This is a genomic window from Pseudomonas sp. NPDC090592 (genome assembly GCF_044769185.1).
In the GTDB taxonomy this organism is placed as follows: domain Bacteria; phylum Pseudomonadota; class Gammaproteobacteria; order Pseudomonadales; family Pseudomonadaceae; genus Aquipseudomonas.
The window spans coordinates 1-99,955 of sequence record NZ_JBIVXJ010000023.1 but is presented as its reverse complement, the minus strand read 5'-3'; the positions used below and the strand labels follow the sequence as shown (position 1 = coordinate 99,955).

General features: G+C 62.9%; 76 protein-coding genes, 4 pseudogenes and 1 riboswitch. Of the genes and pseudogenes, 35 read left to right on the top strand and 45 right to left on the bottom strand.

The window, feature by feature from the left end:
• Window positions 1-182, top strand: a 182-nt coding sequence (locus ACIQUI_RS20100) for a transposase (protein ID WP_403201985.1), incomplete at its 5' end; no start/stop codon positions are given.
• Between the two features lie 394 nt (window positions 183-576).
• Here ACIQUI_RS20100 and ACIQUI_RS20095 read toward each other — a convergent pair.
• A complete protein-coding gene (locus tag ACIQUI_RS20095; protein WP_312934166.1) occupies window positions 577-984 on the bottom strand; it encodes a hypothetical protein in 408 nt (135 codons plus the stop codon).
• A 517-nt stretch (window positions 985-1,501) separates the two neighbouring features.
• Here ACIQUI_RS20095 and ACIQUI_RS20090 point away from each other — a divergent pair.
• A pseudogene (locus ACIQUI_RS20090) lies at window positions 1,502-1,708 on the top strand (hypothetical protein); the annotation flags it as partial.
• A 500-nt stretch (window positions 1,709-2,208) separates the two neighbouring features.
• Here ACIQUI_RS20090 and ACIQUI_RS20085 read toward each other — a convergent pair.
• The gene (locus ACIQUI_RS20085) at window positions 2,209-3,516 is read right to left on the bottom strand and encodes a tyrosine-type recombinase/integrase (protein ID WP_403201981.1); all 1,308 of its coding nucleotides are present in this window, start codon (window positions 3,514-3,516) and stop codon (window positions 2,209-2,211) included.
• 1,538 nt (window positions 3,517-5,054) lie between these two features.
• On the opposite strand from ACIQUI_RS20085, the gene rfaD reads away from it, so the two are divergent.
• On the top strand, window positions 5,055-6,086 hold the full coding sequence (gene rfaD / locus ACIQUI_RS20080; RefSeq protein ID WP_403201978.1) for an ADP-glyceromanno-heptose 6-epimerase: 1,032 nt from the start codon (window positions 5,055-5,057) through the stop codon (window positions 6,084-6,086).
• Window positions 6,087-6,204: 118 nt separating this feature from the next.
• Here rfaD and ACIQUI_RS20075 read toward each other — a convergent pair whose 3' ends face one another.
• The 4 genes from ACIQUI_RS20075 to paaY form a co-directional block, all read right to left on the bottom strand.
• Window positions 6,205-7,419, bottom strand: coding sequence for a type II toxin-antitoxin system HipA family toxin (locus ACIQUI_RS20075; protein WP_403201976.1), 1,215 nt, complete (start codon window positions 7,417-7,419; stop codon window positions 6,205-6,207).
• Window positions 7,419-7,763 carry a transcriptional regulator gene (locus ACIQUI_RS20070; RefSeq protein ID WP_403201974.1) on the bottom strand — a complete coding sequence of 115 codons (345 nt, stop codon included), beginning with the start codon at window positions 7,761-7,763 and terminating at the stop codon, window positions 7,419-7,421. Before ACIQUI_RS20070 ends, ACIQUI_RS20075 begins: the two co-directional genes overlap by 1 nt.
• Window positions 7,764-7,896: 133 nt before the next feature.
• Window positions 7,897-8,820 (bottom strand): phenylacetic acid degradation operon negative regulatory protein PaaX, encoded by a 924-nt coding sequence (gene paaX, locus ACIQUI_RS20065; RefSeq protein WP_403201971.1) that lies wholly within the window; start codon window positions 8,818-8,820, stop codon window positions 7,897-7,899.
• A gap of 77 nt (window positions 8,821-8,897) precedes the next feature.
• The gene (paaY, locus tag ACIQUI_RS20060) at window positions 8,898-9,497 is read right to left on the bottom strand and encodes a phenylacetic acid degradation protein PaaY (RefSeq protein ID WP_403201968.1); all 600 of its coding nucleotides are present in this window, start codon (window positions 9,495-9,497) and stop codon (window positions 8,898-8,900) included.
• A 345-nt stretch (window positions 9,498-9,842) separates the two neighbouring features.
• Between paaY and paaF the strand changes: the two genes are divergently transcribed.
• The 16 genes and pseudogenes from paaF to ACIQUI_RS19980 all read left to right on the top strand — a co-directional run bounded on the left by paaF (window position 9,843) and on the right by ACIQUI_RS19980 (window position 25,859).
• Window positions 9,843-10,616: a 2,3-dehydroadipyl-CoA hydratase PaaF gene (gene paaF, locus ACIQUI_RS20055; protein WP_403201965.1), complete on the top strand. Its 774-nt coding sequence runs from the start codon at window positions 9,843-9,845 to the stop codon at window positions 10,614-10,616.
• Between the two features lie 34 nt (window positions 10,617-10,650).
• Window positions 10,651-11,442 carry a 2-(1,2-epoxy-1,2-dihydrophenyl)acetyl-CoA isomerase PaaG gene (gene paaG / locus ACIQUI_RS20050; RefSeq protein ID WP_403201962.1) on the top strand — a complete coding sequence of 264 codons (792 nt, stop codon included), beginning with the start codon at window positions 10,651-10,653 and terminating at the stop codon, window positions 11,440-11,442.
• A 2-nt stretch (window positions 11,443-11,444) separates the two neighbouring features.
• Window positions 11,445-12,962, top strand: coding sequence for a 3-hydroxyacyl-CoA dehydrogenase PaaH (gene paaH / locus ACIQUI_RS20045; RefSeq protein WP_403201959.1), 1,518 nt, complete (start codon window positions 11,445-11,447; stop codon window positions 12,960-12,962).
• Entirely contained in the window at window positions 12,955-13,395 is a 441-nt protein-coding gene (paaI, locus tag ACIQUI_RS20040; protein WP_403201956.1) for a hydroxyphenylacetyl-CoA thioesterase PaaI, read from the top strand. The genes paaH and paaI overlap by 8 nt, the downstream gene beginning before the upstream one ends.
• Window positions 13,388-14,608 carry a 3-oxoadipyl-CoA thiolase gene (pcaF, locus tag ACIQUI_RS20035; RefSeq protein WP_403201953.1) on the top strand — a complete coding sequence of 407 codons (1,221 nt, stop codon included), beginning with the start codon at window positions 13,388-13,390 and terminating at the stop codon, window positions 14,606-14,608. Before paaI ends, pcaF begins: the two co-directional genes overlap by 8 nt.
• 121 nt (window positions 14,609-14,729) lie before the next feature.
• Window positions 14,730-16,049, top strand: a complete 1,320-nt coding sequence (gene paaK / locus ACIQUI_RS20030; RefSeq protein ID WP_403201950.1) for a phenylacetate--CoA ligase PaaK — start codon at window positions 14,730-14,732, stop codon at window positions 16,047-16,049.
• Window positions 16,050-16,306: 257 nt separating this feature from the next.
• Complete coding sequence (paaA, locus tag ACIQUI_RS20025) at window positions 16,307-17,296, top strand: 1,2-phenylacetyl-CoA epoxidase subunit PaaA (RefSeq protein ID WP_403201947.1); 990 nt, start codon at window positions 16,307-16,309, stop codon at window positions 17,294-17,296.
• Between the two features lie 25 nt (window positions 17,297-17,321).
• On the top strand, window positions 17,322-17,603 hold the full coding sequence (paaB, locus tag ACIQUI_RS20020) for a 1,2-phenylacetyl-CoA epoxidase subunit PaaB (protein ID WP_004374528.1): 282 nt from the start codon (window positions 17,322-17,324) through the stop codon (window positions 17,601-17,603).
• An 8-nt stretch (window positions 17,604-17,611) separates the two neighbouring features.
• Complete coding sequence (gene paaC, locus ACIQUI_RS20015) at window positions 17,612-18,370, top strand: 1,2-phenylacetyl-CoA epoxidase subunit PaaC (RefSeq protein ID WP_403201943.1); 759 nt, start codon at window positions 17,612-17,614, stop codon at window positions 18,368-18,370.
• Entirely contained in the window at window positions 18,357-18,890 is a 534-nt protein-coding gene (gene paaD / locus ACIQUI_RS20010) for a 1,2-phenylacetyl-CoA epoxidase subunit PaaD (protein WP_403201940.1), read from the top strand. Before paaC ends, paaD begins: the two co-directional genes overlap by 14 nt.
• A gap of 15 nt (window positions 18,891-18,905) precedes the next feature.
• Entirely contained in the window at window positions 18,906-19,982 is a 1,077-nt protein-coding gene (gene paaE, locus ACIQUI_RS20005; protein ID WP_403201938.1) for a 1,2-phenylacetyl-CoA epoxidase subunit PaaE, read from the top strand.
• Window positions 19,983-20,152: 170 nt separating this feature from the next.
• The gene (locus ACIQUI_RS20000) at window positions 20,153-20,461 is read left to right on the top strand and encodes a DUF485 domain-containing protein (RefSeq protein ID WP_012272262.1); all 309 of its coding nucleotides are present in this window, start codon (window positions 20,153-20,155) and stop codon (window positions 20,459-20,461) included.
• Window positions 20,452-22,020: pseudogene (locus ACIQUI_RS19995) on the top strand (cation acetate symporter); the annotation flags it as partial. The gene ACIQUI_RS20000 and the pseudogene ACIQUI_RS19995, both read left to right, overlap by 10 nt.
• A 39-nt stretch (window positions 22,021-22,059) precedes the next feature.
• Window positions 22,060-23,292 carry an OprD family porin gene (locus ACIQUI_RS19990; RefSeq protein WP_403201996.1) on the top strand — a complete coding sequence of 411 codons (1,233 nt, stop codon included), beginning with the start codon at window positions 22,060-22,062 and terminating at the stop codon, window positions 23,290-23,292.
• Between the two features lie 36 nt (window positions 23,293-23,328).
• Window positions 23,329-25,383 carry a phenylacetic acid degradation bifunctional protein PaaZ gene (paaZ, locus tag ACIQUI_RS19985; protein ID WP_403201936.1) on the top strand — a complete coding sequence of 685 codons (2,055 nt, stop codon included), beginning with the start codon at window positions 23,329-23,331 and terminating at the stop codon, window positions 25,381-25,383.
• 176 nt (window positions 25,384-25,559) lie between these two features.
• A complete protein-coding gene (locus ACIQUI_RS19980; RefSeq protein ID WP_403201934.1) occupies window positions 25,560-25,859 on the top strand; it encodes a hypothetical protein in 300 nt (99 codons plus the stop codon).
• Window positions 25,860-25,882: 23 nt separating this feature from the next.
• Here the strand turns inward: ACIQUI_RS19980 and ACIQUI_RS19975 are convergent, their stop codons facing one another.
• Window positions 25,883-27,505 (bottom strand): hybrid sensor histidine kinase/response regulator, encoded by a 1,623-nt coding sequence (locus tag ACIQUI_RS19975; protein WP_403201930.1) that lies wholly within the window; start codon window positions 27,503-27,505, stop codon window positions 25,883-25,885.
• Window positions 27,506-27,621: 116 nt separating this feature from the next.
• Between ACIQUI_RS19975 and ACIQUI_RS19970 the strand changes: the two genes are divergently transcribed.
• The gene (locus ACIQUI_RS19970; RefSeq protein ID WP_403201993.1) at window positions 27,622-28,245 is read left to right on the top strand and encodes a LuxR C-terminal-related transcriptional regulator; all 624 of its coding nucleotides are present in this window, start codon (window positions 27,622-27,624) and stop codon (window positions 28,243-28,245) included.
• 21 nt (window positions 28,246-28,266) lie between these two features.
• On the opposite strand, the gene ACIQUI_RS19965 is transcribed toward ACIQUI_RS19970, so the two are convergent.
• The 7 genes and pseudogenes from ACIQUI_RS19965 to ACIQUI_RS19935 form a co-directional block, all read right to left on the bottom strand.
• Window positions 28,267-28,536, bottom strand: a complete 270-nt coding sequence (locus ACIQUI_RS19965) for a DUF6555 family protein (RefSeq protein ID WP_403201927.1) — start codon at window positions 28,534-28,536, stop codon at window positions 28,267-28,269.
• Between the two features lie 151 nt (window positions 28,537-28,687).
• Entirely contained in the window at window positions 28,688-29,239 is a 552-nt protein-coding gene (locus ACIQUI_RS19960) for an ATP-dependent Clp protease proteolytic subunit (RefSeq protein WP_403201925.1), read from the bottom strand.
• A gap of 108 nt (window positions 29,240-29,347) precedes the next feature.
• Window positions 29,348-29,935, bottom strand: a complete 588-nt coding sequence (locus ACIQUI_RS19955) for a nucleosidase (protein WP_403201923.1) — start codon at window positions 29,933-29,935, stop codon at window positions 29,348-29,350.
• A gap of 116 nt (window positions 29,936-30,051) precedes the next feature.
• Window positions 30,052-30,177 (bottom strand): annotated as a pseudogene (locus ACIQUI_RS19950) (general stress protein); the annotation flags it as partial.
• 205 nt (window positions 30,178-30,382) lie between these two features.
• Entirely contained in the window at window positions 30,383-31,666 is a 1,284-nt protein-coding gene (locus ACIQUI_RS19945) for an NTP/NDP exchange transporter (protein ID WP_403201990.1), read from the bottom strand.
• A gap of 4 nt (window positions 31,667-31,670) precedes the next feature.
• Entirely contained in the window at window positions 31,671-32,579 is a 909-nt protein-coding gene (locus tag ACIQUI_RS19940; RefSeq protein ID WP_403201920.1) for an aldo/keto reductase, read from the bottom strand.
• Between the two features lie 89 nt (window positions 32,580-32,668).
• Window positions 32,669-33,532, bottom strand: a complete 864-nt coding sequence (locus ACIQUI_RS19935) for a Dyp-type peroxidase (RefSeq protein ID WP_403201918.1) — start codon at window positions 33,530-33,532, stop codon at window positions 32,669-32,671.
• Window positions 33,533-33,716: 184 nt separating this feature from the next.
• On the opposite strand from ACIQUI_RS19935, the gene ACIQUI_RS19930 reads away from it, so the two are divergent.
• A complete protein-coding gene (locus ACIQUI_RS19930; RefSeq protein ID WP_403201916.1) occupies window positions 33,717-34,616 on the top strand; it encodes a bile acid:sodium symporter family protein in 900 nt (299 codons plus the stop codon).
• A gap of 246 nt (window positions 34,617-34,862) precedes the next feature.
• Here the strand turns inward: ACIQUI_RS19930 and ACIQUI_RS19925 are convergent, their stop codons facing one another.
• Window positions 34,863-35,330: a sterol desaturase family protein gene (locus tag ACIQUI_RS19925; protein ID WP_403201914.1), complete on the bottom strand. Its 468-nt coding sequence runs from the start codon at window positions 35,328-35,330 to the stop codon at window positions 34,863-34,865.
• 401 nt (window positions 35,331-35,731) lie between these two features.
• On the opposite strand from ACIQUI_RS19925, the gene ACIQUI_RS19920 reads away from it, so the two are divergent.
• Entirely contained in the window at window positions 35,732-36,445 is a 714-nt protein-coding gene (locus tag ACIQUI_RS19920; RefSeq protein ID WP_403201912.1) for an MgtC/SapB family protein, read from the top strand.
• Between the two features lie 103 nt (window positions 36,446-36,548).
• On the opposite strand, the gene ACIQUI_RS19915 is transcribed toward ACIQUI_RS19920, so the two are convergent.
• A complete protein-coding gene (locus ACIQUI_RS19915) occupies window positions 36,549-37,541 on the bottom strand; it encodes a DNA-binding protein (RefSeq protein WP_403201910.1) in 993 nt (330 codons plus the stop codon).
• A 240-nt stretch (window positions 37,542-37,781) separates the two neighbouring features.
• Between ACIQUI_RS19915 and ACIQUI_RS19910 the strand changes: the two genes are divergently transcribed.
• Window positions 37,782-38,387 (top strand): transcriptional regulator, encoded by a 606-nt coding sequence (locus tag ACIQUI_RS19910; RefSeq protein WP_403201908.1) that lies wholly within the window; start codon window positions 37,782-37,784, stop codon window positions 38,385-38,387.
• Here the strand turns inward: ACIQUI_RS19910 and codA are convergent, their stop codons facing one another.
• The 5 genes from codA to ACIQUI_RS19885 form a co-directional block, all read right to left on the bottom strand.
• The gene (gene codA / locus ACIQUI_RS19905; protein ID WP_403201906.1) at window positions 38,388-39,629 is read right to left on the bottom strand and encodes a cytosine deaminase; all 1,242 of its coding nucleotides are present in this window, start codon (window positions 39,627-39,629) and stop codon (window positions 38,388-38,390) included.
• A 4-nt stretch (window positions 39,630-39,633) separates the two neighbouring features.
• Window positions 39,634-40,851 (bottom strand): PucR family transcriptional regulator, encoded by a 1,218-nt coding sequence (locus ACIQUI_RS19900; protein WP_403201904.1) that lies wholly within the window; start codon window positions 40,849-40,851, stop codon window positions 39,634-39,636.
• On the bottom strand, window positions 40,848-42,113 hold the full coding sequence (codB, locus tag ACIQUI_RS19895; RefSeq protein WP_403201903.1) for a cytosine permease: 1,266 nt from the start codon (window positions 42,111-42,113) through the stop codon (window positions 40,848-40,850). Before codB ends, ACIQUI_RS19900 begins: the two co-directional genes overlap by 4 nt.
• Window positions 42,114-42,529: 416 nt before the next feature.
• On the bottom strand, window positions 42,530-43,192 hold the full coding sequence (tenA, locus tag ACIQUI_RS19890) for a thiaminase II (protein ID WP_403201902.1): 663 nt from the start codon (window positions 43,190-43,192) through the stop codon (window positions 42,530-42,532).
• A complete protein-coding gene (locus ACIQUI_RS19885; protein WP_403201901.1) occupies window positions 43,189-43,836 on the bottom strand; it encodes a TenA family protein in 648 nt (215 codons plus the stop codon). The genes tenA and ACIQUI_RS19885 overlap by 4 nt, the downstream gene beginning before the upstream one ends.
• Before the next feature lie 78 nt (window positions 43,837-43,914).
• Window positions 43,915-44,029, bottom strand: a riboswitch (TPP riboswitch).
• 250 nt (window positions 44,030-44,279) lie between these two features.
• Between ACIQUI_RS19885 and ACIQUI_RS19880 the strand changes: the two genes are divergently transcribed.
• The 5 genes from ACIQUI_RS19880 (at window position 44,280) to ACIQUI_RS19860 (ending at window position 53,163) form a co-directional block, all read left to right on the top strand.
• Complete coding sequence (locus ACIQUI_RS19880) at window positions 44,280-47,675, top strand: Ig-like domain-containing protein (RefSeq protein ID WP_403201899.1); 3,396 nt, start codon at window positions 44,280-44,282, stop codon at window positions 47,673-47,675.
• A 202-nt stretch (window positions 47,676-47,877) separates the two neighbouring features.
• Window positions 47,878-48,861, top strand: coding sequence for an SCO family protein (locus ACIQUI_RS19875; RefSeq protein WP_403201897.1), 984 nt, complete (start codon window positions 47,878-47,880; stop codon window positions 48,859-48,861).
• Window positions 48,862-48,942: 81 nt separating this feature from the next.
• The gene (locus ACIQUI_RS19870) at window positions 48,943-51,270 is read left to right on the top strand and encodes a putative bifunctional diguanylate cyclase/phosphodiesterase (RefSeq protein WP_403201895.1); all 2,328 of its coding nucleotides are present in this window, start codon (window positions 48,943-48,945) and stop codon (window positions 51,268-51,270) included.
• The gene (locus ACIQUI_RS19865; RefSeq protein ID WP_403201892.1) at window positions 51,258-52,130 is read left to right on the top strand and encodes a phosphate/phosphite/phosphonate ABC transporter substrate-binding protein; all 873 of its coding nucleotides are present in this window, start codon (window positions 51,258-51,260) and stop codon (window positions 52,128-52,130) included. The genes ACIQUI_RS19870 and ACIQUI_RS19865 overlap by 13 nt, the downstream gene beginning before the upstream one ends.
• Before the next feature lie 82 nt (window positions 52,131-52,212).
• Window positions 52,213-53,163 carry a site-specific integrase gene (locus ACIQUI_RS19860; RefSeq protein ID WP_403201889.1) on the top strand — a complete coding sequence of 317 codons (951 nt, stop codon included), beginning with the start codon at window positions 52,213-52,215 and terminating at the stop codon, window positions 53,161-53,163.
• On the opposite strand, the gene ACIQUI_RS19855 is transcribed toward ACIQUI_RS19860, so the two are convergent.
• A complete protein-coding gene (locus ACIQUI_RS19855) occupies window positions 53,153-54,139 on the bottom strand; it encodes an SMP-30/gluconolactonase/LRE family protein (RefSeq protein WP_403201887.1) in 987 nt (328 codons plus the stop codon). The two genes, ACIQUI_RS19860 and ACIQUI_RS19855, sit on opposite strands and share 11 nt — an antisense overlap.
• A 125-nt stretch (window positions 54,140-54,264) precedes the next feature.
• On the opposite strand from ACIQUI_RS19855, the gene ACIQUI_RS19850 reads away from it, so the two are divergent.
• A complete protein-coding gene (locus ACIQUI_RS19850; protein ID WP_403201884.1) occupies window positions 54,265-55,167 on the top strand; it encodes a LysR substrate-binding domain-containing protein in 903 nt (300 codons plus the stop codon).
• A 13-nt stretch (window positions 55,168-55,180) separates the two neighbouring features.
• On the opposite strand, the gene ACIQUI_RS19845 is transcribed toward ACIQUI_RS19850, so the two are convergent.
• Window positions 55,181-56,329 carry a glycerate kinase gene (locus ACIQUI_RS19845; protein ID WP_403201882.1) on the bottom strand — a complete coding sequence of 383 codons (1,149 nt, stop codon included), beginning with the start codon at window positions 56,327-56,329 and terminating at the stop codon, window positions 55,181-55,183.
• Between the two features lie 222 nt (window positions 56,330-56,551).
• Window positions 56,552-57,649, bottom strand: a complete 1,098-nt coding sequence (locus tag ACIQUI_RS19840) for a sugar diacid recognition domain-containing protein (protein ID WP_403201879.1) — start codon at window positions 57,647-57,649, stop codon at window positions 56,552-56,554.
• A 163-nt stretch (window positions 57,650-57,812) separates the two neighbouring features.
• Between ACIQUI_RS19840 and ACIQUI_RS19835 the strand changes: the two genes are divergently transcribed.
• The 3 genes from ACIQUI_RS19835 (at window position 57,813) to ACIQUI_RS19825 (ending at window position 61,545) form a co-directional block, all read left to right on the top strand.
• The gene (locus ACIQUI_RS19835) at window positions 57,813-59,141 is read left to right on the top strand and encodes an MFS transporter (RefSeq protein ID WP_403201877.1); all 1,329 of its coding nucleotides are present in this window, start codon (window positions 57,813-57,815) and stop codon (window positions 59,139-59,141) included.
• Between the two features lie 80 nt (window positions 59,142-59,221).
• Window positions 59,222-60,232, top strand: a complete 1,011-nt coding sequence (locus ACIQUI_RS19830; RefSeq protein WP_403201875.1) for an aldo/keto reductase — start codon at window positions 59,222-59,224, stop codon at window positions 60,230-60,232.
• Between the two features lie 215 nt (window positions 60,233-60,447).
• Window positions 60,448-61,545, top strand: a complete 1,098-nt coding sequence (locus ACIQUI_RS19825; RefSeq protein ID WP_403201873.1) for an alkene reductase — start codon at window positions 60,448-60,450, stop codon at window positions 61,543-61,545.
• A 163-nt stretch (window positions 61,546-61,708) separates the two neighbouring features.
• Here ACIQUI_RS19825 and ACIQUI_RS19820 read toward each other — a convergent pair whose 3' ends face one another.
• From ACIQUI_RS19820 to ACIQUI_RS19745, 16 genes are all read right to left on the bottom strand, one after another.
• Window positions 61,709-62,689 (bottom strand): LLM class flavin-dependent oxidoreductase, encoded by a 981-nt coding sequence (locus ACIQUI_RS19820; RefSeq protein ID WP_403201870.1) that lies wholly within the window; start codon window positions 62,687-62,689, stop codon window positions 61,709-61,711.
• A gap of 100 nt (window positions 62,690-62,789) precedes the next feature.
• Window positions 62,790-63,701, bottom strand: coding sequence for a LysR substrate-binding domain-containing protein (locus tag ACIQUI_RS19815; protein ID WP_403201867.1), 912 nt, complete (start codon window positions 63,699-63,701; stop codon window positions 62,790-62,792).
• Between the two features lie 188 nt (window positions 63,702-63,889).
• Window positions 63,890-64,582 carry a TraX family protein gene (locus ACIQUI_RS19810; protein ID WP_403201865.1) on the bottom strand — a complete coding sequence of 231 codons (693 nt, stop codon included), beginning with the start codon at window positions 64,580-64,582 and terminating at the stop codon, window positions 63,890-63,892.
• 3 nt (window positions 64,583-64,585) lie between these two features.
• Window positions 64,586-65,662 carry a metal-dependent hydrolase gene (locus ACIQUI_RS19805; RefSeq protein ID WP_403201862.1) on the bottom strand — a complete coding sequence of 359 codons (1,077 nt, stop codon included), beginning with the start codon at window positions 65,660-65,662 and terminating at the stop codon, window positions 64,586-64,588.
• Window positions 65,663-65,736: 74 nt separating this feature from the next.
• The gene (locus ACIQUI_RS19800; protein ID WP_403201860.1) at window positions 65,737-66,987 is read right to left on the bottom strand and encodes an OprD family porin; all 1,251 of its coding nucleotides are present in this window, start codon (window positions 66,985-66,987) and stop codon (window positions 65,737-65,739) included.
• A gap of 54 nt (window positions 66,988-67,041) precedes the next feature.
• Complete coding sequence (locus ACIQUI_RS19795) at window positions 67,042-68,241, bottom strand: benzoate/H(+) symporter BenE family transporter (protein ID WP_403201857.1); 1,200 nt, start codon at window positions 68,239-68,241, stop codon at window positions 67,042-67,044.
• A gap of 56 nt (window positions 68,242-68,297) precedes the next feature.
• Complete coding sequence (locus ACIQUI_RS19790; protein WP_403201855.1) at window positions 68,298-69,626, bottom strand: MFS transporter; 1,329 nt, start codon at window positions 69,624-69,626, stop codon at window positions 68,298-68,300.
• Between the two features lie 57 nt (window positions 69,627-69,683).
• A complete protein-coding gene (locus ACIQUI_RS19785; protein WP_403201853.1) occupies window positions 69,684-70,445 on the bottom strand; it encodes a 1,6-dihydroxycyclohexa-2,4-diene-1-carboxylate dehydrogenase in 762 nt (253 codons plus the stop codon).
• A gap of 149 nt (window positions 70,446-70,594) precedes the next feature.
• Window positions 70,595-71,605 (bottom strand): benzoate 1,2-dioxygenase electron transfer component BenC, encoded by a 1,011-nt coding sequence (benC, locus tag ACIQUI_RS19780; protein WP_403201851.1) that lies wholly within the window; start codon window positions 71,603-71,605, stop codon window positions 70,595-70,597.
• Window positions 71,606-71,677: 72 nt separating this feature from the next.
• Window positions 71,678-72,163 (bottom strand): benzoate 1,2-dioxygenase small subunit, encoded by a 486-nt coding sequence (gene benB, locus ACIQUI_RS19775; RefSeq protein WP_403201849.1) that lies wholly within the window; start codon window positions 72,161-72,163, stop codon window positions 71,678-71,680.
• Window positions 72,160-73,518 carry a benzoate 1,2-dioxygenase large subunit gene (gene benA / locus ACIQUI_RS19770; RefSeq protein ID WP_403201847.1) on the bottom strand — a complete coding sequence of 453 codons (1,359 nt, stop codon included), beginning with the start codon at window positions 73,516-73,518 and terminating at the stop codon, window positions 72,160-72,162. Before benA ends, benB begins: the two co-directional genes overlap by 4 nt.
• Before the next feature lie 221 nt (window positions 73,519-73,739).
• Complete coding sequence (locus tag ACIQUI_RS19765) at window positions 73,740-74,696, bottom strand: AraC family transcriptional regulator (RefSeq protein ID WP_403201844.1); 957 nt, start codon at window positions 74,694-74,696, stop codon at window positions 73,740-73,742.
• Window positions 74,697-75,059: 363 nt separating this feature from the next.
• Window positions 75,060-76,115 (bottom strand): GlxA family transcriptional regulator, encoded by a 1,056-nt coding sequence (locus tag ACIQUI_RS19760; RefSeq protein WP_403201842.1) that lies wholly within the window; start codon window positions 76,113-76,115, stop codon window positions 75,060-75,062.
• Between the two features lie 140 nt (window positions 76,116-76,255).
• Window positions 76,256-77,284 carry a glycine betaine/L-proline ABC transporter substrate-binding protein ProX gene (gene proX / locus ACIQUI_RS19755; RefSeq protein ID WP_201204947.1) on the bottom strand — a complete coding sequence of 343 codons (1,029 nt, stop codon included), beginning with the start codon at window positions 77,282-77,284 and terminating at the stop codon, window positions 76,256-76,258.
• A 70-nt stretch (window positions 77,285-77,354) separates the two neighbouring features.
• Window positions 77,355-78,308 (bottom strand): glycine betaine/L-proline ABC transporter permease ProW, encoded by a 954-nt coding sequence (gene proW, locus ACIQUI_RS19750; protein ID WP_403201837.1) that lies wholly within the window; start codon window positions 78,306-78,308, stop codon window positions 77,355-77,357.
• Window positions 78,309-78,352: 44 nt separating this feature from the next.
• Window positions 78,353-79,513, bottom strand: coding sequence for a betaine/proline/choline family ABC transporter ATP-binding protein (locus tag ACIQUI_RS19745; RefSeq protein ID WP_391125762.1), 1,161 nt, complete (start codon window positions 79,511-79,513; stop codon window positions 78,353-78,355).
• A gap of 361 nt (window positions 79,514-79,874) precedes the next feature.
• Between ACIQUI_RS19745 and ACIQUI_RS19740 the strand changes: the two genes are divergently transcribed.
• Window positions 79,875-80,855: a LysR family transcriptional regulator gene (locus tag ACIQUI_RS19740; protein ID WP_403201834.1), complete on the top strand. Its 981-nt coding sequence runs from the start codon at window positions 79,875-79,877 to the stop codon at window positions 80,853-80,855.
• 217 nt (window positions 80,856-81,072) lie between these two features.
• On the top strand, window positions 81,073-81,957 hold the full coding sequence (locus ACIQUI_RS19735) for an alpha/beta hydrolase (protein WP_403201832.1): 885 nt from the start codon (window positions 81,073-81,075) through the stop codon (window positions 81,955-81,957).
• A 120-nt stretch (window positions 81,958-82,077) separates the two neighbouring features.
• Here ACIQUI_RS19735 and ACIQUI_RS19730 read toward each other — a convergent pair whose 3' ends face one another.
• Together ACIQUI_RS19730 and hisN are read right to left on the bottom strand one after the other, a co-directional pair.
• On the bottom strand, window positions 82,078-82,809 hold the full coding sequence (locus ACIQUI_RS19730) for a hypothetical protein (protein ID WP_403201829.1): 732 nt from the start codon (window positions 82,807-82,809) through the stop codon (window positions 82,078-82,080).
• Window positions 82,810-83,022: 213 nt separating this feature from the next.
• The gene (hisN, locus tag ACIQUI_RS19725; RefSeq protein ID WP_403201826.1) at window positions 83,023-83,814 is read right to left on the bottom strand and encodes a histidinol-phosphatase; all 792 of its coding nucleotides are present in this window, start codon (window positions 83,812-83,814) and stop codon (window positions 83,023-83,025) included.
• A 222-nt stretch (window positions 83,815-84,036) separates the two neighbouring features.
• On the opposite strand from hisN, the gene ACIQUI_RS19720 reads away from it, so the two are divergent.
• A complete protein-coding gene (locus ACIQUI_RS19720; protein ID WP_403201823.1) occupies window positions 84,037-84,669 on the top strand; it encodes a helix-turn-helix transcriptional regulator in 633 nt (210 codons plus the stop codon).
• 126 nt (window positions 84,670-84,795) lie between these two features.
• Here the strand turns inward: ACIQUI_RS19720 and ACIQUI_RS19715 are convergent, their stop codons facing one another.
• From ACIQUI_RS19715 to ACIQUI_RS19705, 3 genes and pseudogenes are all read right to left on the bottom strand, one after another.
• Window positions 84,796-86,793: a MacB family efflux pump subunit gene (locus tag ACIQUI_RS19715; RefSeq protein ID WP_403201987.1), complete on the bottom strand. Its 1,998-nt coding sequence runs from the start codon at window positions 86,791-86,793 to the stop codon at window positions 84,796-84,798.
• An 8-nt stretch (window positions 86,794-86,801) separates the two neighbouring features.
• On the bottom strand, window positions 86,802-87,959 hold the full coding sequence (gene macA / locus ACIQUI_RS19710) for a macrolide transporter subunit MacA (RefSeq protein WP_403201822.1): 1,158 nt from the start codon (window positions 87,957-87,959) through the stop codon (window positions 86,802-86,804).
• A 165-nt stretch (window positions 87,960-88,124) separates the two neighbouring features.
• Window positions 88,125-99,955, bottom strand: a pseudogene (locus tag ACIQUI_RS19705) (amino acid adenylation domain-containing protein); the annotation flags it as partial.

Below are 99,955 nucleotides of genomic sequence, written 5' to 3'. Positions count from 1 at the left end.
CCAGGCTGTTCGATCGGCCCAAATACCGACAGCGCAACATCATCGAGCGCATGTTTGGCTGGCTGAAAGAGAACCGCAGGATCGTGACACGCTTCGACAAGCTCGCAAAAAGTTATGCCGCCATGGTCTCATTGGCTTGTTCCATGCGGTGTTTGCGACATCTCTTTTCGTACAGAGCCTAAGGTCGGGATCTAAAATCTAAGGTTTACTTTAATTTTTGCGGTTTTTGTCACGATTGGCTAGAGAATCTAAGCTATAGCTTAGTTTTCCCGCCGACTGCACCAAGGCGATGTGCCACAGCGGATGCGATGCCGGTCTGAAAATCAAGTATCCTGCTCCCAATCGGTTCGTTGCTTGGAGGGGGCGCCTTGAGGCCAGATATTCCCAGAGCTCTGACTGAAAAAGAGTTCACGGACATGATGCAGGAGTTCAAATTGGCAGGCCAATGGATGCAAGAGCAGTTGGCGCTGAGTCGTGCAGTTCAGAACACTGCCGACCCGAAGCATGCCAGTACTAGGCCCTCGGAACGGCAGGATGCTGCAGACTAGCGCAACGCAACCGTCGCCAATGGTCGATTCAAGCCCCGGCGATCCAACGCTCCATCTTCCCTTCAAACCCATCCGCGCAAAATTCCAGATTTAGCCAATAGTTTTGGTACACCTCATAGTCGAGCGCCGCTGCGATCCCGCGGTTCTCGGCGTTCAAAAAGCTCCATGCTCGATACATCCGGTGCTGCCAGTCGGTCTCTGTCACTAACCGGTTCGATGTGTTCCATGACCAACCGTCCTTCATAAGCGTTGTAACGAAGAACTCTGCAGCTGCATTCGCACAGCCGGCGTCGTGGGCAATCATTCTGTCCAGGATCGAATAGGATATGCCAATTGCCTGGAAAATCGATACCACTTGGCTGTCCAGTTTCTCACTAGATTGCGGAGCGTCTGAGGCACCAATCTGCTGCGGGATGAAGGCGAAAACGGAGTTCATGGTTGCGGCCTTTATTATTATTGTTTCATTTCATGGTGCACATGGAGCAAGCCTCGCCGCAACACATCGCATGATGTCTGCTCAGGCATTCCGAAGTGAAGTCATGAGGCAAGCGGAGCGCGCGAGCACGAGGATGGAAGCCCGGAGGGCCGAGACCCAGACGCAGTCGGGGCTTGGTTCACGACAGCCGTGCCGCAGGCCGTGCCCAGCCCTCAGGAGTTGCTGCGTCTGGTTTCACCGCAATACGTGATCGCGAACAAAGCGCCTCACCTGCATGCTTTCCCTAGTCATGAGCCGAGGTTTTCAGGGGCTTGGAGATCGGAGTACCGAAAGAGCACAAATGTACCCCAAAGGACTGATGACGACTCACCACCTCCATCTCGCTCATTGAGACTGCGTGGCTTCAAGCGCTTCATCGATTGACGATAAACTCCATGTAGCGATCCGTGTATCACTCCTGTGCAGCTTGCGAGCCATCTGAGGTGTCTTTGAAGCATCAGCTCACGAGATCTGCTTGATGCACCATAAGACACCAGACGGTCGCTACTTCGTAGTCAAAGGGCAGATATGGCGCTGCAGCAATCCCGCGCTATCTGATGAGGAGCGTCAGCACCTGGTGCACGTACTGATGAAGGCGCGACGAGCCGTCAAAGAAGCGAAGGCATCGGAAGATGCAGATCAAATGCGTACCGCTCGAGCAGCTGTAGATCAGGCGAAGAGGGCACGAACTCATGCAGACTCGTTACGCGCTAGCATCGCAAATGGCAGCAGACGCTCGCCAAGCAATCGACAATAATCACAGCTCGACGCAGGCACACGTCCGGCGTGAGGCATAGCCAAAGCGGAGCACGCTTTCACATGAGCACTTTGTCCCTTGGTCAACACGACCGTTACCTAGAAGTGCTCGAGGCAGCTAAAAGCTTGTGTAACGGCGATCTTGATGCATCGATGCGCTGGGTGTCTCACACACTCAAAGCGCTTGATGGCAAAGCTTCTGCCAGCATGGTCGCAATCAGAAGTGATCTCGAATTGGCCCTTTTGCCCACGATGCTATCGCGGGCCAGGGCTTGGCGGACATCAAGGGTAGGTATCAACGCTCAGGCCGTTTTCCGCCGCCCCGGCTAACGGTACGCTGAAGCTCACGCAGGGAGACGCCCGGGCACTACTGTTGACGCTGTGATTAGTAGTATCAAGATGGTGACGCAAGAGCAGGGCAGCGCAGCATCAACCTCTGTCTCGCGTTCCTAAGTGCTTGACCGACCGCGCTCGCTCTTGATCATGTGAGTGGTAGTAAGTGTTCTGGGTAGTCGCCAGGTTGGAATGCCTCAGGTCGTACTGGAGATCCTTCGCGTTTCTGAACGGCGCATCAAAGGTCGCCGAGGTATGACGTAGCCAGTGCGATGATGCTACGCGCAGGCTGTCCATTTCATAAGGCTCACGTCCTTCTTCACGCATTCTGACGAGCGCTTGATCAAAAACGGTTTGGAGGAGGGCGCGCACCTGTCGATCCGAGAGGCCTGGGCGACCGCTCAGCGTTTTCAGGAGTGGAGTTTTCTCCTGATAAGTATGCAATGGACTCAGTCCAATGAAAGTACGGTACCTTGTGAGATACTTCGTTACATACTCATCACGCACTGCGATTTTTCCGGACTTGTTGCCCTTACCCACAACATGGAACCACCAGTTCCCATCAGCATCTAGACGAAAGTCCCCCATGGTGGGCTGCCAGTTTGTACGCCCTACGATGTCCGATATGCGCAAATACATGCTAAACATCGTAACGAGCACGAATAGGGTGCGCTCATGTTTTCTTGGGTCAGCAGCGGCCATGGATTCTGCAGTATCAATCACATAATCCCATTGCAAAGGGGTTAACGCCCGAGAAGTGCTGGGTTCTAGCTGAGATGAACTGTACTGCCCCTTTTTAGTAACCTTGCGAAACGGATTCGAACTAGTGATTTCTTCTTCCACTAGATATTCACAGAAGCCGTTTGCAATCTTAAATACATTGCTCATGCTACCGGTTGATGAGTGATAGTCGGTCGACGAATTGTCCACAAAACTTTCACTTAGGCTGCGATTTTGTTTCGGGGCGCGCAGTGTGAAAGGCTTCCATTTGGGGTTGGCCGCTAATTCTAGACCCGGTGGCTGATCAGCACTACTTAAAGCATCTTCTGAAATGAACCGATTACGAATGACTGGCCCAACCCAAGCGGCTGGCGGGTGCTTGCAAAACTCAAGATACGCTTCGGCATCAAGCCGTTTCAACTCGTGCACAGGCTTCTGGCGGACGATCAGCGCCCAGAGAAATAGCCGCTCAACGTGGCCTCGGTACGTGCTGTATGTAAGCGCGTTGTCGGCATAACACCTCAGATAGCCCCTGATGGCCAGGAACCCTGGAATGGCCTTGAGTTCGGGAGCAAAGCCTTCCAAAAATCGCGCTACGCTGGCGATCGATGGCCGGCCTACAGTGAAATCTTGATCAACGAAATCACTGTGAGATTCAAATATGGGCCGGGGATTGCAGGTCATCTTACATACCGTATAAGGCCGGTCGACGTCAGCAATTGAAACTTCCTAATCTGGCTGTTTTAGGAAGTTTTCACTTCCTGCACCGCCCGCTTCAATCACTCACTTCAATCGACTGGCCATAGTTAATGGGAATTGCCGGATAGTAGCGCCAAGTTTGGCCGGCCGCAACCTTGACAAATTTTGAGCCCATCGACACCACCCGTCAGTGACTATCATGCTTGCTTGACATATGACAAGAAACGCACTAGGCCATATTCGGAGTTATGGATTTGCCCGACTGCGTCATATATGAGCAATTTGCATCTGGCAGCGTCAGACATTGGTAGTGCCTGCCGCTCAGATAAATCTCGGTTTATAAGAATATTGTTGCTTCCGCTTCAGGGGCCACCTTCGGGTGCAGGACTTAAGGAACTATGCGAATTTCCTCTATATTGTTTGCAGGATGAGGAAGGCTCTTTAAGGCTGTCTAATCACAGGCGTGAAGTGGCAATATAGGTATAAATACGCTTCGTCACCCCAATGTCCATTTCGCCCCCCCCCCCCCCCCCGAAAGTGTCCACATTAAAAGCTTATTAATACGAAAGTGTCTGCATTATTGTCGTGCAGGTCGATTTCGGAAAGTGTCCGCATTGACCGCAAATTACACCAAAGGCAGCAAAATCGGGGATCCCGCCTGGTGGTTGCTCAGGGCGGGCTTTGGAAAGTGTCCGCATTATCGTTGCGCTCTCGGGAAAACGGCTCGCAGCGTCGTTCGTGGATGAGCTGTGCGAAAGCTTTGCTGCTAAGCGGTTTCCAAGGAGCTGAATCCAGGATCGACATCGAGGGGACTGCTGTGAGGCCCGGAGCCCGTGGCTTGGGGCGCTTATCTGCTTGGCGTTGCGTCTCTTTGCGGGCCACAGGGGGCGTGTATTTGACATGGGGGCTGTGGCTCGTTGAGCGTTGAAAATAAGGAAAGTGTCCTGATTATGGGGTTCGGCGTGAGCCCAGGAAAGCGTCCGTATTAGGTGCAAAAAAACCTGGAGGCGTTGGATTTACTGGCTTGCAGGGGGGATTTTGCAAATCCCGCAGATTATTCAGTGTCCAGATAGCACAGAAAACCGGAGCAACGGTTCAAACGAGCGTTCTTTGACGAGCCCCAATGGATTCAGGGGTTTGCGGAAGGCACTCAAAGGCATATGTGTCCGCATTTCTGAGGTTTTTCGGCGTTCGGAAGCAACCCCAAGACGCTGGAGGCCTTGTGGGCTTTGGGTTGCGGGGGTTTTAGGGGTAGGAGTGTCCGTGTTTCGCAACGGCTACAGCGTGAATTAACATAGGATCGTGCGACTTGACATGGCGGACAGGTTGCGCTCAATATCAGATTTAACATAATACTCATTATGCGCCAATTCGTATTTCAGCATGAACCCATGGCCAGCCAGATTTGAAGCCAGCCCAAGCCCTCCATTCATCAAAACCGGCCCGGTCGTTGACCCAGGTTAACGTTGCCTCATTTTAACTTGATTAAAATGCAGGCTCCGCTTCCTTACGGGGATTCTGGCATGACCATCATCGTCACCGGCGCGGCTGGATTCATCGGTAGCAATCTCGTCCAGGCGCTTAACGAAAGAAATGAATCTGAGATTATCGCCGTCGACGACCTGACCGATGGCGATAAATTCCGTAATCTGGCCGACAGCGACATTGCCGACTACCTGGACAAAGACGACTTTCTCGAGCGTTTTGGTCGTGGCCAGTTTGGCAAGGTGCGCGCCGTGCTGCACCAAGGTGCGTGTTCGAGCACCGTCGAAGCTGATGGCCGTTTCATGATGGATAACAACTACCGATTCAGTCGTGAGTTGCTAACAGCGGCTCAACAGCAGCAGATTCCGTTGCTATATGCATCATCGGCAGCGGTTTACGGTGCAGGACGGGATTTTTGCGAACAGCGCGACTGTGAACGCCCGCTGAACGTCTACGGCTATTCCAAGTTCCTGTTCGATCAACAGGTGCGCCGGCAGTTGGCTGGCGCACGCAGCCAGATCGTGGGCCTGCGCTATTTCAATGTTTACGGCCCCCATGAACAGCATAAAGGTGCGATGGCGTCCGTGGCTCTGCACTGCTTCAGCCAGTACCAGGCCCACGGAAAAGTCAGCCTTTTTGGCAGTTATGGTGACTATCCCGGCGGTGGCCATCCGCGAGACTTCGTCTCTGTTGATGATGTGGTCAAGGTCAATATGTTCTTCCTCGACAACCCTCACTTGAGCGGGATTTTCAATGTTGGCAGCGGTCGCGCCCAGCCCTTTAATGACGTGGCTTTGGCAGTAATCAATCGACTGCGCGAGCAACAAGATCAACTGCCAATCTCGTTTGAGGTAGCCTTGCTTGAGGGTTTGCTCGAGTACAGCGAGTTCCCTGATCATTTGCGTGGCAAATACCAGTGCTACACCTGTGCCGACCTGGAGCGCTTGCGCGCTGCCGGTTACAAGGCACCGACGTTGACAGTCCAGCAAGGCGTGGCCCGCTACTGCGACTGGTTATTGAGCATCGAAAGCCCGCCGCCTGCTCCATTCAAGCAAGCGGCGGTAGCTTGAATTGCGGGATTACAATGAAATCCGGTGTTTTTGGCTTGGTTTATACATGTTTTTGCTGCGTTCTGCTAATAACTACACTAAATAGTCATTTAGCGTAGTTATAAAAGCATGCCGCTATTCACCTCATCATGCGCGCTGAGCTGGCTGCATCACAGGCCATGTCCAAGTCGGCACCTGAGAGGAATTGCGCGTAATGATCTTTCAATTCCAGTTCCCAGCCCGCGACCTCTTCAAGAAGTTGTTCGGCCTGATCTCTTGCAAGAGCAAAATGTGCATGGTGGCTAAGCAGGTTGCCCCGGCTGACCTGGCTGCCCTCGCGACCAACCGACATGGCCAAGGCTTTAGCAGGTCCCTCATCAAGCATGGGTAACACGTCGTACATCGGAGAAAGTCGCCACTTCCCGCCAACCCAGATTACGGCATGGTTACGCGGGTGATCATCGGAGTTGCCTGCCAAGGCGTTGTAGCACATGCGCTTGAACAGCTCTTGCAAGTCGGCGTCTGGTACGCCCCGCCGACGCATCTCGTCTGCCATGGCGGCATAGCGCCAATCTCTGTGGTGCGGGCCATTCCACTCAGAATCAAGCAAGGTCAGGCCGCTGAGCATTGGGATGCGCCGCGCCCCCTCGGCAATCGGTGTACGGTCAAAGCGTTCAATCAGCAAAGTGGACGGGCTTTCAGCATGCAGTGCGGTGCGCGCCACATTGATGCCCTTCCCCGCCGCAAATGTCATACACGCATACTCGATTGTCGGTAAGTCGTAATGATCAAATCGATCACGTGGCTTGGCCAGAATGAGCATCCCGTTGTCCTGAAGGGTGCGTTTCGGTCGTGCGCCACCTAATGCGGAACGTTGTTGACGGATATTCAGCGTGGCGGCCGACTCACGGTCAATTTGCCCGTCATACACCGCTTCGCAAGCAGCAATGAACTTTGCCAGGCCCTTCAGGTTCGGGATCGCACCCTCGCCGATACCTTCGGCAGGGGTTGTAGCACTGCCGGCCATCAGGTTGCCTACCCGGTCGTTGTTTGGTGACTTGAGCAGAAAGTCGATCGTGCCCAATTCCTGGCCATACGCGCGGTGCAGCAAACGTTCACCCCAACCATCGGGCATGGCGTCGTTGATGAAGCCAGGTACTCCGCGGTTTTTGGAAATACCTGAGTAAGCTTCGCGACGCAGCGGGTAGTTGATCGGGTCGGGTACCCAGCCTCCACGTGCCACCTGATCAGGGGCATACAGGAACTCGCCCAACTTGCCCTTGAGCGTGAGCCGGCCCAGGGTCACGACCTCACCTGTTTCCGGGTGCTCCATATAAATGTAGGCGCGGGACATCAGAACTCCTCGGGCTTGGGTTTCGCCAACCGCACGCGCCTGGCCGCGATGCCCTGATGTACATCGTCATCGGTGGTAAAGCGGGTGATCTGAGAGCTTGTTTCCAGGTCCTCCAGCGATGAGAACACCGTATCGCTGATGCCCAGCCGCCATAGCACCAGCATGAACGAACGCAGATCCACCAGCTCAGAGCCGCTCTCGATCTTGCGAAGCGTATGCGCCGAAACGTCGATGGCTGCCTTGAGATCGGCCTGGCGCAGGCCTAGGGTAAGTCGGCGTGCCTTCACCAGAAGCCCGATTTTATTGAGTGTATCGGCGCATGCGACTGGAAAGTAGCCGGGCATAATGGTCACCATCGTTAACACTAATTGATTTAAGGTTAACGATAGCACACATTACGCATAGATTTTTCAGTTTAATGTGCACGAAGGTTGATATTAAATCCGATAAGATCAACGACGGTTAGTATTAAATGCATCAGGAAAGCCCGCCAAAACGCCTATAGAAGCCCTCGCTAACATCCGGCAAAGGCCCATCCGCCGTCTCCAGTGCCGCGTTCAGCCATTCTTCTGCCTTGGCAAACACCAGCCGATAAAGATTGCGGCACAACTGTCGCGCAGCCCTTCCCTCCCAATCCCCTGGCAGCAACTCATCCGGCAGTTGCGGGTCGCGCAACAGCAAGCGCCTGTACTCATGGATCAGCAGTGTGCGCGCCAGGAAGCAATCCTGCGCATCGAGCTGCTGCTGCTCTTTCAAACCCTGCCACAGCGGCCTGAACAGCTGGATGAACTCGCTGTACTGCTGCCCCAGTTCCTCGATACGCCAGCTTTCCCGCACCTGGGCGCGCATGGCTTTGGAAGCGAGCACCTCCTGGGTGTGGGTTTCAAAGACGATGCTGTCGTCGCTGGCCTCCAGATCGCGTAGCGTGGCAGCCAGGTCGGCCCGGTCGGCCCGTGGGCAGCCCAGCAGGTTTGGCGCCATGACGCCAAACCCCTGCCATTCCAGTTCCTCACGCACAGCCTTGCGTTTGCCGGCCTCGAGTTGCGACAGCAGCACCAGCGTCCAGGTGCCATCCCAGGCCGGTTGGCTCTGGCTGTAGACACGTTTGAAGGCCTTTTCGAAGCGTCGGCGGCCGGTGCCCGTCAGGCTGTAATAGCTACGCCGCCCCACTTTTTCAGCAGTGAGCCAACCTTCTTTGGTCAGGCGAAAGATCGACGTGCGGATCAACCGCTCATTGATACCGATCGGCTCCAGCAGGTTGATGAGGCTACCCAGCCAGACGGTCCCGCCATGGGGTTCGATGGCATCGCCATACAAGGTGATGATCAGGGAGCTGGCACGGATCGGGGTCTGTTCCTGGAAGCGAGTGATCAGGTTGTTCAGTGGGACAAGATTGCTCATGGGCGAACTGTGCGCGGAGAAAGCACCGACTATACCTGTGCGGCGGGCCGCCTGGCCATTGCGTGACGCTACAGCACTCATGCGGTTACCTGGCCTTTGGGCCTGACGCCGGTATCTTCCATGCGCGGCCGCTGCGGTTCGGCTTCGGCCAGTGGTGGGCATTCGACCATGGTGTTCATGCAGCGTTGGGCCAGGTGCTGGTACTGCGCAGTGCCGCGCTGTTTCCAGGCTAGCTCCTGCTCGCTCAGCCGCCGTTTCACCTGGGCAGGTGAACCCATCACCAGGCTTTGCACCTCGCATTCAAAGCCGGCTTTGACGAACGCGGTGGCTGCGACGATGCAGCGTGGCGCCACATGGGCTCCGTCCATAACCACCGCGTTCATGCCGATCAAGGCGTCTTCACCCACCCGGCAGCCATGCAGCACGGCACCATGGCCAACATGCCCGTTGCGCTCCACGACCGTGTCGCCTCCCGGAAAGCCATGCATTACGCACGTATCCTGCAGGTTGGCACCCTCCTCCAGCACGATTCGGCCGAAATCCCCTCGCAGTGACGCGAGCGGGCCTATGTAGCAACGTGGGCCGACAATGACATCGCCGATCAGCACTGCGCTGGGGTGCACGTAGGCAGTCGGATGTACTACGGGCGTCAGGCCGTCCAGTCGATAGCAAGGCATGGCAAAGCTCCTGAAATGATTAGAGATGCCAAGCGATCTTGTATCACAACGTTAATACTCGTCAATTGTGTATCGCTTTCATAGTGACCAGGAACGCGTGACAAACCTGGTAAAAATAGGTGAAATGTCAGAGATTAATCCTTTCACCTACTTAGATTTCTCCATGCCCACAAATACCATGATCAATTCATGAGATACACGAAACAAACATCTAGCTTGCTAACATGTATCGCTTAGTGCATATACTGGCCTCACCTGGTCGCGGTCCAGCACCGCGCCCCTGCAAACAATTCCAAGAAATGCCGGCCCCACGACGTGCCGTGCGTGCAGCCAGAGGAACCCGACATGCCGCGATATCTCGATGTGCAGGTGCCAGAAAACGGTGTCCAGCTCATAACCCTGCAACGGCCCGAGGCACTCAACGCCCTGTGCACCGGGTTACTGGAAGAGCTGGCTGCTGCGCTGGATGCGGCCGCCCAGGATGACCAGGCTGGCGCCGTAGTGATTACCGGCAGCCGCAAGGCGTTCGCTGCAGGTGCGGATATTCGCGAGATGGCCGAGCGCGATATGGTCGGCATCCTCAATGACCCTCGTGTAGCTCACTGGCAACGCATTGCCGCATTCGCCAAGCCGCTGATTGCGGCAGTCAACGGTTACGCCTTGGGCGGTGGTTGCGAACTGGTGATGTGCGCCGACATTGTCATTGCCGGCACCGACGCCCGTTTCGGCCAGCCAGAAATCAACCTGGGCATCATCCCTGGCGCAGGCGGCACCCAGCGCCTGTTGCGGGCTGTAGGTAAGCCTCTGGCCATGCAGATGGTGCTGACCGGCGAAGCCATCACTGCCCGCCACGCCCTGCAGGCCGGCCTGGTCAGCGAAATCACCGAGCCCGAACTCACTGTGGAGCGCGCCATGCAGGTTGCGCGCAGTATCGCCGCCAAGGCGCCGCTCGCCGTACGCCTGGCCAAGGAGACACTACTCAAGGCCGGCGATACCGACCTGGCCACTGGACTGCGCTTCGAGCGCCATGCATTCACCTTGCTGGCCGGCACCGCCGACCGCAACGAAGGCATTCAGGCCTTTCAGGAAAAGCGCCAGGCCCGTTTCCAGGGCCGCTGATCATTACCCCCTCGACTGACGGAGCGAGTCTGTCATGACTTTCCAGCACATCCTGTTTTCCATCGAGCAAGGCGTTGCCCTGCTCTCGTTGAACCGCCCCGAGCAACTGAACAGCTTCAACACCGCCATGCACCTGGAAGTGCGCGAGGCACTCAAGCAAGTGCGCCAGAACGGCGAGGTGCGGGTGCTGCTGTTGACTGGCGAAGGCCGTGGCTTTTGCGCGGGGCAGGACCTGTCCGACCGCAATGTGGCGCCGGGCGCCGATATGCCCGACCTGGGCGAATCCATCGACAAGTTCTACAACCCGCTGGTGCGCACCCTGCGCGACCTGCCGTTGCCGGTGATCTGTGCAGTCAACGGCGTCGCAGCCGGTGCGGGTGCCAATATCCCGCTGGCCTGTGACCTGGTGCTGGCCGCCCGTTCGGCCAGCTTCATCCAGGCCTTCTGCAAGATCGGCCTGGTGCCGGACTCTGGCGGTACCTGGCTGCTGCCACGCCTGGTCGGCATGGCCAGGGCCAAGGCTCTGGCCATGCTGGGTGAGCGCCTGGGCGCCGAACAGGCCCAGCAATGGGGGCTGATCCACCGCGTGGTGGACGATGCTGCACTGCGTGACGAAGCCCTCGCCCTCGCCCGCCAGCTTGCCACACAACCTACCTATGGCCTGGCCCTGATCAAGCGCAGCCTCAACGCCAGCTTTGACAACGGGTTCGATCAGCAGCTGGAGCTGGAGCGTGACCTTCAGCGCCTGGCGGGCCGCAGCGAAGATTACCGTGAGGGCGTAAGCGCCTTCATGAACAAGCGCACGCCAGCATTCAAGGGGTGCTGAACATGAGCGCGCTCGCAAGCAATGTGCAGGTTGCGGTGATCGGTGCCGGTGCCATGGGCGCTGGTATTGCCCAGGTCGCCGCCCAGGCCGGTCACCCGGTGAAACTCTATGACAACCGCCCCGGTGCTGCTGCCCAGGCTGTGGCCGGCATTGACCGGCAGCTCGCCCGGCTCGTGGAAAAAGGCAAGTTACAGGCCGCTGACCGGGAACTGATCAGCCTACGGTTGTGCCCGGTCGACACCTTCGAAGCGCTGGCTGATGCCGGCCTGGTGATCGAAGCCATCGTCGAAAACCTGCAGGTCAAGCAGGCGCTGTTCAGTCAGCTCGAAGCCCTGTGCGGGGCCGACTGCATCATCGCCAGCAACACGTCGTCGCTGTCCATCACCAGCCTCGCTGCTGGCCTGGCTCGCCCGCAGCAAGTGGTTGGCATGCATTTCTTCAACCCGGCACCATTGATGGCGTTGGTTGAAGTGGTATCGGGGCTGGCAACCGCTCCCGCCGTGGCCGCGTGTATCTACGATACCGCACAGGCCTGGGGCAAACAGCCGGTGCACACGCGCTCTACGCCGGGCTTTATCGTCAACCGTGTGGCGCGACCTTTCTATGCTGAAAGCCTGCGCCTGTTGCAGGAAGGTGCAGCCGATTGTGCCAGCCTGGACGCGTTGCTGCGCGATGCTGGCGGATTTCGCATGGGCGCTTTCGAACTCACCGACCTGATTGGGCACGACGTCAACTACGCCGTCACCTGCTCGGTGTTCGATGCGTTCTATGGGGATTTCCGCTTCCAGCCTTCACTGGTGCAAAAAGAACTGGTGGATGCCGGCCGCCTGGGCCGCAAGACTGGCCAAGGCTTTTATAGCTACAAAGAAGGCGCCGAGCGCCCGGCGCCGGCCGAACTGCACAGCGACGCCAGCGCCGAAACCTGCGTCATCGAGGGGCACCTGGGTGTGCTGCAGCCTCTGGTCGAACGCCTGCGCCAGAACGGTATTGCCATGACCCAGCGCGCCGGTAGCGGCCTGATTCATGTCGGCGATGCCACGCTGGCGCTGTCCGATGGCCGCCTCGCCAGCCAGCGCGCCCGTGAAGATGGCCTGCGCAACCTGGTGCTGCTTGACCTCGCCCTGGATTACAGCACCGCCACGCGCATAGCCGTCAGCTGGTCTGCCGATACCACCGACAGCGCCCGCGACCAGGCCGTGGCGCTGCTGCAGCGCGCCGGCTTCAAGGTGACCGCTGTTGCAGACCTGCCGGGCCTTGTGGTGTTGCGCACCGTGGCAATGCTCGCCAACGAAGCCGCTGATGCGGTGCTACAGGGCGTTGGCAGCGCTGCCGACATCGACCTGGCCATGCGTGCAGGTGTCAACTACCCGTGCGGGCCCTTGGCCTGGGCGGCAAAGATTGGCATCGCGCATACCCTGCGCGTGCTCGACAACCTACAGCGCAGCTACGGCGAAAGCCGCTACCGCCCTTCCCTGCTGTTACGCCGCTGCGAAGCCAAAGGAGGCACCCTGCATGACTGAAGTGGAACTGGCACAAGCCTGTGCCGACGCCATGTACGCCCGCGATCAGGCCACCCAGGGCCTGGGCATCAGCCTGCTGGATGCCGGCCCTGGCCGGGCATGCCTGCGCATGCCCGTGCGTGCCGACATGATCCAGGGCCATGGCACCTGCCATGGCGGCTTCCTGTTTGCCCTCGCCGACTCGGCGTTTGCCTTTGCCTGTAACAGCTACGACCAGGCCACGGTGGCGCTTGGCTGCAGCATTGATTACCTGGCGCCAGCGCTGCGCGATGACGTGCTTACTGCCGACGCCAGTGAGGTCAGCCGCAAAGGGCGCACCGGCCTTTACGACGTGCGCATTCAGAACCAGCGCGGTGAGCTGGTGGCGATGTTCCACGGCAAATCCTACAAAGTGCGCGGCACTGTGCTGGCGCAGGAGACCCAAGATGACTGACAACACCCTGGCCGATGCCTTGATCATTGATGCCGTGCGCACCCCCATTGGCCGCTACGCCGGGGCCCTGAGCGGCGTGCGTGCCGATGACCTCGCCGCCATCCCGCTCAAGGCGTTGATCCAGCGCCACCCTGAGCTGGACTGGAAGGCCGTCGATGACGTCATCCTCGGCTGTGCCAACCAGGCCGGCGAAGACAATCGCAATGTGGCGCACATGGCCAGTTTGCTCGCCGGCTTGCCGATCGAGGTGCCGGGCACCACCATCAACCGCCTGTGCGGCTCCGGCCTGGACGCCATCGGCAACGCTGCCCGCGCCCTGCGCTGCGGTGAAGCCGGGTTGATGCTGGCCGGCGGTGTGGAATCGATGTCGCGCGCACCGTTCGTGATGGGCAAGTCGGAGCAGGCGTTCGGGCGTTCGGCCGAGCTGTACGACACCACCATCGGCTGGCGTTTCGTCAACCCACAGATGAAGGCCCTATACGGCACCGATTCAATGCCGGAAACGGCCGAGAATGTCGCCGAGCAATTCAACATCTCACGCGCCGACCAGGACGCTTTTGCCTTGCGCAGCCAGCACAAGGCCGCAGCCGCCCAGGCGCGCGGTCGCCTGGCGCAGGAAATCGTGCCGCTCGAGATCCCCCAGCGCAAAGGCCCGGCCAAGGTGGTCGAGCATGACGAACACCCTCGCGGGGATACCACGCTGGAGCAACTGGCCCGCCTCGGCACCCCGTTCCGCGAAGGCGGCAGTGTCACTGCAGGCAACGCATCCGGCGTCAACGACGGCGCGTGTGCCTTGTTGCTTGCCAGCAGTGCCGCCGCCCGCCGTCATGGCCTCAAGGCCCGCGGCCGTATCGTCGGCATGGCTGTAGCCGGGGTCGAACCGCGGCTGATGGGCATCGGCCCGGTGCCGGCAACCCGCAAGGTACTGGAACTTACAGGGTTGTCGCTGGCCGACCTGGACGTCATCGAGCTCAATGAGGCCTTTGCCGCCCAAGGCCTGGCCGTATTGCGCGAGCTGGGCCTGGCCGACGACGACCCCCGGGTCAACCGCAACGGCGGTGCCATTGCCCTGGGCCATCCGCTGGGCATGAGCGGTGCCCGCCTGGTCACCACGGCCCTGCACGAGCTGGAAGAAACCGCCGGGCGCTATGCCCTGTGCACCATGTGCATCGGGGTTGGCCAAGGCATCGCCATGGTCATCGAACGCCTCTGAGCGGATCGGGCCATCCGCCTGTTACCGAACCGAACGCAGCCGTATATGCTGCGCTCATGACACTCACCGCACGGCCCGCAACCGCTGCCGTGCGGCGTACAAGAACAATTCGAGTGAAGCCATGAACATGTACCATGATGCCGATCGTGCCCTGCTGGACCCGATGGAAACTGCCAGTGTCGATGCCCTGCGCCAGCACCAGCTGGAGCGCCTGCGCTGGAGCCTTAAGCACGCCTACGACAACGTGCCGCTGTACCGCCAGCGCTTTGCCGAGTGCGGCGCCCACCCCGACGACCTCAAAAGCCTGGAAGACCTGGCGAAATTCCCCTTCACCGGCAAGAACGACCTGCGTGACAACTACCCCTACGGGATGTTCGCCGTGCCTCAGGAAGAGGTGGTGCGCCTGCATGCCTCCAGCGGCACCACTGGCAAACCGACGGTGGTCGGCTATACGCAGAATGACATCGACACCTGGGCCAATGTCGTCGCCCGCTCGATCCGCGCGGCCGGTGGACGAAAAGGTGACAAGGTGCATGTCTCCTACGGCTATGGGCTTTTCACGGGCGGCCTTGGCGCGCATTACGGCGCCGAGCGCCTGGGTTGTACGGTAATCCCGATGTCCGGCGGCCAGACCGAGAAGCAGGTGCAGCTGATTCGCGACTTCCAGCCAGACATCATCATGGTCACCCCGTCCTACATGCTCAACCTGGCCGACGAGATCGAGCGCCAGGGCATCGACCCGCACAACCTCAAGCTGCGGCTGGGCATTTTCGGTGCCGAACCGTGGACCGACGAGCTGCGCCGCTCAATCGAGCAGCGCCTGGGTATCAATGCCCTCGACATTTATGGCCTGTCGGAAATCATGGGCCCTGGGGTAGCGATGGAGTGCATCGAGACCAAAGACGGCCCGACCATCTGGGAAGACCACTTCTACCCCGAGATCATCGACCCGGTTACCGGAGCGGTTCTGCCAGACGGCCAGCTGGGCGAGCTGGTGTTCACCTCGCTGAGCAAGGAAGCGCTGCCGATGGTGCGCTACCGCACCCGCGACCTCACGCGCCTGCTGCCCGGCACCGCCAGGCCGATGCGGCGCATTGGCAAGATCACCGGCCGCAGTGATGACATGCTGATCATTCGCGGGGTCAACGTGTTCCCGACCCAGATCGAGGAACAGGTGTTAAAAATAAAACAGCTTTCCGAGCTTTATGAGATACACCTGTATCGCAATGGCAACCTGGACAGTGTCGAGGTGCACGTTGAGCTGCGCGCAGAATGCCAGCACCTGGATGAGGCACAGCGCAAGCTGCTGACCGGGGAGCTGACCAGGCAGATCAAGACCTATATCGGCATCAGCACCCAGGTGCACCTGCAGCCGTGCGGCACGCTCAAGCGCTCCGAGGGCAAGGCTTGCCACGTGTACGACAAACGGTTGGCCAGCTGATTCGTTCGGCTGCCTTTTCGGCCCCGGCATTGTCCGGGGCTTTTTTTTGCATTTTTGCGGCCGGCCTCTTCGCGGGCGCGCCCGCTCCCACAGGAATTCATGTGAATTCCGGGCTGTGCGGTCCCTGTGGGAGCGGGCGAGCCCGCGAAGAGGCCGGTAAAGCGATACACAAATCTTATTTGATACACATAAAACAGTTTGACGTTATGTTTTGTATCGCTTACAAATGACTCATACCTTAGCAGGAGTCACAGAACATGTACGCACAGCTAGTGGAAACCGGAGTCAAGCGCGTCAAGGCGCTGGAAGAGATGTCGCCCGAAGAGCGCAACTTCCAGGAAAAGATCGACGCCGAAATCAAGATCGAAGCCAAGAACTGGATGCCCGAGGCTTACCGCCAGACCCTGATCCGGCAGATCTCCCAGCACGCCCATTCGGAAATCGTCGGCATGCTGCCAGAAGGCAACTGGGTCACCCGCGCCCCCAGCCTCAAGCGCAAGCTGCAACTGATGGCCAAGATCCAGGACGAAGCCGGCCACGGCCTGTACCTGTACAGCGCCATGGAAACCCTGGGCGCCGACCGTGACGAAGAAATCGCCAAGCTGCACAGCGGCAAGGCCAAATACTCGAGCATCTTCAACTACCCCACCCTCAGCTGGGCCGACATGGGCGCAGTGGGCTGGCTGGTGGATGGCGCCGCCATCGTCAACCAGGTGGTGTTGCAACGCACCTCCTACGGCCCTTACTCCCGCGCCATGATCCGTATCTGCAAGGAAGAGAGCTTCCACCAGCGCCAGGGCTACGAAATGCTCCTGACCATGATGCGTCACGGCACCCAGGCCCAGCGGGACATGGTGCAGGACGCCATCAACCGCCTGTGGTGGCCTTCGCTGATGATGTTCGGCCCCAGCGACGAACACTCCCCCAACAGCGCCCAGTCCATGGCCTGGAAGATCAAGCGCCAGACCAACGACGAACTGCGCCAGCGCTTCATCGACCAGACCGTGCCGCAACTGGAGTTGCTCGGCTGCACCGCCCCTGACCCTGAGCTGAAGTGGAACGCCGAACGCGGTCACTACGACTTCGGCGCAATCCAGTGGGACGAGTTCTACGAAGTGCTCAAGGGCAACGGCCCGTGCAACCAGGAACGTGTCGCCACCCGGCGCAAAGCCATCGAGGACGGCGCCTGGGTTCGCGAGGCCGCCGTGGCCTACGCGCGCAAGCAACAGAACAAGAACGCCGCCTGAGCGGCGATTGATGCGGAGATCGAAAATGTCTGTCTGGACCCTCTACGAAGTGTTCGTGCGCAGCAAGCACGGCCTTAACCACAAGCACGTTGGCAGCGTTCACGCCGCCGATGCTGCCATGGCCATCGAAAATGCCCGTGAGCTGTACACCCGCCGCAGCGAAGGCGTCAGCCTGTGGGTGGTACCTTCGGCACTGATCACCGCCTCGTCCCCTGACGAAAAAGACCCGCTGTTCGCCCCGTCGGATGACAAGGTTTACCGCCACGCCAGCTTTTACGAGCTGCCCGACGAAGTCGGACACATGTGAGGTTGGCCATGCACAACGAAGCCCTTATCCCCTACCTGCTGCTGCTTGGCGACAGCGCCCTCGTTCAAGGCCAGCGCCTGTGCGAATGGTGTGGCCACGCCCCGGCCATTGAAGAAGAACTGGCCCTGATGAACGTTGGCCTCGACCTGGTCGGCCAGGCGCGCAACTGGCTGGAATACGCAGCCCAGCTGCTGGACGACGGCCGGGACGCCGACGCCTTGGCCTTTGGCCGGGACCAGCGGGCCTACCGCAACCTGCTGTTGGTCGAGCAGCCCAACGGCGATTTCGCCGTGACCATGACCAAGCAGTTCCTTTACGACGCCTGGCACTTTGCCGTGCTGAAGGGCCTGGCCGGTTCCTGCGATGAACGTATCGCCGGTATCGCCGCCAAGGCCCTCAAGGAAGTCACTTACCACCTGCGCCGCTCCAGCGAGTGGGTGCAGCGCCTGGGCGGCGGTACCGAAGAAAGCCGCCAGCGCATGCTCGCCGCGGTTCCGGCATTGTGGCGCTTCACCGTCGAACTGACGGCCGCCAGCGACAACGAAGTGCAACTGGCCGAAGCCGGTATTGCTGCCGATCCGGCCGCCGTGGGGGCTGCCTGGCTGCAACAGGTGAGCGAGACTTTCGATTCGGTCGAGCTGCCGCTGCCCAAGGCTGCCAGCCACTTCTACCTGGACGGTCGCAAAGGCTTGCACACCGAGCACCTGGGCCTGCTGCTGGCCGAGATGCAGTTCCTGCCAAGGGCCTACCCCGATGCAACCTGGTGAGCTGATTACCGGCGACCGTGGTGCGCGGGCGCCACGCGGCGATGACCTGGCCCGGGCCTGGGAGGTCCTGGCCCAAGTCATGGACCCGGAAGTGCCCGTGGTCAGCGTGGTTGACCTGGGCATTGTCCGCGACCTGGATTGGCGCGCCGGCCACTTGCACCTGGTGGTAACCCCGACTTACTCGGGCTGCCCGGCCACCGAAGTGATCGAAGGCGATATCCGCCAGGCACTGGAGCAGGCGGGCTTTGCCGCGCCGGACCTGGAGCGGCGGCTGACCCCAGCGTGGAGCACCGACTGGATCAGTGCGCTGGGCCGTGAACGCCTACGCGCTTACGGCATCGCCCCACCGCAAGGCAGCACCAGCAAGCGCAGCCTGCTTGGTGACGCGCCGCAGGTGTGCTGCCCCCAGTGCGGCAGCGCCCATACCGAATTGCTCAGCCAGTTCGGCTCCACCGCGTGCAAGGCGCTGTACCGCTGCCGTGAGTGCCTGGAGCCGTTCGACTATTTCAAATGCATTTGAGCCGTGGAGAACACCATGAGCCAGTTTCACAGCCTGACCATCAAGCAAGTGCGCAACGAGACCCGTGACGCCGTGTCGATTGCCTTCGACGTGCCCGAGCACCTGCAAGCACAGTTTCGCTTCACCCAGGGCCAGTACCTGGTCATGCGTACCCAGCTGGACAACGAAGAGGTTCGCCGCTCCTACTCCATTTGCAGTGCCGTGCAGGACGGCGAGCTGCGCGTGGCCGTCAAGCGTGTGCCCGGCGGGCGCTTCTCGGCGTTTGCCAATGAAGTGCTCAAGGCAGGCCAGCAACTGGACGTGATGCCGCCCTCCGGCAGCTTCTACGTACCGCTGGACCCAACCCGCCAGGGTAACTACCTGGGCGTGGCTGCCGGCAGTGGCATTACCCCGATCCTGTCGATCATCGCTACCACCCTGGCCAGCGAGCCGCACAGCCGCTTCACCCTGCTGTATGGCAACCGCTCCAGTTCTGGGGCCTTGTTCCGCGACAAGCTCGAAGACCTCAAGAACCGCTACCTCGACCGGCTGAACCTGATTTTCGTGTTCAGCCGCGAGCAGCAGGATGTTGACCTGTACAACGGCCGCATCGACGCCGACAAGTGCGGCCAGCTGTTCTCGCGCTGGCTGGACGTGCCTGGCCTGGACGCCGCTTTCATTTGTGGCCCCCAGGCAATGACCGAAACCGTACGCGACAGCTTGCAGGCCAATGGCCTGGGCAAGGAGCGCATTCATTTCGAGCTGTTTGCCGCGGCCGGCAGCGAAGCCCGCCGTGAGGCCCGCGAGGCGGCGCGTCAGGTGGACTCGGCGCTCAGCCATATCACGGTAATCAGCGACGGCCGCGCCCTCACCTTCGACTTGCCACGCAACACCCAGAACGTGCTGGACGCCGGCAATGCCATCGGCGCCGAGCTGCCCTACTCGTGCAAGGCCGGCGTTTGCTCTACCTGCAAGTGCCGGGTGATCGAGGGCGAAGTGGAAATGGACAGCAACCACGCGCTGGAGGACTACGAAGTGGCGGCCGGGTATGTGCTGTCGTGTCAGACCTACCCGGTGAGCGACAAGGTGGTCCTCGATTTCGACCAGCTCTGACACCGGGTCGCCTTCTTCGCGGGCGCGCCCGCTCCCACAGGGACAGCACAGGCCTCAAATACGCCGCCGCACCTGTGGGAGCGGGCATGCCCGCGAAGAGGCCATCAGCAGCACTGCAACACCCCGCGTGACCTCAACAAAACAATTACAACACCCAGAGATCGCAACCCATGACACCCGAACGCATAGAAAGCATCGCCAACCATCCCGACTTCCAGCACCTGGTGCGGCGCAAGCGCCGTCTCAATGGCAGCCTGACCCTGGCCATGCTGGTGATCTACTACGGATTCGTCCTGCTGGTGGCGTTCTCGCCCAGCACCCTCGGCCAGTCCCTCAGCGGCGGCGTGACAACAGTCGGCATGCTGGTGGGTGTGCTGATGGTGCTGCTGTCCTTCGCCCTTACCGGCATCTACGTGCACCGTGCCAACAACGTACTCGACCCGCTCAACGACAAGGTCAAGCAGGAGTGCGCGCAATGAACTGGACTGCCATTTCGATGTTCATGGTGTTCGTCTGCTTCACCCTGCTGGTCACCCGCTGGGCCGCGTTGCGCACCCGTTCGGCCAGCGACTTCTACACGGCCGGCGGTGGCCTGACCGGCATGCAGAACGGCCTGGCGATCGCTGGCGACATGATCAGTGCCGCGTCTTTCCTGGGCATTTCCGCGATGATGTTCATGAACGGCTACGACGGCCTGCTGTATGCCCTGGGTGTGCTGGCCGGCTGGCCGATCATTCTGTTCCTGATCGCCGAACGCCTGCGCAACCTGGGTAAGTACACCTTCGCCGACGTGGTCAGCTATCGCCTGGCGCAAACCCCGGTTCGTCTCACGTCGGCGTTCGGTACCCTGGTGGTCGCGTTGATGTACCTGGTGGCGCAGATGGTCGGTGCCGGCAAGCTGATTGAGCTGCTGTTCGGCATCAGCTACCTGTACGCGGTGGTGCTGGTGGGTGTGCTGATGGTTGCCTACGTTACCTTCGGCGGCATGCTCGCCACCACCTGGGTGCAGATCATCAAGGCGGTGATGCTGTTGTCGGGCACCAGCTTCATGGCCTTCATGGTGCTCAAGCACTTCGGCTTCAGCACCGAAGCCATGTTTGCCAGCGCCGTGGCCGTGCATGCCAAGGGCCAGGCGATCATGGCACCGGGTGGCTTGCTGTCCAACCCGGTGGATGCCATTTCCCTGGGCCTGGGCATGATGTTCGGCACCGCGGGCCTGCCGCATATCCTGATGCGCTTCTTCACTGTCAGTGATGCCAAGGAAGCACGCAAGAGCGTGTTCTACGCCACCGGCTTCATTGGTTACTTCTACCTGCTGCTGATCATTGTCGGCTTTGGCGCCATCGTGATGGTCGGCACCGAGCCGTCCTACCGCGATGCCACCGGCGCGATCATCGGCGGCGGCAACATGGTCGCGGTACACCTGGCCCAGGCGGTGGGTGGCAACTTGTTCCTTGGGTTCATCTCTGCCGTAGCGTTTGCCACCATCCTGGCGGTCGTCGCCGGCCTGGCGCTGTCGGGTGCGTCGGCCGTGTCCCACGACCTGTATGCCTGCGTAGTGCGCCAAGGCAAGGCCACCGAACAGGAAGAAATGCGCGTGTCGCGTATCGCTACCCTGCTGATCGGCCTGCTGGCGGTATTGCTCGGCCTGATGTTCGAGTCGCAGAACATCGCCTTCCTCTCCGGGCTGGTGCTGGCGGTGGCTGCCTCGGTCAACTTCCCGGTGCTGCTGCTCTCGATGTTCTGGAAAGGCCTGACCACCCGCGGCGCGGTGTGCGGCAGCATGGCCGGGCTGGTATCGGCGGTATTGCTGGTGGTACTGGGCCCGGCGGTGTGGGTCAACGTACTGCACAACGACAAAGCGCTGTTCCCTTACAGCAACCCGGCGTTGTTCTCCATGAGCCTGGCTTTCCTGAGTGCCTGGGTGTTCTCGGTTACCGACAGTTCGGAACGAGCCAGCGAAGAGCGCGGCCGCTACCTGGCCCAGTTCATTCGCTCCATGACCGGGATCGGCGCCGCCGGCGCCAGCAAGCACTGACCTCAAGGACGATCAACCATGTCGGGTAAAACAACAACAATGAACCGCTCGCACTTCATGTCAGCCGCCTGGCTGGCCACCCTCGCCCTGCCTTTGCCGGCAATGGCAGACTTCATCGGCGACAGCCACGCACGCTTGGAGCTGCGCAACCACTACATCAACCGCGACTTCCGCCAGAGCAATGCGCCCCAGGCCAAGGCCGAGGAATGGGGCCAGGGCTTTACTGCCAAGATCGAGTCGGGCTTCACCGATGGCCCGGTCGGTTTTGGCGTCGACGCCATGGGCCAGCTGGGTATCGAGCTCGACTCCAGCCGCGATCGCCGTAATACCGGCCTGCTGCCCTTCGGCCCGAACAGCCACGAACCGGTCGACGACTACAGCGAACTGAGTCTCACCGGCAAGGTACGTGTATCCAAGAGCACCTTGCGCCTGGGCACGTTACAGCCGATCTTGCCCGTGGTGGTCTACAACGACACCCGCCTGTTGGCGTCCACCTTCCAGGGCGGCCTGCTTACCAGTCAGGACATCAATGGCCTCACCTTCAACGGCGGCCGCCTGACCAAGGCCAACCTGCGCGACTCCTCGGGCCGAGACGACATTGGCTACGGCGCCGCCAGCAGCGACCACCTGGATTTCGGTGGTGGCAGCTACGCCATTACCCCGCAAACCAGCATCAGCTACTACTACGCCAAACTCGAAGACATCTACCGCCAGCAGTTCGTCGGCCTGATCGATACCCGCCCCTTGAGCGAAGGCGTAAGCCTGCGCAGCGACCTGCGCTACTTCGACAGCCGCAATGACGGCGCCGAGCGTGCCGGCAACATCGACAACCGCAACTTCAACGCCATGCTCACCCTCGGCGTGCGGGCGCACAAATTCACCGCCACCTGGCAGCAGATGTCGGGCGACAGCGCCTTCCCGTTCGTCAATGGCGGCGACCCGTTCACCGTCAACCTGGTCACCTACAACACCTTCACCCGCGCCGGGCTCGACTCGTGGCAAGTGCGCTACGACTACGACTTCGTCGCCATGGGCATCCCCGGGCTGAGTTTCATGACGCGCTATACCGATGGCCGCCACGCCGAAACCGCCACTGTCAGCAATGGCCGCGAGCGTGAACGCGATACCGACATCACCTACGTCATCCAGAGCGGCCCGTTCAAGGACGTGAGCCTGCGCTGGCGCAACGTCACCTTCCGTTCCGGCAATGGCCTGACCAACGCCGTGGACGAAAACCGCCTGATCATCGGCTACACCCTGGCGCTGTGGTAACAGCGCCCCCTCAATTTGAACAGCATGGAGAACAGCATGTCTGCCGCCCCTACTCTGCAAAGCTTCATCGCCGGCCGCTGGCTGGGCCAGCACGGCGCCCAGGCCCTGCGCAGCGCCCTTGATGGCCACGTCCTGGCCTACAGCCACGAGGAGCGCCCGGACTTCGCCGAAGCCGTGGACTTTGCCCGTGCTCGCGGCCTCGCCAGCCTGATGGCCATGGACTTCCAGCAACGCGCTGCCCGGTTGAAAGCGCTGGCCCTGTACCTGGCCGAGCGCAAGGAACAGCTTTACGCCCTGTCGCACCACAGTGGCGCCACCCGTGCCGACAGCTGGATCGACATCGAAGGCGGTAACGCCACGCTGTTCGCCTATGCCGGTATCGGCAGCCGTGAGCTGCCGTCGGGCAACCTGGTGCACGAAGGCCCGGCCATCGCGCTGGGCAAACAAGGCCATTTCGCCGGCAGCCACATCCTGGTGCCACGTGCAGGCGTTGCGGTGCACATCAACGCCTTCAACTTCCCCATCTGGGGCATGCTGGAGAAATTCGCGCCGACCTTCCTGGCCGGCATGCCGTGTATCGTCAAGCCTGCGACCTCCACCAGCTACCTGACCGAAGCCGTCGTCCGCCTGATGAACGCCTCCGGCCTGCTGCCAGAGGGCAGCCTGCAACTGGTCATTGGCAGCACTGGCGACCTGCTGGACCGCCTGCAGGGCCAGGATGTGGTGACCTTCACCGGGTCTGCCGATACCGCCGCCAAGTTGCGCGTCACGCCAAACCTGATACGCAATTCAGTGCCGTTTACCGCCGAAGCCGACTCGTTGAACTGCGCCATTCTCGGCCCGGACGTCACCCCGGACAGTGAAGAGTTCGACCTGTACATCAAGGAAGTGGTGCGGGAAATGACCACCAAGGCCGGGCAGAAATGCACCGCCATCCGCCGGGCCATCGTACCGGCCAAGCACATCGATGCCGTTGCCTCTCGCCTGCGCGAGCGGCTGAGCAAGGTGGTGGTCGGTGATCCGTCGGTCGAAGGCGTGCGCATGGGCGCCCTGGCCTCTCACGACCAGCAACGGGACGTGGCCGAGCGGGTGCGCAGCTTGCTGCAAAGCTGCGATCAGCTGTTCGGCGCCAGCGATGGTTTTGCTCCGCGTGGCGAAGGTGTGGCTGAGGGTGCGTTCTTCGCCCCGACCCTGCTGCAGGCACGCAACCCGCATGCCGAAGGCGGCGCCCACGATATCGAAGCGTTTGGCCCCGTCAGCACGCTTATGGCCTACGATGACCTGGACGAGGCGCTGGCCCTGGCTGCGCGTGGCAAAGGCAGCCTGGTGGCGACCCTGGTCACTGCCGACCGCAGCGTGGCCGCCAAGGCCATCCCTGTGGCTGCTGCCTGGCATGGCCGGCTGCTGGTGCTCGACAGCGAAGCCGCCAAAGAGTCCACCGGCCACGGCTCGCCGCTGCCACAGCTCAAGCATGGCGGCCCGGGTCGCGCGGGTGGCGGTGAAGAGCTGGGCGGCCTGCGTGCGGTCAAGCACTACTTGCAGCGTGCCGCGGTGCAGGGTTCACCGAGCATGCTCACGGCGGTGACTGGCGAGTATGTGCGTGGCGCTGAAGTGATCGAGACTGAAGTGCACCCGTTCCGCCGCTACTTCGAGCAATTGCGCATCGGCGAGTCGCTGCTCACCCACCGTCGCACCGTGACCGAAGCCGACCTGGTCAATTTTGGTTGCCTGTCGGGCGACCATTTCTACATGCACTTTGACGAAATCGCTGCCAGGGAATCGCAGTTCGGCAAGCGCATTGCCCACGGCTACTTCGTGCTGTCGGCAGCAGCCGGATTGTTTGTATCACCCGGCGCGGGGCCAGTGCTGGCCAACTATGGCCTGGATACCCTGCGTTTCATCAACCCGGTGGGCATTGGCGACACCATCCAGGCGCGGTTGACCTGCAAACGCAAGATCGACCAGGGCAAGACCAGCCCGCTGGGCCAGCCGCAGGGTGTGGTGGCGTGGGATGTAGAGGTGACCAACCAGCTGGGCGAACTGGTGGCCAGTTATGACATCCTGACCTTGGTATTGAAGCAGCCACTGTGACAGGTTGAGCCCGTTCCCACAGGGATGTGCGGTCCCTGTGGGAGCGGGCGTGCCCGCGAAGAAGCCCGCACAGGCCACATAAAGGCCAAAGGCCACCTCGTACATCTGCCCTAATCGCCCCTCACCCCCCCTCGGCGTTATAGTCCAGCGATAACAACGCCAAGGAAGCCCCCATCATGCACCCCTTCAAGCTAGTGCTCAGTACCGCCCTGCTGCTCGGCATGGCCGGTTGCCAGACCATCAAGCCCTCCGAAGACACCCTCAAGCAGCGTACCGAGTTCATCCTCAACACCAAGGTGTCGAAAGTCGCCGACGTACGTAATGACAGCACCATCACCTACTACACCGCCACCACCGCCAAAGGCCAGTACGAGTGCCAGATGCCCAGCGGTGGTATCGTCGCCGTAGCCGGCATGGGCCTGTACGAGCCGACGCCGACCTGCATGAAGGAAGGCCAGGCCCTGATCCTGCAATAAACCCACCCCGCGCCCGTGCCGGCCTAGTTGGCCGGCGCCGCCGTTTCCTCGCGCAATGCGCGCAAGGCCGCACGCAGTTCAGCTGGGCGCACCGGTTTGGAAAGCACAGCGATATTGCGCTCATGCACCACTGCCTGGATTTTCTCCGTGTCATGCCCCGTCATGATCAGCGCGGGCACGTCCCACCCGCACTGCGCCCTCAGCTGGTCGATGCAGTCGACGCCGGTTGCCTCCCGCCCCAGGTCGTAATCGGCGACGATCACCTCGCAATCACTGCTCAGGCCCACGGGCGAGCTGTGCGCATCCACCTCGCAGCCCCAGCGCTGCAGCAGTGCGGTGGTCGCCCTCAGCACGTTATGGTCGTCTTCTACCAGGCACACACGCAAGCCGCCGAGCAGGCCTGGCGCTGCATGCGCACGGTCTACCGACACCTGCGCCGGTTGCGCGCAGAGCCGTGGCAGGCCCTGCAAGCTTACCGCCGTGCCGTGCCCTGGCCGCGAGCGCAACTTTACCTCCAGGCCCATCAGGCGCCCGAGCCGGCGCACGATCGACAGGCCCAGCCCCACGCCTTCGACATCGTTGTCACGCACTTGGCGCACCCGGTAGAACTCTTCGAATACCAGCCGCTGGTGGGCTTCATCAATGCCACGGCCCTGGTCGTAGATAACGATGGCCAAACCCTCGGCACAGCGCCGCACGCCCAGCAGCAGGGGGCGATGTGCTGCATATTTGAAGCTGTTGGACAACACGTTCTGCACCATGGTGGCCAACATGCCGCGGTCGGCCCGGGTCCAGTGGCGGCAAGGCCGCAAGCGAATGGTCACACCCGCCCAGCGGGCGGCCTCGCTGTTCTGTTGCAGCAGTTCAGCCAGGAACGGATCCAGGGCAAACACCTCGTACCTGGGTTGTGCACGCCCGTTGTCCAGTGTGTACAGGTCGAGAATCGAGCGGAACAGCTGCGACACGTTGAGCAGCGAGCGGTCGATGCTGTCCACCAACCGGCGCTCCTGCTCGCCCAGTGGCGCATCGCGCAGGCAGGCCGTGAACAGGCCGATGGAATGAATCGGCTGGCGCAGGTCATGGCTGGCCTGGGCCAGGAAGCGCGATTTTTCGCGGTTGGCCGCAGCGGCCAGCTCCGAGGCCTTGCGCGTGCGCTCCAGCAACAGGTGCGCATAGATCGGGATCACCGTGCTGGTGGTGAGCAGCATCAGCACCATGAACGGGTTGGCCTGCCAGTAAGGCGTGATCTGATACACCACCAGCAACGCCGCCAGCGCCAGCACGGTGGCAATTGCCAGGTAGCGCGAGCCAAAGCGCATGCCATTACCCAGGTTCACCCACACCATCACCGCATAGATCGGCAGCGCCGCATCGCCACCGACTACCAGGCCGAAGCAGGTGCCGGTGTAGTCATGCACCATGCCCAGTACGCGCCGCCAGGGGTAATGCCCGGGCCAATGGGCGATGGCCTGGCGCAAGCCGATGGACACCACTATGAAGGTTACGATGTAGTAGATGATCGGCAGGTGAGGCGCATGCGAGCGGCCCGGGAGGAAGCCCAGCATGATGATGTAGGCAAGCGCGCAGCAGGCAACGATGACGCGCAGGTTGGCTTGATCGAGCTCGTTGTTCTTGTCCAGGTCCATGGCCAGTGTCCTTGTGCACAGGGTCGCATTAATACCTTCCATAGGCAGCGCCCTCTCTGTGTGGCTGCTAAATTAGCATGCTCCAGTCCACCTACGGCTATAGGGAGTTGCCAGGCGTGACGTGTCGCATCATCGTGGCGGATGACCATCCGCTGTTCAGGGAAGCCCTGTCGCGCACCGTGCTGCGCGTGTTGCCGGGTGCCCGGGTGGACGAAGCTGGTTGCCTTGATGAGGTGCTACAGCTGGCCAGCACCGGCGAGGCAGCCGATACCCTGATCCTCGACCTGCGCTTCCCCGGGCTGGTCGATATCCAGTGCCTTGCACACTTGCGCCAGCAACTGCCGCGCACCACGCTGATCATTGTGTCGATGGTCGATGACCCCGCCATCGTCGACCAGGTGATGCAAGCCGGGGTGGACGGGTTTGTCGGTAAAAGCATCGCGGCAGAGGAAATGGGCGCAGCCATCCTGGCCATTCGCAATGGCGAAGTGCTGGTCAGGTATGCGCCCTCGGGTTTTCTGCAGGATCTTGCTGGTGGGCCTGTGGAGTGTGCAGTGGAACAGCTCACGCACCGCCAGCACGAAGTCTTGCGGCTGATCGCCCAAGGCAAGACCAACAAGGAAATAGCCAAGGCCCTCGATATTTCCCCGTTTACCGTGCGCATTCACGTGTCTTCACTGCTCAAGGCGCTGGGCGTCAGCTCGCGTACGGCGGCTGCCGTGAAGTACACCGGCAGCTGACGCCGGTGCCCGCGCTGCCGGTCAGACCACTGCCGCCGGGTCCTGTGCCGACGGGTTCGGCCTGCTGCCCGAAACCCGCCAGGTGACAGCGGTGATCCCGTAGCGCTCGGCCATCGGCCGGCTGATCTTCCTGATTTTCTCGCGCCCGAACTTGGGAATGATACCGATGCCCGCATCGCAACTTGCCCAATGCCAGGCCTCGGCATTGTCCAGGCGCTCAAGACGAATGATGAAACTGCGCGGCTGGCCATGCAGTTGGTAGTCGATGATGTACAGCTGTGGGCTAGGCATCGCAGGGGGCCTCCTCTTCTCCATGGATGACACCCTGATTGATCCGGGCACGGCGAGAAGATTCAAAATTTTGTCAAATAACCGGAATCAGCGGTATTCGCTACCCCTGTGGGAGCGGGTTTACCCGCGAAATGGCCGATACGGGTACCCGCTAGGCATGCACACTCCACTGCACCGCCTGCGCCTCGATCGGCATTTCATCAATGGCATGGATCATCCCGTTCTCCAGCGCTTCCCGCGGCCCCAGTATGCGTGGATACGCCATCAGGTAACGCGGCACATCCAGTACCTCGGTGGCGCCTTGGGTGCGTTCGGCCACGATCTGTGCATACAGGCGCAAATCGTAATCCAGGCTCATCGCATACTCCGCCATCCGTGAATGGTCCACCGAACCGTGCAAGGTCCAGTGGAACGGATGGAACAGGAACTTGCTGTAACTGCATGCCGTGCGCCGTTGCCCGGCCAGGAACAGGATATTGCCCATGGACTCGACCGTGCCCAGGTTATGGGTATGCACCTCTGCCGGCAGTGCCCGCAGGAAGTTGTACAGGGTAAACCCGTAGCTGCATTCGCCACCCATGGTGGCGATGTTCAGTTGCAGGATCTCGGCCCCCTGTTGCAAAGCCCGCGAACAGGTATTGATCAGGTTGCCGCAGGTCGACGAGTTGATCGGCCCGGTGAAATGAATGATATGTCTGGCCATGCTTGCCTCCAGGGTTATGCGGTGGAAACGTCAGCAGCCGCAAAGTTCAACCCGGGTTGGGCAAAGCGTGAAATCGTTCCTGAACGTGAAGGCGGTATTGGCCCGCACTCACGCCTGGCTGAAAAGCACCCGCTTGAACGCTTCTGCAGCCAGGTGTACCTGCACCGCCCAATCCACGGCGGCATCGCTGCCAGCATCATCGGAGATGTATTTCAGGCACACGAACGGAATGCCCTCACTGCGCGCGATCAACGCCAGCACGTAGGCTTCCATGTCGACCACGTCATAAGGCGCGTCACCATGGTTGACCTCGAAGCTGTCACCGCTGCCACAGGTTTCCAATGGCAGGCCCGGAATGACCGCCCCGTGTTCCAGCACTACCGGGGTATCGGACAAAGGCGTCTGGTAACGGGCGAAGCCCAGTGGGGTCACATCCATGTCGCGCTGCACGAAGCGGTTGCAACACACCACATTGCCCTTGCCGTGGCGCTGACTGCCAGCCGATCCAAGGTTGACGATCAACTTTGGCTTGCGCGTCGCAATCGCCTTGGTCAGGGCAATGGCGGCATTGACCTTGCCGATACCGGTGAACACCGTATTCACCTCGGTGAATACATCGCCCGCCTCGGCTTCGAGGGCAAAGACAAACAGCGTGTCATCCAGGGAAGTGTCGGGGAATTGCTGAATCAGCATCATGGAGCAAGTATTTCCGAGTGGCTGCAAAGGGCGCGGCCATTGTCGGCCAACCCCGGCTAATTGCAACCCCTTGCCCATTGCAGTGCCAGGTAACCCCGGCACTGCACATCGGTCAATTACGAGCGGCCACCCTTGCGGCCGGACTCGCGATCATGCGGCATGTTGCTGCCAGAGGACTGGCCGCCCTTGCGGCCGGCTTCGGAGGCCTTTTCACGATCATTGGCGAAGTTGCCTGGGTTCTTGTTGCCGCCTTGGCTGCCTGGTTGGTTACCGGTGCGGCTGTTGTCTTTGTTGGCCATGGTCTTCAAACCTCATATGACTTCGGAGTGCACGGCAAACTGCCGTACACAAGTTCGGAGTTCAGCCATATGGAGGGATTCGTTTTTATTGCCGACGGTTCGGACCGGTGGCGTTAAATAAGCGACAACGCCATATTTGGTGCGCCTGTCAGTCGTGCGACGGGCTATCCAGGCGCGCCTGACGGCGGCCCAGCCAGCTACCCGTCACTGCCCAGCCCAACGCAATCAGTGCGCCAATCAGCATGGCCAACTGCGGGTGCTCGCCCAGCACGTCCAGGGCCCGCTTGATCCAGCCGCTCAGGGCATCGCCGCCCCGGTACACCACCGTGTCGATGAAGTTCTTGGCCTTGTACTTGTCCTCTGCCGGTAGCACGGTAAACAGCATTTCCCGCCCAGGCCGCACCAGCGCGTACTCACCAGCCCGGCGTACCACCATCACCACCACGAAGACCGCGAACACGGGCGCCAGTGCCAGCCACAGGAAACCTGCGGCCATTACCAACGGCACCGCTACCAGTAACACCCCTACCCCCAGCCGGCGGGCCAGGCGCCCGGTGAGGAACACCTGGGTGAGAATGGCCAGGGCTTGTACCACTGTATCGATCAGGCCGAATACCTGGGTTTGTCGCGTACGGTCGGTGAAGGTCTCGCTGACAATGCGCGCCTGCTCGAAGTACAGGAAGGTACTGACGCTGGCCAGCAGCACCACGAACAGGGCGATGCCCAGCAGGTATGGGGAGCGCAACACGGCAGTGGCACCGGCAAACGGGTTGCCGCCCAGAGGCCGCGAATCCGGGCGCTCGGAACGCGCCTGCAGGGGGTGCTTCACTCGCCAGCGTTGCAGGAACAGGGTGGCGCCGATACTGCCAAGCAAAAAGACCGCCGCCAGCACCAGCAACCCGGCATGGCCCAGTGGGGCCACCAGCAAAGTACCGAGTATGGGGCCACTCAGCCCGCCCAGGCTGGCCCCGGCTGCCAGCAAGCCGAACAGGCGTTTGCCCTGGGCGGTAGAAAACAGGTCGGCGAGCACGCTCCAGGCCAGGGAAATGGTCAGCAGGTTGAACACCGACAGCCAGATGTAGAAGGCCCGGGCGGTCCACAAATCGTCCGGGTTGCGGGTAAACAGCACGGCGAAAAGCAACAGGTTGCTGGCGAAGAACCCGTAGGTCCACGGCAGGATGTGCCTGCGCTGCACCCTGGACGCCAGCCAGCCAAACAGCGGCAGGCATGCCAGGGTCGCGATGAAGGTGCCGGTGAACAGCCATTGCAGGTTGTCCACGCCACCGGCGATGCCCATGGTTTCGCGTACCGGGCGCAGCATGAAGTAGCCGGTGAACAGCAGGTAGAACAGCAGCAGGCCGGCGACGACCGCAGGGCCTTCGCCGGGCTGGATGTTCAGCCCGTGGTCCAGGCGCCGCCGCCACGCCTGCATGATGTCAGGCAAACTGCTTGATCAGCGCCTGTTGCTGCGCCTGGGTAAGCAAGGGGTCATGGCCGGCCTTTAGCTGGTCGAGCTGGCGGTCGGGCCGACCGGTCGCGGGAATGACGGTGGTCACAGCCGGGTGGCTGATGGCGAACTTGAGAAACAGCTGCGCCCAGCTGCCAATGCCGGCCTCTGCCGCCCACTCAGGCAACGCCTGGTCCTTGACCCGGGCGAACAGACGGCCATCGTCGAAAGCCCGGTTGATCAGCACCGCCACGCCTTTGTCCTGGCACAGTGGCAGCAGTTCACGCGCGGCATCAGGCGCGTTCACCGAGTAGTTGATCTGGATGAAGTCCAGCGGCTGGCTGCGCACGATTCGGGCGACTTCGTCATGGCCGCTGTTCAGGTAATGAGTGATGCCCACATAACGGGTCTTGCCCTGCTGCTTCAACTCGCGGGCATAAGGCAGTTGGGTCTGCCAGTCGCGCAGGTTGTGGATTTGCAGCAGGTCGACCTTGTCGGTACGCAGGCTCTTCAGGCTGCCGGCCCATTGCACTTGCGCATCGGCCCGGCTGTCGGCTGCGATCTTGGTGGCAATGAAGCACTGCCGGTGCCAGCCGCCCTCTTCCAGCAACTGGCCCAGAATGCTATCGGCACCACCATAGTTGGGCGAGGTGTCGATCACCCGCCCACCGCCGTCGAAAAACGCCTTGAGCACGCTTTCAAGCTGCTGATACTGGGCTGAGCCTGCGTCTACTTCAAAGCTGCCGGATGTGCCGGCACCGATCACCGGCAGCGCTTCCCCTGTGGACGGTACCTTGCGGGTCAGCAAACCTGCCGGGGCGGCGGCGTGCAGCCAAGGGCTTGCGGCCAACAAGCCCAACGTGGCGCCGGCGCGTAGGACATCACGACGTGCGTACATGGAAAAGCTCCCGTCATGAATCGGAAACTTTCAAGGCTAGCCGCTCTGCCCCGCACTGCCGGGTGATTCTGTATCTGGATGTTTAGCGATCAGGCCTGCAGCAACTGGCTCAGGTCGACACCCGCCTCGCCCATTGGCGGGCACCAGTAATAGCCGCCGGTCAGCGGCCGGCTGAAGCGGTACAGGCCGTCGATGATGCCATCCTCAAGCCCGCTCATGCGCCGCAGTTGCACTTCGAACGCATCGAAGCTGTGACCCAGGGCGACGAAGGCCAGGCCGGCGCCGCGCTGGTCGGCCCAGGCCACCGAACGACGGACCATGAACGCTTCGGGCTCGAAGCTTTCCTGGGCAGTACGCTTGACGTGCGCGGACTCCGGCGCGTCGTCGAGTTCTTCATTGTCGCCAAGGCGGCGGCCAATGATGTTGTCCTGGTCGGCCTGGGGCAGCGACTTGAAGTACTCCAGGTCGTGCTTCCACAACTGGAACGCAGCAAAGCTGGAACCGTCGGCCGCAATGGCCGCTTGCACGGCAGCTTCGTCCACCGGGTTTTCGGTGCCATCTTCATAGCCCGTCAGGTCGTGGCCACCCCGGTGCAGGAAGCCGTCAACGCTGTCAGCCAGGCGCAGGGCCGGTGCCAGCGCCTTTTCCAGGGCCTGGGCGCGCAGCAGCAGGTCACCACGTTCATTACCGCGCAGCCACAGCCACAGGGCGTGCTGCGTGCCTGGGTTTTCCACGGCGGCATCCAGCAGCGGGAAAGCGCGCAGGCCGGGCACTGCACGGTCCAGGGCCTTGGCCATCGGGGCGCCGATACCGAGGATCAGCTGTTGGCCATCGACCTGTGACAGCAAGGCATCCAGTACGCCAGGCAAAGCCTCGGGCGACTGCAGGGTGAAGAACAGGTGGCGGGCGTGGGCCGGCACCGGGGTGGCAAGCAGACCTTGCTGGAACGGCATGACAGGCTAATCCTCGGCAAAAACCGAAATGCTACTGCGCCTGCAGCCCTACTGCAATGCGGCATGCAGCCCCGGTCGCCGCTGTGGGCAGTAACAAACGGTTACCAAGAGCTGGCCCTTTGCGATTAGCTATCAATCAGCGCCCGCCTACACTCTCCGGGATCCTTCGCCCGAGAGACCGCCCATGACCGCCTCGCCCTTGCTCACCGCCTTTCTGCCGCTTGCCCTGGGTATCATCATGCTTGGCCTCGGGTTGTCACTGACCCTGGCCGACTTTGCACGCGTGGTGAAATACCCAAAGCCGGTGGTGGTGGGCCTGGCCTGCCAGATCCTGTTGCTGCCGCTGGTGTGCTTCCTGATCGCCAACGGCTTTGGCCTGGAGCCGGCCCTGGCGGTAGGGCTGATGTTGCTGGCCGCCTCGCCGGGCGGCACCACGGCCAACCTGTTCAGCCACCTGGCCCACGGTGATGTGGCGTTGAACATCACCTTGACGGCCGTCAACTCGCTGATCGCGATCCTGACCATGCCGCTGCTGGTGAACCTGTCGCTGGGCTGGTTCATGGCCTCGGACCAGGCCATCCCGCTGCAGTTCGCCAAAGTCCTGCAGGTGTTTGCCATTGTCCTGCTGCCGGTGGCATTGGGCATGCTGATTCGCCATTTCGCCCCGGCCTTTGCAGCGCGCATGGAAAAGCCGATGAAGCTGGTGGCTGCGCTGTTCCTGGCCTTCACCATCGTCCTGGCCCTGGCCAAGGACTGGCAGACTGTGGTCGAGTACGCACCGGTAGTTGGCCTGGCGGCGCTGTTGTTCAACGTGCTGAGCCTGGCCGTGGGCTACTGGGTGCCACGCCTGTTGAACATTCCAAAACGCCAGGCAATTGCCATTGGCATGGAAATCGGCATCCATAACGGCACCTTGGCGATTGCCCTGGCGCTGAGCCCTTCACTGCTGAACAACCCGACCATGGCGGTGCCGGCGGCGCTGTATAGCCTGATCATGTTCTTCACGGCCGCGGGCTTCGGCTGGTGGGTGAGCCGGGGGCATGTGGCGGCTCAGCCTGAAGGTGGCACTGTGAATCAGGGCTGATGGCCGCTTCGCGGGCAAACCCGCTCCAGGGTTACCGCAGCCTGTCATGCCAGTGCAGTACCTGCGAGATTGCCCAGTCCATTGTGTGGGAGCGGGCGTGCCCGCGAAGAGTCCAACGCGGTGCATGGCACCGGCTGCGCCGGTGTTCGCGGGCTTGCCCGCTCCCACAGAGTTCTCCGCTAAATCAGATAGTTACGATTCTTGCCATAGGAGCGGGTTTACCCACGAAGGGGGCCTGTCAGGCTGTCACGAAGCGTTGCGGTTACTTCGCAGCTGCCGTTTCAGCACCTTCAACGGCGGCGCATAGAAAAACCCGAACGACACACTCCCCGTGCGCCCTTTCACCGCATGGTGCAACTGGTGCGCACGGTGCAAGCGCTTGAAGTAACGGTTGACCGGCTTCGGCTTGTGCGGCCAATGCCTGTGAAAGAACCCGTCATGGGCCACGACATACAACATACCGTACCCCGCCACACCGGCACCCACCCACTGCAAGGGTGCGTAGCCACTCTTGCCCAAGGCGACCAGCGCTGTGGCGATCAGCCCCAGGGCCACCAGGTACAGGTCGTTGGTTTCGAGCATGCCCAGCTGTGGCTCATGGTGCGAGCGGTGCAGCCACCAGCCCCAGCCATGCATGATGTACTTGTGAGCCAGCGTGCCAACGCCCTCCATGGCCACCAGGGTGCCGAACAGCACGGCGAGATTGAACAGCATGGAACGGTCCGGGTGATGGCGAAGGAAGCCGCAAGGGTACCGATTGCCTGCGGTTTTTTCCATGCGGGCGTGACCGGATACAGACCTGTTGCGAATGAAGCCATTGTCATGATTTCGCCCTTGACCTGGTCTGCCACGGGGCGTAAGGTCCCCGACGCAATTTTGCAACCCTGAACAGGAGACCTGCATTGGACAGTAGCCCCAGTCGCTTGCGACAGGCCCACTTGGCGCGCTAGCCCGGCAGTGTCCTGCACTGTCTGGCCGCCCTGGCAAGACGGTGGTTTCCTGTAACCCCTTCTTATCCTCCCTCCTCCTCGTGGTCCTGCGCATTCTCTGGTTATTCAGCCACGCCAACTGATGATGGCGCTCAGGCGGGCGTTTGCCCGTGGAAGAGGTTTGTTATGGATTGGAAAGTATTTCTGCTGCGCGTCAGCATTGCCCTGCTGCTGGGGGCGCTGATTGGCGCCGAACGCCAACTGCGCCAACGCTTGACCGGGCTGCGTACCAATGCACTGGTCAGCACCGGTGCTTGCCTATTCGTGCTGATGACGCAGGCGGTGCCGGGCATGGCGCCCACTGATGCGTCGCGTATTGCTGCATACGTGGTATCGGGCATCGGCTTTCTCGGGGGCGGCGTGATCATGCGCGATGGTTTCAATGTGCGTGGCCTGAACACCGCCGCCACGTTGTGGTGCACGGCCGCGGTCGGCGTGCTGTGCAGCCTCGGGCTGCTGCTGGAGGCGACACTGGGTAGCCTGGTGGTGCTGTGCGCCAATATCCTGCTGCGCGAGGTTGCCCAGCGCCTGGACCACCAGAACGTGGTGCCGGCCAGCGAGGTGGAGCAGCACTTCGAAGTGCGCATCGTCTGCCGCGCCGAGGACGAGATCCAGGTGCGCAGCCTGATGTTGCACAGCCTGGGCGATCCGCAACTGCGCCTGCAGTCACTGCACAGCGAAGACCTGGCCAACCCGGCGCGACTGGAAGTGCGCGCCGAACTGCTGGGTACCACGCAGGCACCCGCGCAACTGGAACGGTTGGTCAGTCGGGTCAGCCTGGAGAAAGGTGTCAGCTCGGTGCGCTGGCAATTGCAGCCGCAGGTGCTGGCGACAGACTAGGGGCGAAATCATTGGTCAGCCGCCTGTGCGCGGCCGGCCAGGAAAAGGATCAACCCTTTGCCCCATGCGCGCCGCAGCTGCAAAAACTGCGTTTGTCTGTGGCTTACTGCGCTGCGGTCGCAGCAGGCAACTGCGACCGACACTGCTGCAACGCCTCGTCTCGCGCCTGGATCTGCTCCTCAAACCACTGCAGCTGGCGAGCTTGCTCGGCGCACAGGTCGCGCCGTTGCTCCAGGCTTTGCGCTTGCACATCCAGCTGCCGGCGCATTTCCTCGCTGGCGCCCTGTGCCTGGGCCAGCATCGTCCGCAGGCCCTGGATCTGCGCGTCGCGTTGTTCCAGCAACTCGTCCTGTGCCCGGCATTCGCTGGCGGCTTGGCGATGCTCACCCAGCAAACGCTCGTTATCACGGTGCAGACGTGTAAGTTCGTCCTGTTTGACGATCATGCCCTGCTGCAGTTGGCGCACCTCCACCTGCATTTGCTGCAACTGCGCTTCGTGGCGCCGCTGTTCCTGCTCGCGCTGTTCACGGCTGGCCGTGCGGTAGTGCTCCAGCGCATCGCGAGCATGGCGATGCTTGTCTTCCAGCGACTTGACCTGCTCGTCCTTGTCAGCCAGGCGTACCTGCAATTCACCCAGCGACTGGTTGAGGCTGGCACTGCGAAGCTGTTCGGCCTGCAGTGTGCTTTGCGTGGACAACAGCTTTTCTGTTTCGGCGGCCAATGCCGCTGCATCGATCTTGTGTTGCTGATGTGCAGCAGCCAGTGCCTGTTGTGCGATTTCCAGCTGCGCCTCAAGCGTTTCGCGCTGTTGAGTGAAGGTGCTCTCGGCCTGCTCGATATGCAGGTCAGCCTCATCCTGCAACTGGGTTGCCAATTGCCCGACCAGGCGGCTCAACACATCGCTCAGCGCGGCGCCACCTTCAGAAGCCACTGGCTGCTGGCCGTTCAGCTCTTTGAGGTAGCGGTGAATCGTGGTCTTGGAGCCGGTGTTACCCAGCTCGATACGTATGGCATCGATGCTGGGGTTCTCGCCACGGGCAATCAGCGCCTGACGCGCCTGCTGCACTACAACCTTGTTGATACCGCCCCGGGCCATGCTTGCTCCTACGATTTTGTACTGTGTTATGTACCATGTAATTACATACCAATTATGGCGATAACAAAACGCAGCTGCAAACGTTTTATAAGGTGGAATAATCACGGCTTATCGCATGTTAGCGCCCATTTTGGCCGGAACAGGCACTGGGCAGGCGTACGAATGCTGGTTGCGCCCTGCCTTGTTTAAGCTGCGCTTTGCCGCCACCATGTACGCCCGGCATTCGATTACCGACTGAAAATGACCCTGGAAAACTACAAGGCAATCGCCGACAGCATTGCGCTGCTGCTTTATCCGCACGCTGAAGTCATCGTTCACGAGCTGAGCAGCCAGACAGTTGTGCACATCGCCAACAACTTCTCCCAGCGCAAGCTGGGCGATGATTCGGCTATCGATGAGGAATTAGGGGGGCTGCTCAGCGGCACCAATCTCGGCCCTTACGAGAAGCTGAACTGGAACGGCCAGAAAATCCGCTCGATCAGTAGCGTGCTGCGTAACCAGGACGGAGAAGCCGAGCACCTGATGTGCATCAACCTGAATGTGTCGGTGCTGGAGCAGGCTCGTGTGGCGCTGGATGCGTTCTTCCAGGTGAGCCGCCTGGTGCCACAGCCGGATGCACTGTTCCGTAACGACTGGCAGGAACGTATCAATACCTTCCTGCATGGCTGGCTGCAGGCGCACAACCTGTCACTGCAGACGCTGCGGATGAAGGACAAGCGCACCCTTGTGCAGGCTTTGCATGCAGAGGGTGCCTTCGATGGGCGTAGTGGCGCCGACTACGTTGCCAATGTGCTCAACATGGGCCGCGCCACTGTCTACAAATACCTGAAGGAGCTCAGGGCCTGATCAGCCCATGCGCTGCACCTGCGCTGGCGTACGCTGCATCAGTACCTTGCCGTTGCGCACCGATACCAGTGCATGCCCCTGGCTGCGCACCATCTCGTAATCGTCCGGCGCCGACAGCAGCAACAGGTTCGCCGGCCGCCCCACCTCGATGCCATAGCGCTCGCCAAGGTTCAGGGTACGGGCGCTGTTCTCGGTGATCAGGTCCAGGCAACGTTGCAGATCTTCATAACCGAGCATATGGCAGATATGCAGGCCCGCTTCGAGTATGCGCAGGATGTTGCCATTGCCCAGCGGGTACCATGGGTCGACGATGGAGTCCTGGCCGAAGCAGATATTCATCCCCGCCCGATCAATTTCCGCCACGCGGGTCAGCCCGCGGCGCTTGGGGTAGCTGTCGAAGCGCCCTTGCAAGTGAATACTCTCGGTCGGGCACGAGATGAAGTTGATGCCTGACAGCTTGAGCAGGCGGAACAGCTTGTAGCAGTACGCGTTGTCGTAAGAGCCCATGGCCGTGGTATGGCTGGCCGTTACCCGGGCGCCCATGCCGCGCACCCGGGCTTCTTCGGCCAGCACCTCGAGAAAGCGCGACTGCGGGTCGTCGGTCTCGTCACAGTGCACGTCCACCAGGCAGCCGGTACGCTCGGCCAGGTCCATCAGGAACTTCACCGATGACACGCCCTGATCGCGGGTGTTCTCGAAGTGTGGAATGCCGCCGACCACATCGGCGCCAATCGCCACCGCTTCAGTCATCAGTGCCCGCCCGTTGGCATAAGACTCGATCCCCTCCTGGGGGAAGGCGACAATCTGCAAGTCGACCAGTGCACGCACTTCGTCGCGCACCTCGACCATCGCCTTCAAGGCGGTGAGGTTCGGGTCGGTTACATCGACATGCGTGCGCACATGCTGGATACCGTGGTTCACCAGCATGCCAATGGTCTTTTTCGCCCGTGTCTTGATGTCTTCGTGGGTGGTAATTTCCTTGCGTTCCGCCCAGCGCTCGATACCTTCGAACAGCGTGCCGCTCATGTTCCATTTCGGCTCGCCAGCCGTCAGCGTGGCGTCCAGGTGGATATGCGGTTCGACAAAAGGCGCCACCACCAGGTTTTGCCCAGCGTCCAGATCATCGCCAGTGCCAGGTGCCAGCACCTCAGGCTGGGGGACGATGGCGGCGATGCGCTCGCCGTTCAGTTCGATGCGAAATAGCCCGGGCTTGCCGCGCAGGCGTGCGTTGATGATGTTCATGTGTTTACTCCTTGCCGTGGGCTTCGCTCATGCGCCATACCAGCATGGCGACCGAAGCATTCATGCGAAAAAGCGGGTCATCCAGGGACTGGCCGCTCAGTTGTTCGATGCGCTGGATGCGCTGATTGATGGTGTTGCGGTGCAGCCCCAGGCGCTGCGCAGCTTTAAGCCCATTGCCATTTTCCATGAGCAGCGCGTCGAGCGTGTGCACCAGGGCATTTGCCTGCTTGCGCCCGGGGGCGATCAGCGGGCCCAGGGTACGGCTGACGAAATCATCGATCAGCGAGCGGTCGACAATACCTTGCAACAGGCGCAGCACGCCCAGCTCGCTGTAGTTGCAGTATCCGTTGGCCGGGCGCAGGTGCTGCGCCACTTCCAACGCCTGGCGTGCCTCGCTGAGCGCCTGCCGGTAATGCGCGCAATCATCCGCCAGGCACGACAGGCCCATGAACAGGCTCAGCTCACCCGTCACGGCCTGCAACTGCCGATACAGGGTGGTCAATGCCTCGGGCAGGTCGTGCGCTTCGGCCAGTAGCACCACGAACAGGTCGCCCGGCAATTGCGCCGTTACGCTACCCGGCCGCTGACGGCACCAGGCGTCAAGGTGGTCTTCCAGGGCCTGGCGGGTAAGCTGCCAGCTACGCTCGCCCAGGGCCAGCCCGTGGCGCTCGAACAGGCCATCCACGCCCGACAGGCGCAAGGCCAGCAGGCGCCGCGGCTCATCCAGCGTCAATTGCAAATGCGCCGCCCGCTGCCGGGCAATCGCCAGGCTCGGGTAGTCGCCGGTGAGCAACTGGCCGAGGATATCGTTGCGCGAGCGGCGCACCTGGCTCATCTGCACCAGCGCCGTGCCGATCAGGTGGGTAACCACCACCATTTTCAGTGCATAGGGTTGCTCGATCAGCGGCAGGCCGAGGTGCTCGGCACGGGCAATCACGGCGGGCGGGATGGCCTGGATGAAACTGCCGCCCGTGAGGATGACCATGCCGGCAATGCCCACGGCGTCGCCGTCCTCCACCAGGCTCAGCAGGTTGGCCTCGCCACGCGGGTGGTTGATGCCGGTGACGAACACCAGCTCGCCGCCCATTACCCATTCAGCGATGCCTTCGTTTTCCGCCACATACGGCCAGCGCACCCGTCGCTGCAGGTTGCGCGCGCCGGCCCGCACGCGCATTTCGTGCAGGCCGGGCAAATGCAGGATCTCATCCAGCGCCAGGCTCACGGCTCGATGCCCGCCTGGCCCGGAGCCCGGCGGCGCTCGCCCAGCTCAAGCATCACCACATAGCACAACGCCGAGGCGCCGATGCCCACCAGCGGCGCAACCCAGGGCGAGGCATACGCCAGCAGCGCACCCACGGCATAGGCTATAAGCCCGTTCAGGTTGTAGCGAGGCAGGCTTACCGACGCCAGCGCCGGGTACTTGCCACGATGGCGGTACCAGAAATCGGCCATGATCACCCCACCCACCGGCGGAATGATCGAGCCCAGCAGCACCAGGAACGGGATCAGCATCTCGTACATGCCGCCGATCGCCAGTACAATGCCAACCCCCGCGGCCACCAGGGTTGCCGTGCGCCTGCGCTCGCTGCGCAACAAGTGGCAGGCGGCGGCCGACACGTTGTAGATGGTCGGCCCCTGTATGGTCCAAAGGTTCAGGCACAGCATCACCACTGCCGCAAACGACAGGCCTTGCAGCATCATCACTTCGACAATATCGGCCTGCTGGTAAACCATCGCGCACCAGGCGCCTGCCACCACCATCAGGCCGTTACCCAGCAAGAACGCCACGACGCTGGCGACTACCGCTACCCGGCCACTGCGCGCCAGACGTGTCCAGTTGGTGGCCTGGGTAGCACCACTGGCGAAGGTGCCGAAGACCATGGTCACTGCTGCCGAAAAGGTCAGGTTTTCATGCGGCACCACCGCCGCCAGCCCGGCAAGCCCACCGACATCGCGGGTGGCGATGTACATCGAAGCCACCAGCAGCACGAACATCAACGGCACCGACACGCGCGACAATACATCCAGGCCTTTGAAGCCGATGATGGCGGTGATGCTGAAGCCCAGGCCGAAGAACACCATCAACGGCACACTGAAGCCTTCCGCCAGCCCCAGCAGCTTGACCAGCACGATGGCCACGGTGGCCGTACCCCAGGCGTACCAGCCAAGCTCGGCAAACCCCAGCAGAAAGTCCGAAAGCCGGCTGCCGGCTTCGCCAAAACAGAAGCGCCCCATCAGCACCGTGTTCAGGCCACTGCGCGAGGCGATGAATGCCAGGGCAGCGGCATACAGGGCCAGCAGGCTGTTGCCGATGGTAGCCACCCACAACATGTCGACAAAATTGAAGGCCATGCCCAGCTTGCCACCGGCGAACATCGTGCCGGTGAAGAAGGTGAAGCTGAACAGGACCATGGCAATCGGCAGCAGGCCCTTGCGGGCAGACTGCGGGGCTTCGCTGAGGGGGAATTCGCTGGGTGAGCTCATTGCACGGGGCTCCGGGTTGTAGTTGGGAGCTGGAAGAGCAATATGCGGGCCGCTTTCTAGCGGGCCTGAGAGCACGTCAGGAACAGGCGCATGGCACTGCGCGTCATGTGCACAGTGAACATTAAAGCGCTGAAATGGCGAATTGAAAGTGTGGCCTGTGACTCGATTTGAAGCGCAAATGCACCAAAGCGGATCCGGATTGGGTAGTTGACACTCAGGCGGCAGAAGAACGCGGACGCTGTGGCAACTGGCTTGCTCAAAATCTGAAAACTGACGCGTTCCCTGTGGGAGCGGGCGCGCCCGCGAAGAATCCAACGCGTTGCATGGCACCGGCTGCGCCGGTGTTCGCGGGCAAGCCCGCTCCCACAGGGCACTGCTAAATCAGTAAGTCATGTGCGCTTCCACGCGGTGGAAGGTTACGCCCCGTCCAACCCCATCTGCCAGAAGTCCGCCTCCAGGCTGGACGCCTGCCCGAAAACCCCCACCAGTTCGGCGAAGCGCTGCTCGGTCATGCTGCGTGCCGCCAGCTCGTCCAGCTGCTTGCGCGCAGCTGCCGCCACGCCCTGGTAGCCTTCCCCGGCATACTCGCAAATCCACTCGCGGTAAGGGTGGTTGCTCAAGTCGCCAATCCGCTGCGCCAGTGCCTGGCCGATCTCGGCATAGCCGATCACGCAAGGCGCCAGTGCAACATGCAGCTCCAGCAGGTCGCCGGCTGCACCGCAGTCCAGCACATAGCGGGTATAGGCCACAGTGGCCTGGTGCTCGGGCGCGGCCTCGATATCCGCCTGGGTCAACCCCCAGCGCGCACACAGGCGCAAGTGCAACTCGGTTTCATCCAGAATCGCCGCCAGCGTGGCCTGGGCGGCGCGGATATCAGCCGGGCGACGGCTCTTGTAGGCCGCCAGCGCCCAGGCGCGGGCGAACTGGACAAGGAACAGGTAATCCTGCACCAGGTAAGTCCGGAAGGCGTCCTCGCTCAGCGTGCCCTCACCCATCTGCCGCACGAAGTCATGGTCGACATAACTGTTCCACTGTTGCGTGGCAGCGCTCTTCAGGCGTTCGAAGATATCCATGCTCATTGGCCCTCCGGGTAGACGGCGTCGAAGAAGGCCAGCTCCAGCGCGACGGTGCGCTGGTAGAAGTCACTGGCCAGTGCGGCTTGCTGCGGGCCAACGCGGTCCAGTTCGGCCTGCAGGAAGGCAACGAAGGCCTGGAAGGCCGGGTTGTCGTGCAGGGTTATCCACTCGGCATGGACGAAGTTGTCCGGCATGGGTTTGGGCGCCATCAGCGCCCAGTCCAGGTACAGGCCCTCGGCAACATTGAGTACCGCCAGCGCCGCCACATAGGAACGGGTGGCCGCTGCTTCGCGCATGATCGCCTTGAAACCTGCGGTTGGCGCCGTATCGGCCGGTTCACTGCGTTGCAGGGGGCTTACATCCAGCGCCTCGAAGGCGCGGAGGAAATAGGTGTTCTCGTCACTGCAGATCATCCCGGCAAAACGCCCGAAGCGCAGGCGCGCCTCGAAGGTGTCGGCCGTAGCGATCGCTGCACCCAGCAGGGTCAGGAAGCTGTCGAGGAAGCGGTGGTCCTGCACCAGGTAGTCGACCATGATCGGGTCCGGCAGGCTGCCGTCGCACAATTGGGTCACGAAGCGGTGGCCAACGGCCGCCGACCAGGTCGGCTCGCTTTGGCGGCGCAGGGACTGGCTGAAACGTTCGGTCATGTTGCTGTCCTTGATGAGGGTGACAGCGAGACCTTGGCAGTTGGCATGAACGGGCCTCGCAGTGAGGCCGGCAAAAAGGCAGGTAACAAGTCCCATCCCTTCGCCGGCATGATCCGGATCAGGTTCGAAGGGTCACCGCGCTGCAGCGTTCAGCGGTTTCTCAGCCCGTTGCCGGGCTCCCCTTGGTGGCGCTCAGGTATACCCCAGGGCGCTGGTGCTGTCACTACCCACTGCACCCAATCTGTGGGCAATGGGGGCCCGCAAGTGGGGAATCAGCCCCATTTTTGACGCCCCGTTATTTAGCGCGCATCAGACACCGCAAGGATTTGTTTAACAAAGTATTACTGAAAAAATTGTTGGCACAGCCGTTGCTCTGAGCCTTTTACCGGGCAAAACGCCATTGATGGCTTAGCGCCATAACGCCGCGAGCGAGGCATAAGGCAATGAAAACACCTGCCGTGATCCACCCAACCAGGCACGTATTCCAGCTGTCCTCCGTCACTGCGCTGATGCTCAGCCTCGGGCTGATCACGGCCATGGCCTCCTCCCTCGACGACAACAGCCCGCCGCCGCCCACCGACCAATCGGCCTATACCGACCAGCCCGCCGACCCAACGCCAGCGCTGCTCAACCTCAATACATTGCCCGAAGCCAATGAGGGCTCGTTGGAGCTGACCGATGGCGTATACGGTGACCGCAACACGGTGCGCACCGACAACGTGCTGCCGCCGGCCTTGCAAACCTCGGACCGATACCCCACCAATGGCAAGCCCAGCCCGCTATTCGGTGCGCAGCCGTTCACCCAGCAATTGTTGCTGTTCGAAGAGTTCGGCCCGGAAAAACTCGACCCTACCCTGCCACCGCCCAGCCTGACCTTCCCGGTTCCCACCTTGGGTGCTGCCCCGGCCCAGGACCCCAACGTCGTGGCGCGCAGCAGCCCCAGCGGCACCGCCCTGGAAGCCTTCCTCAAACAACCGGGCCTTTACCCGTTCCCGACCCAGTTTTCCAACGTGCTGGACCGCAACCCGTGGAAGGCGCAGATCGAGCTGTTCCTCAACCGCCAACCCGTCGGGTCTCCGGCTGAAGGCCGTCCACCAGGAAAGGGCTGGTCTCATCAGCGCTGGAACGAGTTTTACCCACAGACCGCGTTCAAGACCGCGCAGGCCGGCGCGCGCATCAACCAGGGCCTGCGCGACCGTAAACAATTGCACAACTATGCGGTCGGTGAGTTCGCCCCGGGCGGGCTGTACTACCAGACCTCCGACATTCCAACCACACTGGGCACCACCAAGGGCATCGACACCCGCTTCCACCCGAACATGCCCCTGCAGAACCACAAGTCACTGTGGACCTTCGACGGCACCTTCCCGGTCAAGCTGCTGATGGTGCGCTATGGCCAACCGGTGCTGATGCGGCACTACAACGCCCTGCCAATCGACCCTTCGGCCAACGGCGGCTTTGGCCTGCACACCATCTCGACCCATGAGCACAACGGCCATTCCCCGGCTGAGAGCGATGGCTTTGCCAACGCCTACTTCTTCCCTGGGCAATACTATGACTACCGTTGGCCGGTGCAGCTGGCAGGCTATGACACCATCAACACCCGTGCCCAGGACCCCCGGGCCGCGTTCCCCTGCTTCCCGGGTGAAACCCTGTTCGTCAACGACGGCTCACCTGGCCTGAAAACCTGCCAGAACGGCAGCATCAAGATTCGCGGTGACTGGCGTGAAACCATGAGTACCCACTGGTTCCACGACCACATGATGGATTTCACGGCGCAGAACGTCTACAAGGGCAACGCCGTGATGATGAACTACTACAGCGCCCTGGACCGCGGCAACGAAGCCCTCCAGGATGGCGTCAACCTGCGCTTCCCCAGCGGTTCGGGTATGCCGTGGGGTAACCGCGACTATGACGTCAACCTGGTGATGGCCGACAAGGCCTGGGATGCCAACGGCCAACTGTGGTTCAACCCGTTCAATACCGATGGCTTCCTTGGCGACCAGATGCTGGTCAACTGGCAATACCAGCCCAAGCTCAAGGTGCGTGCGCGCAGTTACCGCTTCCGTCTGCTCAACGGCTCGGTATCGCGCTACTTCAAATTTGCAGTCGTGCGTGCAATTGCCGGGAACAGCGGCGAATTCAAGGGGCCATCCGGTTCCAACGTGTCGTACGCGCGGGTGCCGTTCCACATGATTGCCAACGACGGCAACATCATGGAGCACGCCGTGCCATTCGACGGCACCATGGACCTCAATGGTGACGGCGACCTGCAGGACAACAATGGCATCCTGCCGCTGCAAGGCATCGCCGAGCGCTACGACATCATCATCAACTTCGCCAAGAACGGCATCAAGGTGGGCGACAAGCTGTACTTCGTCAACATTGAGGAACACCGCACCGGCAAGGGCCCGGAAGGCGCCATCTCGCTGGCCGATGTGCTGTCGGAAAAGTACAAGGCAGTAATCAAACAGACCAGCAAAGGCCCGCAATGGGATAAAGGCGACCCGCTGGTGGGCAAGTTCCTGCAATTGATCGTGCAGCCCTACAGCGGCCAGGATGTGAGCATGGACCCGGTCGCCTACGAGCCGGCCAAACCGGGCAAGGCCGTAGGCCTGAAAATGCTGCCGCTGGCCATTGACCGCAACTCGGCCGCCGACCAGGCCAAGATCAAGGATGCCCGCCACCGCGAGTTCATCTTTGGCCGCTCTGACGGCACCGATACCACCCCCTGGACCATCAAGACCGACGGCGGCTTTGGCTACAGCATGGACCCACGGCGTATCAGTGCGGCGCCGCAACTGGCCAACCAGTCCACCGATGCCGGCTTCAGCGGCGACGGCACCCTGGAAGTGTGGAAGATCAAGAACGGTGGCAACGGCTGGAGCCACCCGGTGCATGTGCACTTCGAGGAAGGCGTGATCCTCAGCCGCGACGGCAAGGCGCCACCAGAGTGGGAAAAATGGGCGCGCAAGGACGTCTACCGCATCGGGCCGGATGCCGATTCGTCGGAAGAAGTCGAAATGGCCATCCGCTTCCGCGAGTTCGCCGGTACCTACATGGAGCACTGCCACAATACCCAGCATGAGGACTCGTCGATGCTGCTGCGCTGGGACATTGAACACCCAGGGCAGTTCCAGGTGATGCCGACCCCGCTGCCAGGTTGGGATGGCGTGCAGTACATGGCCTCGGTGGGCCTGCCAACCTTCCGCACCAAAGCCAGGGACGACAACGACGACGCGGCCAACAAGCCTCCGGTGGCGGCCAACGACAGCGCGGCAACCACCGCTGGCAAGCCGATCACCCTGAACGTGCTGGCCAACGACACCGACCCGGAAGGCAACCTGCCGTTGACGGTCGTCGGCTTGACCCAACCGGACTCTGGCCAGGGTAGCGCCAGCACCAACGGCACCACGGTGACCTACACCCCACCGGACACCGTCGCCACGCCGTTCACCGCCAGCTTCAACTACACGGCGCGCGATGCCAAAGGGGCCGAGTCGGTGAACCCGGCCACGGTCAGCATCGCGGTGAGCCAGGCGGCAGCGGTCGACCAGATCCAGGTCACCAGTGCCACGGTACAGGTGCGCAGCGGCAACCGCTTCACCTGGGACATACAGGGGACCACCACGGTGGCCACAGGCAACAGCATCAGTGCGGCTGTAGCAACCACCGGTGGCCCGGTAAGCCTGGGCAATGCCACGCTGACCCCCGCTACCACCGGGGCCCGCTGGCGGGTGTCTGTAACCACCACCGGCTTCGGCCCGGCCACACCGGCGACGGTCACCGTGAAATCGACGCTGGGGCAAACGGTGACAGCGCCAGTCAAATACCAGTAAGCGCAAAAAGCGGGGGCCGCTCTGCGGCCCTTCGCCGGCAAGCCAGCTCCCACAAGGATTGCACCAGCTTCAGCAATTGTTACAAGACAGTTGCTGCACAGGATGGAGCCTGTCATGAGGCTGACGCGGTCGAGGTGGGAGCTGGCTTGCCGGCGATGGGGTGCGCAGCAGCCCCAATCAGCCAAACATCGAGGACCGTATCATGCCCGGCTCATGGCGTTTGCTTCTGGTGCTGGCGTTATTTGCCGCCAGCATTCCGTTCTGGCCACTCCAGCCGCAGCAACCGGTGGCTGAAGAAGCTGAAACACCCTGGGGCGCCGACTACTTCCCCAACATCCCCCTGCTCACCCAGGACGGCAAGAACGTGCATTTCTTCGACGACCTGATCAAGGACAAAGTGGTCGCCATCAACTTCATCTTTACCGGCTGCACGGACTCCTGCCCAGTGGAAACCGCACGCCTGCGCCAGGTGCAGAAGATACTTGGCGACCGGGTCGGCAAGGACATCTTCCTCTACTCCATCAGCATCGACCCCTACAACGACACGCCTGCAACACTGAAGCGTTACGCCGAAAAATTCGCCATCGGCCCAGGCTGGACCCTGCTCACCGGCGAACCTGACGACATCGAGCGGTTACGCCGTAGCCTGGGGCTGTGGATCGACGGTCTGGAAAACGGCCGCTCCAAAGATCACAACCTGAGCCTGATCATCGGCAACCAGGCCACCGGCCGCTGGATGAAGGCCTCGCCCTTCGAAAGCCCTTACATCCTGGCCGACCGCCTGGGCAACAGCCTGCACAACTGGAAGCAGGCCAGCGCCATGAACAATGACTACGCCCAGGCCCCCGAAGTGCGCCCGCCAAGCAGTGGCGAGCAGATCTTCCGCACCCGCTGCTCATCCTGCCACACCCTGGGCAACATGGAGCCGGGGCAACCCGCGATCGGCCCTGACCTGCTGGGTGTCACGCGCCAGCGCGATGCCAACTGGCTGACCCGCTGGTTGAAGGAACCCGACCGCATGCTGGCAGAAAAGGACCCCTTGGCCATGCTGCTTTACGAGCAATACAACCGCCTGGCCATGCCCAACATGCGCCTGGGCGATGCTGAAGTCAGCGCATTGATGAGCTACATCGAAGAAGAAACCGCGCGCGTGCAGGCACCCTTGGCAGATACGGGAAATCCTTAAAGGCAATTTGATATCAGTCATCAGCCTGTCATCTCATTGTCGTATTTTTCGACCATCACCCAGGGTCGGGAAACAACAGAAGTGATTCGCCGTTCGCTTTCATCCGCCAGCCTGCTGCGGCTGCTGATCCTGATGCTTTGTGCAGCCACCCTGGCCTTTCTCTGGGGGCTGCACATTACCCAGAAAACCGCCGCCCGCCAGGATGCGCTGTCGGCCAAGGCCACCGAGCACCTGAACCTGGCCAGTATCGTCGGGGAAAGCCTGCGCCAGCTGGTCGACCGCGCCCAGGCCGTGGGCCGGGTTACCAAGGACGACATGAAGGTCCTGCGCCAGGGCAACTTCAGCCTTGCGCGGATACTGGCCGAAGACCCGGTGTTCAAGCGCATGAGCCTGTACGACCGGCAAGGCCGGTTGCTGTCGGCCAGCCATGCGGACGAGGCCAAGGTACTGCCCGAAGACTGGTTGCAGCAGTTGCAAAGGCACGTTGCCCACTATGGTTTCAAGCCCTTGCTGCCCCGCGTGCAACCGCCCGACCAGCCGGCCACCCTGCCAAACTGGCGCCTGCCCTTTCTGCTGCCATTGACCGACCTGCCCGGCCGCGATATCGACAATATCCTTGTGGTGCAGTTGGACATCGGCTACCTGGCGGTGCTGTTCCAGCATATCGACCTGGGCAGCAGCGGGCTGGTACGCCTGCTGCAGGATGACGGCCTGGAACGGCTGCGCATAGACACCAGCGGTGTGGTGGTGGCCGGCGATGCATTGCTCCCCGGGCTGCCGGATACCGGCAACGCTGCCGGCGTACTGACCCAGTACGCAGCCGGTGATGCTTACCAGAGCCTGTACCGCCATGTGCCGGAGCGTGGGTTCAGCGTGGTGGTCAGCCAGCGACAGGATGAAATCCTCGCGCCATCGACGTTGGCCTATTCGCGGCAGTTCTGGCTGAACCTGAGCATGACGCTGATGATTCTCGCCAGCCTGGTGTGGACATTGCGCCTGCTGCGCAAGCGCCAGGAAGCGTTCTGCGCACTGGAGCAGGCCCAGCAGGTAAACCAGCAGCTTATCGGCCGCCTTGAAGACGAGCACCGACGCAGCAGCCACGCCGCCGCCACCGACCACCTCAGTGGGCTGCACAACCGCCGCCAGTTTGTCGAGGTGGCAAGCCAGGCGCTAACCAGCCAGCGTGGCAAGCGCCGGTTGATGGCCATCCTGTTCATCGACATGGACCGCTTCAAGTCAATCAACGACTCGCTCGGGCACAAGATCGGCGACTTGTTGCTGCAGGCCGTGGCTGGGCGTATCCAGCGTCTGCTGGAGCCCGGTGACGAAGCCTCGCGCTTTGGCGGCGACGAGTTCGTTGTGCTGCTGGCCGGCGAGCGCAGCGAGGACCAGATAAACGCCTGGGTCCGGGAACTGGTGCAGCGTTTGTCCGCCACCTATGCCCTGGACGGCCAGGAGGTCAACACCAGCCCCAGCGTGGGTGTGAGCATCTGCCCACGTGACGGCCAGGACATCGACAGCCTGATACGCAGTGCCGATGCCGCGATGTATTCGGCCAAGCAGGCCGGGCGGGCCCAGTACCGCTTCTTCGACCCCTCGCTCAACCTGGCGGATATCCAGGCTTTCACCCTTGAACAGGCTTTTGGCAGCGCGCTGGCCGAGCGCCAGTTCGTGCTGCATTACCAGCCGCAGATCCGCCTGGATACCCAGCAAGTGCTGGGCTACGAGGCGCTGGTGCGCTGGGACCACCCCGAGTTCGGCCTGCTGTACCCGGACCGCTTCATCGACCTGGCCGAGCGCAGCGGCTTCATTGTCGACCTGGGCTGGGAGGTGCTACGCCTGGCCTGTGAGGCCTTGTCGGGCTGGGACAGCCAAGGCCGGGAAACGCGCCTGGCCGTCAATGTCTCGGCCCTGCAACTGCGCCAGGGCGACTTCGCTACCCGCCTGCTGGGCGAGTTGCAACGCTATGCAATAGCCCCGCAGCGGCTGGAGCTGGAAATTACCGAAACCACCATCCTCGACCCCGAAGGTACGGCGGTGGAGCACCTACATACCCTGCGCCGCGCTGGCCTGGGTATCAGCCTGGATGACTTCGGCCGTGGCTACGCGGGCTTTGCGCACCTGCATTCGTTGCCACTGAGCAAATTGAAGATCGACCGCTCGCTGATCGCGCCGCTGTCCAACAGCCCAGACGACAGCCCGATCGTGTCGTCCACCATCATCCTGGCCAAACGCCTGGGCCTGGAAGTGGTCGCCGAAGGGGTGGAAACACGCGAGCAGGTGGTGTGCCTGAAGCTCGCCGGCTGTGATATCGCCCAGGGCTACCACTTCAGCCGGCCGTTGTCGCCCGCACAGCTAGACGCTTACCCGCCCTTCAACGGCATCGAGGAAAAGTCATGCGTGTATTGAAAACGCTGGCATGGCTGCTGCTGGCCAACGCGTCGGCCAATGCCGCTCTGGCCGATTGCACACCCCACAGCTTGCGCCTGGCTGTCATACCGATCAAAAGCCCCGAAGACATGGCACGTGAGCACCAACCTTTGCTGCAACGGCTGAGCCAGGCCGCTGGCGTACCCGTAGAGCTGGTGATTGCAGCCTCTTACGAAAGCGTGGTGGATGCGATTGTTTCCGGCGGCGCGGACATCGCCCGCCTTGGCCCGGCATCGTACGTGCTGGCCCACCGTCGCGACCCCCGTGTCGAGCCGTTTGCCACCTTCACCTTGAGTGCCGGCCCCTATACCCCGGCTGGCAGCCATTACCAGGCGTTGCTGCTGACACGCGGTGACAGCCCAGACAGTATCGAGGCGCTGCGCGGCAGGCGCGTAGCCCTGAGCGATCCGGCAAGCACTTCGGGTAGCCTGGTACCCAATGTGGAGTTTGCCGCCAGGGTGGGCATGCCGTTGTCGCAGTTCTTTGGTGCGCTGGTGTATGCCGGCAATCACGACAAGGCCCTGGAAGCGCTACTGGAGGGTCGGGTTGATGCGGCATTCGTCGCCAGCGAGCGCACCGATGCCTACCTGGCCCGGCATGCCATCGGGCCGACAAAGCTAAAGGCGCAGTGGCGTTCGCAGCCCATCTACTATGACCCGTATGTGTTCAGTGCCAGCCTGTGCCCGGCGCTGAAAAACCGTATTCGCAAAGCCATGCTCGATGAGCCGCAGGCCCTCGCGGCGTTTGTCAGTTCGCAGGATGCCAGTGGCCTGGTACCGGTGAGTGCCGCCGAATATGCGCCGTTGCAAAAAATGATGGATTCATTACCGGTACGCTAACCCCGGCACGAGCGGCCGTGCAGGCATGCATTACCGGTCATTTCGGTTTATCGTGTGGCCATCACCCACCGACACCCGCACCATGACCGATATCGAGCGCTACCTACGCGCCGCCACCCGTGACAACACCCGGCGCAGTTACCAGGCCGCCATCGAGCACTTCGAAACCCACTGGGGCGGGTTTCTCCCGGCCACTGCCGAAAGTATTGCCCGCTACCTGGCCGACCACGCTGATCAACACGCAGTCAGCACCTTGCGCCAGCGGCTCGCTGCGCTCAGCCAATGGCACGTCGCCCAAGGCTTCCCTGACCCGACCAAAGCGCCGCTGGTGCGCCAGGTGCTACGGGGTATCCGTACCCTGCACCCGACGCCGCCCAAACAGGCTGCTCCGCTGCTGCTGCAACACCTGCAAACCGCCGTGGCCTGTTTTGAAGAAGAAGCCCGCCAGGCCCGTGAACACCATGACCTGGCCGCGCTGCGCCGGGCCCGGCGCGACTGTGCGCTGTTGTTGCTGGGGTTCTGGCGTGGTTTTCGCGGTGATGAACTGGCGCGCCTGCGCGTCGAGCATATCCAGGCTGAAGCCGGTGTTGGCATTACCTTGTTCCTGCCGCGCAGCAAGGGCGACCGTGAAGCCCTGGGGGTGCAACACCGCACCCCTGCTCTCAAGGCCCTGTGCCCGGTCACTGCCTACCTGCAATGGCTCGAAGTTGCCGGTATTGCCCACGGGCCGGTGTTCCGCAAACTCGACCGTTGGGGCAACCTCGGTGATGCGGCACTGAACAGCAACAGCCTGGTCGGCCTGCTGCGGCGCATGCTGGAGCGCGCCAGTGTGCCGGCAGCCCTGTATACCGGTCATTCGCTGCGTCGCGGGTTCGCCACCTGGGCCACGGCCAACGGCTGGGAACTGAAGTCACTGATGAGCTATGTGGGCTGGAAAGATGCCAAGTCGGCCTTGCGCTATATCGACTCGGCTCAGCGTTTTGGCGAGTTGGCGGTGTTGCCCGCCAGCCAGGCCCCGCTGCTCATTCCTTGAAACAGTGCCGCGCGACACCGCCAAATTCCGGGCGTATGGCATACAGGTCGCCGGCATCCGGGTAGTGGTGCAGGTCTTCAGCACTCATGCCGAAGCGCGCGGTGCTGATGTACAAGGTGTTCATCCCGGCCCCGCCAAAACAGCAGCTGGTGGGGCTGGGTACCGGCATCAGCACCTGATCTGTCAGTCGGCCGTGGCGGTCAAAGCGTAACAGACAGCTGCCGTTGTACTGGCATACCCACAGCCCGCCCTCGCGATCCAGTGCCAGGCCATCCGGGCGCCCGAGTTCGGCGGGGGTTTCGGCGAACAGCGTGACCGCACCAAGGCGGCCCTCCAGCAGGTACTCGGCACGGTAGATCGAGCGAGCTGCCGAATCCACGAAGTACACCGTTTGCCCATCCTGCGACCAGGCAATGCCGGTGGGTAGCGCCAGGTCGTCATGGATCACCTGGTCGCTCAACTGCCCGTCAAAGCGGAACAGCGCGCCGCTATTGCCGCTTGGGGCTTCGTCCATCAACCCGGTGACGAAGCGGCCTTGAGGGTCGCAGGCGCCGTCATTGAAGCGGTAGGTTGCCCGGGGGTGCACTGATGCCGAGTGCTGGCGTACCTTGCGTGCCTGCGTGTCGAATACGCCCACGCTGGCATCCTCGGTGAAAATCAGGTTGCCCTGGTTGGTCAAGGCCAAGGCGCCGATCCGCGCAGCGGACTCGTAGAGGGTCTGCAGTTCGCCGCCAGGCGTCAGGCAGTTGATGCGCCCGCCAGAGATATCGACAAAGTACAGCACGCTGCTGCGTTCATCCCAGACCAGGCTCTCACCCAGATCGGCCCGCGTGCTGGCGACTTTGACGGGCACGTAGCTGCATGCCTTCAGGCAACTCCAGCGTTCGGTCAGCGTTGCGGCATAAGGCAAGCCCAGGCCCTGTGCGGCACCAGCGGTGGCCGCAACGTTGGTGTGGAATGGGTCTGTAACGGGCATTTCAGGCTACCTTCAATTCTCCTTTTTACGATAACAACAAAAATTTCAATGACTTAATATTAAAAGCATGCAACTTTGATATCTCATGGATATCACCGGCGATTGCCGTGCTTAAGGAATGCTGGATGATCGAGACACGTTTGCTCCGGCAGTTCATTGCCGTGGCCGAAGAGCTGCACTTTCACAAGGCCGCCGAGCGCCTGCACATGGCGCAACCGCCCCTTAGCCAGGCCATCAACCGCCTTGAGGAAAAGCTCGGCTTCAGCTTGTTCCTGCGCAACAAGCGCGGTGTGCGGCTGACAGAGGCGGGCTCGGCCTTTCTCGAAACGGCTTACCGTACGTTGGCCGAGCTGGAAAAGGGCATCGAGTACGCACGCAGCGTGTCTGCTGGTGTCAGCGGCAAGCTGACCATCACGGCGATTTCCATCGCCTACTACGACTCACTGCTCAACAGCCTGCGGCGCTTTCGCGAGACTTACCCCAACGTGCAGTTGAGTATTCGCGAAATGCCGTCGGCCACGCAGGCCAAGGCGTTGCTGGCCGGTGAGGCGGATATCGGCTTCATGCGCAGGTTGCCGCTGCCAGCTGGCACGCTTGAGTCCCGACGGCTGCTTGATGAGCCGATTGTCATGGCCCTGCCTGCCGGGCATGCGAAAGGCGCGCAGGGCGAAGTCGACCTGCGCGACTTTGCCAATGAGGACTTCGTCTTCACCCCGCAAGCATTGGGTGGTGGCTACCACGCGCAATTGATTGCATTGTGCGAGTCGGCCGGTTTCTACCCCAACGTGGTCCAGGAAGCCGCGCAGATCCATACCTTGCTGGGCCTGGTGGCCTGTGGTTTTGGCGTGGCCCTGGTGCCGGCTTCGTTTGCCGCTTCCGCCCCGCACCAACGGGTGCAGTTCTGCGCGATCCGGCCGCTGGATGAACAACCGGTGCCTGGCATCGGCTTGTACATGAAATGGAGCGCCCAGAATGCTTCCCCGGCATTGGCCAATTTCATCGCCATGTTTGAACTGGCCCATGATTGACAGTGCTCGGCGATCAACCTGCCGGGACCTGCTTCGCACTGCGCCATAACCGACCAATGTCACACGCCCGGGCCTGCAGCAGCTCGGCAGCATCGGCGCACGCCTGCTCCAGGCTCATCGGCCCGCTGGCCAGTGCAAAGGCGGCGTCCACCCCATGCGCGTACAGTTGCTGGTAACCCTCACCCAAGGTCCCGGCCAGCACCACCACCGGTACCCCATGGCGTTTGGCAACCCGGGCCACGCCCATCGGCGTCTTGCCCCGCAGTGTCTGGGCATCGAAGCGCCCTTCGCCGGTCACCACCAGGCCTGCGCCCTGCACCAAGGCATCCAGGCCGGCGAGTTCCGCCACCACTTCCACGCCGGGGCGGAACTGCGCGCCCATGAATGCCCGGGCGGCAAAGCCCATTCCACCGGCAGCACCGCTACCCGGGTAGTTGCGCACATCCTCACCCAGCAGTTGCGCACAATGGTCGGCAAACCGCCCCAGCGCCTGGTCCAGCGCCTGCACCTGCTGCGGGTTGGCCCCCTTCTGTGGGCCGAAGATTGCCGATGCGCCGTTAGCCCCGCACAGCGGGTTGTCGACGTCAGCTGCCACTTCGAACTGTACTTCGGCAAGCCGCGGGTCGAGGTTGCTGGCGTCGATGTGGGCCAGCCTGGACAGGGCCAGGCCACCCTCTTCCAGCGCTTGCCCGTCAGCGTCCAGCAGGCGCAGGCCCAGTGCCCGCAACATGCCGCTGCCAGCATCGTTGGTGGCACTGCCGCCAATGGCCAGCACTACCCGCTGCGCGCCGGCGGCCAGGGCAGCGGCAATCAGTTCGCCGGTTCCCCAGGTGCTGCTGCGGCAGGCGTCGCGCTGGCCTGCCGGTACCAGTTGCAGGCCGCTGGCCTGGGCCATTTCGATGATTGCCGTGCGACTTTGCGGCAACCAGCCCCAGCCGGCCTCGACGCTATGCCCCAACGGCCCACGCACGGTCTGGCGGCGCAGTTCGCCGTGGCTGGCGGCCAGGATTGCCTCCATGGTGCCTTCGCCACCGTCGGCCATCGGGCACTCGACCAGCTCCGCGTCCGGCCACGCCTCGCCCAGGCCCGCAGCGATGGCGCGAGCGACACCCGCAGCGTCGAGGCTGTCCTTGAACGAGTCGGGGGCAATGACGATCTTCATGGGAATTCTCCTGTCCTGATGAGCGGCATGCTGACAGTTGTTTGCCAAGGGAGCCTCGGTCAAATGCACAAAACCCCGAGTGGGTTGTTTGGGCAGATGCCTTTCGCCTGTTGCGGCCCTATCGCCGGCAAGCCAGCTCCCACAGGTACAACACAGGCCTGAGGGCAGCATTCATCCTGTGGGAGCTGGCTTGCCGGCGATAGGGCCGCAACAGGGAGCGCTTCAGTCTGCAGGCAACAGCTGCAACCCCAGGTACAAGCTAAGCATGCCTTCCATACGCAGCGGGTCGACCTCGCCCAGTTCGGCAATCCGCTCCAGCCGGTAGCGCAGGCTGTTACGGTGGATGCCCAAGGCATCGGCACACGCCTGGCTCTGGCCGTCATGGGCACACCACGCACGCAAGGTGGTGAGCAACTGGCCGCTGTTGTCCTTGGCACGAATGCGTTGCAGTGGCTCCAGCAGCTCATCCAGTGCGTCATCGTTGCGGTGGCGCCACAGCAGCGCTGGCAGCCGGTAGCGCTGCAGGCTGAGCAAACGTTCGCCAGGCAACACCTCGCGCCCATAGGCCAGCAAGTCACGAACCCGGCGGTAGCCACGGCGCAACTGTTCAAGGCTTTGTGCGGCACTGCCCAGGGCCAGCCGCTCCACTTGCCAGCCGTGACGATGCAGGCGTTCCAGCAGGCGTGGCTCGTCCAGCGCCACACTGGCCGGGCGGCACCACAGCAACGACTGGCGGGCCGGGCTGACACACCAGCTGTCCGGGTAGCGGCTCATCAACCACGTTGACAGTGCCTCGGCCGCTGGCCCCGAGGCCAGTTCGAACAGGCACGGTACACGCGGCAGCTGCGGCTTGAGGCCCAGTTGCCGGGCTTCATCAAGCAGGCGGGGGGAATCACCGCTGCCACCCAGCAACAGGGCCAGCAGGTCATCACAACGTTGCCGTCGCCATTGCTGGTCAGCCTGCAAATGGCGCTGGGCCAGCAGCATCTCGGCGGTCATGCGTACCAGTTCGCCATACGTACGCACCTGCTGCGGGTCACCAGTCAGGCCAAGCACGCCCATCAGCCGGCCATCGAGCATCAGTGGCAGGTTGACCCCGGGCTGCACGCCCTTCAGGCATTTGGCCGCGTCCACGTCCAGTTCGACAATGCGCCCGTTGGCCAGTACCAGTTGCGCGCCCTCGTGCCGGGTATTGATGCGTTCCGGCTCGCCGCTGCCCAGGATCAACCCCTGGCTGTCCATGACGTTGACGTTGCACGGCAGAATGGCCATTGCCCGGTCAACGATATCCTGTGCCAGGTCATGGTCGAGTTCGAACATTGCAGGGTCCTTAGGGTGTTAGGCTATTGGGCCCGAGCACAGCAGCCCGGCCCAGGCACTGTGCAAAAGCACAAAGACAGGCACGCCGCAGTCCCCGAGACTCGTCAGGGCGAGCGCCGGCACAGGCGACGCGGAGACAACCATAACAAAAGAGAACCCGATCATGGCACACAGCCCCGCCCTTGACCAAGGCACGGACACCACCCGCAACGCGCTCTACCGGCGCATTACACTGCGGCTGATTCCGTTCATTTTCATCTGCTACCTGTTCAACTACCTGGACCGCGTCAACGTCGGCTTTGCCAAGCTACAGATGCTCGACGCCCTCAAATTCAGCGAAACGGTGTACGGCCTGGGTGCCGGCATCTTCTTCATTGGCTACGTACTTTGCGGCCTGCCGAGCAACCTGGCGCTCAACCGCTTTGGCCCGCGTCGCTGGATCGCGCTGATGATGATCGCCTGGGGCAGTTTGTCCACCTGCCTGCTGTTCGTCACCACTCCTACCGAGTTCTACACCCTGCGCCTGCTGACCGGCGCCGCCGAAGCCGGCTTTTTCCCGGGTGTGGTGCTGTACCTTTCGCGCTGGTTCCCGGCCGCCCGTCGCGGGCGCATCATGGCCCTGTTCATGTCGGCGATCCCGGTATCGGGCCTGCTTGGCGGGCCGTTCTCCGGCTGGATCCTCCAGCACTTCGCCGCCGGGCAGCATGGCCTGGCCGGCTGGCAATGGATGTTCCTGATCCAGGGCCTGCCGACAGTTGCCCTGGGTATACTGGCGGTGTTCCTGCTGAGCGATGGCTACCAGAAGGCGGCCTGGCTCAACCCGGCTGAACGCCAGTTGATCGCCGCCGACCTGGAGGCCGACGCTGCGAGCAAGCCGACCACCGCCGGCGATGGTGTACTCGCCGTGTTGACCAACCCGCTGATCTGGACCTTCGGCTTCGTCTACTTCTGCATCCAGAGCGGTGTGTATGCGATCAACTTCTGGCTGCCGTCGATCATCAAGAACATGGGCTTCGACAACCCGCTGCTGATCGGCTGGCTCAGCGCCATTCCGTACCTGCTGGCCGGTGTGTTCATGATTCTCTGCGGCCGCTCGGCCGACCTGCGCAACGAGCGCCGCTGGCACCTTGTAGTGCCGATGCTGATGGGCGCCATCGGTCTGCTGATCGCGGTCAACTTTGCCGGCAACCCGACCATCGCCATTCTCGGCCTGTCGATTGCCACCATGGGCGCCCTCACCGGCCTGCCGATGTTCTGGCCGATGCCCACCGCACTGCTTAGTGCCGGTGCTGCTGTCGCGGGCCTTGCGATCATCAACTCGGTAGGCCAGATGGCCGGCTTCCTCAGCCCGTACCTGGTCGGGTTCATCAAGGACCAGACCGGCTCGACTGACGCCGCGTTGTATTCGCTGGCGGCGCTGATCGTGCTGGGTAGCCTGGTGGCCTTGCGTGTGACGCGGGCTGCTGCGCTGGGTACTGTACGGGCCAGTTGAGCCCATTTGCGGGGCGCCTTTCAATGCGCCCCGGTTGTGTGTAAAACAGGTAGATCAGCCGACTGCAAAAGGACACGCGCATGATCTACCGCCCCCTCGGCCACAGTGGCCTGCAGGTTTCCGCCCTCACCCTGGGCAGCATGATGTTTGGCGAGCAGACCAGCACCGAAGACGCCCTGCGCATCATCGACAAAGCCTGGGACCAGGGCATCAACTTCATCGACACGGCCGACGTTTACAACGCCGGGCGGTCGGAAGAAATCGTCGGGGAAGCGGTGGCCCGCCATCGTCATGACTGGGTCGTCGCCAGCAAGGTCGGCTTTGGCCCGGCCGATGGCCTGCCCAACCGCAGCGGGTTGTCGCGCAAGCATGTCTTCAATGCCCTGGAAGCCACGCTGACACGCATGGGCATGGACTATCTGGACATCTACTACCTTCACCGCGAAGACCACAAAGTGCCGCTGGAGGAGACCGTGCAGGCCATTGGCGACCTGCTGCGCCAAGGCAAGATCCGTTACTGGGGCGTGTCCAACTTCCGCGGCTGGCGCATTGCCGAGGTGTGCCACATTGCCGAGCGCCTGGGCGTGCCCAGGCCGGTGGTAAGCCAGCCGTTGTACAACATCGTCAACCGCCAGGCCGAGCCGGAGCAGCTCACTGCTGCCGCCGCACACGGGCTTGGCGTGGTGCCCTTCAGCCCACTGGCCCGTGGCGTGCTCAGTGGCAAGTATGCGCCGGGGGCCGTGCCCGATGCCGGCAGCCGCGCCGGGCGCCAGGACAAGCGCATCATGGAGGTGGAATGGCGCCAGGAGTCGTTGGCCATCGCCCGGCAGATCCAGGCCTATGTCGAGGCCAAGGGGGTGGGAATCGTCGAATTTGCCATTGCCTGGGTGCTGAACAACCAGCTGGTCACTTCGGCGATTGTTGGGCCGCGGACCGAGGAGCAGTGGGACACCTATGGCGGCGCATTGGCGGTGCAGATCACTACGGAGGATGAGGCTTTCATCGACTCCCTGGTGACACCGGGGCATGCGTCGACACCTGGGTTCAATGATGTGGCGCATTATGTGAGTGGGCGAGTGGCCCGCAGCTAAGGGTTTGCTGAGCTGGCCCTTTCGCGGGCTTGCCCGCTCCCACAGGATCTCTACTGACTCAGGGCTTGTGCTGTACCTGTGGGAGCGGGCAAGCCCGCGAAGGTGCCGGCACAGGAAAGCACCATTGGGGAGCCGAACGCCGGGCTCCCGGTCCCCCCTTTCCCCAATCATGTCGGTATCGTGCGCACCATTGGTTTTCCACCTCTGGAGCTGCAATGAAACTCTTCCAACCCCTGCAAGTCGGTCCGCTAACCCTGCCCAACCGCGTGTTCATGGCCCCCCTCACCCGCCTGCGCAGCCTGGAGCCGGGCGACGTGCCGACGACCATGATGGCCGAGTACTACCGCCAACGGGCCAGCGCTGGCCTGATCATCACCGAAGCGACCCAGATCTCGTTCCAGGCCAAGGGTTATTCCGGCTCGCCCGGCATTCACAGCCCCGAGCAGATCGCCGCCTGGAAGCACATCAACCAAGGCATCCACGCCGAAGGTGGCCACAGCGCCGTGCAGGTGTGGCACACCGGTCGGGTTTCTCACACCACCTTGCAACCTGGTGGGGAAGCACCGGTTGCGCCCTCGGCACTGCCAGCGGGTGCCCGCACTACCCTGCGTGACGAGGGCGGCAACCTGGTACGCGTAGAAACCTCCACCCCACGTGCACTGAGCGAGGCGGAAATCGCCGGTATCGTTGCCGACTTCGGCCAGGCAGCCGTCAACGCCCGTGAAGCCGGCTTCGACTTCATCGAGCTGCACGCTGCCCACGGCTACTTGCTGCACCAGTTCCTGACCCCGAGCGCCAACGTGCGTGAAGACCGCTACGGCGGCAGCATCGAGAACCGGGCGCGCATCGTGCTTGAGGCTGTGGATGCGGCGATTGCCAACTGGAGTGCCGAACGCGTGGGTATCCGTGTATTCCCGCTAGGCGGCTTCAACGGCGTGGATAATGGCGAGGACCAGGAAGCTGCCGGCCTGTACCTGATCCGCGAACTGGCCAAGCGCAACCTGGCTTACCTGCACCTGTCCGAGCCGGACTGGGCCGGTGGCAAGCCGCTACGTGATGAATTCCGCGAGGCGATCCGCGCCGCTTATCCGGGTGTGATCATCGCAGCAGGGGCTTACACCGCCGAGAAAGGCGAAGACCTGATCGGGCGTGGGCTGATCGACGCCGTGGCGTTCGGGCGCAGCTTCATTGCCAACCCGGACCTGGTGGAGCGGCTGCGGTTGCAGGCGCCGTTGAACGAGCACCGGGCGCAGTTCGACTATGCCAATGGGCCTGAGGGGTATACGGATTATCCGTTCCTGAAGCGCGCTTGATGCAAAAACGGGAGCTCATGAGGGCTCCCGTTTTTTTATGCCTGTACCACCCCTTCGCGGGTGAATCGGACCGCCGCCCCGCCGCTCCCACAGGGGCAGTGCTTACCTCTAAGCAAGCGCAATACTTGTGGGAGCGGCTTCAGCCGCGAAGAGGCCGGTAGCGTTAACCCAGCTCAGCCAAGGCCTGCGCCGCATAGGCATGCGACCGCTGCCGCGCCAGCGAGTCATGGATGCGGCAGTCGATCATCAGCTCATCCGCCCCTGTTTGCTCGATCAACGAGCGCAGGCCTTCCCTGACCCGGTGCGGCCCACCCGCCACCGTGCAGGCCATTACTTGCTCAAGCACTGCCCGCTCATGCGCTGGCAGGTTGTCCACATAACCTTCCTGCGGCTTTGGCAACAAGCCGAAACGCCCGACATGCAGGTCCAGCATCCACTTGCGATGGGAACTGGCCAGGTAATCCGCCTCGGCATCGCTGGCGGCGGCGAACAGGTTCATGCCAACCATCACATACGGCTTGGCCAATTGTGCCGAAGGCTGGAAGTTGGCGCGGTAATGGGCAATCGCCTGCAGCAGGAAACGTGGGGCGAAGTGCGAGGCAAAGGCATAGGGCAGCCCCAGCTTCGCTGCCAGGTCGGCGCCGAACAGGCTGGAACCGAGGATCCACAGCGGTACATCGTGTGCGCCCGGCACGCCCCGCACCCGGCGGTTGCCATTGTCGGCCAGGTAATCGCGCAGTTCGGCGATGTCCTGGCTGAAGTCACGCTCCGGCGCGGCGCCGCGCAGCGCACGCACAGTGGGCCCGGAGGTACCTGGTGCGCGCCCCAGGCCCAGGTCGATGCGGCCCGGGTGCAACGTGTCGAGGGTGCCAAATTGCTCGGCAACCACCAGCGGTGCGTGGTTGGGCAGCATGATGCCGCCGGCACCCACGCGGATATGCCGGGTGGCGTTGGCGACTTCGTTGATGACCAGCGAGGTAGCCGCCGAGCCGATGCCCGGCATGTCGTGGTGCTCGGCAATCCAGTAGCGGCTGTAGTGCTGTTGCTCGACATGGCGGGCGAGTTGGCGGGATTCTTCGATCGCGTCGGCGAAGGTTTTGCCTTCACCGATCATGACCAGATCCAGAACAGACAGAGCAGTCATGGGGTCTCCAGAGGGTTTACCAGTGGCTGCCAGTTTCCCTGCTGCGCCGCCAGTGATAAACCCGGTTTCAGGCCCGGCATAGGGGCCTGACAGTCCCCAATCAGGATTCCCAAGGCACGCCCGATTCCCAACTGTCCACCAGCAAGTCGATGAACCCACGCACCCGTGGGGACAGGTGGCGTTTGCTTGGGTAAACGATGCGAATCGGGTCTGCCGGTGGCCGGTAGGCTTGCAGCACTTCCACCAGGGTGCCGGCGCGCAGGTCATCACCGGTGATGTAGGTGGGCAGGTGGATCAGCCCGAAACCGGCCCGGGCACCGTCAAGCATGGCCTCGGAACTGTCGATGTTCAGCCGCCCGGGGTCTTCGCACAGGTGCAGGCCGGCTTCGCTGTGAAAGCGCCAGGGCATGGCCTTCTCGCCGGCGAGGAAGGCGATTTTGTCGTGGCCGTAGAGGTCACCTGGCACCTGCGGCACGCCACGCGCCTCGAGGTACGCGGGTGAAGCACAGGTAACGAACTGCTGCCAGGCCACGGTGCGGGTCAGCAGCTGTGAATCCTCTTTGGGTGCACCGATGCGCACGGCAACGTCGACGCCCTCCTCGACCAGGTCGACGAAGCGGTCGGTGAAGCGGATGTCTGCGCGCAATTCGGGCCATTGCTTGAGGTACTGGTCGAGGATGGGCAGCACATGGCGCTGGCCCAGTGACAGCGGCGCAGTCAGGCGCAGGGTGCCGGTGGGTTTGCCCCGGCGCTGGGCCATGGTGCTTTCGACCTCGTCGAGGTCATCCAGAATCTGCCGCCAGCGCTCGAATGCCACCAGGCCTTCGTCGGTCAGGCTCAGCTTGCGCGTGGTGCGGTTGAGCAGGCGCACGGCCATGCGTGCTTCCAGGCGGGCGATGCTCTTGCCAACCGCCGAACGGGTCAGGCCCAGGCTGGCAGCGGCAGCGGTGAAGCTACCGGCCTTCGCGGCGCTGACGAAGGCGGCGATGTCGCCGAAGCGGTTGGGTTCCATGGGTAGATCCTGAAGCGGGTAAACCGCTGTAAATGGGTATGGACTCTTCAAATTCAAGCTGGGGCTGCTTTGCAGCCCTTCGCGGGCTCGCCCGCTCCCACTGGGTTTGCATTGAATTCAAGGCTGGTGCTGTACCTGTGGGAGCGGGCGAGCCCGCGAAGGGCCGCAACGCGGCCCCAGTTACTGCATCAGGACAGCACCTTGATCACCAGCAAATGCACCGGATAGAACAGGTAGCCCCAGCGCCTCACCGGCGGCACCTGCCAATCATCATGCCGCAACAGCAGCAACCCGACCGGAATCGCCAGGCCGGCAGCAACCAGTGTCAGCACGGTGAACGGTGCCAACAGATGCTCGCGCAACCAGCTGTTGGTCAAATTCCCGCCCATGGCCAACAGGCAGGGCAGCAGCCAGGCAAGCCCACGCTGGCGGCGCGCCATCAACCACGCCGCCGGCAGCAATACGCCTGGCAAGCCGTACATCAACTGCTCGCTGAACCCCCAGCCGACCAGCAGGCCTGCAAGCCCCAGCACACGCGCCGATAGCAAAGGATGATGCACTGCCCAGGCAACTACCAACCCCAGCACCAGCGTCGGCATCACGCTGAAAGTCTGCGCGCCACTGTCCAGCCAACGATATGCAGGCTCCGACAGCAGCGTGAAAAGCAGCATCAGCCCCAGGTAGCGCACGTTACCCCGGGTATACAGCACCCCGGCCCTGGCGCGCCCCACATTGACTGCAATCGCCAGGCAGAACAGTGGAAACGCCAACCGGCCAAGCACGAACAGGCCATCAGCTTCAGGCCACAGGAAGCGCAAGTGGTCGGCAACCATGGTCAACATCGCCGTCCACTTGACCAGGTCCAGCCCCGCCGAGCGCATGCCTCAACGCCCGCGCTCGATGGGGCCTGCCCCAAGGTAGCGTTCGGTCCACACGGCCAGCGGCAAAGGTGGTTGCTGTTCGATGATGCGCCGCCAGATCAGCACAAGGTCAGCGCCACTGAACATCGAGCCGGGCCCTGCGCCTTTGAACATGGAAGGCACATCGACAATCCAGTGCCCCTGGCTGTCACGGTGGGCCATGTTGAAACGGAAGGTGTAGTTGCCCGGGATGCCCATGCGCAGGTCGGTGACCACCAGCGCATCGCCCACCTGGTCGTAGCGCAGCCAGTCATCGGTAAACCAGCGCAGGCGCTGGTGCAAAGGGTCACCTTCCAGCGCCTTCGCCAACTCCAGGTTACGCGGCAAGCGCTGCATCTCTGGCGCCTGCCGGTCAAGCCCGCTGCTGATGCCTTCGTAGTAATCGCCATCCGGGGTCTTGGCCAATACCCGCCAGACCAGGCTGTTGAACGCGAGCGGCACCGCGCGGACCTCGCTGGCGACGATCCCTTGCTGGTCGAGCGCCGCCTGGAACCGTTGCTCCGCCGCCATGCGCCCGGCCAGCCCGAAACCCAGGTAGCAGGTGCTGAACGCCAAGGCCAGGGTCAGCAGCCGCGTAGCCCTGCCGGTCACGCCCTTGAGGCTCGTGTAGGCAACCGCTGCCAGCAGCGGCAAGGTGTAGACCGGGTCGATGATGAACACCGCTGCCCAGCTTTGTGGAATGCCCTGCAAAGGCCAGAACAACTGCGTGCCATACACCGTGAAAGCATCGAGCAAAGGGTGGGTAACCAGTACCAGCCAGAACGCCATGAACAGCCTCGGCAAGGTGTAACCCTTGCCAGGCCAGCATTTGTTGACCAACCAGGCCAGCAGCAGGGCCAGCCCGGTGAGCACGAACAGCGAGTGGGAGAAGCCGCGGTGGTAAGTCATCTGCGACACCGGGTCGGCGTAGCGGATGATCACATCCAGGTCGGGCAGCGTGCCCAGTGCCGCGCCATACAACAAGGCGCGACGGCCCTGAATGCGACCAAGCACGGTACCTTGCAGGGCTGCGCCGAGTACGGCCTGAGTGATCGAGTCCAAGGGTGGCATTCCTGAAAATGTGGTTTCCGGAAGCTACCTTCATACGGCCCTGATGTGCAATTGCCGTGCAGGCGTCAGAACAGCTGCCAGGTGTATACCAGCGTCAAACGGTTCTCGTCGATGTCGCTGCGGTAGTTGGACCTCGCCATCGCATTACGTACCCGAATCCCCAGCCCCTTCAGCACCCCGCTCTGCACGGCATAGCCAATGTCCAGGTCACGCTCGCGATCACGGCCTTCATAGCCCAGCCCGGTATCGACATTGTTACCGGTTATGTAGCGCACCGTCGCCGTCAGCCCTGGTACGCCCATGGCGGCAAAGTTGTAGTCGTAACGCACCTGGTACGAACGCTCGTCGGTGTAGGCGAACTCATAAGTCGGCACCTCGTTGCCCAGCGGCGAGATGTTGGCGAACACCCGAGGGAACGGGCTGTCGCCATAGATGCCCTGGTAGCCGACATGGAAGCTGTGCCCGCCATGGCGCGCAGTGAACATCGAGAAGAACGCCTGGTTGTCGATATTGCCCAACAGCGCATCGCCGTCCTCCCGGGCGGTGAAATACCCCAGGTTTGCGCTGAGCACCCAGTCACCCACTGGTTTGCTGTGCTTGAAGCCGACAAAGCCCTGCTCGTAGATATCCTCCAGCTGCCCATACCACAGGCTGACGCTGCTCTGGTTGGCATTGAACGCATAGTCCCCGCCCACGTAGTTGAAGGCATCGCTTTCAGCCTGACGCATCGGCACATGGCCGAGCATGGCGTTCATCTTGCCGTCGCCGCCTTCGTTGCGCAGGTGTGTACTTTTCAAATGCCCAGCCTGTACGGTCAGGCCGTCGATTTCCGACGAGCTCAGGCTCGTGCCCTGATAGGTCGGCGGCAGCAGGCGGATGTCGCTGAAGGTCAGCACCGGCAGGTTCGGTTGCAGCTCTCCGACGCGCAGTTCGGTCTTCGACAGGCGGGCCTTGAAGGTGGGCGCCAGGCGGCTGTACTCATCGGCAGCCCGGCCGTCGCCATGCACCGGCAGCAGGCCCGTATTGGCGCGGTCGGGGCTGCTGTCCAGCTTGATACCCAGCAGGCCCAGGGCATCGACACCAAAGCCGACCGTACCCGGTGTGTAGCCGCTCTTGAAGTCGAGGATGAAACCCTGGGCCCACTCCTCGGCCTTGGACTGCCTGTTGGCCCCGACAATGTCGGAGAAGTCGCGGCTGAAGTAATAGTTGCGGGCACTCAGGGTAGCCTTCGAATCCTCGAAGAAGCCACCTTCGGCGGCCAGTAAAGGTTGGCTGAGCAAGGTCAGCCCCAGGGCGACGCAAGGGGTGTGGTTCATTCCGAAGCTCTCTTGATCTTGTTTTTATGGGTAAAGCGTTGGCAACACGACAGCTCATGGGGTACGGCGCAGCACCTCCCGGGCACTTGGCTGGCGCTGCCTGAGCAGCGCATGGGCCAGCAGGCCGAACACCAGCCCCCAGAACGCCGCCGACAGGCCCAGGAAGGCCACCCCCGAAGCGGTGACCAGGAAGGTGAACAGGCCTGCATCACGCTCGGCCGGTTCAGCCAGGCTGCGCGCCAGGGCTTCGCTGATGGCGCCATACAGGGCCAGCCCGGCCAGGGCAGCGACAAGCGCGGCCGGAAACGCCGCGAACAGCGACATCAACGTGGCACCGGCAACCCCCAGCAGCAGGTACAGCGCGCTGCCAGCCACTGCCGCCACATAGCGCCGCCGTGGGTTTTCGTGGGCCTCAGGGCCCGTGCACAGGCTGGCGGTGACGGCCGCCAGGTTCAGCCCGTGGCAGCCAAACGGCGCCAAAACCGCACCGGCCAGGGCGCTGGCACTGATCAGCGGGCTCGCTGGCGTGGGGTAGCCAGCATTACGCAGCACCGCCATACCCGGCATGAATTGCCCGGTCAGCGCCACCAGCACCATCGGCAGCGCCAGGCTGAACACCGCCGACAGGCTGAACTGCGGGGTAACCCACTGCGGTGAAGCCAGTTCGAGCACCAGCGCCTCGCTGCGCAACGCACCGCTGGCGACGGTCACCAGCGTGCCCACGCACAGCACGGCCGCCACTGCATAGCGTGGCTGTAGCCGGCGCATCAGCACGTAGGTAACGAACATCGCCAGTACCAGCAGCGGCTGCACGGGCAGCGCGCGAAACACTTCAATACCGAAACTGAACAGGATGCCGGCCTGCATGCCGGCAGCGATGGACCCCGGCAAGCGCGCGATGATGCGGTCGAAGGCACCGCTGATGCCGATCATCAGCAGCACCAGATTGGCCACCAGGTAAGCCCCCACGGCCTGCTCCAGGCCGAGCTGCGGCAAGGCGCTGACCAGCAGCGCCGAACCTGGAATCGACCAGGCGATCACCACGGGCACCCGGTAGCGCAAGCTCAGCAGCGCGCCGAGCACGGCACTGCCCATGGACACGGCCCAGACCCAGGATGACAACTGCTGGTGGGACAAGCCGGCGGCCTCGGCCGCGTGGAAGATGATCACCAGCGGGCCGGCGTAAGAGATCATCGTGGCAATGCAGCCGGCGACGATGGCGGACAGCGAGCTGTCCTTGATCAGGGTTTTCATGGCACCTCTGGCAAGGCATCGGCCGGGCTGGGTGCCCGGCTCTGGTTGTTTTCGGGTCAGGCCTGCGCCGCCACGGCCTGGGCTTGCCGACGGCCGCTGGCCAGGTGCACCGCCATGGCCAGCGCAGCAATTGCGCCAGGTATGGCGAACGCGATGAAGTTGAGTTGCAGCGGCAGGTTGATGCCCATCAGCGCCCCGCCCAGCAAGGGGCCGACAATGGCGCCGTTGCGGCCGATACCCGAGGCCCAGCCAAGCCCGGTGGAGCGCACCGACAGCCCGTACAACTGGGCGGCGCCGGCATACAGCAGGATCTGCGTGCCGATGGTGGTAGCACCGGCGATGAAGATCAGCAGGTACAGTACCGGCATGGGGCTGTTGACTCCCAGCAGGCTGATCGACAACGCAGCAGCGATGAAGAACGCGACCTTGACCTTGACCAGGTTGTACCGGTCGCCCAACCAGCCGCCGAGAATAGCCCCGGCCATGCCGCCAAAGTTCAACGCCAGCAGGAAGGACAGGCTCGAACCCAGGCTGTAACCGGCATTGGCCATCAGTTTTGGCAGCCACGAGCTGAGCGCATACACCATCAGCAGGCAGCAGAAGAACGCCAGCCACAGCGCCAGGGTACGAATGGCCAGGCCATTGCGGAACAACGCCAGTACCGACGCCCCACTCGCTTTACGGTCCGCTGCCTGCAACACGTCGTCGGCCTGCACGTCGCAGTCCGGGTCCAGCCGCTTGAGCAGCGTGCGCGCTTCATCCGTACGCCCCTGGCGCACCAGGAAGCCGATGGATTCTGGCAGGTAGTAGAGAATCACCGGCAGCAGCAGCAGGGGTACAGCCGCGGCGAAGAACATCGACTCCCAGCCAAACCGTGGCAGCATGAAGATGCCAACCCCCGCCGACAGCATGCCGCCCAGTGAATAGCCACTGAACATGATCGCCACCAGCGTGCTGCGCAGGCGCTTGGGCGCATATTCGTTCATCAGCGCCACGGCGTTGGGCATCAGCCCGCCGCAGCCCAGGCCGGCGATGAAGCGGTAGATGCCGAACTCGCTGGGGCTGCTGGCAAAGCCATTGAGGATGGTCGCCCCCGAGAACAAGGCGAAACAGATGGCAATGCCCTTCTTGCGCCCGATACGGTCGGCCAGGCTGCCGAACGCCAGGGCACCGAACATCATGCCGAACAGCGCGTAGCTGCCCAGCGCACCGGCCTGCAACGGGGTCAGGCCCCACTCTTTCATGATCACCGGCAGGACAACGCCGTAGATGAACAGGTCGTAGCCGTCGAAGATCAACAGCAGGCCGCACCAGGCCATGACCATCCAGTGGAACGAGGTAAAGCGCGCATTGTCGATGATCGGGTGTACGTCAAGGGTTCGCATGGCATCTGTCGCTCTTGTTTTTGTTGTGAGTGAAAGCTGTTGCCTTGAGGTTGCTGCTCAGCCGAGGTCGCCGCCCCCTACCGGCAAGGTCACGCCAGTGATGTACGAGGCATCGTCCGAGGCAAGGAACAGAATCGCGCCCACCTGCTCATCGATGCTGCCGTAGCGATGCATCAGGCTGCTGTCGAGGGTCTGGTCGACGATCTGCTGGTACCAGTGTTTTTCCTGCTCGCTCTGCTCGGCACTGTTGCGCGGTACCCGGCGCGGTGGCGCTTCGGTGCCGCCGGGCGCGGTGGCGTTGACGCGGATGCCACGGCCAGCGGTTTCAAACGCCAGGCAAGCAGTCAGTGCATTGACTCCGCCCTTGGCCGCGCCATAAGGCACACGGTTGACGCCGCGGGTAGCGATGGACGATACGTTGACGATGGCGCCGCTACCGCGTTCGAGCATGTACGGCAGTGCTGCGTGACAGCACCACAGGGTGGGGAACAGCGAGCGGCGCACTTCGGCTTCGATCTGCTCCACTTCGTAGTGCTCGAAGGGTTTGGCCCAGATGGTGCCGCCGACGTTGTTGACCAGGATGTCGAGGCGGCCGAAGGTTTCCACGGCGCTGGCCATGACCCGGGTGCAGTCGGCGTGTTGTTCCAGGTCGGCGGTGAGGGTAAGCATGCCCTCGCCGGCCAGTTCGTGGACCAGTTCGGAGCGGTCTACCGCTACCACTTGCGCACCTTCGGCCTTCAGCCGCCAGCACACGCCCCGGCCGATGCCTTGTGCGGCACCGGTGACCAGGGCGACTTTGCCTTGGAATCTGTTGTTCATATCCATCTCTCCGGTTCGCCACAATTCCTGTGGGAGCGGGCATGCCCGCGAATGCGTCCGACCAGACACAGTTGTTGAACCTGCTGGCCTCTTCGCGGGCATGCCCGCTCCCACAGGGTCGGCGTAATGCTGGGAATAAAAGGAGGCTGTCAGGCCGCAGCCGCGAACTTCTCGTAGTAGAAGTTGGCCGGGGTAATGCCCTGTTCACGCACGTACTGGCTAACCGCCTCGACCATCGGCGGCGGCCCGCACAGGTACACGTCCACATCGCCGTCGTTGAGGTGGCGTGGCTCGATGTGCTGGGTCACGTAACCCTTCTGCGGGTACGCGCTATCCGGGTTGGCCACGCAGGCGCTGTAGGTGAAGTTGGGAATGCGCGCAGCCAGCGCTTGCAGGCGATCCAGTTCAACCAGGTCGAAATCGTTGGTCACGCCATAGATCAGGTGCAACGGGTGCTCGCTGCCCTGCTCGGCGATCTTTTCCAGCATCGCGGTGAACGGTGCCAGGCCGGTACCGCCAGCCAGCAGCAACAGCGGGCGCTGAATCGGCCGCAGGTAGAAGCTGCCCAGCGGCCCGGCCAGGCTCATGCTGTCCCCGGCCTTTGCCAGGTTGGTCAGGAAGCTGCTCATCAGCCCGCCCGGCACGTTACGGATCAGGAAGCTGACTTCGCCGTCCTTCTGCAACGAACTGAACGAATAGGCACGGCTCTGCTCGCTGCCCGGGACCTTCAGGTTGACGTACTGCCCCGGCAGGAAGGCCAGGCGGCTGAGGGCTTCGCCCTTGATCGACAGGGCAATGGTGCTGGCGGACAACTGGCGAACATCGCTGATGGCCGCCTCGAAGCTGGCCTGTTCGGTCTTGCACAGCTGCGACGACGCCGGAATGCGGATGACACAGTCGCTTTCGGCGCGCATCTGGCAGGTCAGTACGTAGCCTTCGGCAATTTCGTCTTCGTTCAGGGCGTCTTCGATGAAGTTGTCACCCAGGTCGTAACGCCCGGATTCGGCCTTGCACTTGCAGGTGCCGCAGGCGCCATCGCGGCAGTCCAGCGGGATGTTGATGCCTTGGCGATAGGCTGCGTCGGCCACGGTTTCATGGCCGCTGGCTTCAATGAAGCGGGTAACCCCGTCTTCGAAATTCAGTGCGATCTGGTAGCTCATGTTGCACCTCGCGGGCGAGCCGGCCCACGGCGCGTCGCAGGACGCACCGGGCAATGCTCGCAAAACCCTGGATCAGATGTGGTAGATGTCGATGACCTGGCGCACGTAGTCGTTCTTCAACACCACCTTCTTGGCCTTGATCAGCGGCTGCTCGCCGCGCAGGTCGAGGGTGTAGAAACTGGTGCCGAAGTAACTGTCGGTGGTCTTGTAGCGAAAGCTCAGCGTGTGCCAGTTGAAGCGCACCTGGCAGCTGCCCTCGCCCTGCTCGACGATCTCGATGTTGCTGATGTTGTGCGAGGTGCGGGTATCCGGCACGGTCGCACTGGAGCGCTCGGTCTTGATGCGGAATATGCGGTCTTCCAGGCCGCCACGGTTGCCGTACCAGATCAGCGAGATTTCGCTTTGTGGGTCTTCGGTGAGGGTGTCGTCATCGTCCCAGCTCGGCATCCAGAAGCTGGCGTCGCTGGCGTACAGCTCCAGCCACTGGTCCCACTGGGCATCGTCCAGGTAGCGCGCTTCGCGATAGAGAAAGTCGCGCACGGTTTCATACAGGCTCATTGCACGGCCTCCACAGGGATCAGTTGCTGTTCGTCCTTGAGGGCCTGGATCATGGTGTCCTGCCAATACTTGTGCTGCAGCACGAACAGGCCTTCGTCCTCGGTGCGCACGCCAGACAGCAGCGGCGCGAGCTCGATTTCGCTGGCGGCCTCATCGGCCCCTTCGACCCAGTGCTTCGCACCGCGGGACATGTCGTTCCAGCCGGTACCACCGCCGTAGCCGGTCTGGCACGAGCGGAACTCTTCCAGGTCGTCCGGGGTGGCCATGCCGCTGACGTTGAAGAAGTCTTCATACTGGCGGATGCGCTTGGCGCGGGCATCGGCGCTCTCGCCTTTGGGCGCGATGCAGTAGATGGTGATCTCGGTCTTGTTTACCGAAATCGGCCGGGCAACGCGGATCTGCGAGCTGAACTGGTCCATCAGGTACACGTTCGGGTACAGGCACAGGTTGCGCGAGTTCTCGATCATCCAGTCGGCACGGGCCTGGCCGAAGTCGGCCGCCAGCTGGTCACGGCGCTCGTAGGCCGGGCGGTCTTCGGGGTTGGCCCAGCGGGTCCACAGCAGCAGGTGGCCGTGGTCGAAGGAATAGAAGCCACCGCCCTGCTTGGCCCAGGACCCGGCGCTCATGGTCTTGATCTCGTCACCGGCCTCACGCTGTTTGCGCTGGTTCTGGGTGGCGGCGTAGTTCCAGTGCACGGAACTGACGTGGTAGCCATCGGCGCCGTTTTCGGCGGTGAGTTTCCAGTTGCCTTCGTAGATGTACGAGCTGGCACCGCGCAGTACTTCCAGGCCTTCTGGCGACTGGTCGACGATCATGTCGATGATCTTGGCCGACTCGCCCAGGTGCTCGACCAACGGCTTGACGTCGGCGTTCAGGCTGCCGAACAGGAAGCCACGGTACGACTCGAAGCGTGCGACTTTGGTCAGGTCGTGGGAGCCATCGCAGTTGAAGCTGTCGGGGTAGCCGGCGTTGCTTGGGTCTTTCACTTTCAGCAGCTTGCCGCTGTTGTTGAAGGTCCAGCCGTGGAACGGGCAGGTATAGCTTGAGCGGTTGCCGCGCTTGTGCCGGCACAGCATGGCGCCGCGGTGGCTGCAGGCGTTGAGGAAGGCATTGAGCTCACCGTCCTTGTTGCGCGCGATGAAAATCGGCTGGCGCCCCATGGTCAGGGTGAGGAAGTCGTTTTTCTCGGGGATCTGGCTTTCGTGAGCCAGGTAGATCCAGTTGCCCTCGAAGATGTGTTTCATCTCCAGGTCGAACAGGCGTGGGTCGGTGAACATCTCGCGCTTGCAGCGGTAGATGCCCTTTTCACGGTCGTCCTCGAGCATGGCATTGAGGTAGTCGAATCCCAGGGACATGGCCAGGGTCTCCATTGTTATTGTTCAGACCAGGTCAGGTTAGGGATTGGTATGGGGCGGGAATATCCGGTTTGTGCGGGGTGCTATCCGTTTTGTGCAGGTGGATGTGAAAGGTTCAAGGGCCTCTTCGCGGGCACGCCCGCTCCCACAGGTACTGTGTATCCCTCAAAGGTCAGGAATTGCTGTGGGAGCGGGCGCGCCCGCGAAGAGGCCGGTGTGGTTCAGCGCCGTTTGCGCAAGGTTTCTGACGGTAGTTCGCCAAACTGCTGCCGATACACCTCGGAGAACCGCCCCAGGTGCAGGAAGCCATAGTCCATGGCCAGCTCGGTCACGCTGCGTACCGAACAACTGGCATCGCTCAGGCAGGCATGCACCTGCTCCAGCTTGCGCTGGCGTACATAGTGCTTCGGCGTGGTCTGCAAGTGCCGGTCAAACAAGGCATACAACGAACGCAAGCTCATGCACGCCTGCTCTGCCAGTGCTTCGGCGGTGAGTTCAACTTTCAGGTTACGGTCGATGTGGTCGATAATCCGCTCAAGGCACGCACCCGGCGAGCCCAGGCTTTCGCGGCGGATATTGGTGCTCATCAGGGTCAGCAACTTGCTGGCTACAATCTGGCTGTAGTGCCCCTGCACGCGCGGCAGCGAATCGCTCACTTCCGCTTCGTGGCAAACCATGGCCAGCAGGTTCACGAACCCGTCCAGTTCATCCAGGCGGTAGTGGTTGCGCAAGAACCGCACGCCGCCTTCCGGCCGGTGCCAACGTTGCTCGTCGCAGATCGAATCCAGCAACCGGGTGGGCACCTTGAGGATGAATTTTTCGCAGTCTTCCGAGTACGTCAGGTCAACCGGGTCGTCCGGGTTGATCAGCAACAGCTCGCCGGGCACCAGGTGCTGCTCGCGCTTGTGCCCGCGCCACAGGCAGTTGCCGTTGAGCAGTACTTGCAGGTGGTAGATGGTTTCCAGCGCCGGCGAGGTAACGCGCACGCTGCCGCCATAGCTGATGCGGCACAGATCGAGTTCGGCGAATTTGCGATGGCTGAGGCTGGCCTGGGGGTGGGTGGTGCGGGACAGACCGATGCAATGCTGGCCTACGTGCTGGTTCACATAATCGGACACAGCATAAGGGTCGGCGTGGTGAAACACGCTACTGCGCTCGCTCAGCAGGCGGCTTTCCATAGGCAAGGCACTCGGTATCGTTATTGTTCTGGTCGCCGCTTCCTACGGCCTTGTGGGGCTGTGGTTGCGGTCGTCACGGTCATTTTATCGGGCCGGTTGCGGGTCGCGGGGGCAGGCGACAACCGGTGGATGGGCACACTACAGCAAAAAGGCGGGGGTTGGGCAATGCGGCGATGGGATTGGTTGGGCGGATAGCGGACATTCAAGTAGCGCGCATCGTTCGGTTATCGAACAGTGTTTACCTGAACCGACCCTTTCGCGGGCACGCCCGCTCCCACAGGTTTACCTTCGCCCTCAATACTGGTGCAAAACCCTGTGGGAGCGGGCATGCCCGCGAAGAGGCCAGCACAGGCAGCAAACAACTCAATGCACCGCCACATCCTGCCGCCCTGCCCACCCCTGGCTCCGCGCCCGGAACTGGCGTGGGGCGATGGCAAACAGCTCACGAAAGCGCCGGTAGAAATGCGGGAAGCTGACAAACCCGCTGGCCACCGCCACTTCGGTCAGCGACTTGCTGGTGTGCTGCAACAACTGCCGTGCATGGGTCAGGCGCAGCTCCAGGTAATACCGGGGCGGCGTGGCCTGCACATGACGGCGGAACAAGCGCTCCAGGTGCCGACGGGACAACCCCGCGTGCTCGGCGATTTCATCGATGCCGATCGGGTCTTCGATGTTGGCGTGCATCAGCTCCAGAGCCAGGCGCACGCCCTTGGGCAGGCTGGGGTCTATTTCCGGTGCGCTGGCCGGTGCATCGCTCATTACCCGCGAGCGGTCACAGGCCAGCATCTGCTCGACCGCCCGGCGCAGCGGCGCGCCGCCGCAGTGTTCAAGCAAGGCCAGCATCATGTCCAGCGCGCTGCTGGCACCGGCACAGCTCATGCGGCGGCGGTCCAGCACATGCGCCTGGCGGCTGATGCGCACCTTGGGGAACAGTTCGCTCATCATCGCCCGGCCATCGGGGTGGAAGGCGCAGTCGTAGTCGTTGAGCAAGCCGGCTTCGGCAAGGAAGTAGGCACCGTTCCACAAACCGCCCAGCTGGCTACCGTGCTGGTCCGCCTGGCGCAGCTTGGCGCGCAGTTGCGGCGCAGTCTCCAGACGTACCCGAAAGCCGCCACATACCAGCAGGCAGTCCAGCCCTTGAACATCAAGGTCGGTGAGTTGGGTATTGACCGGCAAGGCGATGCCAAGGTCGCTCATCACCTGCTCGCCCTCGCCTACCACCTGAATCTGGAACAACGGCGTGGCGCTCATCAGGTTGGCGGTGACCAGGCTGTCCATCGCGGCAGTGAAGGCCATCATCGAGAAATGTTCGCGCAGGACAAAGGCCACGCGTTGGCAGGGCATTGACAGTGTGGTGCGGATGGCGGGGTCCAGGTGGGCCAGGTTGGTGTTCTTGAGGATGCTTTCGAAGTGGCTCATGGCGTTAACTCAACAGCGGAAATCGCGTTGGCTGCTTCGCGGGCTTGCCCGCTCCCACAGGCATTGCACAGTTTTCAGAAGCTGTGGCGGGCCTGTGGGAGCGGGCGAGCCCGCGAAAAAGCCAACGCTGATGGATCAGGTTACTTGCCGGCCTGGGCCGCAGCATCACGCGAGGCTTGCAGCCACTGGTCAAACTGCTGACGGTGGGCGGCAACCCATTCCTTGGCATGGCGGGTGATGTCGGCAGGCTTCTTCTCGCCCTGCTGCATCTTCAGGTTCTGGTTGCTCTCGTCGTCAGTGCTGATCTGCACCAGCGACAGGAACTTCAGCGCTGCCGGGTTCTTCTCGGCAAAGTCCTTGTTCAGCACCGCTACCACCTTGTCGATGGCAAAGCCCAGGTTCTTGCCGTGGTACATGGTATCGACGTCGTTCTTGCCGTCTGGCAGGTCGGTCTTCGGCACTTCCAGCCAGACCACATCCTTGCCTTCGACCAGCACGCTGGCGATCCACTGCGGCACCCAGGTGAAGTAGAAAATCGGCTTGCCTTCCTTGTAGCGGGCGATGGTGTCGGCCATCAGCGCGAAGTACGAGCCCTGGTTGACGGTGATGCTCTTGTCCAGGTCGTAGGCCTTCATGTGGTGGGCGATGACCAGTTCGCAGCCCCAGCCCGGGTTGCAACCGGTCATGTCGGCCTTGCCATCGCCATCGGTGTCGAACAGTTTGGCGATTTCCGGCTTTTTCAGGTCGGTGATGTACTTGATGTTGTATTGGTCGGCGGTTTTCTTGTCGATCAGGTAGCCTTGCGCCACGCCCGGCAGGATGTTGCCGGTCTTGACCATCACATCGTCACCCCCGGCCTGCTGGTAGAACTGGTTGTGCAGTTTCTCCCACAGGTGCACGGTGAAGTCGGCATCGCCGTTGGCCAGCGCCACCATCATCACGCCGTACTCGGTCTCCTTCGGCTCCTGAACCTTGTAGCCCAGTTCGCGCAGCCCTTCCATGGCCACTTCGCCACGGAAGCGCTCTTCAGCGATGGACGGGAAGATCGGCGTTACCTTCACGCCATCACCGGGCTTTTCCGCCGAGGCGTGCGCGCCTAGCGCAGCGGCTACCAGGGTCAGCGCGGTGGCGCATTTGAGGATGCTGCGGGTGAACTTGGATTCGTGCATCGTCGCTTACCTTTTTCTGATTTTTATCTTCAAGTGCGGCAGATCGAACGTCTCAAAAGTCTTGCTGTGCTCAGGCGGTCTTGCGCCGCCCTTGCGGTTGTGCGGCACCACAAAGCCGCAGCACCACGCCCACGGGGCCGGTGTGGTACCAGCGCAGGCTCGGGTCGGCACTGGTGCGCGCGCCCATGGCCTGGGTCAGGCGGTCGAGGAAGATCGCCAGCAGCACCAGCCCTACACCACCGACCGTGGCCAGGCCCATGTCCAGGCGGCCGATGCCACGCAGCACCATCTGGCCCAGGCCGCCGACCGAAATCATCGAGGCGATCACCACCATCGACAGCGACAGCATCAGGGTCTGGTTGAGGCCGGCCATGATGGTCGAAGTGGCCAGCGGCAGTTGCACGCGGGTCAGCATCTGCCGTGGGGTGCAGCCAAAGGCGCGGGCGGCTTCGATCTTGTCTTCCGGCACCTGGCGGATGCCCAGGTTGGTGAGGCGCACCAGCGGCGGCAAGGCAAACACGATGGTCACCAGCACCCCGGGCACGTTGCCAATGCCGAACAACATCACCACTGGCACCAGGTAAACGAAGGCCGGCAGGGTCTGCATGGCATCGAGCAACGGGCGAATGATGCTTTCCAGGCGGTTGCTGCGGGCGCACAGAATGCCCAGTGGGATGCCGATGACCGCGCAGAAGAACACCGAGGTCAACACCAGCGCCAGGGTGGTCATCGACTCCGACCACACGCCGATCAGGCCAAGCAATGTAAGCGTGACGAAGCACAGCAACGCCATGCGCTTGCCTGCCAGCTGCCAACCCAGCAACGACGACAGGATGATGCCGATGGTGGGCGGAATGCTTTGCAGGGTGAACTCGATGCCGTTGAGTACCTGGTCGATCGGCCAGCGGATGGCGCGGAACACCTCGCGGAAGTTGTGCACCAGGAAGTTCAGTGTAGCGGTGACCCAGTCACCCAAGGGGATGGTGGCCGCCTGGAACGGGTCAAGAAGGCTGAATTCGGACATGAGGGCTTACCTCTTCTAGTAAACGCTACGGGCGCTTCTTGTTTTTAGTGACGGCTCAGGGTCTGCAGCAGCTCGTTCTTCGACAGCGTGCCCTTGAAGGCGCCCTGGCGGTCGAGTACCGGCACCGGGTACGGCAGGTCGGCCGCAATACCCAGCACCTCGTGCAGTGGCGTATCGGTGTACACCGGACACTGCTCATGCAGGCTGTAGCGGTCACTGGCGGTGGCACCGCTGGCGTCGGTGTCGACCACGCCCAGCAACTGACCACGGTCATCGACCAGGTAGCCGAATGGCACGCCAGCCTGGAAGCTCGGCGCCTTGCCGTTGACCTTGCACACCACTGCGGGGTCGAACCTGGCCACATCGCCGGCCTTGAGCACCCGCGAGCTGTCGAAGCTTTTGAAGAAGGTACGCACGTAGTCATTGGCCGGCTGGTTGATCAGCTCTTGCGGGGTGCCGATCTGCACCACGCGGCCGCCCTCCATGATGGCGATGCGGTGACCGATGCGGATGGCCTCTTCGATGTCGTGGGAGATGAAGATGATGGTGCGCTGCTGCTCAGCCTGCAGGCGGATCAGCTCGCCTTGCATTTCGCTGCGGATCAGCGGGTCCAGGGCGGAGAACGCCTCGTCCATCAACAGGATCGCCGGGTCGTTGGCCAGCGCCCGGGCCAGGCCCACACGCTGCTGCATGCCACCAGAAAGCTGATGCGGGTAGCTGTGTTCATGACCGGCCAGGCCCACCTGGCTCAACGCCTCACGGGCACGGCTGTGGCGTTCACCTTCAGGCACCCCGGCAATTTCCAGGCCGAATGCGGTGTTTTCAAGCACGCTCATGTGTGGCATCAGGGCAAACGACTGGAACACCATGCCCATTTCCTTGCGGCGCACGTCCAGCAGGGCCTTGTCGGAAAGCCCGGTAATTTCCTTGCCGTTGAGGTGAATGCTGCCAGAGGTAGGTTCGATCAGGCGGTTGAACAACCGCACCATGGTCGATTTGCCCGAGCCCGAAAGGCCCATGATGACGAAGATCTCGCCACGCTTGACGGAAAAGCTTGCATCGAACACGCCGACGACGTGGCCGGTCTTGCTGAAGATTTCGTTCTTGTCGGCGCCCTTGCGGAGCATCTCCATGGCCATGTTCGGGTTGGGACCGAACACCTTGAAGATATTTTTTACCGAAAGAATCTCATCGGCATGGCTCATACGACCCTCTTTATTATGCTTATTAACCAATCTTTCAACATCGCACTTTCAATAAGGCGGGTAGAGATCAGTGCGAGTACGCTTGGCAGTCCGTTCAAATTCGAACGTGAGTCAAAACCGGCACGCAGAAAATCCTGCTTCAAAAAATTGTTCGACCTCGATGTCTCGAATGTCGCGCCGTGGGTTTAACGTTAGGCCCTGATCCAGAGAGGGTCCAACGACATTTGTTTCACGCAAACCATTACCTGAAGTTATCAATCGGCGTCCAGGCCCGGCCCCAGAGCCCCTGCGCACTTACCAGCCGGCGTGGAACAGGCTAGAGTGAGCCGATTGGCTCGACGAAGGACCTCGCCCCCGCCCCATGGTCAGACACTCAGAACCCGATCAGACGCTGATCAAGATGCCCTCGCTGCGCGCGGTCAAGGTCTTTGTGGCCGCCGCCAGGTACCAGAACTTCACCCGCGCTGCCGAGGCGCTGTGCGTGACCCAGGCCGCCGTCAGCCGGCAGATCCGTGAACTGGAGACCTACCTGGGCGCCGAGTTGTTCACCCGTGTGGGCCGTGCGGTGGAGCTGACCGTGGCCGGCTCGATCTTCTTCGATGCGGTGCAGTTGTCGTTCGTCAACATTTCCCAGGCGGCCGAGCGCATCCGCAGCAACACCAACACCAAGCATGTTGTCACGCTGTGCTGTTCGCCGGCGTTCGCGGCGTTGTGGATGGGCCCGCGCATGCCCAGGTTCTTCGACGAGAACCCGGATATCGACATCAACCTGGTGACCACGCAGAACTTCCTGTCGATGGAGCCGGGGGTGCGCCCGGACATCTACATCACCAAGCTGGGCAAGGTGCAGGCTGGCTATAGCTCGCACCCGCTCAACCATGACGTGATCTACCCGGTGTGCACCCCGCAGTACCTGGCGCAGCACCCGGAAGTGCGCACCCTGCTGGGTTTGCGCGATGGCACCTTGTTGAACCTGAGCCCCTACGGCCGCTCGCAGGTGGCCGAACACGTGGATTGGAACGTGTGGCTGGCCTTCCACGATGTCGACCTTAAAAGCCGCGCCAACACGGCGCCGCATTTTTTCAATGCCAACGACTACAACCTGCTGGTCCAGCTGGCCCTGGGTAACCAGGGCGTGGCGTTGGGCTGGCACCACCTGGTGGCGCCGCTGGTTGCGCAGGGGTTGCTGGTGAGGCCGGTGGCAGAGGAACTGGTGCTCAAGGACACCTTCCACTTCCTGGCCTTCAATGAGGACAAGGAGCATGAGTCCAGCTGCCGGCGCTTGCGCGACTGGTTGCTGGATGAGTTCAGGCCGTTGCTGGAGTCGTTGGGCGGCCGGTGATTTGCGGTTTCCTGTGCGGGCCTCTTCGCGGGTAAACCCGCTCCCACAGGTCCTGCACAGTTTTCAGAACCTGTGATGTACCTGCGGGAGCGGGTTCACCGGCGAAGAGGCCCGCACAGGCCACCCATAACCCCCAGAAACAACTTGTTATCAAACCACCCCCGCCATTCGGCCACTTTCCCACATCAACCTGCCTGCATCTGCTAAAAAAACCCACATGCCCACCCTCCTCCTCACCCACCTGCGCCGCCGCTGGCTCGCCTGGCTGTGCGCCACCCTGCTGGTCATCGGCCTGCCCACCAGCTGCGCGGTCCTCCAGCACAAGGAGCGCGAGCTGGTGTTCCGCGTGGAACCCGGCCAGGCCAGCTGGTTCCGTGGCCTGCCCGGCGACGTACAGGAACTGGAGCTGCGCCCGCGCAGCTTCAGTGCCAACCAGAGCCTGCACGCCTGGTGGTGGCCGGCCAAACGTGCCAATGCCCCGGCCATCCTCTACCTGCATGGCGTGCGCTGGAACCTCACCGGGCAGCTGTTCCGCATCGAGCAACTGCATGCCATGGGCTACTCGGTTCTGGCTGTGGATTACCGCGGCTTTGGCCAAAGCCGCGGCGACCTGCCCTCGGAGGCCACAGTGTATGAAGATGCGCGCATCGCCTGGGAGCGCTTTGCACAGCTGCAGCCAGATGCTGGCAAGCGCTTGATCTTTGGTCATTCGCTGGGCGGTGCCGTGGCGGTGGAGCTTGCCAGTGAGCTGGCCGCCGAGGCCCGCAACAGCGGAACGGCAGCGCCGGCACGTGGGCTGATACTGGAATCGACGTTCACTTCGTTGGGCGATGTCGCTGCAGCTGTGGCCGACACTTCGTTGCCGGTGCGTTGGTTGATGTCGCAGAAGTTCGACTCGCTGGGCAAGATCAAGGATGTCAGCTTGCCCGTGCTGTTGGTGCATGGGCTGGATGACCGCTTTGTGCCGCCGCGTTTCAGCCAGCAGTTGTTCGATGCCGCACAGGAACCCAAGACATTGCTGCTGGTGCCCGGGGCGAGCCATAACAACAGCATGAGCCTGGCCGGGCAGCGTTATCGACGGGCAATACAGGCGCTACTCTGAAGCATTCACTGGCCTCATCGCCGGCAAGCCAGCTCCCACAGGAATTACACATGGCTTGAAATTTGTGCGGTCGGTGTGGGAGCTGGCTTGCCGGCGATTGGGCTGCGAAGCAGCCCCTGCTCACTGTACGGGCAGGAAGTTCATCAGCAGCAGACTCTGGGCATAATTGAGTCCGATCCGCCGATACCGCTCATCCAGCAACTCTGCCAACAAATCCAGGCGCGCCACGATCTTGCCGAACTCCACGGCAAAGCTCAGGTTGCTGCCCTCTTCCGAAATCTCGTTGGAAAACAGCAGCAACACGCCGTTGGCATCCTGACGCTGGCTCAACATCCAGGTGGCCTTCTCGATGTTGCGCGCCGCGTTGTTGATGAACAGCGGGTCGATCGTATCGGTCATGTAGAACTCGGTACGCCCGCCGTGCGCGGTTATCAGCATGCTGCCGATGGCGTAGATGAAGGCCCCTACCCGGTCACCGCGAAATTCCGGGCTTAGCGCATAGCTCAAGGCGGCCAGGTCGCGGCGGTTGCCCAGTTGCGGCAGCGGTTGGCGCTGTTCGATGGCAATGCGGATCTGCCGCTCGGCGGTGGCAGCATCGACGTAGCCAGACATTTTCCACTGGTTGGGGTTGCGCAGGTACAGCTTGTTCATCAGCAAATACAGGCTTTGCAGGTTGTCGCGCATCGACAGCGTGGCCAGGCGGTCGACGCTGGTCTGGAACAGCTCGCCGGGCTTGCCGTTGCCGAACTGGTCGAGCATGTCGCGACCCTGCTGCTGGGTGCAGGCGCACAGGCATGTGAGGGCGCCTGCCAAAAGCAGGCGGGGGATGAAATGGAGGTAGCTTGCAACCATCGGCACCGGGTCGATATTGGGCGGCTGCGCTGGGAGTCAGTGCAGCCTGGCCAAGCATAGAGCCCGAAAAATGGAAAAAGTGCGGAGGTTGGAGTTTCTGGATGCCTGTGCCGGCCTCTTCGCGGGCTCGCCCGCTCCCACAGAGACCGCGCAGTAATCGCCATCTGTGGGAGCGGGCAAGCCCGCGAAGAGGCCGGTACAGGCAACACAAGATCACATGGCGTGACGCAACATCTCCACCACCTGCGCATGCAGCGCCGGGTCACCACAGGCCACCACACAGCCGCCATTCTGCGCGCTGCTGCCATCCCACGCAGTAATCACCCCGCCCGCCCCTTCGATGATCGGCATCAGCGCCTGCACGTCATACGGCTGCAGGCTCGCCTCGACGATCACGTCGACAAACCCCGATGCCAGCATGCAATAGGCATAGCAATCACCGCCATAACGCATCAAGCGCGCCTGGCCAGCAACGGCCTCGAATGCACCCTTACGCTCGGCAGTGTCGAACATGTCAGGCGTGGTGCACATCAGCGTGGCCGAAGCCAGGTTTGCGCAGGCCCGGGTTTTCAGTGGCGTACCGCTGCGCCAGGCGCCTTCAGGGGTGCCTACAAAGCGCTCACCGGTGAACGGCTGGTTCATCACGCCAACCACCGGGCGTTCGCCGTCATTCAGGGCAATCAGCGTGCCCCACAGCGGCAGGCCGGTGATGAAGGCACGGGTGCCGTCGATCGGGTCAAGCACCCAGGTCAGCGGGCTGCTGCCCACGGCCACACCGGCCTCTTCGCCCAGAATGCCATGCGACGGATAACGCGCCTGGATCAGCTCGCGCATTGCGTCTTCAGCCGCCTTGTCGGCCACGGTCACCGGGTCGTACAGGCGCCCGCCCTTGTCCTCGACATCCAGGCTGGCACGGAAGTACGGTTTGATCGCCACGGCGGCAGCATCGGCCAGCTGCTCGGCGAAGGTGCGGAATTCGCCGATCTGTTCAACACTCAGGGACATTGCAACAAGCCTCGTGACAAAGATGGAGGGCGGCATCATACCCCACAACCCGCACTGCGCCAGCCGTGCGCGCAAAGTGCCACTACAATGCCATTGTCGCCACTTCATTTAACCGTCACTCATTCGTTGTACTAGGATACCAAGCACTTCCCGTCGCAAGCCCAGGATGCGGCTGGCGAAACCGCGGCGGGATCACCATTACTGGCCTTCATGGACGATATGATGAATTCGAACCAGCTTTACCCGCAGATTGGCAAAGTCATTGCCAGCACCGGCAGCCGCCAGTTCCCCCGCATGCTGCACGACCTGATCCAGGCCCACCTTTCCATCGACGCCACGCAGATCCGCCAGTTGCCAGGCATGCCCTGTGAATCGTTGCTGCTCGATGAAACCGTCTTTTCCTCATGCGCACAGCCTGAAGGCGACTTCAGCGACCCTTCGCGCCTGCACCGGCTTTGCCATAAAGGCAATGCGCGCCTGGAAATCCAGGTAATACGTGCCGACTCCACCTATGGTTTTTCAAACTTCGAACGTAGCCGCCTTGATGCGATTTCACCCCTGCTGTTGCCAATGCTGGAGAAACACATCGATGCCTTGCAGCCTGGCCCGGAGCGGCACACCAAGGAAAACCTCGAGCAGCGCTTTGTCGAGCGGCTGGCGCAGTCCGGGCTGAAGCTTTCCGGCCGCGAGCGCCAGGTGTGCCTGGGGTTGCTGGCCGGGCATACCGCGCCGGAGCAGGCTGAGCGGCTGGCGCTCAAGGTGAACACGGTTGAAAGCTACCTGCGTCGGGCGGCGATCAAGTTGGGCATCAGTGGCCGGCATTCGTTGATGCGCTGGATGTATGCCGAGGGCTGACTGGCGTTTTCCTGTGCCGGCCTCTTCGCGGGCTTGCCCGCTCCCACAGGTTCTGCACAGTTTTCAGCACCTGTGATACACCTGTGGGAGCGGGCAAGCCCGCGAAGAGGCCGGCACAGGTCTGCCTCAATCCCGGGCCAACGCCTCGATCGGGTCCAGCCGCGCCGCGTTCCTTGCCGGCACAAACCCGAATACCACACCGATCAGCGTCGAGCAGGCAAACGCCATCACGATCGACGCAGGTGAAAACACCATCTCCCACTGTTTGACGAACAGCTCGAACAGGTACCCCACCCCATACGACAAGCCGATCCCCACCAGCCCGCCAAACAGGCACACCATCACCGCCTCCACCAGGAACTGCTGGCGAATGTCCGATTGCCGCGCCCCCACCGCCATGCGAATGCCGATTTCGCGGGTACGCTCGGTCACCGACACCAGCATGATGTTCATCACCCCGATACCACCCACCACCAGCGAAATCACCGCGATCAGCGACAGCAACAATGTCAGCGAGCGGCTGGTCTTCTGCACGGTCTGCATGATGCTGTCGAGGTTGTTGGTGAAGAAATCCTTCGTGCCATGGCGTTGCAGCATCACCCGGGTCACCTCTTCCTCCACCCGTTTGCTCGGCACGCCGTCCTTGATGCGTACACTGATGCTGTCCAGGTGCCGTTGCCCCAGCACCCGGCCGGCGGCGGTTTCGTAGGGCACCCAGATGTTCAGCTGGTTGCCGGCGACGAACAGGTTCTTGTTTTCGGCCGTTACCCCAATCACCGTGCACGGCAGGTTGCCCACCAGGATCACCTGCCCCAGCGGGTCGATGCTCGGGCCGAACAGGCGCTTGCGCGTGTTGTGGTCGATCACCACCACCTGCGCCTGACGGCGCGCGTCGTCGGCGCTGAACACGATGCCGGCTGCCAGCGGGATGTTGCGGACCTGGAAGTAATGCTCACTGACGCCGTTGAGCTGAACGTCCACATCCAGGTTGCGGTAACGCACCAGCGTGCTCTGGCCGATCACCGGGGTGGCGCTGTCGACGTAGTACAACTCGTTCAGTGCCGCGACATCGGCAGGTACCAGGGTTTCGATGGTCTTGGCCCGGCTGTCACCGAAGTTGCTGCCCGAGTAGATATCGATGGTGTTGCTACCAATGGCCTGGATGTCCTTGAGCACATAGCCCTTGGCACCTTCGCCAATCGCCGAGATGGACACCACCGAAGTGATGCCGATGACGATCCCGAGCATGGTCAGCAAGGTGCGCATGCGATGCGAAATCAGCGCGATCCAGGCCATCTTGAACGCCTCGCGGAACATACCCAGGCTAACCAGCACGCGGCGCGTAGCTTGAGCCTGGGACGCGGATTCCGGCTTCGCGGCAGGCGTGGGCGGTGTGGCGCTGCGCCGATCGCTGACGATCTGCCCGTCACTGACCTCGATGATGCGTTCGGCATGCGCGGCCACCTTGGGGTCGTGGGTCACCAGGATCACCGTGTGCCCGGCCGCGTGCAGCTCCAGCAGGATGTTCATCACCTCCTTGCCGCTGGCGGTGTCGAGAGCACCGGTCGGTTCATCGGCAAGGATCACCTGGCCACCGTTCATCAACGCCCGGCAGATACTCACCCGCTGCTGCTGGCCGCCCGACAGTTGACTGGGGCGATGCTCCAGGTGGCTTTGCAGGCCTAGCCGGGTCAGCAACTCGCGCGCCCGCGCATGGCGCTGGCCCTGGGGCGTCCCGGCATAAACCGCCGGGATCTCGACGTTGTGCAGGGCATCCAGGTGCGGCAGCAGGTGGTAGCGCTGGAAGATGAAGCCGAAGTGGTCGCGGCGCAACGCCGCCAGGGCGTCATCGTCCAGTTCGCGGGTTTCCTGGCCGCCTACCTGGTAGCTGCCGCTGCTGGCGTTGTCCAGGCAGCCAAGGATGTTCATCAGGGTCGACTTGCCCGACCCGGAAGCGCCGATGATCGCCACCAGTTCGCCGCTTCCGATCTGCAGGTCGATGCCTTTCAATGCCAGGAATTCGCGGTCGCCGGCCTGAAAGCTGCGTGTCACCCCCTGCAAACGCAGCAGCGGCTCGTTACGCACACCGGTAACCGCCATGTCTGCGCCCGGCTGCACATTCATGTTCATGCTCACGCCCCCGTTTCGCCAGACACCGGCTCACCAATCACCACCCGGTCGCCTTCGGCGAGGCCGTCCTTGATCTGCACCTTGACGTTGTTGTTGATGCCCGCCTGCACGTTGCGCACCTGGGCGAAGCCCTTGGCATCCAGCACCCGCACCGGGAAGCTGCCATCGCCATTGCGCGCCCCCAGCGCGGCAACCGGCACGGTGAGTACGGCCTGGGCGGTGTCGAGCACGATATGCACCTGGGCAGTCATGGAAATACGCAGGCGGTGGTCGGGGTTTGGCACTTCGAACAAGGCGTTGTAGAACACCGCGCCACTGGGCTTGCCGCTGCTGGCTTCGTTCTTGTCGCTGCTTTGCGCGTAGTTCTGCGGTGCGGGCTCGGTACCGCGCAGCTTGGCGTAGTAACGTTTGTCTTCGCCAAGGATGGTGAAATACACCGCCTGGCCAGGGGTGATGTGGATCACATCGGCTTCCGACACCTGCGCCTTGACCGTCATGGTGTCGAGGTTGGCCAGCTTGAGCAGCACCGGCGCCAACTGGTTGGCGATCACGGTTTGCCCTTCCTGGGTGACGATGCCCACCACATGGCCGGTGATCGGCGCGTTGATGCGGGTATAGCCCAGGTTGACCTTGGCGGTATCGATTTCTACCCGTGCGCTCTGGATCTGCGCATCCAGCGAGCGCACGGCAGCCTGCTGCACCTCGTATTCCGACTCGGCATTCTCGAAGTCCTGGCGCGACACCGACTCGTCGGCCTGCAGCTCGCGGTAGCGCTCGTACACGCGCCGGGCCTGCTTGAGCTGGGCCATGGTCGAACGCCGCTCGGCCTGCAGTTTTTCCTCATCGACCTCGGCCTGACGCAGGGTATTGCGCAACACCAGCGGGTCGATCTCGGCCAGCCACTGGCCCTGGCTGACCTTGTCGCCGAGCTTGACCTTAAGCGACTTTAGCTGGCCGGATACCTGGGCACCGACATCCACCTGCTTGATGCCTTCGAGCATGCCGCTGGCAAGCACCGCATTCTCGATATCGCCACGCTCGACCGTGGCGGTGATGTATTGCGGTGGTTTAGCCGGCGCCTGGATGGCGTACAGGCTGATGCCGGCGACCAGGGCCACGGCCAGGCCGAGGCTGTACTTGCGGAATCTGGACTTGTCCATGAACACTCACTTTCCTCTGTAATTCGGATGCATCGGCACCTGTGGGAGCGGGCTTGCCCCGCGAACACCGGCACTGCCGGTGCCAGGCACCGCGTTGCCTGCTTCGCGGGCATGCCCGCTCCCACAATGACCGCTGTTATCTGCACGATCGGTGCTGGCTCATGGTCATTGGCTAACCTTGCTGTGCTGCAGTGCCTGGCCGTCATGCCACCAGGCTGCCAGGCTGAATACATCCGGCACTTTCAAAATGCTGAAGTGGTCGCCCGGCCCCTGCCACAGCGCCAGTTGCGGCATCAGTTGCTGCCAGCCCTCCTGCATCGCCGCATGCTCGCGAGCATTGCCCAGGGCATCCAGTTGCGGGTCATCCACCAGTACCAGGCCCACCGGCCCGGTGTAGGTCAGGGTTGGCCGGTAGACCGTGCGCAGTGCCGTGGCAAAGGTGCGCACGGTGCCCTCCAGTACCCGTGGCGTGGAGCGTGCGGGCAACAGCCCGTTGCGCACCATGCCGGCGTGCAACTGCTGCAACTGTTGGTCATCTGTCGCCAGCGCGAAATCAGCCGGGTCGATACCCAAGGCCTTGCCCGTGGCCAGCTGCAGCGCTTCGACCAGCCGCAGCAAGGCCTCGCCGAAGGTGTACGGCCGGCCACAGGTGCTGCCGGTACCCGGTGCCTCGCTGTCGATCAGGGTCAACGAGCGTACCGGCCGGCCCTTGGCTTCGAACCTGGCGGCGATGGCATGCGCCACCCAGCCACCAAACGAGTGCCCGACCAGGTTCAGCGGGCCGTGCGGGTACAGCGCTTCGATCGCCTGCACATGGCACTCGGCTGCGGCTTCCACCGTGCCGTGCGGCACGCTGCCACCGTCCAGGCCGCGGGCTTGCAGGCCATGCAGCGGCCATTCCGGCCCAAGCGCTTCGGCAAGGCCAATGAAGCTGGTGACGCTGTCCCCGGCCCCCGGTACACAGAACAGCGGCGCATGGCCGGGTTGCCCGGTCTGGATGGCAACCTGCCCGGCATAGCCCGGCGTTGCCGCAACCGGGCACCTGGCAAGTGCCTGGGTCAAGGCCTGCGCCACGGTTGCCACGTGAGGCGCCTGCATGAGGCTGCGGTGATCACCCGGCACGCCCACGATCAACAGCGGCTGGGTCGGCAGTGCCTCACGCCAACCGAGCGTCGACAGGCTGTCACTGCCCTGCTCGGCGCGGAACAGGTGCACCGGTATGTTCAAGCTGGCCGGGCGGTAATGCGCCAGGGCATGGCCGTGCGCCAGTTCACGGCTGAAGTAGTGCAGCAGTTGCGCATCGCTCATGCTCGCCCACAAGCCATACAGAAGACCGTGCTCGCGGCAGCTGGCCAGCAAACCTGCAAAGTCCGGCTGCGCAGCCTCCAGCTGCTGCAAGTGCGCGACTTTGCCGGCGGCCTCCGGCCCCTGCGTGCGCCAGAACGTGGTGCAGTTGAGCAACAGTTGCCGTTCCAGCGCATGGGGCCCCGACCAGCGCGCCTTGCCCTGGTCGGCCAGGCGCGGCACATAGCTGTCGATCAGCCCGAGGAATTCGACCGCCTCGTCCGCACCCAACAACTGGTTGGCCATTTCGAACGCCACAACCCCGCCGAACGACCAGCCTGCCAGGCGGTACGGCCCCTGCGGCTGGACCTTGCGCATCTGCTCGACCTGATAGCGTGCCAGGCACTCCAGGGTGCGCGGCTGCGGCTGGCCGGCGGGTACACCGGGCAACCCGTAGATGGCGAAGTCGCCGCCCATTTGCTGGCCCAGCACCGGGAAGTAGAAATCCAGCCCGGTGAACTCGTGCACCAGGAACAGCGGCGTCTGTGCCGCACCCGGGCGTACCGTGACTACCCCCTGCGCTGCGCTGGTGTCATCGGCAAGTCGGGCTGCCAGCAGCGCAACGCTGGGCTGCTGGAACACGTCGTTGAGCGCAGCCTGCAAGCCTGCCTTGTTGAGCCGGTCGACCAGACGAATGGCCGCCAGGGAATGGCCGCCGAGCTCGAAGAAGTTGTCATGCCGCCCTATCCGCTCAACGTCCAGCAGTTCCGCCCAGATGGCTGCGAGCAGGCCTTCGGTAGCGCCTTGCGGGGCTTCGAACGGGCGGTCCTGTAGCGCACCGGGTTCTGGCAGCGCCTTGCGGTCGAGCTTGCCGTTCGGGCTTAACGGCAGCGTGTCCAGGTGTACGAACAACGCTGGCAGCATGAACGCGGGCAAGCGGCTGAGCAATGCTGCGCGCAACGCCTCCAATGTGTGCTGCTGGCCGGTGTAGTAGGCCAGCAATTGCTGTTCGCGGGCGATCACCACCGCCTCGTTGACCCCTTCGATGCCGGTGAGGCACGCCTGGATTTCACCCAGTTCGATGCGCAGGCCGTGGAGCTTGACCTGGTCGTCGTTGCGGCCGAGGTACTCGATATTGCCGTCGGCCAGGTGGCGGGCCAGGTCGCCGGTGCGGTACAGGCGTGCGCCGGGTACGAACGGGTCGTCGATGAAGCGTTCTGCGGTGAGCTCGGCGCGGTTCAGGTAGCCGCGGGCGACCTGCACGCCGCCAATGTACAGCTCGCCGGCAACGCCCTGCGGGACCGGTTGTTGCTGGTCGTCGAGGATGTACAGGGTGGTGTTGGCGATGGGTTTGCCGATGGGGGTGTTGTCGGGGGCGGTTGTGCAGTGCCAGGCGCTGACGTCGACGGCGGCTTCGGTGGGGCCGTAGAGGTTGTGTAGTTCGACGGTTGGCAGTTGGGCGTGGAAACGCCGTACCAGATTGCCCGGCAATGCTTCGCCCGAACAGATCACGCGGACCATTTTCGCAAACGGCATATTTTCCGGGGTGTCCGCCGAACCTGTGGGAGCGGGCGCGCCCGCGAACACCGGCGAAGCCGGTGCCATGCACCGTGTTGGATTCTTCGCGGGCTCGCCCGCTCCCACAGGAATCGCGGTGGGGCCAGAGGAGAGGAACACATCCAGCATCGAGGGGACGAAATGCAAGGTGGTGATGTTTTCGCGGGCAATCACTTCACGCAGGTACTCGGGGTCGCGGTGCCCGCCTGGGCGCGCCATGACCAGCCTGGCGCCGGTCTGCAACGGCCAGAGGAACTCCCACACCGACACGTCAAAGCTGAACGGGGTCTTTTGCAGCACCACGTCATCGGCATCCAGGCCGTAGGCGTCCTGCATCCACAGCAAGCGGTTGACCACCCCGGCATGCTCGTTCATCACGCCTTTCGGCAGGCCGGTGGACCCTGAGGTGTAGATCACGTAGGCCAGGTGCTGCGGGCTCAGCCCCACCACAAGCGGATTGCTGCCAGGCAGGTCGGCCCAGGTCGGCCGGTCCAGATCAACCAGCAGGCCGGCGTCCGGCACATGCCGGGTAGCCGCATGCACCAGCACCGCCACGGGCGCGCTGTCGCTCAGCATGTGCCGTACCCGCTCTGCCGGGTAATCCGGGTCGACCGGCACGTAGGCACCACCCGCCTTGAGGATGGCCAGCAACCCAACCACCATCGACAGCCCGCGTTCGACGCAGATCGCTACCCGATCATCCGGTTTAACGCCCAGTGCAATCAGATGATGCGCCAGGCGGTTGGCCTGTTCGTTGAGCTGCCGGTAGGTCAGTTCGCCCTCTTCGGCCCGCACCGCCACGGCATCGGGCGTGCGCACAACCTGCGCTTCGATCATGCCGTGCAGGGTCTGCTCAAGGTTGTAGTCGGCGGCCGTATCGTTGAAATCCAGCAGCAAGCGCTTGCGTTCATGCGCATCGGGCAGCGCGGTATGCCCCGGAACAGCCCGGTCGCCGCTGGCAAAAGCCCACAGTACTTGCTCGAAGTAGCCGGCAAAGCGCTCGATGGTGGCCCGTTCGAACAGCGCTGTGGCATAGACGATGCCTCCGGCAAAACCCTCCTCGCGCTCGCCCAGGCTCAGGCTCAGGTCGAACTTGGCGATGTTGGCCGGGCCGCCCAGGGCAGTCACGGCCAGGTCCGCCAGCTGCAGCGCCTGGTGCCCAGGGTTGCCGTCCCAGTCCAGCGACACTTGGTACAGCGGTGTATGCGCCAGGCTGCGCCGCGGGCGCAGCAGCTCGACCACCTGCTCGAACGGCAAGTCCTGGTGCGCCTGCCCCGCCAGCACCACCGCTTTGGCCCGGGCCAGCAACGTTGCCACATCCGGTGCACCCGACACATCCAGGCGCAGTGCCAGGGAGTTGACGAACATGCCGATCAGCCCGTCTACCTCGGCCTGCTGGCGGTTGGCGACCGGTGAGCCGATCACCACCTCGTCCTGGCCGGCCAGGCGGGCCAGCAACACCGCCCAGGCAGCCATGAACAGCATGTACGGGGTAGCGCCATGGCGCCGGCACACCGCCTTGAGTTCGCTGCTCAAGCGGGGGTCCAGGCACAGCGCGACACTGTCGCCGGCGTACTGCTGGCGCTCCGGCCGCGGCCGGTCCCAGGGCAGGCTCAGCAGTACCGGTGCGTCGCGCAGCTGTGCGGCCCAGTAGTCAGCCTGCTGTTGCAAGGCCGCGCCACTCAACCAGCGCCGTTGCCACAGGGCGTAGTCGAGGTACTGCACCGGCAAGGCAGGCAGCGGGTCAGGCTGGTGGGTGCTGAAGGCCTGGTAGAGTTCACCCAGCTCCCTGACCAGCACGCCCAGCGACCAACCGTCGGCAACCAGGTGGTGCAAGGTCAACAACAGCACGTGGTGGTCCTGCGCCAGTTGCAGCACCCGCCCGCGTATCGGCAGGTCGCGGGCCAAGGCAAAGGCCTGGCCGGCTTCTTCACGCAGCAATGCTTCCAGCGCCGGCTGGTCCAGCCCCGGGCAACCCTGCCAGACGAGGCTGAAGCCACCGCTGTCAGGTGCCAGTTGCACATGAGGCTCGCCGTCCTGCTCGACAAACTGGCTGCGCAGGCTTTCGTGCCGTTCGATCAGCCGGTGCAGCGCCTGCTCCAGCGCCGCACGCTGCAGCGGGCCGTGCAGGCGCAAGGCGATGGGGATGTGATAGGCCGCGCTGGCCTCCTGCAACTGGGCCAGGAACCATAAGCGTTGCTGGGCGAACGACAGCGGCAGCCGGCCTTCGCGTGGCATGGGCATAATGGCTGGCAACGCCTGGCCCTCGCGCACCAGGCAAGCGGCGACAGCGGCCAGCGCGTCGTCGGCGAACAGGTCGGTCAGGGCCAGCTCATGGCCCAGGCGTTGGCGCACCTGGGCCAGCATGCGCATGGCCAGCAGCGAATGGCCGCCCAGTTCGAAGAAGCGGTCGTGGCGGCCGATTGGCTGCACCTCGAGCAACTCCGCCCACAGTGCTGCCAAGGCCTGCTCGCGCTCACCTTCGGGGGCCTCGAACGTGGCCACGGCAAAGTCCTGCGGGCCCGCGGCTGGCAAAGCCTGGCGATCGATCTTGCCGTTGGGGTTCAACGGCATCCGTGCCAGCGCAACGAAGGCCGAGGGCACCATGTACTCCGGCAACCGGCTGCGCAGGTAGCTGCGCAGTTGCAGGGCATCCAGCGTAGCGTCCTGGCGGGTGTACCAGGCCACCAGGCGCAAGGGCCCAGCTTCATCGGCAACGGCCATCACCAGCACTTCGCCGATACCCGGGGCCTGGGCCAGTTGCTGCTCGATCTCGCCCAGCTCCATGCGGAAGCCGCGGATCTTCACTTGGTCGTCATTGCGCCCCAGGCACTCCAGCTGGCCATCGCCGCGCCAGCGCACCAGGTCGCCCGTGCGGTACAGCCGGGCTCCGGGCTGTGTGCTGAAGGGGTCGTCGATGAAGCGCTGAGCCGTCAGTTCGGCATGGTTCAGGTAGCCCAGGGCAACGCCATCCCCACCGATGTACAGTTCCCCGACCACACCCTGCGGTACCAGCCGTAGCCAGGCATCCAGCACATACACCTGGGTATTGCCGATAGGCCGGCCAATGGGCACCTGGGCGGCGTCGTTTGCAAGCTCGCGCACCTCGCAGGTAACCGCGAAGGTGGTGGTTTCGGTTGGCCCGTAGCCGTTCAGCAAACGTAACCCCGGTGCCTGTTGCAGCAAGGCCCGGAAGGCTGCCGGTTCGGCACGCTCGCCACCGCTGATCAGCACGCGCAGCGTGGCCAGTGCTTCGGGTAGCAGTTGCACGTACTGGTTGAACAGCGCGGTGGTCAGGAACAGCACGCTGAGCCCCTGCTCCACCAGCGCCGCGGCAAAGCGCGGTGGATCGATCAGCGTGGCATGGTCAATCACGCGCACCTGGCCACCGTTGAGCAGTGCGCCCCAGACTTCGAAGGTGCTGGCGTCGAATGCAGGGTTGGAAACAAAACCGACCCGGTCGCTGTCCAGCAGGTCGGCATAGCCGTTGTTCAACACCAGGCGCGCGATCCCCCGGTGCGCCACGCACACGCCCTTGGGCTTGCCGGTCGTACCAGAGGTGTACATCACATAGGCGGCGCTGGCGGCATCCTGCGCCAATGCCGGGTTGTGCCCGGGTTGGCGGTCGAGCGCCAGGCCATCGAGTTCGATGCGCTGCACCGGCAAGTCAGCCGTAACCTCGCTGGAGGTCAGCAGCAACGCCGCCTGGCAGTCCTCGAGCATGAACGCCTGGCGCTCGGCGGGGGCATGGATATCCAGCGGCACATAGGTGGCGGCGCACTTCAGCACGGCCAGTTGCGCCACCAGCAGCGTCAGCGAGCGTGGCAGCAGGATGGCCACGTTGGCGCCCGGCAGTGCGCCTCTGGCGATCAGGTAGTGAGCCAGGCGGTTGGCGCGCTCGTTCAGCTCGCCATAGCACAGCGCCTGCTCGCCATGCACCGCAGCCAGGGCCAACGGGTGACGGGCGACCCGCTGCTCGAACAGGCCGTGTACGGCTGCGTCTCGCGGATACGGGTACTGGGTGGCGTTGCAGCTGTGCAGCAAGGCCTGGCGCTCGGCTGCATCGACCAGCGCCACCTGCGCCAGCACCTGCTGGTCGTCATCAGCCATGGCCCACAACAGGCGCTCGAAATACCCCAGGTAACGCTGCACGGTGACGGGGTCGAACAGCGCCGTGGCGTAGTCGAGGCTGCCGACCAGGGTGTCGCCACGTTCGCCCAGGTTGAGCGTGAGGTCGAACTTGGCCACTGTCGCGGCCTGGGCCACGGCCTCCAGCTGCAAGCCCTGCAAGTGCAATGCCGCGCCCTCGGTGGCCTGCCAGTTCAGCGAGGTCTGGAACAGCGGTGTATGCCCAAGGCTGCGTGTCGGGCGGAGCATTTCCACCACGTGCTCGAACGGCAGGTCCTGGTGGGCCTGGGCTTCAAGCACTCGGCTGCGCACCTGCTGCAGCAGCGCTTGGGCGGTGGGCGCCGCACTGCTGTCTATGCGCATGGCCAGGGTGTTGACGAACAGCCCGGCCAGCGGCTCCAGCTCGGCCCGGCCGCGCCCCGCCACCGGGCAACCGACCACCACCTCCGGCTGGCCTGCCAGGCGGCCGAGCAAGGCCGCCCAGGCAGCGAGCACGGTCATGTACAGCGTTACCCCGTGGCGCTGGGCCAAGGTCCGCAATGCGCCAGTCAGGCGCGGTTCAAGCTGTAGCGGCAGGCTGGCGCCGGCAAAGTCCTGGCGCTCCGGGCGTTGGCGGTCAGCAGGCAGCTTGAGCAGCTCGGGTGCACCTTCCAGCATTTGTTGCCAGTAGGTCGCCTGGCGTTGCAACTGGTCACCGGCCAGCCAGCGACGCTGCCACACGGCGTAGTCGCCGTACTGGATGGCCAGCGGCGGCAGCGGGTCATCACTGCCGTTGCACAAGGCCGCGTACTGCGCGCTCAGCTCGTGGGTCAGCACACCCAGCGACCAGCCGTCGGCGACGATATGGTGAACGGTCAGGGCCAGCACATGCTGTTGCGCACCCAGGCGTAGCAGGTTGGCCCGCAGCAGCGGCCCGTGGGCCAGGTCGAACGGCGCCGCAGCCAAATCGCGCAGGCGGCCCGGCACGGCCTCGGCGGCTATGTCTTCACAGTGGAACCAGCCGGCGCCGGGGGTCGCGGCAATCACCACCTCGGCGCTGTCATCGCGCGGGATGAAACGGCTGCGCAGGGTCTGGTGGCGCTCGATGATGCGCAGCAGCGCACCTTCCAGCGCAGCGGCATCCAGCGGCCCGCGCAGGCCCAGGGCCAACGGCACGTTGTAGGCCTGGTTACCGCCTTCCATCTGCGCCAGGAACCACAGCCGCTGCTGGGCAAACGACATCGGCAATGCCTGCTCGGGCGCTACCGGCAGAATCTCTGGCAGCGCGCTGCGCCCGGCAGTGGCGAGCACCTGGGCAACGGCAGCGAGCTGCGGGTTGGCAAACAGCTGCGCAAGGCTCAGTTCCACGCCAAGGCGCAGGCGCACCTGGGACACCATGCGCATGGCCAGCAGCGAATGGCCGCCCAGGTTGAAGAAGTGGTCACCACGCCCCACCCGCTCGACCTGCAACAGTTCCGCCCAGAGCTGCGCCAGGGCTTGCTCCAGTTCGCCTTCCGGCGCCTCGTAGGCGTGTTCGAACAGCGCAGCACGCTCGGGTCGCGGCAATGCCCGGCGGTCGAGCTTGCCATTGGCGGTCAGCGGCAGCGCTGGTAGCTCGACAAAGGCTACCGGCACCATATACGCCGGCAAATGCGCCTGCAGTTGCGTGCGCAGGCCCTCCGGGGTAAGTGGCTGAACGTCGGCCTTGGCGGTGAAATAGGCCACCAGTTGCGGCTGCCCGGGCTGGTCCTCACGCGCGATCACCACCGCTTCGTCGATACCGGCCAGCGTCGCCAGGCGGCTTTCGATTTCGCCCAATTCGATACGCACGCCACGGATCTTCACCTGGTCATCGTTGCGGCCCAGATAATCAAGCGTGCCATCTGCCAGCCAGCGCACCAGGTCACCGCTGCGGTACATGCGCCCGGCCGCCACGAACGGGTCGTCAAGGAAGCGTTCGGCCGTCAGCTGCGGGCGGTTCAGGTAGCCACGGGCAACCCCGGCGCCGCCGATGTATAGCTCGCCAGGCACGCCCAGCGGGACCGGTTGCAGGTGCGCATCGAGTACATACAGCCGCGCGTTGTCCACCGGCTTGCCGATATGCAGCACACCCCCCGCCTGCAACGCCCCGGAGCTGGCCACCACGGTGGTTTCGGTCGGCCCGTAGTTGTTGACCACGGCAAAGCGCTGGGTGCGGTTGAACTGGCGCAGGCGATCACCACCGATCAGCAGGGTGCGCAAGGTCGGGTGTTCCAGTTGGTGGTTGAAGGCATATTCAGCCACCGGGGTGGGCAGGAAGCTCACGTCCAGCGGCTGTGCCTGCCACCAGGCGAGCATGGCGTCGAGGTCGTCGTGGCCCTCGGTCGCGGGGGCCAGGTGCAGCGTGGCCCCGGCGCACAAGGCCGGCCACACCTCCCAGGCCATGGCGTCGAAGCCAAAGCCGGCCAGGCTCGAGGTGTGCCGGCCCTGGCACAGGTCGAAGGCACGGCAGTTCCAGTCGACCAGGTTGTTGACGCTGCGGTGTTCGACCATCACGCCTTTGGGCTGGCCGGTCGAACCAGAGGTGTAGATCACATAGGCCAGGTGGTGCGCGGCAAGCCCTTGAACGGTGGGGTTGCCGTCGACGGCAGGCCAGCTCGGCTGATCCAGCAACAGCAGGGGCACTTCAACCTGCGCAAGGCGATGGCGCAGCGCCTGTTGCGTCAGCACCACCACCGGGCTGCTGTCTTCCAGCAGGTAGCCAACGCGCTCGTCCGGGTGCGCCGGGTCCACCGGTACATAGCCGGCGCCGGCCTTGAGCACGGCCAGCAAGCCCACCAGCGTTTCCAGGCCGCGCCGGGCCACCACGGCAACCCGGTCGTCCGGGCGCACGCCAAGGCCAATCAAATGATGGGCCAAGGCATTGGCCTGCCGGTTGAGGGCGGCATAGCTCAGCTGCGCGCCGTCACTGGTCGCGGCAATGGCTTCTGGGGTGCTGGCGGCTTGCTGCTCAAAACGCTGGTGCAGGGCAAGGTGCTGCTCGTAGCTGGCAGCGCAGGCGTTGAAGCCTTCCAGCAGTTGCTGGCGTTCAGCGGCGGGGAGCATGCCCAGCCGGTTCACGGCCACTTGTGGGGTTTGCAGCAGGCTGTGCAGGGCCTGGTGCAGGTAGGCGCAGACTCGCTGGGCCGGCACTTCGGCGCTGGCCAGCAGGGTCAGGCGGAAGGCCTCGCCGAGGTCGTCCACGCTCAAGGTCAGCGGGTAGTTGGTGGCCTCGGCCGACTCGACAATGTCGATGCCGGCCAACGCGGCCCGACGTGGTTGGGCACTGCCCGGCGCGCTGTGGCGGTAGTTGAGCAAGGCGTTGAACAGCGGTGCCGGTGCAGCCACGCCACTACAGCGTTGGGCCAGGGCCAGTGGCGCATGTTCATGGCGCATCAGTGCGCTCAGGCGCTGATGGGTGGCGCGTACGGCGCTAGCCAGGTCGGCGGCGCCCAGGTCCACCCGCAGGGGCAAGGTGTTGATGAAGATGCCCAGCGCCCGGTCAGTGGCTTCTGCGCCCAGCAGGCGGCCCATCAGCACGGTGCCGAATACCACCTGCTCACGCCCGGTCAGGCCGCCCAGCACCCGGCCCCAAGCCAGGTGAAACAGGCTGGCGACACTCACCCCAAGGCTGCGGGCCTGGGCACGCAGCCCCTGGCACAGGGCCGGTGGCAGGTCGAGTTGGTGCTCGTTGTGTGCCCCGCCTGCGCCCTGTACATCCTGCAGCCCGTAGGCCAGCGTGGCTTCGTCGATATCGCCGAGCATGTCGCGGAAGAATGCTTCGTGCCCGGCTTCGCTGATGCCCAGCACCGCTTGTGCCACGTAGTTGCGAAACGGCACCGGTGCGCCCAGCTGCGCCTGCTCGCCACTGAGGAAGGCAATCAGCTCGTGGCGCACCACATCCAGCGCGCTGTGGTCCATGGCGATATGGTGGAACTGCAAGGTGGCGGCGAGGCTGCCGTCGGCCTGCGGCGCTTCGCGCAGCAGGCGCATCAGTGGCGCCTGGGTCAGGTCGAGCCAGGCGCGCCCCGGGGCATCGGCAGGCAGGCTCAGTACCGCCAGCTCGGCCTGGCGCCATACCACCTGCACCGGCGCTTCCAGCCCCTGCCAGTGCACCGAGGTGCGCAGGATATCGTGGCGGGCGATTACCCCGCGCAAAGCGTCGGCGAACGCCAGCAGGCGCGCCTCGCTGGCGAACACGAAGCGCGCCTGCATCACGTAGGGGTCATGGTCGGTGGCACTGGCGTGGTGGAACAGCATGCCTTGTTGCAAGGGCGCCAGTGGGTAGATGTCCTGCACATTCGCCGCGCCGCCGGGGATTGCGCCGACGATGCTGTCCAGGCTGGCCTGGTCGAGCGTGACCAGGTTGAGCATGTGCGGGGTGATGTGCGTGCAGCCTGGCGGGATCAGGTTGCCCGGCACCTGCACCGCGCCCTGCTTGACCGCCACGTATTCGCCACGCTCGATCATGCCGACCAGGGTGGGCTTGTGCGCGCGCAGTTGCGCCACCAGGGTGGTGTCGGTCAGTGCCTGGCGGTTGCCCTGGACCACCAGCTGGCCATCCTTGAGAGCCAGTTGCACATTGTGCGCGGTCAGTGTTGCCAGTAATTGGTTGATGCTCACAGGACGATCTCCATGCTGTCTGTGATGGCTGCGTAGCCGGCCAGGGTCGGTTGGTCGAACAGGGCGCGCGCATCGGCCTCCAGGCCTTGCTCGCGCAGCCGCGACGTCAGTGTCACTGCCAGCAGCGAGTGGCCGCCCAGTTCGAAGAAGTTATCGTGGCGCCCTACCCGCTCCACGCCCAGCAGCTCGCACCACAGTGCAGCCAGCAGGGTTTCGGTTTCGCCTTCGGGGGCTGCATAAGGGCGCTCCTCGATGGCACCGGGTGCCGGCAAGGCCTTGCGGTCGAGCTTGCCGTTGGGGCTCAGTGGCAGGGCTTCGAGGTGCATGAACTGCGCCGGGACCATGAATTCCGGCAGGTGCGCGAGCAGCGAAGTGCGCAGGGTTTCTAGCGTTTGCGGCTCACCGGT

Coding starts and splice junctions, on each gene's coding strand:
- ACIQUI_RS19920 (WP_403201912.1), top strand. CDS start 35,732: ATGGATTGGAAAGTATTTCTGCTGCGCGTCAGCATTGCCCTGCTGCTG.
- ACIQUI_RS20075 (WP_403201976.1), bottom strand. CDS start 7,419: ATGTCCCGCGCCTACATTTATATGGAGCACCCGGAAACAGGTGAGGTC.
- paaI (WP_403201956.1), top strand. CDS start 12,955: ATGACTGAAGTGGAACTGGCACAAGCCTGTGCCGACGCCATGTACGCC.
- ACIQUI_RS19760 (WP_403201842.1), bottom strand. CDS start 76,115: ATGAGCCACTTCGAAAGCATCCTCAAGAACACCAACCTGGCCCACCTG.
- ACIQUI_RS20085 (WP_403201981.1), bottom strand. CDS start 3,516: ATGACCTGCAATCCCCGGCCCATATTTGAATCTCACAGTGATTTCGTT.
- macA (WP_403201822.1), bottom strand. CDS start 87,959: ATGGACAAGTCCAGATTCCGCAAGTACAGCCTCGGCCTGGCCGTGGCC.
- ACIQUI_RS19975 (WP_403201930.1), bottom strand. CDS start 27,505: ATGGACCTGGACAAGAACAACGAGCTCGATCAAGCCAACCTGCGCGTC.
- ACIQUI_RS19910 (WP_403201908.1), top strand. CDS start 37,782: ATGACCCTGGAAAACTACAAGGCAATCGCCGACAGCATTGCGCTGCTG.
- ACIQUI_RS19915 (WP_403201910.1), bottom strand. CDS start 37,541: ATGGCCCGGGGCGGTATCAACAAGGTTGTAGTGCAGCAGGCGCGTCAG.
- ACIQUI_RS19820 (WP_403201870.1), bottom strand. CDS start 62,689: ATGACTGCTCTGTCTGTTCTGGATCTGGTCATGATCGGTGAAGGCAAA.
- ACIQUI_RS19990 (WP_403201996.1), top strand. CDS start 22,060: ATGAACCGCTCGCACTTCATGTCAGCCGCCTGGCTGGCCACCCTCGCC.
- paaK (WP_403201950.1), top strand. CDS start 14,730: ATGAACATGTACCATGATGCCGATCGTGCCCTGCTGGACCCGATGGAA.
- ACIQUI_RS19715 (WP_403201987.1), bottom strand. CDS start 86,793: ATGAATGTGCAGCCGGGCGCAGACATGGCGGTTACCGGTGTGCGTAAC.
- ACIQUI_RS19795 (WP_403201857.1), bottom strand. CDS start 68,241: ATGAAAACCCTGATCAAGGACAGCTCGCTGTCCGCCATCGTCGCCGGC.
- paaD (WP_403201940.1), top strand. CDS start 18,357: ATGCAACCTGGTGAGCTGATTACCGGCGACCGTGGTGCGCGGGCGCCA.
- paaG (WP_403201962.1), top strand. CDS start 10,651: ATGACTTTCCAGCACATCCTGTTTTCCATCGAGCAAGGCGTTGCCCTG.
- ACIQUI_RS19765 (WP_403201844.1), bottom strand. CDS start 74,696: ATGGAAAGCCGCCTGCTGAGCGAGCGCAGTAGCGTGTTTCACCACGCC.
- ACIQUI_RS19785 (WP_403201853.1), bottom strand. CDS start 70,445: ATGAACAACAGATTCCAAGGCAAAGTCGCCCTGGTCACCGGTGCCGCA.
- paaA (WP_403201947.1), top strand. CDS start 16,307: ATGTACGCACAGCTAGTGGAAACCGGAGTCAAGCGCGTCAAGGCGCTG.
- benC (WP_403201851.1), bottom strand. CDS start 71,605: ATGAGCTACCAGATCGCACTGAATTTCGAAGACGGGGTTACCCGCTTC.
- paaH (WP_403201959.1), top strand. CDS start 11,445: ATGAGCGCGCTCGCAAGCAATGTGCAGGTTGCGGTGATCGGTGCCGGT.
- proX (WP_201204947.1), bottom strand. CDS start 77,284: ATGCACGAATCCAAGTTCACCCGCAGCATCCTCAAATGCGCCACCGCG.
- paaF (WP_403201965.1), top strand. CDS start 9,843: ATGCCGCGATATCTCGATGTGCAGGTGCCAGAAAACGGTGTCCAGCTC.
- rfaD (WP_403201978.1), top strand. CDS start 5,055: ATGACCATCATCGTCACCGGCGCGGCTGGATTCATCGGTAGCAATCTC.
- codA (WP_403201906.1), bottom strand. CDS start 39,629: ATGAACATCATCAACGCACGCCTGCGCGGCAAGCCCGGGCTATTTCGC.
- ACIQUI_RS19880 (WP_403201899.1), top strand. CDS start 44,280: ATGAAAACACCTGCCGTGATCCACCCAACCAGGCACGTATTCCAGCTG.
- paaB (WP_004374528.1), top strand. CDS start 17,322: ATGTCTGTCTGGACCCTCTACGAAGTGTTCGTGCGCAGCAAGCACGGC.
- hisN (WP_403201826.1), bottom strand. CDS start 83,814: ATGTCCCTGAGTGTTGAACAGATCGGCGAATTCCGCACCTTCGCCGAG.
- paaX (WP_403201971.1), bottom strand. CDS start 8,820: ATGAGCAATCTTGTCCCACTGAACAACCTGATCACTCGCTTCCAGGAA.
- ACIQUI_RS20000 (WP_012272262.1), top strand. CDS start 20,153: ATGACACCCGAACGCATAGAAAGCATCGCCAACCATCCCGACTTCCAG.
- ACIQUI_RS19965 (WP_403201927.1), bottom strand. CDS start 28,536: ATGCCTAGCCCACAGCTGTACATCATCGACTACCAACTGCATGGCCAG.
- ACIQUI_RS19835 (WP_403201877.1), top strand. CDS start 57,813: ATGGCACACAGCCCCGCCCTTGACCAAGGCACGGACACCACCCGCAAC.
- ACIQUI_RS19830 (WP_403201875.1), top strand. CDS start 59,222: ATGATCTACCGCCCCCTCGGCCACAGTGGCCTGCAGGTTTCCGCCCTC.
- ACIQUI_RS19825 (WP_403201873.1), top strand. CDS start 60,448: ATGAAACTCTTCCAACCCCTGCAAGTCGGTCCGCTAACCCTGCCCAAC.
- codB (WP_403201903.1), bottom strand. CDS start 42,113: ATGAGCTCACCCAGCGAATTCCCCCTCAGCGAAGCCCCGCAGTCTGCC.
- paaC (WP_403201943.1), top strand. CDS start 17,612: ATGCACAACGAAGCCCTTATCCCCTACCTGCTGCTGCTTGGCGACAGC.
- ACIQUI_RS19720 (WP_403201823.1), top strand. CDS start 84,037: ATGAATTCGAACCAGCTTTACCCGCAGATTGGCAAAGTCATTGCCAGC.
- ACIQUI_RS19865 (WP_403201892.1), top strand. CDS start 51,258: ATGCGTGTATTGAAAACGCTGGCATGGCTGCTGCTGGCCAACGCGTCG.
- ACIQUI_RS19810 (WP_403201865.1), bottom strand. CDS start 64,582: ATGCGCTCGGCGGGGCTGGACCTGGTCAAGTGGACGGCGATGTTGACC.
- ACIQUI_RS20070 (WP_403201974.1), bottom strand. CDS start 7,763: ATGCCCGGCTACTTTCCAGTCGCATGCGCCGATACACTCAATAAAATC.
- ACIQUI_RS19960 (WP_403201925.1), bottom strand. CDS start 29,239: ATGGCCAGACATATCATTCATTTCACCGGGCCGATCAACTCGTCGACC.
- ACIQUI_RS19885 (WP_403201901.1), bottom strand. CDS start 43,836: ATGACCGAACGTTTCAGCCAGTCCCTGCGCCGCCAAAGCGAGCCGACC.
- pcaF (WP_403201953.1), top strand. CDS start 13,388: ATGACTGACAACACCCTGGCCGATGCCTTGATCATTGATGCCGTGCGC.
- ACIQUI_RS19815 (WP_403201867.1), bottom strand. CDS start 63,701: ATGGAACCCAACCGCTTCGGCGACATCGCCGCCTTCGTCAGCGCCGCG.
- ACIQUI_RS19955 (WP_403201923.1), bottom strand. CDS start 29,935: ATGATGCTGATTCAGCAATTCCCCGACACTTCCCTGGATGACACGCTG.
- ACIQUI_RS19860 (WP_403201889.1), top strand. CDS start 52,213: ATGACCGATATCGAGCGCTACCTACGCGCCGCCACCCGTGACAACACC.
- ACIQUI_RS19740 (WP_403201834.1), top strand. CDS start 79,875: ATGGTCAGACACTCAGAACCCGATCAGACGCTGATCAAGATGCCCTCG.
- paaY (WP_403201968.1), bottom strand. CDS start 9,497: ATGCCTTGCTATCGACTGGACGGCCTGACGCCCGTAGTACATCCGACT.
- ACIQUI_RS19730 (WP_403201829.1), bottom strand. CDS start 82,809: ATGGTTGCAAGCTACCTCCATTTCATCCCCCGCCTGCTTTTGGCAGGC.
- ACIQUI_RS19840 (WP_403201879.1), bottom strand. CDS start 57,649: ATGTTCGAACTCGACCATGACCTGGCACAGGATATCGTTGACCGGGCA.
- paaE (WP_403201938.1), top strand. CDS start 18,906: ATGAGCCAGTTTCACAGCCTGACCATCAAGCAAGTGCGCAACGAGACC.
- ACIQUI_RS19945 (WP_403201990.1), bottom strand. CDS start 31,666: ATGCAGGCGTGGCGGCGGCGCCTGGACCACGGGCTGAACATCCAGCCC.
- ACIQUI_RS19850 (WP_403201884.1), top strand. CDS start 54,265: ATGATCGAGACACGTTTGCTCCGGCAGTTCATTGCCGTGGCCGAAGAG.
- ACIQUI_RS19935 (WP_403201918.1), bottom strand. CDS start 33,532: ATGCCGTTCCAGCAAGGTCTGCTTGCCACCCCGGTGCCGGCCCACGCC.
- ACIQUI_RS19925 (WP_403201914.1), bottom strand. CDS start 35,330: ATGCTGTTCAATCTCGCCGTGCTGTTCGGCACCCTGGTGGCCATGGAG.
- ACIQUI_RS19855 (WP_403201887.1), bottom strand. CDS start 54,139: ATGCCCGTTACAGACCCATTCCACACCAACGTTGCGGCCACCGCTGGT.
- ACIQUI_RS20095 (WP_312934166.1), bottom strand. CDS start 984: ATGAACTCCGTTTTCGCCTTCATCCCGCAGCAGATTGGTGCCTCAGAC.
- ACIQUI_RS19745 (WP_391125762.1), bottom strand. CDS start 79,513: ATGAGCCATGCCGATGAGATTCTTTCGGTAAAAAATATCTTCAAGGTG.
- ACIQUI_RS19930 (WP_403201916.1), top strand. CDS start 33,717: ATGACCGCCTCGCCCTTGCTCACCGCCTTTCTGCCGCTTGCCCTGGGT.
- tenA (WP_403201902.1), bottom strand. CDS start 43,192: ATGAGCATGGATATCTTCGAACGCCTGAAGAGCGCTGCCACGCAACAG.
- ACIQUI_RS19875 (WP_403201897.1), top strand. CDS start 47,878: ATGCCCGGCTCATGGCGTTTGCTTCTGGTGCTGGCGTTATTTGCCGCC.
- ACIQUI_RS19800 (WP_403201860.1), bottom strand. CDS start 66,987: ATGAACCACACCCCTTGCGTCGCCCTGGGGCTGACCTTGCTCAGCCAA.
- benA (WP_403201847.1), bottom strand. CDS start 73,518: ATGTCCCTGGGATTCGACTACCTCAATGCCATGCTCGAGGACGACCGT.
- ACIQUI_RS19940 (WP_403201920.1), bottom strand. CDS start 32,579: ATGTACGCACGTCGTGATGTCCTACGCGCCGGCGCCACGTTGGGCTTG.
- paaZ (WP_403201936.1), top strand. CDS start 23,329: ATGTCTGCCGCCCCTACTCTGCAAAGCTTCATCGCCGGCCGCTGGCTG.
- ACIQUI_RS19790 (WP_403201855.1), bottom strand. CDS start 69,626: ATGCGAACCCTTGACGTACACCCGATCATCGACAATGCGCGCTTTACC.
- proW (WP_403201837.1), bottom strand. CDS start 78,308: ATGTCCGAATTCAGCCTTCTTGACCCGTTCCAGGCGGCCACCATCCCC.
- ACIQUI_RS19845 (WP_403201882.1), bottom strand. CDS start 56,329: ATGAAGATCGTCATTGCCCCCGACTCGTTCAAGGACAGCCTCGACGCT.
- ACIQUI_RS19980 (WP_403201934.1), top strand. CDS start 25,560: ATGCACCCCTTCAAGCTAGTGCTCAGTACCGCCCTGCTGCTCGGCATG.
- benB (WP_403201849.1), bottom strand. CDS start 72,163: ATGAGCCTGTATGAAACCGTGCGCGACTTTCTCTATCGCGAAGCGCGC.
- ACIQUI_RS19735 (WP_403201832.1), top strand. CDS start 81,073: ATGCCCACCCTCCTCCTCACCCACCTGCGCCGCCGCTGGCTCGCCTGG.